Source organism: Streptomyces sp. PSU-S4-23 (assembly GCF_055632315.1).
The window spans coordinates 3,750,207-3,865,084 of record NZ_JBVMUU010000002.1; the positions used below are offsets into that span (position 1 = coordinate 3,750,207).

95 protein-coding genes and 5 pseudogenes (2 of these 100 cut by a window edge) are annotated in these 114,878 nt (G+C 70.5%); 49 read left to right on the forward strand and 51 right to left on the reverse strand.

Annotated elements, in window-relative coordinates; all coding sequences use genetic code 11:
* The 3 genes from ACZ79I_RS17175 to ACZ79I_RS17185 all read right to left on the reverse strand — a co-directional run.
* Positions 1-753: the 5' portion of an FtsK/SpoIIIE domain-containing protein gene (locus ACZ79I_RS17175; RefSeq protein ID WP_471498341.1), read on the reverse strand. 624 nt of this gene lie to the left of the window's left edge; the window shows 753 of its 1,377 coding nt (coding positions 1-753); its start codon is at positions 751-753; the stop codon falls past the left edge of the window.
* Positions 753-1,109 (reverse strand): SCO3933 family regulatory protein, encoded by a 357-nt coding sequence (locus ACZ79I_RS17180; protein WP_471498343.1) that lies wholly within the window; start codon positions 1,107-1,109, stop codon positions 753-755. Before ACZ79I_RS17180 ends, ACZ79I_RS17175 begins: the two co-directional genes overlap by 1 nt.
* A 168-nt stretch (positions 1,110-1,277) precedes the next feature.
* Positions 1,278-2,066 carry a GntR family transcriptional regulator gene (locus tag ACZ79I_RS17185; protein ID WP_471498345.1) on the reverse strand — a complete coding sequence of 263 codons (789 nt, stop codon included), beginning with the start codon at positions 2,064-2,066 and terminating at the stop codon, positions 1,278-1,280.
* Positions 2,067-2,173: 107 nt separating this feature from the next.
* Here ACZ79I_RS17185 and ACZ79I_RS17190 point away from each other — a divergent pair, with 107 nt between their 5' ends.
* Genes ACZ79I_RS17190 through ACZ79I_RS17210 form a run of 5 tightly spaced genes read left to right on the forward strand, consistent with a single transcriptional unit; the run spans position 2,174 to position 4,247 of the window.
* Positions 2,174-2,581 carry an NUDIX hydrolase gene (locus ACZ79I_RS17190; RefSeq protein WP_471498347.1) on the forward strand — a complete coding sequence of 136 codons (408 nt, stop codon included), beginning with the start codon at positions 2,174-2,176 and terminating at the stop codon, positions 2,579-2,581.
* Between the two features lie 46 nt (positions 2,582-2,627).
* Positions 2,628-3,056 carry an ATP-binding protein gene (locus tag ACZ79I_RS17195; protein WP_471498348.1) on the forward strand — a complete coding sequence of 143 codons (429 nt, stop codon included), beginning with the start codon at positions 2,628-2,630 and terminating at the stop codon, positions 3,054-3,056.
* Positions 3,050-3,397, forward strand: a complete 348-nt coding sequence (locus ACZ79I_RS17200; protein WP_471498350.1) for a hypothetical protein — start codon at positions 3,050-3,052, stop codon at positions 3,395-3,397. The genes ACZ79I_RS17195 and ACZ79I_RS17200 overlap by 7 nt, the downstream gene beginning before the upstream one ends.
* Complete coding sequence (locus ACZ79I_RS17205; RefSeq protein ID WP_471498352.1) at positions 3,394-3,804, forward strand: hypothetical protein; 411 nt, start codon at positions 3,394-3,396, stop codon at positions 3,802-3,804. The genes ACZ79I_RS17200 and ACZ79I_RS17205 overlap by 4 nt, the downstream gene beginning before the upstream one ends.
* Complete coding sequence (locus ACZ79I_RS17210) at positions 3,804-4,247, forward strand: hypothetical protein (RefSeq protein WP_471505024.1); 444 nt, start codon at positions 3,804-3,806, stop codon at positions 4,245-4,247. The genes ACZ79I_RS17205 and ACZ79I_RS17210 overlap by 1 nt, the downstream gene beginning before the upstream one ends.
* A 40-nt stretch (positions 4,248-4,287) precedes the next feature.
* Here ACZ79I_RS17210 and ACZ79I_RS17215 read toward each other — a convergent pair whose 3' ends face one another.
* The 5 genes and pseudogenes from ACZ79I_RS17215 to ACZ79I_RS17235 all read right to left on the reverse strand — a co-directional run bounded on the left by ACZ79I_RS17215 (position 4,288) and on the right by ACZ79I_RS17235 (position 9,731).
* Positions 4,288-4,992: a hypothetical protein gene (locus ACZ79I_RS17215; RefSeq protein ID WP_471498353.1), complete on the reverse strand. Its 705-nt coding sequence runs from the start codon at positions 4,990-4,992 to the stop codon at positions 4,288-4,290.
* A 62-nt stretch (positions 4,993-5,054) separates the two neighbouring features.
* Positions 5,055-6,111 (reverse strand): annotated as a pseudogene (locus ACZ79I_RS17220) (IS481 family transposase); the annotation flags it as partial.
* Positions 6,112-6,634: 523 nt separating this feature from the next.
* Positions 6,635-7,474, reverse strand: coding sequence for an SLATT domain-containing protein (locus ACZ79I_RS17225; RefSeq protein WP_471498355.1), 840 nt, complete (start codon positions 7,472-7,474; stop codon positions 6,635-6,637).
* 274 nt (positions 7,475-7,748) lie between these two features.
* Positions 7,749-8,240: an SLATT domain-containing protein gene (locus tag ACZ79I_RS17230; protein ID WP_471498356.1), complete on the reverse strand. Its 492-nt coding sequence runs from the start codon at positions 8,238-8,240 to the stop codon at positions 7,749-7,751.
* Positions 8,241-8,252: 12 nt separating this feature from the next.
* On the reverse strand, positions 8,253-9,731 hold the full coding sequence (locus ACZ79I_RS17235; protein WP_471498358.1) for an RNA-directed DNA polymerase: 1,479 nt from the start codon (positions 9,729-9,731) through the stop codon (positions 8,253-8,255).
* 365 nt (positions 9,732-10,096) lie between these two features.
* Between ACZ79I_RS17235 and ACZ79I_RS17240 the strand changes: the two genes are divergently transcribed.
* The 7 genes and pseudogenes from ACZ79I_RS17240 to ACZ79I_RS17270 all read left to right on the forward strand — a co-directional run bounded on the left by ACZ79I_RS17240 (position 10,097) and on the right by ACZ79I_RS17270 (position 18,538).
* Positions 10,097-11,341, forward strand: coding sequence for an IS256 family transposase (locus ACZ79I_RS17240; protein ID WP_471498359.1), 1,245 nt, complete (start codon positions 10,097-10,099; stop codon positions 11,339-11,341).
* Between the two features lie 1,701 nt (positions 11,342-13,042).
* A complete protein-coding gene (locus tag ACZ79I_RS17245; protein ID WP_471498361.1) occupies positions 13,043-13,444 on the forward strand; it encodes a hypothetical protein in 402 nt (133 codons plus the stop codon).
* 66 nt (positions 13,445-13,510) lie between these two features.
* Positions 13,511-13,969, forward strand: a complete 459-nt coding sequence (locus tag ACZ79I_RS17250; protein ID WP_471498362.1) for a hypothetical protein — start codon at positions 13,511-13,513, stop codon at positions 13,967-13,969.
* Between the two features lie 750 nt (positions 13,970-14,719).
* Positions 14,720-15,883 (forward strand): ISAs1 family transposase, encoded by a 1,164-nt coding sequence (locus ACZ79I_RS17255; RefSeq protein WP_471498364.1) that lies wholly within the window; start codon positions 14,720-14,722, stop codon positions 15,881-15,883.
* A 131-nt stretch (positions 15,884-16,014) separates the two neighbouring features.
* A pseudogene (locus ACZ79I_RS17260) lies at positions 16,015-16,158 on the forward strand (GNAT family N-acetyltransferase); the annotation flags it as partial.
* Positions 16,159-16,696: 538 nt separating this feature from the next.
* On the forward strand, positions 16,697-17,050 hold the full coding sequence (locus tag ACZ79I_RS17265) for a hypothetical protein (RefSeq protein WP_471498365.1): 354 nt from the start codon (positions 16,697-16,699) through the stop codon (positions 17,048-17,050).
* A gap of 84 nt (positions 17,051-17,134) precedes the next feature.
* On the forward strand, positions 17,135-18,538 hold the full coding sequence (locus ACZ79I_RS17270; RefSeq protein ID WP_471498367.1) for a VanZ family protein: 1,404 nt from the start codon (positions 17,135-17,137) through the stop codon (positions 18,536-18,538).
* Between the two features lie 258 nt (positions 18,539-18,796).
* On the opposite strand, the gene ACZ79I_RS17275 is transcribed toward ACZ79I_RS17270, so the two are convergent.
* The 3 genes from ACZ79I_RS17275 to ACZ79I_RS17285 form a co-directional block, all read right to left on the reverse strand.
* Positions 18,797-19,384, reverse strand: a complete 588-nt coding sequence (locus tag ACZ79I_RS17275) for a hypothetical protein (protein WP_471498369.1) — start codon at positions 19,382-19,384, stop codon at positions 18,797-18,799.
* Positions 19,385-19,777: 393 nt separating this feature from the next.
* Positions 19,778-20,092 (reverse strand): hypothetical protein, encoded by a 315-nt coding sequence (locus ACZ79I_RS17280; RefSeq protein ID WP_471498370.1) that lies wholly within the window; start codon positions 20,090-20,092, stop codon positions 19,778-19,780.
* Between the two features lie 479 nt (positions 20,093-20,571).
* Positions 20,572-21,294: a tyrosine-type recombinase/integrase gene (locus ACZ79I_RS17285; RefSeq protein ID WP_471498372.1), complete on the reverse strand. Its 723-nt coding sequence runs from the start codon at positions 21,292-21,294 to the stop codon at positions 20,572-20,574.
* Positions 21,295-21,381: 87 nt separating this feature from the next.
* Here ACZ79I_RS17285 and ACZ79I_RS17290 point away from each other — a divergent pair, with 87 nt between their 5' ends.
* Positions 21,382-21,612, forward strand: a complete 231-nt coding sequence (locus ACZ79I_RS17290; RefSeq protein ID WP_471498373.1) for a hypothetical protein — start codon at positions 21,382-21,384, stop codon at positions 21,610-21,612.
* A gap of 507 nt (positions 21,613-22,119) precedes the next feature.
* Here the strand turns inward: ACZ79I_RS17290 and ACZ79I_RS17295 are convergent.
* The 7 genes from ACZ79I_RS17295 to ACZ79I_RS17325 form a co-directional block, all read right to left on the reverse strand.
* Entirely contained in the window at positions 22,120-24,663 is a 2,544-nt protein-coding gene (locus tag ACZ79I_RS17295) for an ATP-binding protein (RefSeq protein ID WP_471498375.1), read from the reverse strand.
* A gap of 2 nt (positions 24,664-24,665) precedes the next feature.
* On the reverse strand, positions 24,666-25,349 hold the full coding sequence (locus ACZ79I_RS17300) for a response regulator (protein ID WP_471498377.1): 684 nt from the start codon (positions 25,347-25,349) through the stop codon (positions 24,666-24,668).
* Between the two features lie 113 nt (positions 25,350-25,462).
* Entirely contained in the window at positions 25,463-26,077 is a 615-nt protein-coding gene (gene kdpC / locus ACZ79I_RS17305) for a potassium-transporting ATPase subunit KdpC (protein WP_471498378.1), read from the reverse strand.
* A gap of 5 nt (positions 26,078-26,082) precedes the next feature.
* A complete protein-coding gene (gene kdpB / locus ACZ79I_RS17310; RefSeq protein WP_471498380.1) occupies positions 26,083-28,227 on the reverse strand; it encodes a potassium-transporting ATPase subunit KdpB in 2,145 nt (714 codons plus the stop codon).
* Positions 28,227-29,924, reverse strand: coding sequence for a potassium-transporting ATPase subunit KdpA (kdpA, locus tag ACZ79I_RS17315; protein WP_471498382.1), 1,698 nt, complete (start codon positions 29,922-29,924; stop codon positions 28,227-28,229). Before kdpA ends, kdpB begins: the two co-directional genes overlap by 1 nt.
* Before the next feature lie 8 nt (positions 29,925-29,932).
* A complete protein-coding gene (gene kdpF / locus ACZ79I_RS17320) occupies positions 29,933-30,022 on the reverse strand; it encodes a K(+)-transporting ATPase subunit F (RefSeq protein ID WP_055544543.1) in 90 nt (29 codons plus the stop codon).
* A 534-nt stretch (positions 30,023-30,556) separates the two neighbouring features.
* On the reverse strand, positions 30,557-31,969 hold the full coding sequence (locus ACZ79I_RS17325; protein ID WP_471498384.1) for a hypothetical protein: 1,413 nt from the start codon (positions 31,967-31,969) through the stop codon (positions 30,557-30,559).
* A gap of 1,015 nt (positions 31,970-32,984) precedes the next feature.
* On the opposite strand from ACZ79I_RS17325, the gene ACZ79I_RS17330 reads away from it, so the two are divergent.
* The 5 genes and pseudogenes from ACZ79I_RS17330 (at position 32,985) to ACZ79I_RS17350 (ending at position 41,968) form a co-directional block, all read left to right on the forward strand.
* Positions 32,985-34,937: an APC family permease gene (locus ACZ79I_RS17330; protein WP_471505026.1), complete on the forward strand. Its 1,953-nt coding sequence runs from the start codon at positions 32,985-32,987 to the stop codon at positions 34,935-34,937.
* 105 nt (positions 34,938-35,042) lie between these two features.
* Positions 35,043-35,564 (forward strand): hypothetical protein, encoded by a 522-nt coding sequence (locus tag ACZ79I_RS17335; protein ID WP_471498385.1) that lies wholly within the window; start codon positions 35,043-35,045, stop codon positions 35,562-35,564.
* A 934-nt stretch (positions 35,565-36,498) separates the two neighbouring features.
* Positions 36,499-39,150, forward strand: a complete 2,652-nt coding sequence (locus ACZ79I_RS17340) for an RICIN domain-containing protein (protein ID WP_471498387.1) — start codon at positions 36,499-36,501, stop codon at positions 39,148-39,150.
* 719 nt (positions 39,151-39,869) lie between these two features.
* A pseudogene (locus ACZ79I_RS17345) lies at positions 39,870-40,525 on the forward strand (transposase); the annotation flags it as partial.
* A gap of 591 nt (positions 40,526-41,116) precedes the next feature.
* Positions 41,117-41,968, forward strand: coding sequence for an alpha/beta fold hydrolase (locus ACZ79I_RS17350; RefSeq protein WP_471498388.1), 852 nt, complete (start codon positions 41,117-41,119; stop codon positions 41,966-41,968).
* 178 nt (positions 41,969-42,146) lie between these two features.
* Here ACZ79I_RS17350 and ACZ79I_RS17355 read toward each other — a convergent pair whose 3' ends face one another.
* The 4 genes from ACZ79I_RS17355 to ACZ79I_RS17370 form a co-directional block, all read right to left on the reverse strand.
* Entirely contained in the window at positions 42,147-44,891 is a 2,745-nt protein-coding gene (locus ACZ79I_RS17355) for a cation-translocating P-type ATPase (RefSeq protein WP_471498390.1), read from the reverse strand.
* Between the two features lie 3 nt (positions 44,892-44,894).
* On the reverse strand, positions 44,895-45,773 hold the full coding sequence (locus ACZ79I_RS17360) for a universal stress protein (protein WP_471498391.1): 879 nt from the start codon (positions 45,771-45,773) through the stop codon (positions 44,895-44,897).
* 727 nt (positions 45,774-46,500) lie between these two features.
* Positions 46,501-47,742, reverse strand: coding sequence for a PP2C family protein-serine/threonine phosphatase (locus tag ACZ79I_RS17365; RefSeq protein WP_471498393.1), 1,242 nt, complete (start codon positions 47,740-47,742; stop codon positions 46,501-46,503).
* 883 nt (positions 47,743-48,625) lie between these two features.
* The gene (locus ACZ79I_RS17370; RefSeq protein ID WP_471498395.1) at positions 48,626-49,108 is read right to left on the reverse strand and encodes a DUF5994 family protein; all 483 of its coding nucleotides are present in this window, start codon (positions 49,106-49,108) and stop codon (positions 48,626-48,628) included.
* Positions 49,109-49,367: 259 nt separating this feature from the next.
* Between ACZ79I_RS17370 and ACZ79I_RS17375 the strand changes: the two genes are divergently transcribed.
* Positions 49,368-49,628, forward strand: coding sequence for a hypothetical protein (locus tag ACZ79I_RS17375; RefSeq protein ID WP_471498396.1), 261 nt, complete (start codon positions 49,368-49,370; stop codon positions 49,626-49,628).
* A gap of 76 nt (positions 49,629-49,704) precedes the next feature.
* Positions 49,705-49,989, forward strand: a complete 285-nt coding sequence (locus tag ACZ79I_RS17380) for a hypothetical protein (protein ID WP_471498398.1) — start codon at positions 49,705-49,707, stop codon at positions 49,987-49,989.
* Between the two features lie 7 nt (positions 49,990-49,996).
* Here ACZ79I_RS17380 and ACZ79I_RS17385 read toward each other — a convergent pair.
* A pseudogene (locus tag ACZ79I_RS17385) lies at positions 49,997-51,119 on the reverse strand (IS630 family transposase).
* 106 nt (positions 51,120-51,225) lie between these two features.
* Positions 51,226-51,720 (reverse strand): GNAT family N-acetyltransferase, encoded by a 495-nt coding sequence (locus ACZ79I_RS17390; RefSeq protein ID WP_471498400.1) that lies wholly within the window; start codon positions 51,718-51,720, stop codon positions 51,226-51,228.
* Positions 51,721-52,182: 462 nt separating this feature from the next.
* Between ACZ79I_RS17390 and lepB the strand changes: the two genes are divergently transcribed.
* Positions 52,183-52,749: a signal peptidase I gene (lepB, locus tag ACZ79I_RS17395; protein WP_471498401.1), complete on the forward strand. Its 567-nt coding sequence runs from the start codon at positions 52,183-52,185 to the stop codon at positions 52,747-52,749.
* Between the two features lie 192 nt (positions 52,750-52,941).
* Here lepB and ACZ79I_RS17400 read toward each other — a convergent pair whose 3' ends face one another.
* Together ACZ79I_RS17400 and ACZ79I_RS17405 are read right to left on the reverse strand one after the other, a co-directional pair.
* On the reverse strand, positions 52,942-53,145 hold the full coding sequence (locus ACZ79I_RS17400) for a hypothetical protein (RefSeq protein WP_471498403.1): 204 nt from the start codon (positions 53,143-53,145) through the stop codon (positions 52,942-52,944).
* An 81-nt stretch (positions 53,146-53,226) separates the two neighbouring features.
* Entirely contained in the window at positions 53,227-53,571 is a 345-nt protein-coding gene (locus ACZ79I_RS17405; protein WP_471498404.1) for a MerR family transcriptional regulator, read from the reverse strand.
* 618 nt (positions 53,572-54,189) lie between these two features.
* Between ACZ79I_RS17405 and ACZ79I_RS17410 the strand changes: the two genes are divergently transcribed.
* Together ACZ79I_RS17410 and ACZ79I_RS17415 are read left to right on the forward strand one after the other, a co-directional pair.
* Entirely contained in the window at positions 54,190-54,408 is a 219-nt protein-coding gene (locus tag ACZ79I_RS17410) for a hypothetical protein (RefSeq protein WP_471498406.1), read from the forward strand.
* A 278-nt stretch (positions 54,409-54,686) separates the two neighbouring features.
* On the forward strand, positions 54,687-54,902 hold the full coding sequence (locus tag ACZ79I_RS17415; protein WP_471498407.1) for a hypothetical protein: 216 nt from the start codon (positions 54,687-54,689) through the stop codon (positions 54,900-54,902).
* Positions 54,903-54,959: 57 nt separating this feature from the next.
* Here ACZ79I_RS17415 and ACZ79I_RS17420 read toward each other — a convergent pair whose 3' ends face one another.
* A complete protein-coding gene (locus ACZ79I_RS17420) occupies positions 54,960-55,952 on the reverse strand; it encodes a GerMN domain-containing protein (RefSeq protein WP_471498408.1) in 993 nt (330 codons plus the stop codon).
* Between the two features lie 286 nt (positions 55,953-56,238).
* On the opposite strand from ACZ79I_RS17420, the gene ACZ79I_RS17425 reads away from it, so the two are divergent.
* Both ACZ79I_RS17425 and ACZ79I_RS17430 read left to right on the forward strand, forming a co-directional pair.
* Positions 56,239-58,668: a SpoIIE family protein phosphatase gene (locus tag ACZ79I_RS17425; protein ID WP_471498410.1), complete on the forward strand. Its 2,430-nt coding sequence runs from the start codon at positions 56,239-56,241 to the stop codon at positions 58,666-58,668.
* A 373-nt stretch (positions 58,669-59,041) separates the two neighbouring features.
* Positions 59,042-59,956: a slipin family protein gene (locus ACZ79I_RS17430; protein WP_471498411.1), complete on the forward strand. Its 915-nt coding sequence runs from the start codon at positions 59,042-59,044 to the stop codon at positions 59,954-59,956.
* A 112-nt stretch (positions 59,957-60,068) separates the two neighbouring features.
* Here ACZ79I_RS17430 and ACZ79I_RS17435 read toward each other — a convergent pair whose 3' ends face one another.
* Complete coding sequence (locus ACZ79I_RS17435) at positions 60,069-61,355, reverse strand: MFS transporter (RefSeq protein WP_471498413.1); 1,287 nt, start codon at positions 61,353-61,355, stop codon at positions 60,069-60,071.
* Positions 61,356-61,433: 78 nt separating this feature from the next.
* Between ACZ79I_RS17435 and ACZ79I_RS17440 the strand changes: the two genes are divergently transcribed.
* The 3 genes from ACZ79I_RS17440 (at position 61,434) to ACZ79I_RS17450 (ending at position 64,012) form a co-directional block, all read left to right on the forward strand.
* Complete coding sequence (locus tag ACZ79I_RS17440; protein WP_471498414.1) at positions 61,434-62,399, forward strand: ArsR/SmtB family transcription factor; 966 nt, start codon at positions 61,434-61,436, stop codon at positions 62,397-62,399.
* 65 nt (positions 62,400-62,464) lie between these two features.
* Positions 62,465-62,974: a glutathione peroxidase gene (locus ACZ79I_RS17445; RefSeq protein WP_471498416.1), complete on the forward strand. Its 510-nt coding sequence runs from the start codon at positions 62,465-62,467 to the stop codon at positions 62,972-62,974.
* 180 nt (positions 62,975-63,154) lie between these two features.
* Positions 63,155-64,012 carry a MerR family transcriptional regulator gene (locus tag ACZ79I_RS17450; protein ID WP_471498417.1) on the forward strand — a complete coding sequence of 286 codons (858 nt, stop codon included), beginning with the start codon at positions 63,155-63,157 and terminating at the stop codon, positions 64,010-64,012.
* Positions 64,013-64,051: 39 nt separating this feature from the next.
* On the opposite strand, the gene ACZ79I_RS17455 is transcribed toward ACZ79I_RS17450, so the two are convergent.
* The gene (locus tag ACZ79I_RS17455) at positions 64,052-65,956 is read right to left on the reverse strand and encodes an MFS transporter (protein WP_471498419.1); all 1,905 of its coding nucleotides are present in this window, start codon (positions 65,954-65,956) and stop codon (positions 64,052-64,054) included.
* A 276-nt stretch (positions 65,957-66,232) separates the two neighbouring features.
* A complete protein-coding gene (locus ACZ79I_RS17460; protein WP_471498420.1) occupies positions 66,233-68,746 on the reverse strand; it encodes a D-alanyl-D-alanine carboxypeptidase in 2,514 nt (837 codons plus the stop codon).
* A gap of 227 nt (positions 68,747-68,973) precedes the next feature.
* Here ACZ79I_RS17460 and ACZ79I_RS17465 point away from each other — a divergent pair, with 227 nt between their 5' ends.
* The 3 genes from ACZ79I_RS17465 (at position 68,974) to ACZ79I_RS17475 (ending at position 71,372) form a co-directional block, all read left to right on the forward strand.
* On the forward strand, positions 68,974-69,717 hold the full coding sequence (locus ACZ79I_RS17465; RefSeq protein ID WP_471498421.1) for a GOLPH3/VPS74 family protein: 744 nt from the start codon (positions 68,974-68,976) through the stop codon (positions 69,715-69,717).
* Between the two features lie 377 nt (positions 69,718-70,094).
* A complete protein-coding gene (locus ACZ79I_RS17470) occupies positions 70,095-70,952 on the forward strand; it encodes a helix-turn-helix domain-containing protein (protein WP_471498423.1) in 858 nt (285 codons plus the stop codon).
* 228 nt (positions 70,953-71,180) lie between these two features.
* Complete coding sequence (locus ACZ79I_RS17475; RefSeq protein ID WP_471498424.1) at positions 71,181-71,372, forward strand: DUF397 domain-containing protein; 192 nt, start codon at positions 71,181-71,183, stop codon at positions 71,370-71,372.
* 101 nt (positions 71,373-71,473) lie between these two features.
* Here the strand turns inward: ACZ79I_RS17475 and ACZ79I_RS17480 are convergent, their stop codons facing one another.
* Positions 71,474-72,313, reverse strand: a complete 840-nt coding sequence (locus ACZ79I_RS17480) for a hypothetical protein (protein ID WP_471498426.1) — start codon at positions 72,311-72,313, stop codon at positions 71,474-71,476.
* A gap of 94 nt (positions 72,314-72,407) precedes the next feature.
* Here ACZ79I_RS17480 and ACZ79I_RS17485 point away from each other — a divergent pair, with 94 nt between their 5' ends.
* Together ACZ79I_RS17485 and ACZ79I_RS17490 are read left to right on the forward strand one after the other, a co-directional pair.
* On the forward strand, positions 72,408-73,193 hold the full coding sequence (locus ACZ79I_RS17485) for an SDR family oxidoreductase (protein ID WP_471498427.1): 786 nt from the start codon (positions 72,408-72,410) through the stop codon (positions 73,191-73,193).
* Positions 73,194-73,538: 345 nt separating this feature from the next.
* Complete coding sequence (locus tag ACZ79I_RS17490; RefSeq protein ID WP_471498428.1) at positions 73,539-75,092, forward strand: sodium:solute symporter family protein; 1,554 nt, start codon at positions 73,539-73,541, stop codon at positions 75,090-75,092.
* A 26-nt stretch (positions 75,093-75,118) separates the two neighbouring features.
* Here ACZ79I_RS17490 and ACZ79I_RS17495 read toward each other — a convergent pair whose 3' ends face one another.
* Both ACZ79I_RS17495 and ACZ79I_RS17500 read right to left on the reverse strand, forming a co-directional pair.
* A complete protein-coding gene (locus ACZ79I_RS17495; protein WP_471498430.1) occupies positions 75,119-76,234 on the reverse strand; it encodes an ADP-ribosylglycohydrolase family protein in 1,116 nt (371 codons plus the stop codon).
* A 116-nt stretch (positions 76,235-76,350) separates the two neighbouring features.
* Complete coding sequence (locus tag ACZ79I_RS17500; protein ID WP_471498431.1) at positions 76,351-78,939, reverse strand: bifunctional FO biosynthesis protein CofGH; 2,589 nt, start codon at positions 78,937-78,939, stop codon at positions 76,351-76,353.
* A gap of 231 nt (positions 78,940-79,170) precedes the next feature.
* On the opposite strand from ACZ79I_RS17500, the gene ACZ79I_RS17505 reads away from it, so the two are divergent.
* The 3 genes and pseudogenes from ACZ79I_RS17505 to ACZ79I_RS17515 form a co-directional block, all read left to right on the forward strand.
* Positions 79,171-80,691, forward strand: a complete 1,521-nt coding sequence (locus ACZ79I_RS17505; protein ID WP_471498433.1) for a CehA/McbA family metallohydrolase — start codon at positions 79,171-79,173, stop codon at positions 80,689-80,691.
* 164 nt (positions 80,692-80,855) lie between these two features.
* The gene (locus tag ACZ79I_RS17510; RefSeq protein WP_471498434.1) at positions 80,856-81,251 is read left to right on the forward strand and encodes a nitroreductase/quinone reductase family protein; all 396 of its coding nucleotides are present in this window, start codon (positions 80,856-80,858) and stop codon (positions 81,249-81,251) included.
* Between the two features lie 81 nt (positions 81,252-81,332).
* Positions 81,333-81,555 (forward strand): annotated as a pseudogene (locus ACZ79I_RS17515) (IS630 family transposase); the annotation flags it as partial.
* 49 nt (positions 81,556-81,604) lie between these two features.
* On the opposite strand, the gene ACZ79I_RS17520 reads toward ACZ79I_RS17515, so the two are convergent.
* The 7 genes from ACZ79I_RS17520 to ACZ79I_RS17550 form a co-directional block, all read right to left on the reverse strand.
* Positions 81,605-81,790, reverse strand: coding sequence for a hypothetical protein (locus tag ACZ79I_RS17520; protein WP_471505529.1), 186 nt, complete (start codon positions 81,788-81,790; stop codon positions 81,605-81,607).
* 313 nt (positions 81,791-82,103) lie between these two features.
* Positions 82,104-83,555 carry an aldehyde dehydrogenase family protein gene (locus ACZ79I_RS17525; protein WP_471498436.1) on the reverse strand — a complete coding sequence of 484 codons (1,452 nt, stop codon included), beginning with the start codon at positions 83,553-83,555 and terminating at the stop codon, positions 82,104-82,106.
* The gene (locus tag ACZ79I_RS17530) at positions 83,552-85,396 is read right to left on the reverse strand and encodes an N-acyl-D-amino-acid deacylase family protein (protein WP_471498437.1); all 1,845 of its coding nucleotides are present in this window, start codon (positions 85,394-85,396) and stop codon (positions 83,552-83,554) included. The genes ACZ79I_RS17525 and ACZ79I_RS17530 overlap by 4 nt, the downstream gene beginning before the upstream one ends.
* A gap of 61 nt (positions 85,397-85,457) precedes the next feature.
* Positions 85,458-86,576, reverse strand: a complete 1,119-nt coding sequence (locus ACZ79I_RS17535; protein WP_471498438.1) for an LLM class flavin-dependent oxidoreductase — start codon at positions 86,574-86,576, stop codon at positions 85,458-85,460.
* 106 nt (positions 86,577-86,682) lie between these two features.
* Positions 86,683-87,459, reverse strand: coding sequence for an SDR family NAD(P)-dependent oxidoreductase (locus tag ACZ79I_RS17540; protein ID WP_471498440.1), 777 nt, complete (start codon positions 87,457-87,459; stop codon positions 86,683-86,685).
* Between the two features lie 8 nt (positions 87,460-87,467).
* Positions 87,468-88,373, reverse strand: coding sequence for an LLM class F420-dependent oxidoreductase (locus ACZ79I_RS17545; protein ID WP_471505028.1), 906 nt, complete (start codon positions 88,371-88,373; stop codon positions 87,468-87,470).
* A gap of 20 nt (positions 88,374-88,393) precedes the next feature.
* Positions 88,394-89,650 (reverse strand): amidohydrolase family protein, encoded by a 1,257-nt coding sequence (locus ACZ79I_RS17550; protein WP_471498442.1) that lies wholly within the window; start codon positions 89,648-89,650, stop codon positions 88,394-88,396.
* Positions 89,651-89,868: 218 nt separating this feature from the next.
* Between ACZ79I_RS17550 and afsR the strand changes: the two genes are divergently transcribed.
* Together afsR and ACZ79I_RS17560 are read left to right on the forward strand one after the other, a co-directional pair.
* On the forward strand, positions 89,869-92,811 hold the full coding sequence (afsR, locus tag ACZ79I_RS17555; RefSeq protein ID WP_471498444.1) for an SARP-family global regulator AfsR: 2,943 nt from the start codon (positions 89,869-89,871) through the stop codon (positions 92,809-92,811).
* Between the two features lie 211 nt (positions 92,812-93,022).
* Positions 93,023-93,244 (forward strand): hypothetical protein, encoded by a 222-nt coding sequence (locus ACZ79I_RS17560; protein WP_471498445.1) that lies wholly within the window; start codon positions 93,023-93,025, stop codon positions 93,242-93,244.
* An 89-nt stretch (positions 93,245-93,333) separates the two neighbouring features.
* Here ACZ79I_RS17560 and ACZ79I_RS17565 read toward each other — a convergent pair whose 3' ends face one another.
* Both ACZ79I_RS17565 and ACZ79I_RS17570 read right to left on the reverse strand, forming a co-directional pair.
* Positions 93,334-93,741, reverse strand: coding sequence for an ATP-binding protein (locus ACZ79I_RS17565; protein ID WP_471498446.1), 408 nt, complete (start codon positions 93,739-93,741; stop codon positions 93,334-93,336).
* Positions 93,738-93,956: a hypothetical protein gene (locus tag ACZ79I_RS17570; protein ID WP_471505030.1), complete on the reverse strand. Its 219-nt coding sequence runs from the start codon at positions 93,954-93,956 to the stop codon at positions 93,738-93,740. The genes ACZ79I_RS17565 and ACZ79I_RS17570 overlap by 4 nt, the downstream gene beginning before the upstream one ends.
* A gap of 160 nt (positions 93,957-94,116) precedes the next feature.
* On the opposite strand from ACZ79I_RS17570, the gene ACZ79I_RS17575 reads away from it, so the two are divergent.
* The 3 genes from ACZ79I_RS17575 (at position 94,117) to ACZ79I_RS17585 (ending at position 96,279) form a co-directional block, all read left to right on the forward strand.
* Positions 94,117-94,992 (forward strand): helix-turn-helix domain-containing protein, encoded by an 876-nt coding sequence (locus ACZ79I_RS17575; RefSeq protein WP_471498448.1) that lies wholly within the window; start codon positions 94,117-94,119, stop codon positions 94,990-94,992.
* On the forward strand, positions 94,970-95,161 hold the full coding sequence (locus ACZ79I_RS17580) for a DUF397 domain-containing protein (RefSeq protein ID WP_471498449.1): 192 nt from the start codon (positions 94,970-94,972) through the stop codon (positions 95,159-95,161). The genes ACZ79I_RS17575 and ACZ79I_RS17580 overlap by 23 nt, the downstream gene beginning before the upstream one ends.
* A 167-nt stretch (positions 95,162-95,328) precedes the next feature.
* Positions 95,329-96,279, forward strand: a complete 951-nt coding sequence (locus ACZ79I_RS17585; protein ID WP_471498450.1) for a hypothetical protein — start codon at positions 95,329-95,331, stop codon at positions 96,277-96,279.
* A 1,315-nt stretch (positions 96,280-97,594) separates the two neighbouring features.
* Here ACZ79I_RS17585 and ACZ79I_RS17590 read toward each other — a convergent pair.
* On the reverse strand, positions 97,595-98,728 hold the full coding sequence (locus ACZ79I_RS17590; protein ID WP_471498452.1) for an FAD-dependent oxidoreductase: 1,134 nt from the start codon (positions 98,726-98,728) through the stop codon (positions 97,595-97,597).
* A gap of 567 nt (positions 98,729-99,295) precedes the next feature.
* Between ACZ79I_RS17590 and ACZ79I_RS17595 the strand changes: the two genes are divergently transcribed.
* A complete protein-coding gene (locus ACZ79I_RS17595; RefSeq protein ID WP_471498453.1) occupies positions 99,296-99,922 on the forward strand; it encodes a TetR/AcrR family transcriptional regulator in 627 nt (208 codons plus the stop codon).
* 31 nt (positions 99,923-99,953) lie between these two features.
* Here ACZ79I_RS17595 and ACZ79I_RS17600 read toward each other — a convergent pair whose 3' ends face one another.
* Positions 99,954-101,567, reverse strand: coding sequence for a FadD3 family acyl-CoA ligase (locus ACZ79I_RS17600; RefSeq protein WP_471498455.1), 1,614 nt, complete (start codon positions 101,565-101,567; stop codon positions 99,954-99,956).
* A 134-nt stretch (positions 101,568-101,701) separates the two neighbouring features.
* Between ACZ79I_RS17600 and ACZ79I_RS17605 the strand changes: the two genes are divergently transcribed.
* From ACZ79I_RS17605 to ACZ79I_RS17615, 3 genes are all read left to right on the forward strand, one after another.
* The gene (locus ACZ79I_RS17605) at positions 101,702-102,910 is read left to right on the forward strand and encodes a lipid-transfer protein (protein ID WP_471498456.1); all 1,209 of its coding nucleotides are present in this window, start codon (positions 101,702-101,704) and stop codon (positions 102,908-102,910) included.
* Positions 102,911-103,013: 103 nt separating this feature from the next.
* Positions 103,014-103,430 (forward strand): Zn-ribbon domain-containing OB-fold protein, encoded by a 417-nt coding sequence (locus tag ACZ79I_RS17610; protein WP_471505032.1) that lies wholly within the window; start codon positions 103,014-103,016, stop codon positions 103,428-103,430.
* On the forward strand, positions 103,427-104,218 hold the full coding sequence (locus tag ACZ79I_RS17615) for an enoyl-CoA hydratase/isomerase family protein (RefSeq protein WP_471498457.1): 792 nt from the start codon (positions 103,427-103,429) through the stop codon (positions 104,216-104,218). The genes ACZ79I_RS17610 and ACZ79I_RS17615 overlap by 4 nt, the downstream gene beginning before the upstream one ends.
* A gap of 189 nt (positions 104,219-104,407) precedes the next feature.
* Here the strand turns inward: ACZ79I_RS17615 and ACZ79I_RS17620 are convergent, their stop codons facing one another.
* The gene (locus tag ACZ79I_RS17620; protein WP_471498459.1) at positions 104,408-106,747 is read right to left on the reverse strand and encodes an outer membrane protein assembly factor BamB family protein; all 2,340 of its coding nucleotides are present in this window, start codon (positions 106,745-106,747) and stop codon (positions 104,408-104,410) included.
* Positions 106,748-106,995: 248 nt separating this feature from the next.
* Positions 106,996-107,694, reverse strand: a complete 699-nt coding sequence (gene kbpA / locus ACZ79I_RS17625; protein ID WP_471498460.1) for an AfsK-binding protein KbpA — start codon at positions 107,692-107,694, stop codon at positions 106,996-106,998.
* A 244-nt stretch (positions 107,695-107,938) separates the two neighbouring features.
* Between kbpA and ACZ79I_RS17630 the strand changes: the two genes are divergently transcribed.
* Positions 107,939-108,574 (forward strand): TetR family transcriptional regulator, encoded by a 636-nt coding sequence (locus ACZ79I_RS17630; RefSeq protein ID WP_471505035.1) that lies wholly within the window; start codon positions 107,939-107,941, stop codon positions 108,572-108,574.
* A gap of 142 nt (positions 108,575-108,716) precedes the next feature.
* Here ACZ79I_RS17630 and ACZ79I_RS17635 read toward each other — a convergent pair whose 3' ends face one another.
* Together ACZ79I_RS17635 and ACZ79I_RS17640 are read right to left on the reverse strand one after the other, a co-directional pair.
* Complete coding sequence (locus tag ACZ79I_RS17635; RefSeq protein WP_471498462.1) at positions 108,717-109,190, reverse strand: nitroreductase/quinone reductase family protein; 474 nt, start codon at positions 109,188-109,190, stop codon at positions 108,717-108,719.
* Positions 109,187-110,362, reverse strand: coding sequence for an acyl-CoA dehydrogenase family protein (locus ACZ79I_RS17640; RefSeq protein ID WP_471498463.1), 1,176 nt, complete (start codon positions 110,360-110,362; stop codon positions 109,187-109,189). Before ACZ79I_RS17640 ends, ACZ79I_RS17635 begins: the two co-directional genes overlap by 4 nt.
* A gap of 99 nt (positions 110,363-110,461) precedes the next feature.
* Between ACZ79I_RS17640 and ACZ79I_RS17645 the strand changes: the two genes are divergently transcribed.
* Entirely contained in the window at positions 110,462-111,637 is a 1,176-nt protein-coding gene (locus tag ACZ79I_RS17645; RefSeq protein ID WP_471498464.1) for a thiolase C-terminal domain-containing protein, read from the forward strand.
* Between the two features lie 114 nt (positions 111,638-111,751).
* Positions 111,752-112,417, forward strand: a complete 666-nt coding sequence (locus ACZ79I_RS17650; protein ID WP_471498465.1) for a pyridoxine/pyridoxamine 5'-phosphate oxidase — start codon at positions 111,752-111,754, stop codon at positions 112,415-112,417.
* Positions 112,418-112,460: 43 nt separating this feature from the next.
* Here the strand turns inward: ACZ79I_RS17650 and ACZ79I_RS17655 are convergent, their stop codons facing one another.
* From ACZ79I_RS17655 to ACZ79I_RS17665, 3 genes are read right to left on the reverse strand one after another with little or no spacing between them, the layout of a single operon-like run.
* Entirely contained in the window at positions 112,461-113,063 is a 603-nt protein-coding gene (locus tag ACZ79I_RS17655; protein WP_471498466.1) for a GNAT family N-acetyltransferase, read from the reverse strand.
* Positions 113,064-113,093: 30 nt separating this feature from the next.
* Positions 113,094-113,540 carry a Zn-ribbon domain-containing OB-fold protein gene (locus ACZ79I_RS17660; protein WP_471498467.1) on the reverse strand — a complete coding sequence of 149 codons (447 nt, stop codon included), beginning with the start codon at positions 113,538-113,540 and terminating at the stop codon, positions 113,094-113,096.
* Positions 113,504-113,956: a DoxX family protein gene (locus ACZ79I_RS17665; RefSeq protein WP_471498468.1), complete on the reverse strand. Its 453-nt coding sequence runs from the start codon at positions 113,954-113,956 to the stop codon at positions 113,504-113,506. Before ACZ79I_RS17665 ends, ACZ79I_RS17660 begins: the two co-directional genes overlap by 37 nt.
* 326 nt (positions 113,957-114,282) lie before the next feature.
* Between ACZ79I_RS17665 and ACZ79I_RS17670 the strand changes: the two genes are divergently transcribed.
* A protein-coding gene (locus ACZ79I_RS17670; RefSeq protein WP_471498469.1) for a flavin-containing monooxygenase crosses the window boundary here: on the forward strand, positions 114,283-114,878 show its 5' portion. Its footprint extends 616 nt past the window's final position; the window shows 596 of its 1,212 coding nt (coding positions 1-596); it begins with the start codon at positions 114,283-114,285; its stop codon lies off the right edge, out of view.

Below are 114,878 nucleotides of genomic sequence, written 5' to 3' on the forward strand. Positions count from 1 at the left end.
CTCCATCTCCTTCACGAGCACGGGCAGCAGCTCCGCCGCCTGGACAGGATCGGTCGCCAGGGCCGAGAGCCGCGGAGCGAACGGCGCCAGCTCCACACCCCGCTTGCAGTCGACGCCGACCAGGGCGACAGGCTGCGGAGCGAGTCCGGCAACCAGGTGCCGCAGGTACATGGACTTGCCCGACAGCGTCGCCCCGAGCGTCAGTTGATGCGGGATCATCCGGTAGTCGCGCACGAAGGACGTGGCATCCTCCCGCAGCGCCACCGGCACCTTGAGGAACCCTCCCTCGACCTTGCGCGGCATCCGGACCTTCCGCAGGACGTCGAAGCCGATGAGCCGCAGTTCGACCACGCCCGGCTTGAGGGTCGTCACGTAGACGGCGTGAACTCCCCAGGCGTGCCGCAGCCGTTCAGCCGAGGCTGCGATATCGGCCGGTTCCTGTCCCGGCGCGAGCCGCAGACGAAGCCGCAGCCCGGTCGACGTGGGCCGGATGATCCCCCGGCGCGGCGGAACGGGACGGACCTCACGGCGGGTGGTGGCCTTGACCGCCCATGCCCGCAGCCGGGACGGCGCCACGGTCAGCCCGCACGCCTCCATGACCGAGCCGTACGAGCTGAGCAGCCGGACCGTGGATATCGGCAAGCCGACCGTGGACCAGTAGACGCCCGGGTGTCGGGCCCGGGCGTAGGCGGCCCCACCGCCGAGCGCGGCGAGGGGCCCACCCACCTCCAAGAGCGTCGTCAGGTCCGTCATCAGGCAGCGGCCCCCGAGGCAACCGGAAAAGCGCCGGGGGTCACGGCAGCGGCGCGGTAGGCGATGCCGTGGCGCTGCTGCCCGTTGAAAACGCTCTCCCACGGCCGGGCCACGAGCCCCGGCAGCGACACCGGCGCCCCGAGGGCGAGCCCCTCGGAGATCCCACCCTCCGGAACGGTGACCTTGATCAGCGACGACTCGCCGTCCTCGATGTACACGACGCCGATCGTCATGAGCGCCTCACCGCTGACGGCGTCCTTGGCGATCTCGCCCGTCTGCCGGTCGCGGACCTTGGGCTCGGGGGCCTCGGTCAGCAGGATCGTTGCGCCCGAGGTCTCCACACGGATGGTGCGCAAGGCACACTCCCATCTACTCGTCTATACATGATGCGCCCTACGATCCCGGACTCCGGGATCGTAGGGCGCACCTTGCCACACAACTTGCCCACTCGTCTATACGAGTAAGCGTGTCGGGGTGTACGAGTTCGGGAGATTGCGGCCCGCGCACCACCGTCGCTCACGCGATCACGTCGCTGGAAGCTGGTACGACAGGACGTACGCGTCCGCCGCCATCACCGTGTCGCAGACCTCCACGGGTCGCCCCTCGGTGTCGTAGGCGGTGCGGATCAGATGGATCACGGGCACACCTGCGGCCAGCCGGAGCGTCTTCACCTCGGCAGGCGAGGGCATCCGGGCCCGGATCTCCTCCTCGAAGTGGTCGAGGCGATGACCCAGCTCCTCAAGCCGGGCGTAGATACCGCCGGGGCCGGGGTTGGGCTCGGAAATGGGGGTCCCCCGCGCGATGTCGAGCGGGAGATATGACGTGGCGAACTCGACCGGCCGCCCGTCGAGGAGATACCGGCGCCGACGGGCCAGCACCCGCCGCACGGATCCGAGCCGGGCGGAGACGTCCTGGCTGGCCTTCTCCTCCTTGACCTCCAGGCTATCGACCTGGGGGTGGCTGCCGGCCGCGTCCGCCTCCACGATGAACGCGGACTTCCCCTGCTCCCTGTGCCGCCGGGCGAACCGGTCCGAGGCGAGTCGGCGCACAGGGGGGCGCGGGCGCACGAACACGCCCTTGCCGTGTTCGGCGTGCACCAAGCCCTCACCCTGGAGGATGGAAAACGAGTTCCGCACCGTCATACGGGAGACCCCGTAGTGCTCGACAAGATCGGACTCGGAGGGGAGCTTGTCGCCTTCCTTGAACCGCCCGCGGTCGATGGCCTCGCGCAGCTGGTCGGCGATCTGCCGGAAGACCGCACGATCGCTCGTGGGATCGAGATCACCGAGCAGGCCGGAAGGGAGAGGGCTCACAGGTACTCCTTTAGGTATCTAGACGAGTGGCCGAGTTTTGTTGCTACGGTGGAGAGCCTAGCCAGCCGAGAGGGCCGAGGAACGTGTGTACCGACCGTCCGCACTCCGTGAGCGTTGCCGGAGTCGTCGTCGACGACCAGGGCCGGGCTCTCCTGATCCAGCGCCGTGACAACGGCCACTGGGAACCGCCGGGCGGCGTCCTCGAACGCGAGGAGACCATCCCCGAAGCCCTCCAGCGCGAAGTGCTCGAAGAGACCGGAATCAAGATCGCGCTTCCCGCGACCCTGACCGGCGTCTACAAGAACATGAAGGGCTTCATCGTCTCGCTGGTCTTCCGCTGCGAGGCCGCCGACGGCACACCCACCACCGGAAACGAGACCCGCGCACTGCGCTGGGCCACCCGTGAAGAAGTCACCGAGCTTGCCGACGAGGCGTATGCGATCCGCGTCCTGGACGCACTCGACGCGGCGTCTCCGCCCGCCATCCGCGCCCACGACGGCGTGAAACTCGTCTAGCCCGAACCCGCTGCACATGGCGGCCAATCAGCACGAAGGAACTTGTATGCACGAGTATACGAGCGAAATTCGGACTTGGGGACTCACTTGCCCAGGTTTTCCGGAAGAGGTCAGCCGGGCCCGCCGCTGGACGCGCGACATCCTCCGAGGCTCACCCCTGGCCGAGGACGCCGAGTTGATCGTCAGCGAGCTGAGCGCGAACGCGATCCTCCACACGGCCAGCGGCCGGGAGGCCGGTCGCTTCCACCTGGCACTGGCGGTCTCCCCCCAAGTAGTCGCCCTGTCCATCACGGACGACGGCGGCACGGACTCCGCCCCGAAGGTCGAGTATCCGGGAGAGGACGCGGTGCACGGCAGAGGCTTAGGAATGGTCAGCGCGATCGCCCATCGGGTTGTCGTCCACGACAGCCACGGCGGCCACACGGTCACCGCAGAACTCTTCGCACAGCCCAGCCGAGGGGAACGCCCGTGGTGACGTCGGCCCTCGCTGACGACTTACGTCCGGACGAGCAGTACGCCTCATATCAGTGCTGGGCCGCCGCCTACCCCCTGCACGAGGTCCGCTCGATCCCACTGGGATCACACGACGCCAGGAGCCCCCGCCTCGCGCTGCGTTGGCTTCGGGAACGCACGAGCCATATCACCGACCAACTCGACGCCGCATACGCCCGGCCGGGCCGCCACTGGCTCACCGACGAACCCGAGCACGAACGGGCCCTCGCCTACCTGGCCACGGGAACGGCCTACCAACTCACCCTGCACGACGAGAACACCCGCTACGTACTCGTGGCCTACCCCCGAGGAGCAGCATCGTGAACGGGCTCGCCCGCGGCTACTGGTGCGAGTGCTGGACCCAGGACCTCACCGAGGAGGCACGGCCGGCACTCCTGGCATCCTTCGATGCGTACTCGGCGCCCCAGGCCGACAGATGGGTCGCGGTCGCACTCCGCACCATCTCACCAGGGCTCGACCCAGACGCCTCCGACGAGGCATGGACCTGGCTGTACGACGGCCGCACCGAGACGAGGCGAGCCCTCCTACGCGCCGAGCCCTGCACCGTGTCCATCACTCACGCCAGCACCCGCGTGACATGGACCATCCGACCGGTTCTCTTCCTGCCACTCGCACACCGCCAGGGCGCCGAACTTCCAGTCTGTGCACACGAATTCAAGGCCCATGCACGGCCTTCAACAGCAGACGCCCCCAGTAAGGTGCTCGCGTGATGGAGACGGACGGGACGAAGCGCACGCCCAAGCAACTCGGGGAGTTCACGGATGTGTACGGCTTCCTGGAGGAAGTGAGGCTCCGTCCGGGCATGTGGGTCCGTCGTAGTTCCCTGCAGCACCTGGAGTCCATGCTCACCGGCTACCGCGTTGCCCTAGGGGTACACGACATCGCGGAGCCGTTCGACTTCTGGAACCCCGGCACTCAAGGCCGCTTCTCCGAGTGGCTGTGGCAACGACTAGGTCGCCATTCCGCCCTCGGTTGGGCAACAGAGATCGAGCGTGAGGCGGAGCGAGCCGGCAAACCCGCCATGGAGGTGTTCTTCGAGCTCCTGGACGAGTTCCGCGCCACCGACCGTCAACTCCGGGACGAGCAAGAGCACGAGGGTCCCACTTCGGCGGAGGCCCAACATGCCCGCGCTTCAGTGTCTAGTCCCAGGTGATGTTTGACGTTCTGGTCCCAGCTGTTGCTTGACGGTGGGCCTAGACAACATCGGAAACCTTGTGGGGCTTGTTCGCCTTCACGTGGCGTACGGGTATGTCGGTCGTGCGCCGGATGACGCGGATCTGACCGTCCAGCTCGACGCTGATCGTCGCGTCCGACACGTGGACGGTCACGGTCTGGCCTGCGTAGGGGCGGCCGAGGGAGACGACCTGGCGGCAGACCATGACAGTGCCTACCGCGCTGACCCGCCGCTGGACCCGCACGGGCTCGACGCTCGGCCGCGGCGGCGGTCCGGCCGGACGCAGGCCCCGCAGCCTTCGGACTTCCTCGCTGGTCAGCGGGTTGGGCCGCACCCGCAGCAGTTCCCGCGAGGACAGGTCGAAGAACGACAGTGTCTCGTCGTCGATACGGACGCCCACCTGGCGGCCGCCCAGGATCTCCGCCGCCAGGACCTGGTGCCCGCCCAGACCGACCAGGCCGCTGTTGTTCACCACCCGGTCCACCTCGAACGCCGCCCCGTCACCGCCCGGCAGCGGGGCCGGCCCCGCCAGACGTCCGCCCCGGGCAGCCAGCCGTCCCAGATCCGCCACCGACAGGTGTGACCGCACGGTCTTGATCCGCGCCCCGGCGATCAGCAGATGGATCACCTGCGTGTCGGCCCAGAACGTCACCGTCAGCCCCGAGCGAGCCGGACCCAGCCAGAACTGCTTGCCCGCGACCTGCAGATTCCCACTCGCAGGCACCACCCGCTCGAACTCCACAGGCCCGCCCTGCTCGACTGGCACCACTGCAGGCACCTCAGGCAGGGCGGCAGGAACCTCGGAGGCTTCGGTCGAAGCCGGCTCCGGGTCTGCTGGGGGTGTCCGCTGCTGCGGCACCAGCGCCAGCACTCCAGGGATCTTCAGGCCCAGGACGTCCCGCTCCTCCTCGGCAACCGGGCCGAACCGGTCTCCCGGAGACTGCATCTCCAGCGCCTGATGCGGCCGCGAGGAGTTGTACTCCTCCACCCACGCATCCAGTGCCGCCTGAGCCGCCTCGATGCTCTCGAAAGCCCCGCAGTCGTCGAGGAGTTCGCGCCGCAGCGTCTGATGGAACCGCTCGACCTTGCCCGTGGTGGTCGGCGAGGCCGGCTGGGTAAGGCGGTGCGCGATCCCGTTCTCCCGGCAGATCCGGTCGAACAGCACCTCACCGCCCTGCCCGAACCGGTCGGTGAACTGCTTGCCGTTGTCGGTCAGCACCTCCTCCACCACCCCGAACCTCTGCAAGGCACGGACGAACGCCGTGCAGACCGCCCGCCCCGTCGCCCGCTCGACCACCGACGCGATCACGCAGTACCGGGAATGGTCGTCCACCCCGGTCACGACCTTCGCCTCGGTCAGCTCGCCCGTCACCGGGTCGACCAGCATCACGCCGCCGACGATGTCCATCTGCCACAACTGCATCGGACGGTCCCGCTGCCAGCGCTTGTAATCCGACCGCTTCCGGCGCCGCACCCCCGGCTCCACCAGCCCGTGACGGACCAGGATCCGATACACGGTCATCCGCGACGGCACCGGGCTCACCGCCCCGGACCGCTCCAGCACATGGGCGATCCGCCGCGGACCCCACCTCGGGTGCTTGCGCCGCAGCTCACACACGGCCGCTTCGACCTCCGCCGAGGCCTGATGCGGACACGACGCCGGCCTGCGCGAACGGTCCGCCAACCCCGCCAGGCCGGCAGCCTCATACCGTGACTTCCAGCCGCTGACCGTCTGCCGCGACACCCCAAGCGACGCGGCGACCTCCGTCACCGTCGCACCCGCCAGCACCGCAAGGACAGCCCGGTATCTCTGCTCGACAACCGACAACTCCACCAGCGCCAATCCCGGCCTCCCGCCACACGCCGCAACGACGCGCACAGAAAAGCCGAACACGGCCACTGTCAACCATCAGCTGGGACCGAAGTGTCAAGCATCTCCCGGGATCGGACAAAGCCCGCGCTTCAGACTGAGTTACAACTTTCTCTACGGGTTCAAGGCGGCTCGCTCCGCTCACCGCGCGCGGCCCGGCCCCCGGCCGGGCCTGCGCTCCTGTCTCCGCCCCGCTCCAGCCCGGCCGGCGCCCGTGCCGCGCACAGAGCAATCAGCCACCTGATGTCAGAGAAGGGGTACGTCGTGGCTGGGGCGGTCGGCTCCACGGCTTTAGGCAGCCACTTTGGCGCGAGCCTCGAAGATCATGGCCCCAACGTCGTGCTTTAGCGGGCAGGTCCACAGACTGCCCGACGCGCCGGAAGCTTACGGGGCCATGATCACTCGCGCCAAAGCAGCTCCAGCCCAAAGCCGTTCCGCCGACCTACTGCCCACCCTCGAATATCGAGCGGTGTGCACACAGAGCCAAAGACACGGATCAGGCTCCCTCGTGCGCTTCGGTAGGTTGGTCCAACTGTTGCTGGCGCTTTCGTTGATCACTTTTCAAGACTTCAATGCGCTGCGTGAACTCAGCCAGCGCCGATTCATCGTCTTCGATGTTTTTATACCTACCCACCTTGAGTGTAACGCCAGAATATTCTTCTTCGATGGCGTCCGCTGTTTGCTGCAGGTAGAAGCTTCGTTCCCGGAACTTGAAGTAGCCAGTAAATCCAGCAGAGAGCCCTACAGCAAAACTTGTTCCCACTGTAATCCACTTGTATGGAGCGGGAGTGTCGGCTATACCTGCAACGGTGGAGGTGGCCAGGGAGCCGATGATAATCACAGACTGAAAGACGTTGTGGGTCCTGCGGTACCGCATCCCCTCGGACCTGTACTGCTCTATAAGAGTAGGGACAGTCTCTCGATTTACATGTCGCCGGATACTTGAAGACAGGTGTAGAGAGGCTGCTGACAGCCTCTTCCTCTCTACTTCTACCTCCAACTCTAGACGCTTTTCATCTACATAATCCGCCTCCCACTCGTCTTCGCGAATCCAGTTCGAGTCAGTGCTCACCGCAGTAATGATGAACGACAACACCAAGAGGGCTACGAATATGGGAATGCATGCAAGGTTGACACGCATTAAGTCAATACGCCGCCAGGCCGCGATATTGCCCACAAGGAGCAGAATGAACAAGATGGGGGTAGACGAGTAGACCGACAGAAGCGTCAGCCGCTTTAGTCTCCCAACTCGAATTTCATGCCGAAGCTGCATAATCTTTCGCTCTTGCTCCAAGAGCCTCTCAACTGCCTGCTCCGCTTCTCTAACATTAGCCATACACGGACCCGCCTAGGGTAGCCACTGCCACGGAAACTTTGATCATAGGGAGAACCCGGAGCCACTAGGTAGGCTTTCTGGAGGACAGCGAATTTTCCGCAACGGCCGAGGCCGGCCACCGTTCTCCCTGATGGACGACATTCCACCCGTGTGACTCGCTCATCGATACTCCACCGGCTGGCCAAGTACCGCGCGACCACAGGAAAGAGTGTCCCGGGTCCCTGGTGCGCTATGCGCGTATCGTAGATTTCCACTGCCTGAATCTAGCGACGAACTAGGAAGCCATACCTTGTTCGATTCTATTGCTAGCTACACTAAACGATCTGTTGGGTACGGGGATATCACTGGAGACTATCTGCGTGTACTCGCTATTCAGCTGTTCAACTCGGGCGCGGGCCTCCTGAAAGCTAACGCCCGAATCGGCAGACAAAAATCGAAGTTCAAGCTTTACTTTGTGGCGCAAGATGGTGTAGGAGCGAGCTGAATTCAGGAAATCCGTCGCCTTCTTCGTTGCTCCAAGGAAAGATGCTGTTGCGGCTATGCTGCCTGCTACCGCAGCCACGGCGCCCCAAAAAGCGTTCGACCCAATGGAAGTCATGAAGCCAGATACCGCAGACACGCAGGCCGGTAGAAACACCATCAGGCGCCCCCAGAGCTCGGCACGTTTCGCGGCTTCGAAATAAGCCTGAGCGCTATACAGGCAGTTTCCGTGCAGCGACTCTAGCTGCTCTTTTAGAGAGTCATGTTGAGCATCAGTCAGCGGCATCTAGGACTCTTTCTAAGAGACTGGTATTTGCGGCGGCTCGGCGCGCAGATACTTGCACACCCACTTGAGCTGCGGAAGATACTCCTCCACGTCGTTTAGATACCGTGAGGACAGGTTCCGTGACTCGTGGAGGGACATTAGGAGGGCTCTACGCATGGTGATGTTTGGCTCTTCTTCGAATTTGTGGCGCAATAGCTGGGCCTCCGAAACGGAAGCTGCGCGCCCAAGGTATCGACTGGCGAACTCGCGAGGGAAGTCCTCTCGGTTTCTATCTTCCAGAATCAACCATGCGGATTCTTTAATCCGATAATCACTCAGATTCATTGATAGGAAGTATCGGAGAATTCGTTGTTCGAGGTATGGATAGCTCTTGCTTGCTCCTGACCGCATGAAGTTGACCAGTTTTCTCTGTATTTCTTCTACGCGATTCCTGAAGAGGGCAAGATATGAAAATACCTCCTTGGCTACGTGAGCAATAAACGGCAGGCTGTCGAGACACCAACTAACTGCATAGTCGTCCTGGAGCCTTGCCAGTCTGTTGATCACGAACCGGAGGCTCCGTGTGTCTGATGACTCCTGCTTGATTATCTCGTCGAAGTACTGGCGTACTTCTATGTGCGCCCCGGGTAATCCTATGTCGCAGGCTGCTGATAAGGAGGCCTTGCGCACGTCGTGGATCCGCTCGAAGGCTTCCTCAGGTTCCAGGATTGCCGTCTTTTGTGCAGACATTGACAACCTACGAGCCCTTAGGATTCTGTTAACCTCGCTCAATACATCCCGAAGATCGGTCCAGTCTCGCCGAAAAATCATGACGTCGTCGGAGTATCTAAGGTACCTAAAGCCAATTTTCGTTAGGTATTCATCTACTGGGGCCAGGTAGAGATTCGCGAGGATTCCGGAGGCGTCCGAGCCCTGAGGTAGGCCCCAAGCGTGATTAATTCGCTGAAAGCTATCTAGGAACCTATTGAGGTTCTTGGACTGGTCGGCTGATTTCGATAGGCACGCTAGGTCGTCTGCAAGGATATTGACATCGATGTGTTCATAAAACGAAGAAACGTCCAATGTTGCCATACGAAGCGAGTTGTCCGACTGGAGAGTTCGCCGTGCATTCGTCTGCATTCGCTTCCATGGCTGGTACCAAAATCTTGGCCGCGCACTCTGGTGATCCCAGCGGTAGCTATACACGGGCTTTCGGATTTGCCTATCGATGCCTGCAGCTGCAGAAAATATTAATGCATCATAAATGAGTCGGTCTCTAGCTGAGAATCGGGCCAGCGGGCGGAATGCTATAGCGTTCTTCGGATAATCGACGATCTCGGTATGCCGCGGAGTGCAGTCTCCGTCTGCAATGGCGGTTTCCAAGGTCTCCCTGTAGCCTCGGTCCCATTGATGCTCGATGTCGGCGTATGCTGCGACGTCCGGTATTTCCGAGTATTCCTGATTGCGGATTAGTAGATCTTTTGCGGTCGACAGCGTCCGCGTCAGCACCATCGCCTTAACTGACTTTCGCACCTACCGCCCCCCATCAAGCTGGTCACTAATGATACGACCAGCAGGCCGACTTGGACTCTCGATGAGAGTTGTGGTTCCGGAAGTCGGAAGCCCGGCCATGTCGTAAGCCCACCTGACCAGCTCCATCTTGCCGGCGGTGTGGCGCGCGCCTGGAGCCGAAACCCATCGGGTGAGTCCTCCGCGAGGATCGCGTCCCGTGAAGTGGTGTAGTCGGGCAGGGTTCCGGAACGCGCGGGTGTCTGCCCGGGGGCGTGCATCCGTTGGCGGTGCATGCTCCCTGAACAAGGGCAGGCCATCGCGCAAGTCTCTCTGGTGAACGGGCAGTTCGACCGGAGGAGCACGCGATGGCCTTGTCCCAGTCTGAGCTGATGCGGCTGCTGGAGTCACTACGTCGGGCCGAGGGAGTTGAAGCAATCAGGGTGGTGTGCGAGCGCATCCTGCAGGAGCTGATCGAGGCCGAGGCCACCGAGGTGATCGGTGCCGCGCCGCGCGAGCACTCCGAGACGCGCACGACCTGGCGCAACGGACACCGGGAGAGGCTGCTGACCACGCAGGCCGGCGACCTGGACCTGAAGATTCCGAAGGTGCGCAGCGGGTCGTTCTTCCCGTCGCTGCTGGAACGCCGGCGGCGGATCGACCGGGCGTTGTTCGCCGTGGTGATGGAGGCATATGTGCACGGTGTCTCGACCCGCTCGGTCGATGACCTGGTCAAAGCCCTGGGGGCGGACAGCGGGATCTCCAAGTCCGAGGTCTCCCGCATCTGCGGCGAGCTGGACGCCGAGCTGACCGCGTTCAAGGAGCGGCCGCTGGACCACACCGTCTTCCCGTACGTCTTCCTGGACGCGACCTACTGCAAGGCGCGGGTGAATCACCGGATCGCATCGCAGGCCGTGGTGATCGCGACCGGGATCTCCGCCACGGGGCACCGGGAGATCCTCGGGCTGATGGTCGGCGACAGTGAGTCGAAGCCGTTCTGGACGAAGTTCCTGCGGTCGCTGCGGGCCCGTGGCCTGGAGAACGTCCAGCTGGTGATCTCCGACAGCCACAGCGGGCTGGTGGCCGCGATCCGCACCGTCTTCCTCGGCGCGGCCTGGCAACGGTGCCGGGTGCACTTCGTCCGGGACGTGTTCTCGGTGATCGAGAGGGGTTCTGGGGAGATGGTTGCCGCCACCATCCGCACCATCTTCGCGCAGACCACCGGCGAGCAGGTGCTCAGCCAGCTGAACGTGGTCGCCGACATGCTCGGGCGGCAGTTCCCACAGGTCAAGACGATGCTGCTGGATGCGGCGGTGGACATCACCGCATTCGCCGACTTCCCGCCGGCGCACTGGAAGAAGATATGGTCGACCAACCCGCTGGAGCGGCTGAACCGGGAGATCAAACGGCGGGCCGATGTTGTCCAGGTCTTCCCCAATCCCACCGCCCTGGACCGGCTGGCCGCCGCGGTGCTGGCCGAACTCCACGACGAGTGGCAGGTCTTCGACCGCCGCTACCTCTCCGAAGCCTCCATGGCCGAGCTCTTCACCACCAAGCCGACCGAACCCGAACCGCAGATCACCCCACAACCGGAACCGAAACAGCTGCCCTGACTACACCACCCCGTGGGACATGACCTCCGCGAGTCCTCTGCCGTCCAGGGGCAGGCACCGTGTTGCGGGGTCGTCCCTGGGCCGTCCGAGGCTCGCCGAGGACGACCAATGGCAACCGACAGTGACAGACGGGCGCGGACAACGACGGACGGACGTGAACGCCAGTGGACCGTCAGCGCAGGTAAGCGGCACACCAGCCCAAGGCCGAACTCTCGCCCAAGCCGCTTCGGGACGAAGAGGTCGTGAGTTCAAACCCCACCACCCCGACAGCGACGATGTCCAACCTCGACCCGTAGCAGCCTGCTGTGCGGTCGCCACAACCAGTCCCAGTCGTACGGGTGTTGTAACCTGCCACAATGGAGGCATGGCAGTGGGAGCTTGAGAGGCAACTCTCGCTGTCAACCTTGTGCCACGACTCTCGGCCTCCCTCAGACACGCTCCACGGGTCGAAGCAGTACGTCGTCACGACGTACACAGGGAGCGGTAAGACGGCAAACTACGTCGGGCTATACAGCGCCATAAGCGAGAGCAAAAGAAGCGGCACGGCAGGTAGGGCCCTTCGCCAACTTCTGACCGCCTCAGATGTCCTTGATGGTCTGCGAGATCTTGCTTCCGAGCTAGACGAAGACGTCGCGCAGCAGCGGCGCTTCAACAGCCAGCTAAGGAGCACCGCAGAACAGGACACAGGGCTTCCTTGCATCCTTGGTGACCCGAATGATCTACCTCGCTCATCACCCCGTTGGGGATGGGCTCGATTCGTCAGCGACTTTTTGCCCTACGCAACCGAGGACGGTTCGGTTGAGTGCGTCCCTTGGTGGTCAGACGAACCCACCTACACCAACGCACTTGACGTGGCCAGGGCGGCGCTCGAAGCCATCGCTCGCAGAGTGCGAACGATCAGGACCGCCGCTCTGCTGACCCTTCGCTTGTGGGCTGGCGCAGTGCGTCCCTCCAGCGTCGTACCACCGCGCGAGAAATCACCGTGCGGTGTCATGCGACTAGCGGCGCCGATTGTCCCAGGTGCACCGGGCGCCTGGTCGTGGTTTCGCGACACGACCATGCCCCTAGCTGCTTAGCCCCTGTGTGGGGCAGCAGCCCTGCACGAGGATGACCTTGAGGCTATTTGATTGGGTCCACCACCACCCGTACCTTGGATTGGTGGTGCTAGAGCTAGCCCGCCCCGCCGCGAAGCGCATCTGCCGGTGGTGCACCACAAAGTTGAAGAATGGCATGACCGCGCTCAAAAAGCGGCTCCGGCGTCGGCTGCGAAGGTTTCTTGACCTTCTCCCAGACGACCTCAACTGACGTCGACGGGCGCCGGTAGGGGAACGTCTCCGCGATTCCCGCACCGGTCGGGCACCCGAGTGCATCCAGTACTAGGGTGCCCGACCGGCACGCCGATTCCTGACCTCTGCTCAGTCCATTTTCGCTCCGGGCTGGGTGGAGCTGGCCGTCATGCCCCTGGGGGCCTACGCCAGACTGAACCACCGGAGCCACGGTAAGCAGCGTGCCAGACCCATACCAGGTACTGCGGAAAACGACGGGGAACAGCGGTCACCCATCCAGCAGATCCACAGGTCATGACGCCACTACGCAGCAGGTCAGCAAGCCTATGAACCCTGTAGAACCCAAGCTTCCCAAGCTGGGGTTCTCCCATGAAGACAGGTCTTGCTGTCAGCCCTGCGCTGTACGGTCCGCTCCATGGCTGAGAGACCGACGACGAACTGGCGCAGGGGCATAGCTGAGGAGGCCGCGGAGCTTGCCGCCGGCACCCTGGATCCCGACTGCGCGTGCATGGTCGAGCTGCTCCCCGAAGAGCTCTTGCTGGAGACCGATGCCGTCCTCGACGTGTTCGAGGCCGACTTGCCCACGCTCGCCGAAGGAGACGACGCACGGATCTTCGCTGCCGTGGAGCGCGTCGTCCTGGCCCTGAACGCCGTGAACGAGGCTCACGACAAATGCGCCTTCGAAACCGATGAACGCGAGCAGCTGTGCGCCTACATCGATGAGGCACTCACCGAGCAGGGAGTCGACGTCGCGGCTCTGACCGCCAGGTGCGGGCTCGGTCGGCACGAGCTCACGGACCGGTGGCGGGACTGGTGAGCAACCCCGCGTCGTGAGGGATCAGGCGGACTGCGGCCATGCGAGAGGAGTGTCTACGATCGCGCCGTGAGCTACGACATCTACTTCTTGAGCAGGCTCGACGGGCAGTCCTGGGACGAGGTCCTGGAGGCGATGGAAGACGCGGCCGAGCACAGCGAGCCGATCCCTACTCGCCTCCTTGAAGCCTGGGACCGAATAGTGCCGCAGGCTCGGACCCTGCTGGGCGAAGTGGAGATCACGGAGTACGAACAGGAGTCGCGAGACCTGAGCCACTCGGGCACCGGCATCGACCTGTCCGTCTTCGGTGACGAGGTGAGCATTACTGTGCCCTACTGGCATGCGGGGGACGACGCTGAAGTCGTGCTCGGCCAGGTCTCGGCCCTTGCGGCCATCGTCGAGAAGGAGACCGGGCTGACTGCCTACGATCCCCAGACAGAACGTCCGCTGACGGAGACACCACCGGAAGGCTCGATTGAGCTGATGTCGCGAATCACCGAGGATCTGCGCAGCCGCTACGGCGGTTGAGCCCCATGCACCGGGGGAGCCAGCCAGGTTTCGAGCCGCATGCTCGCCGCGTGCCACAGTCGTGCCAGATACAAGGGTCAGCCACGGTCAACGGGGGTGCCTCGCGGCCGAGTTCCCCGGCGACCCGACCAGGTATCGAAGCTCCAGGTCAGGGCCCCCGCTCCCCAGCCTCTCTCCTAAAGCGGGTGTCGCAGGTTCGAATCCTGCCGGGGGCACCATGCCTGACCAGGCACGATGCACCAGGAAGGCCCATCGGAAGTGATCTCCGAGGGGCCTTTTGGCCTTGCATGGGAACGAATGGGAACGCGCCGTCAGGCAGCGTCTTGCGTAGGAACGGGGTGACTCCCCGGTTTCCCCCTTTCGCACGGCCGCCGCTGGCACGCCTCCGTTCACGTCGACGCCCTCGCTGCCGACCCCACGGGCGCCCTATCAACCGCTTGCCGCCCCTCCTCCAAGCCAAGTTCTCCTACATCCCGGAAACGCCCGAAGTCCAGATCGCCCCTCAGGATCAGTGCGGACCAGCGGGCGCCCACGCCGAACCGCAGGCCAGGCTGAGGCCACCGCTCCCTGCCACCAGGGGCCGTTGCATGATCGCGTTTCGTCCGGAGTGCCGTGCTGACCTGTCTTTGGAGGGGACACCCCGGTTCGGACAGGGGACGGACGCAGTGCAGGCACGGTCTCAGTGATCATGTGAGTGTCGAAGTCCCATGAACACCTGGCGAGTCCGTGCCTGCTCCTGCATCTTCTCCCATGCCCACCGTGCTGGCCCAACTGGGCCGGACTGCCGCGCCGGTCCCGCTGGCGGACGCGGTTGCACTGTCCGGCTTCCTGGACCTGGTGCCCGACCCGCGAGGCGTCCGTGGCCGCCGCTACCGGCTGTCCGCCCTGGTCGCCGCAGCCGCGGCGAGTGTCCTGGCCGGTGCCCGCTCGTTCACCGCGATCACGGAATGGATCAGCGACGTCCCTGCGTGGGCCTGCCGGGTTCCCGGCTTCCCCACCGACCCGCTATCCGGCACCGTGTCCGTCCCGCACCCCCACACCCTGCGCCGTCTGCTCGTCCAACTCGACGGCGACGCCCTGGACCGGGCGATCGGCGCCTTCCTCACCGCCCGCGCCACCCCAGCCGGCCCCGGACTGCGGGCGATCGCGGTTGACGGCAAGGCCCTGCGCGGCTCGCGCACCCACGTCACCGGGCACGTCACCCTGCTCGCCGCGATGGATCACACCGGTCACGTCCTGGCCCAACGCCAGGTCGCCGACAAGAGCAACGAGATCCCCGCCTTCCGGCCCCTGCTGGACAGCGTCGACCTGACCGGCACGGTCATCACCGCCGACGCGCTGCACACCCAGCACGCTCACGGCACCTACCTCCGCGAGCGCGGTGCCCACTACATCGCCCAGGTCAAGGCCAACCATCCCGGCCTCTTCGACCGCGTCCGCCGCCTGCCCTGGCGCGAGATCACGCTCGACCACTACGACCGCACGCGGGCCCACCACCGCCTGGAGATCCGGCGGCTGAAGACCGCCGCCTTCGCACACCTCGACTACCCCGATGCCCGCCAGGCACTTCAAGTCGTGCGCTGGAGGAAGGACTTCACCAGCGGCGAGATCACCATCGAGCGTGCCTACCTGACCACCAGCCTGCCGCCCGGCGCGGTTACCGGCGCCCAGCTCGCGGACTGGATCAGAGGGCACTGGAAGATCGAAAACCTTCTGCACCACGTCCGCGACCGCACGTTCCGCGAGGACGACTCCAAGATCCATGTCGGCCATCTCCCGCGTATCATGGTCGGCTTGCGCAACCTCGCCATCGGCGTCCACCGTCAGGACGGCCACACCAACATCGCCGCCGCCCTACGTCACACCGCTCGCGACTGGCGAAGGCCCCTGGCCGCCCTCGGCATCACTGGATGAATCCGGACAGACCTCGATCATGCAAGGGACCCTGTCCCTGCCACGGGGTGCAGATCCAATCTCCAAGCTCCACGAGCAGGCCGTTTCTCCATGTCCGTGGGCCAGCGGCGTGGGGCGGACCCTCGAAGGATCTGCACCCACGCAACGAGCTTTTCATCACGCTCATGGTCAACCCGGCCACTGGCGACGGCAACCTCGACGCGCTTTACCAGTCGTGGGGGTACAAGGACATCGGGCAGAGCCAGCCGTCACCGGCCTCGCCGGTCCTCCCGTGATGAATCGGGCTATCCAATGGTGTGCATCGTGAAGTTGCAGGTCATGGGGCTGGCATGGGTGCGGGTTTCCGTGCTCACGCTGGTCGGCGGCCGGTGTCCACGATGGAGATCGTCTGACTGGGCGGCCGGGACGGTTCTCGGATTCTGCTGCGTTCGTCACGAGCGTCCGCCTGCGATCCGTCGCCATGCGGATATCGCCGTCGGATTGCGGGGAGGGAGTGGGGTTGTCCGAGCTGGAACGGATCACGGCTCGCCGGAGCGGGCTGGGCGTGCTCGCCGAGGAGTTGGGCAAGTCATGTCACGGCGTCAGAGAGGGTTTTGCGTCCACATGAAGGAGACGTACATCGAAGCTCAGAAGAACCTCAAACGATCTTTGCGTAGTGAGCGGCGCGTGATCAGATGATCACGTCATCGACGCGCACCATCGCCCATCCATGTCGAATGAGGCTTGTCATGTTAGCTACAAGAATAGGAACGTTTGATGCGCTCTAGAGCCAGCGTCACGCTGACTGCCCTTGCCATCGCGGCAGGCTCCGTCATGTTCAGCGCGCCAGCCGCGTCGGCCGCCGCCTACTGCAGCAGCTCCGGCTGGACCGCGACCAACGAGCCCATGGAGCGGTGCACCACGCTGTCCAACGGCATCCTCTACAACAAGCAGGTTTCCGGCACCACCGTCTACACCACGTACTCCAAGACGGGCGGCTCTACCGTGAGCATCCGCCTCGGGTACACATACGGCGGATCTATGACGTATTCCTCCTACTTCTCCATCAGCTCGGGCTCGACGGTGAAGAAGTCGTGGGGCCTGGGCGCCAGCGCCTACTGCAAGAGCATGACCGGCGTCCTCAACTACAGCGGCGGCACGTTCCAGACGCCCGCCACGCACTGCTGAAACCAGCACCCCCGCAGGCCCCGTCTGATTCAGACGGGGCCTGCGGCCCTGCCTACCTCACTCTGACTACGCAAGGACCGCGCCGTGTTCTCCGCGATCTTCCAACATCACGTCGGCTATCTGGTTGCCTGCACATTGACCGCCCTGGTTCTCGGCGGCGCGGCATGGGCGCTCGCCCGCAGACTGGGCAGCCCCCACGGCCTGTGGTGGTCTGGACTCGCCTTCACTGTCACCGGTGTCCTCGGCGTCACCTTTATGGGCGCCGGCCCAGCCAGCGGCGTGTGCGTCCTCAACCATCAGTTCGCCGAACCCTTCCACACCACGCAGGGGCTGTGGAACCTGGCGATGACGGTGCCTGTCGGCGCCTTCGCTCTCCTGGCCGCCCGCCGCCCCCTTCCTGCCCTGGTCGGCGTCGTCGCCCTACCTCTGGCCATCGAGTTCACCCAGGCAACCGTCGACGGCCTGGGGCGCGTGTGCGACAGCTCGGACGCCGAAATGAACATCATCGGCGGACTGGTGGGAGTCGCAACCGCCGCGATCGTGCTCACGGTGCGCAAGACGCTCCTCTGGCAAGGTGGCGTGAAGGGCGCGCTGATCGCCTCCGTCGCGCTGCTGCTCCTCGGCTCGGGCATCGCACGCCCAATGCTCGACTTCACGAACGTTGACGGCAGCGGCCTTTCCGCAGCGGACACCGACCAGAAGCGGGCCGTCGAGACCGCGGTGAAGGAGGCATTCGGCGACCGGTACACGATCGGTCAGCTGTATGAGCAGCCGTGCGGGGACGCGTCGTGTAAGAACGTCATCTTCAACGTGCACAGCCGTGAGAAAGGTCAGTCCGAGGCGTTCGGGTACGGCAGCCTTTCCTGGCCGGACAAGAAGCACCTGAACGTACTTCTGGAGGACAGTGACCGGCCGACCAGCATGGGATACCCGGTGGATGGTGCGAAGACGCCTACCACCGAGCGCGAGGCACATCAGATTGCGCAGTCTTACGCCCGGCAGCGGTACCCATGGGTGAAGGGCGCAACGGTGCAGGAGACCGATCCCGTCGGCGACAAGGGCAGCCTGGGCTGGATGACGAACTGGCGATGGACTCACAACGGCGTTCTGATGCCCAGGATGCTGGACGTCCAGGTCGATAGGGCCGGGCACGTATCTCAGATCGACGTCAGACTCGGCCCGACCCACGCAGACCTTCCCAAGGCCAAGCTCGATGCCGGGCAGGCCGAGAAGGCCGTAACCAAGGCAGTAGCAGCACAGTTGCAGGCCAACGGAACCACCGACGCTGAGTTTCAGGCCAAGGCCGTCACCGTAAAGGCGGACGACCTGGATGGCGCGTGGAAACCCTACTGGCTTGTGAACGTGACGTCGCCCCGCGCGGGGCAGACCGACGACGCGCAGGAGCCGGATCCCGTCGAGACCTACCGAGTGAACGCCATTACTGGGCAGGTATACGGCGTCGGCGGGGAGCTCATCAAGACCAGCTGACGCCCACCAGCGAGATCCGCGAGGACGTCAAGTCCGATTTCCCATAGCGGCCAGTCCGGTTGCTGTCTCGGCGTCAAACGGAGCACACGCCAGTCCTTCAGGTGCGCGAAGCCGTGCTCGACCGCACCGCGGCCAGAGCCATGTTGGACAGCTTCTGGCCGCGGGTGAGCGGCCGGTTGCGGGCGGCCTTTGAGGGCCTCCGCCCGGTCACCCAGATCCATCGGATCGACGGTGTCGTCCTGCTTGAGGCTGAATTCCTCACCCGGCTGGACCGGCACTCCCCTGCGGATCTCCTGGGCCAGCGTCCGGAAGCTCATTCCAGACCTCGGGGAGGTCGGGCAGTTGGGCGAAGTCGTTGACGATCGGCAGCGCCCAACCTGCCTGCAGGCCGCTGCGTACGGCGGCGGCCAAGGCAATGAGGTATCCGTCCGGGTCCTCCGCGGTCGACAGCGGGCTGCGCTCCTCCTCGACGCTGAGCTGCAGGGGCATCGCCGTTTGCTGACCGGGCGCCAGCCCAAACGCCGACGCGGCGAAGGCGAGGGACTGACACAGCTCCTCCCGTTCTCCAGCGGCCCGGCTCAGCCAGTAGGCCTCGGCCAGCCTGCCCTCGGCGATCAACGTCTCTGTCGGGGAGGGGTGATCGCCTATCTGCGTCCAGATGTCGGTCGACCCGACGGTCGCGGTTGTCCCGACGGGACCAGTGGCCTCACGCTCGTCCTCGTCCGGCATCTGCTGCAAGTCGTCCGGCGGGAGGACCGCCTGCGGTGCCACCGGCTGCCGTGGTGCGATGCGCGGTTGCAGGAGGGCGGGGGCGGTCTGTCCGAGGCCGTCCTCCGGCCCGTCCATGGTCCGCGGGGCCGCTGCCGTCGAAGGGGTTGCCGCGAGCGGCGCTTCTTCGGGTTCGGTTGCACCGGTGTCTGCCGCGGGCTCTGTCCTCGCCGTCTGAACCCGCCTCTTCGGGAACCGGTGCCTCGGCGCCTGTGAGCGGCTCGGGCGGCCGGGCGGCGGCTTCTCGCTGTGGCGCTTCCCCCTCGACTTCGGTGGGAATGGTGGGCGCGCTCACGTCGGCAAGCGGCTCTTCGCCCGGCGTGCATTCCGCCGCCCCGCCCGTCATGTCGGGCGCAGGGAACCTCTCTCCGGCGGCTTGCCCTTGGCGTTGTCCGCGACGTCGACGAACGTCTGCTGGCCCTTGACGCCGTCGGGCTCCACATAGATGTCGATGCCGACGAAGGCAGAGCACTACTTCTCGCGCAGGTTCTCGACCTCGGCGGCCAACAGGGCCATCTTGCGCACGTGCGTGTAGTACCTGCTCGCGTACTCGTCGTTCATCACCGGGAGGACCCTGTCGAACGCCGCCACCAGCCGCGTGAGGGCTGCGCGGCGCTGTTCGGTGAGAGGTCCCTTGAGAACGCTCGTCGCGTAGCCATAGGTGTCCGCGTCGAGCATCACCATGTCCTGATCCATGATGTTCAAGCCGCGGAAGCCGGGCGGGAACGGCATGGCCATGTGCTCGGCCGTCATCCGTGAGAGCGCATCCAACTTCTCTTCGAACATGCCGGCGATCATGCCAGGCACACGCAGGCATCGGGTACGGTCGCTCCCCTGGATCGGACGTCACGGCACATCCGAACGCGAGCGGACCCAACCCGGGTGAACCCATGCGGTCACAGCACTAGCCTGTGCTCAGTGGCCTCTATAGAGCGCGTAGACGAACGAAGGCCCCGACCTCTGATGGGCGCTGGGCCTTTGGTCGCCCCCAAGGAGTCTGCGGTGCTCACCGCTTCAGCGACCGCAACTGACCTCAGCCGACTCCCGTGCCCTCGTTCCCACGGCCTCGTGGGGCCCTCATGGGAACGTTATGGGAACGGAAGGCCGTGTAAAGGCGGGGAAGGATCGGATCGGGACGGAAGGCCGTACCCCGCTGACCAGCAGGAACGGTGAATCCAGGGGAAGATCACCACAGACGGGGACAGCTATAGGGCCTCTCCTAAAGCGGGTGTCGCAGGTTCGAATCCTGCCGGGGGCACAACGCGTTACCGCTCTGACCTGCTGTTTCTTCCCCAGGGAGGGCTCCTACTCGGCCTCGGACTCCTCGTCCGGGGCCGTTTGCGTGAGCGGTGCGTGAGCGGACGGAGAGTTGATCTCCGGAATTTCTCCCAACGGATCGGCATCATCCGGCAGGGACTCCGGGCCGAGATCCTCCGCATCGTCGGGCTCGGGCTCCGCTTCGGGGCGGTGTTCTCGGAGGTGGCGCGGGCGCGCGGTACGAGCCGGGCAGCGGCCTCGGCGATGGCGGGGTCGGTCCCGGGGAGCAGGCTCGTGTACGTGTCGGCCGTGATGGTGATCGAGGAGTGGCCGAGCATCTCCTGGATGTCCTTGAGGTCGGCCCCGGCCGCGTGGGCGAGGGTCGCGGCACCGTGGCGGAGGTCGTGGAGCCGGACGGGCGGGAGGCCGATCTCCTCGTACGACTCGACGAAGCGCCGGGTGACGTTGGCGGGGTGAAGCAACTCCCGTTCTCCTTGGTGAAGACGCGCCCCGTCTCCGCCCAAGCGCTCCCCCACTCCTCGCGGTCCTTGTCCTGCTGGGCGCGATGCCGTCTGAGGGCCTGGACCGTGTCGGAGTCGAGCGCGATGGCCCGCGCGCCGGCGTCGGTCTTCGGAGCGTCCTCGTACACCTCCCAGCCGTCCACAACGAGTTGTTTGGCGACGGTGATGAGACCGGCGTCCAGGTTGGTGTCGGTCCACTTCTGGCCGCATGCCTCACCCCGTCGCAGCCCGCGGAACGCGATGAGGCGGAACAGGGCATACAGGCGGTCCTCCGCGACGTGGTCGAGGAAGAGGCCGGTGTGCTCCGGAGTCCAGACCATCACCGGCGACGGCTTCTCGCCGGTGAGCTTCCAGTGGAGGATGCGCTCCTCGGTCCGCACCAGGGGCTTGGGGCGTTTGCCCGCCTCCAACTCGACGTGGGCAGCCGGGTTGAAGGTGATCAACTGCTGCGCGATCACTGCGTTCAGCGTGGCCCGCAGCGTGGAGCGGACGCGCTGGCGGGTAGCCGGGCTCACGATGCGGCGGTAGGGCTCCATCTCGGCGATGGCCGCCTTCATCACCTTGCGGCGGGCGTGATGCTCGCGGCCCTTCCTGGGGATCTGGGCCAGGTCCTCGAACGTTTTGCGCCGCGCGGCGTTGCCTTCAGCGCTCGACGTCGGCCTCGGCGTCGGCCTCGGCGATGGCCTCGGCGATGGCCTCGAACATCTCCGGCAGATGGCGCCGGGCGGCCTGGTCGGCTCCGCCGCTTCTTCTCACCGTCGGTGAGCCGTTACTGCGTCGCCCATGCCACCTGCCCTGTCCTCGCGGTGCCGCCGTCCCCGCCGACGGCCGAGGTGAGGACACTGCGGGATCTCGGCGCCTGGCGACTGCGTACGGAGATGCGTCACCCGACCATGGGAGCCGTGGGGCCCCATGCTTGATCGACGTCGGCCGGGCGCGAGGCGTACGCGGCAAAGGGCTCGCGATGGCCAGGTGATCGCGTCGCGGACACGTACGACACCGACCGCCGACGCACGGCCCGGCAGGACCCCGCTGCTATGGGGCGGTGGTTATGGAAAGGCCGGGAGCGACCTGTGGACGGCCTGCTGCCGGAAGGCTGAGGACCATGGTGAGGCCGCCGCCGGGAGTGTCCTCGGCGTGCAGGGTGCCGCCCATGGCCTCGGCGAAGCCGCGGGCGACCGCGAGGCCGAGGCCGACCCCGTTGCCGCGCGGGGCGTCGCCGTAGCGCTGGAAGGGCTGGAAGATGCGTTCTTTGGCCTCGTCCGGGACCCCGGGGCCGCGGTCCACGATCCGGACCTCGACACGATCGCCCAATGCGCTGGCGGACACGAGGACCGTCTCGTCGGCGGGGTTGTACTTCACCGCGTTCTCGACGACGTTGGCGACCGCCCGCTCCAGAAGGCCCTTGTCCACCGAGACCATGGGCAGTGTCTCGGGGATGTCCAGCTCCGCGCTGTCCTCCGGCACCCCGGCCAGGGACATGGGAACGACCTCCTCGAGTTCGACGTCCCGGATCAGCGGCGCGACCGTGCCGGTCTGGAGCCGGGACATGTCCAGCAGGTTGCCGATGAGGTGGTCGAGGCGGTCGGCACCCTCCTCTATCGAGGCGAGGAGTTCGGCCTGGTCCTCCTCCGACCAGGCCACGTCTTCCGACCGCAGCGAGGTCACCGCCGCCTTGACGGCCGCGAGCGGGGTGCGCAGATCGTGGCTGACGGCGGCGAGCAGCGCGGTCCGCATACGGTCGCCCTCGGCCAGCATTTTCGCCCGGTCGGCCTCCTCCTGGAGGCGCTGGCGTTCGAGGACCACGGCCGCCTGGGTGGCGAACGCGGCGAGCACCCGGCGGTCCTCGGCGGGCAGCACCCGGCCCGTCAGCGCCAGGGCCATGTGGTCGCCGACCGGGACGTCGACGTCGGCATCCTCGGGACGCTGGATCGGGGAGCTCGGGCCCACACTGCCCGCGCAGGTCCAGGGAGCCGCGTCGCTCTCGCGCTCCAGGAGGGCCACGGAGCGCATGGCGAAGGTCTCGCGGACCCTCTCCAGCAGGGCCTCCAGGCCGGTCTCGCCGCGCAGCACGTTGCCGGCCAGGAAGGAGAGGATCTCCGACTCGGCGCGCAACCGGGCCGCCTGGTGGGTGCGCCGGGCGGCCAGATCGACGACGGATGCCACCGACACGGCCACCGCCACGAAGATCGCCAGGGCGAGGATGTTCTTCGGGTCGGCGATGGTGATGCGGTGCACCGGCGGGGTGAAGTACCAGTTCAGGAGCATGGAGCCGAAGGCTGCGGAGGCCAGCGCCGGCAGCAGGCCGCCCAGCAGTGCCGCCGCCACCGTGAGCGTCAGGAACAGCAGCATGTCGTTCGTGAGGCCGAGGGCCACGTCGATGTGGGTCAGCAGCAGCGTCAGGAGCATGGGCCCGCCGATGCCCGTGAGCCAGCCCCAGATGAGGCGCGAGCGCCCCAGCCGGGCGCCGCGTGCGATGGGCAGCCCGCGGCCCTTGCCCGCCTCGTCGTGCGTTATCAGGTGGACGTCGAGATCGGGGCCGGAATCACGGGCAACCGTGGCGCCGACGCCGGGCCCGAAGAAGTACTGCCAGCTCTTGCGGCGCGAGACGCCGAGGACGATCTGGGTGGCGTTCACCCCGCGCGCGAAGTCCAGCAGCGCGGCAGAGACGTCGTCGCCGACAACCTGGTGGAAGGTGCCGCCCAGGTCCTCCACGAGGGCCCGCTGAACGGCCAGTTCCTTCGGTGAGACAGAGGCGAGTCCGTCGCTGCGGGTGACGTAGACGGCCAGGACCTCGCCGCCGGCGCCCTTCTCCGCCAGCCGCGCGGCCCGCCGGATCAGGGTCCGCCCTTCCGGACCTCCGGTCAGCCCGACCACGATCCGCTCGCGCGAGCCCCAGATCGTCGACACCTGGTGCTGGCTGCGGTACTCGTTCAGGTACTCGTCGACCCGGTCGGCCACCCACAGCAGCGCCAGCTCCCGCAACGCCGTCAGGTTCCCCGGCCGGAAGTAGTTCGACAGTGCTGCGTCGACCTTGTCGGGCTTGTAGACGTTGCCATGCGCCATCCGGCGGCGCAGCGCCTGCGGCGACATGTCGACCAGCTCGATCTGGTCCGCGCGGCGCACCACCTCGTCCGGCACCGTCTCCTGCTGCCGGATGCCCGTTATCGCCTCGACGACATCACCCAGGGATTCCAGGTGCTGGATGTTGACGGTGGAGATCACGTCGATCCCGGCGGCCAGCAGCTCCTCCACGTCCTGCCAGCGCTTGGCGTTGCGTGAGCCGGGAATGTTCGTGTGGGCGAGCTCGTCCACCAGCGCCACCCGTGGACGCCGGGCCAGCACCGCGTCGACATCCATCTCCGTGAAGGTGCCGCCCCGGTACTCGATCTCCCGGCGTGGGATCTGCTCCAGCCCGCGCATCATCACCTCGGTGCGCGGCCGCTCGTGATGCTCCACGAACCCCACCACGCAGTCGGTGCCACGCTCGACACGCCGGTGCGCCTCGGACAGCATCGCGTAGGTCTTGCCGACGCCCGGCGCCGCGCCGAGATAGATCCGAAGCTTGCCGCGTGCCATGTTCACCCCTCGAAGCGGTAGCCCATGCCGGGCTCGGTGATCAGGTAACGGGGATGGGCGGGGTCCGATTCCAGTTTGCGTCGGAGCTGGGCCATGTAGACACGCAGGTAGTTCGTCTTGTTGCTCTGCGGTACGCCCCACACCTCCTGCAGCAGCTGCTTCTGCGTGATCAGGCGACCCGGATGGGTGACCAGGATCTCCAGCAGATGCCACTCGGTGGGGGTGAGCCGTACATCGCGCCCGCCGCGGATGGCCTTCTTGGCCACCAGGTCGATGGTGAAGTCGTCGGTCTTGACCAGGACGGTCTCAGGGACAGGGATCAGGGTCTCGGTGCGGCGGACGGCGGCACGCAGCCGGGCCATCAGCTCGTCCATGCTGAACGGCTTGGTGATGTAGTCGTCCGCGCCCGCGTCCAGGGCCTGCACCTTCTCGTCCGAGGCACGGCGCGCGGACAGCACCAGGATAGGTACGCGGGTCCAGCCGCGCAGGGCCCTGATGACGTCCACGCCGTCCATGTCGGGCAGTCCGAGATCCAGCACGACGACCTCGGGCTGGCGGGCAGCGGCCAGGCGGAGGGCGGTGGCGCCGTCGGGCGCCGCGTCCACGCCGTACTGCCGGGCCCGCATGTTGATCACGAGGGCCCGTACGAGCTGCGGATCGTCCTCCACCACCAGCACCCGGGTCATCGGTGTCGGCCTTCCTGTCGTCGGTGGGGTCAGTGCTGTGGAGACGGCGGCGGGAGCCGGCGGGCCCGGGTCTCCCCTGGTCCGTCGGCTCCCGGCCGTCCGAGTCCATAAGCTCATTGCTTCCCGGTGAGTTCCCTGAGCGCGATGTTGAGTTCCAGGACGTTGACGTGGGGCTCACCCATGAATCCGAGGCTGCGGCCGTCGGCGCGGTCCTTCACCAGCTTCCGCACCTCGGCGACGGACAGGCCGTTGGCCTTGGCCACCCGGTCGGCCTGGATGTCCGCGTACTGCGGGGAGATGTCCGGGTCGATGGCGGAGGCGGAGCCGGTGACCGCGTCGGCGGGCACCTTCGACTCGGGTACGCCGTTGAAGGCGGCGACCTGCTTCTTGGCCGCCCTGACGTTCTTCACGAGCGTGGGGTCGCTGGCACCCAGCTGGCTGGAGCCGGTGGCCAACGGGTCGTAGGCGCTGTTGGAGGGCCGTCCCTGGAACCACCTCGGGTCCGGCTTGTCGGTGCCCTCGACGTTCCAGCTCTGGCCGATCAGCTTCGAGCCGACCTCCCTGCCGTCGACCTTGACGACCGAGCCGTTCGCCTTGCTGTGGAACAGGGTCTGGCCGATCCCGGTGACGACGAGGGGGTAGACGATCCCGGTCACGACGGTGAGAACGAGCAGCATGCGCAGTGCGGCCCACGCCATGCGGGCGGAGTTCGCGAGAGAGGTGTTCATGTCCTTCACCCGATCCCGGGGATCAGAGAGATGAGCAGGTCGATGATCTTGATGCCGATGAAGGGCGCGATCAGGCCGCCGAGCCCGTAGATCGCGAGGTTTCTGCGCAGCATCCTGTCGGCGCTGACCGGCTTGTACTGCACGCCCTTCAGGGACAGCGGGACCAGCGCGATGATGATCAGCGCGTTGAAGACGACGGCCGACAGGATCGCCGAGTCGGGCGAGGACAGCTGCATGATGTTCAGCTTGTCGAGGCCCGGGTAGACCGCCGCGAACAGCGCGGGGATGATCGCGAAGTACTTCGCGACGTCGTTGGCGATGGAGAACGTGGTCAGCGCGCCCCGGGTGATCAGCAGCTGCTTGCCGATCTCGACGATCTCGATGAGCTTGGTCGGGTTGGAGTCGAGGTCGACCATGTTGCCGGCCTCCTTGGCGGCCGACGTACCGGTGTTCATCGCCACGCCGACGTCCGCCTGCGCCAGGGCAGGGGCGTCGTTGGTGCCGTCACCGGTCATCGCGACCAGCTTGCCGCCCGCCTGCTCCCGCTTGATCAGCGCCATCTTGTCCTCGGGGGTGGCCTCGGCGAGGAAGTCGTCGACGCCCGCCTCCTCGGCGATGGCCTTGGCGGTCAGCGGGTTGTCACCCGTGATCATGATGGTCTTGATGCCCATGCGGCGCAGTTCCTCGAACCGCTCCCGCATGCCGTCCTTGACGACGTCCTTGAGGTGGATGACACCCAGGACGCGAGCGCCCCTGTCGTCGTGGACGGCGACCAGCAGCGGGGTACCGCCGGCCTCGGAGATCCGGTTGGCGACGGCGTCCGCGTCCCGGGCCACCGTGCCGCCCTGCTCCTTGACCCAGGCGGTGACCGAGGCCGTGGCGCCCTTGCGGACCCTGCGCCCGTCCACGTCCACACCCGACATGCGGGTCTGGGCGGTGAAGGCGATCCACTCGGCGTGGGCCAGCTCGCCCTGGTGGCGCTCGCGCAGCCCGTACCTCTCCTTCGCCAGGACCACGACGGAGCGGCCCTCCGGGGTCTCGTCCGCGAGCGAGGACAGCTGGGCCGCGTCCGCCACCTCGGCCTCGGTGGTGCCACGCACCGGCACGAACTCCGCCGCCTGCCGGTTGCCGAGCGTGATGGTGCCGGTCTTGTCCAGCAGCAGCGTGGAGACGTCACCGGCGGCCTCCACCGCCCGGCCGGACATCGCCAGCACGTTGCGCTGCACCAGCCGGTCCATGCCCGCGATGCCGATCGCCGACAGCAGCGCGCCGATCGTCGTCGGGATCAGGCAGACCAGCAGCGCCACCAGCACGACCATGCCGAGCTTCGAGCCGGCGTAGTCGGCGAACGGCGGCAAGGTCGCCACAGCGAGAAGGAAGATGATCGTCAGCGAGGCGAGCAGGATGTTCAGCGCGATCTCGTTGGGCGTCTTCTGCCGGGCCGCGCCCTCGACGAGGCTGATCATCCGGTCGATGAACGTCTCGCCCGGCTTCGTCGTGATCTTGATGACGATCCGGTCGGACAGCACCTTCGTGCCGCCGGTCACCGCCGAGCGGTCGCCGCCGGACTCGCGGATGACCGGCGCCGACTCACCGGTGATCGCCGACTCGTCGACCGAAGCGACGCCCTCGATGACGTCACCGTCGCCGGGGATGATGTCACCGGCCTCGCAGACCACCAGGTCGCCGATCTTCAGCTCGATGCCCGGCACCTGTTCCTCGGAACCGTCCCCCCGCAGTCTGCGCGCCACCGTGTCGGTCTTGGCCTTGCGCAGGGTGTCGGCCTGGGCCTTGCCGCGGCCCTCGGCGACCGCCTCCGCGAGGTTGGCGAAGACGACGGTCAGCCACAGCCAGGCGCTGATCGCCCAGCCGAACCAGTCGCCCGGGTCCTTGAAGGAGAAGATCGTCGTCAGGACGGAGCCGACGAGGACCACGAACATCACGGGCGACTTGACCATCACCCGTGGGTCGAGCTTGCGGAGGGCATCCGGCAGCGACGTGACCAGTTGCTTCGGGTCGAACAGGCCCCCGCCGACCCGGCCGTCTGCCTTGTGTCCCGTCGGTGCGTCCTGGTGGGGCGCGAGGGTGGGAGTGCCAGTGGACATGGAGTCCTGCTTCTTCATGTCTGTCTTCTGCGTGTTGGTGGTCATCACGCCAGCCCTTCGGCCAGCGGGCCCAGCGCGAGCGCCGGGAAGAACGTCAGACCGGTGATGATCAGGATTGCGCCCACCAGCAGGCCGGTGAAAAGGGGCTTCTCGGTGCGCAGGGTGCCCGCGGTGGCCGGCACCGGCTTCTGCTCGGCCAACGACCCGGCCAGCGCCAGCACGAACACCATCGGGAGGAAGCGGCCGAGCAGCATGCACAGGCCCAGCATCGTGTTGTGGTACTCGGTGTTGGCGGCGAAGCCGGCGAAGGCGGAACCGTTGTTGTTCGATGCGGACGTGTAGGCGTACAGCACTTCGGAGAAGCCGTGCGCGCCGATGTTCGTCATCGACGACTGGCCCTTGCCCAGCGCCATCGCCAGCGCGGTGCCGATCAGCACCAGCGCCGGGGTGACCAGGATGTACATGGCCGCCAGCTTGATCTCACGGGAGCCGATCTTCTTGCCCAGGTACTCGGGGGTACGGCCGACCATCAGACCGGCGATGAACACCGCGATGACCGCCATGATCAGCATGCCGTAGAGGCCGGAGCCCGTACCGCCGGGCGCGATCTCGCCGAGCATCATGCCGAGCAGCAGGACGCCGCCGGACAGCCCGCTGAAGGAGTCGTGGAAGGAGTCGACCGAGCCCGTCGAGGTCATCGTGGTGGACACCGCGAACAGCGAGGAGTTGCCCTCACCGAAGCGCTGCTCCTTGCCCTCCATCGCGCCGCCCGCCAACTGCGAGGCGGTACCGGGGTGGGCGTACTCCAGCCAGGTCACGGCGACCACACCGAAGAACCAGATGACGCCCATCGCGGCCACGATCGCGTAGCCCTGCTTCACGCTGCCGACCATCCTGCCGAAGGTACGCGGCAGCGAGAACGGGATCACCAGCAGCAGGAAGATCTCCAGCCAGTTGGTGAAGCCGTTGGGGTTCTCGAACGGGTGCGAGGAGTTGGCGTTGAAGAAACCGCCGCCGTTGGTGCCCAGGTCCTTGATGGCCTCCTGGGAGGCGACCGCGCCGGGGCTGATGGCCTGCTTGTCACCCGTGAGCGTGGTGATCGTGTGGATGTCGCCGAAGTTCTGGATGGCGCCCGCCGCGATCAGGACCACGGCCGCGACCACCGAGATCGGGATCAGGATCCGGATGGTGCAGCGCACCAGGTCGGCCCAGAAGTTGCCCAGGTCTCCGGTGCGGATGGGGGTCCCCCCGCTCGAGCGGAGCCGAGAGTGGGGGAGGGCGAAGCCGCGCACCAGCGCCACCGCCACGGCGATCCCCACCGCGGCGGAGACGAAGTTCTGCACGGCCAGGCCCATCGTCTGGGTCACATGGCTCATCGCCACCTCGCCCGAGTACGACTGCCAGTTCGTGTTCGACACGAAGGAGGCGGCCGTGTTGAACGCCTGGTCCGGGCTGATCGGCTTGAAGCCGAGAGACAGCGGCAGCCTGTCCTGCACCCGCTGCAGCACGTAGAGGAACAGCACGCTCACCGCGGAGAAGACCAGCATGCCCCGCAGGTAGGCCGGCCAGCGCATCTCCGCGTCGGGGTTCGCGCCGACCGCACGGTAGATCCACCTCTCGACCCGCAGGTGCTTCTTGGACTGGAAGACGGCGGCCATGTAGTCGCCGAAGGGACGGTGCACCAACGCGAGCGCGCCGACCAGCGCGATCACCAGGAGCACGTCGGCAAGGACGGGACCCATCTGCTGTCTCAGAACCTCTCCGGGAAGACGAGGGCGAGGACGAGGTAACCCAACAGGGCGACGGCGACGATCAGGCCGACGATGTTCTCGGCGGTCACAGCTTCGCCACCCCCTTGGCGACGAGAGCCACCAGCGTGAACGCCGCGACGGTGGCGATGACGAAGGCCAGGTCGGCCATCGTGAGCTCCTGGATGAGGTTCGGTAAGAGTCGGACCAGTACAGGAAACCCGCCCCCCGATCGGATACAACGCTCCTTGACGGCCCTCTGACGGCGACTCTGGCAGCCTTGACGCAGCTCTTACGGCCCGCTGTCGTCCTGCCGAGGCCGGGCTCGCACGGCTGGAGGAGATCTCCGAACTGGAAGCCGTCCCCGCCACCGTCCTCGACCGGCTGCGCCGGGGTTTCCGGGCGCGGCTCGACGCCGCCCGAGAGCGCCTCGGCGATGACGCGGGGCCTCTCGACAGCGCCCCGCAGGAGTCCGCCGGCCTCGTCTGCCGTCAGCTCCGCCGCGACCTGATCACCGTCGGGGTGTCGGAACTCCACCGCCTGTACGACGAGCACCGCATCAGCGACACCACCCGCCGCCGTCTCCAGCGCTCCCTCGACCTGGAGGAGGCACGGCTGGCGGACGCCTAACGGAACTCGGCCAGCCTGGGCCGCAGGCCCAGGCCGGTGGCCACCCACGCCGCCAGCAGCAGGCCGCAGCCCCAGGGCAGCAGACCGGTCAGTGTCGAGCGGCCGGCCCGGACCGACGTCGCGAAGTGACCGCGGTTGACGGTGATCAGCTGGTCCAGGGCGTCCGTGTACGCGCCGAAGTGCGCGTTGGACATGCCCGGCTCCCAGCTGATGCAGAAGGCGACGGCATCCCGTTCCTTGCCCTGCGCGACCAGCGCGCGGATCCGGCGGTCGTCGCGCTGGTAGGCGGCGTACGTCTCCACCGTCCTCTCGGCCGCCGCCCGCTCCCCGGTGTAGGTGATGTTGTCCAGTTCGCGCCGGTACTCACCGGTGAACCGCAGATCGCCGTGGTCGCGCCGATACGCCTGCCAGGTCCGGGCGAGGCCGTCGTCGTACGTCGCGAGGGTCGTCCCCTTCATGCCGTACAGCTGCTGGGACTTGCCGAGGAACGCCTGCGCGTACTGGTCGCGGCGCTGGGGATCGAGGAGGTAGCGGCTCTCGTCGGCGTTCGCGTCGTAGGCGATGGCGCGGGCGCTCGAGAGGGCCACGACGGAGTCGAAGGCGTCGCGCCGGGCGCCGCGCAGGTGTCCGGCGGTGGCGGACAGCAGGTGCGTACCGAGGAGCACGGCCAGCAGGGTGCAGACCGTGGCGGCGAGCATCCCCGGGTTGAGGATCCGGTGGAAGCGCCGGGCCAGGTACCACTGCAGGACGCCGAGCACGGCCAGCAGGAGCACGCCGAGCGCCACGACGGCGGCCAGTTGCGCGGCGAGGGCCGAGCGCGCGGAGTCGTACTGCCGCTCGAAGGCGCGGTTGTTGGAGTCCACCAGGCTGCGGGCCTCGGGGATGAGCCGACGCTGGAGCAGGTCGGTGGCGGTGCGGTAGTCGTCGAGAGCGGCCTGCCTGCCGCCGGTGCGTCCGTCGTTCTCCAGGGCGCGGCCGATCAGCTCCTGGTACTCGGAGAAGTCGTCGGTCAGCGCTTCCACGGTCTTCTCGGCGGCGTGGTCGCCCTCGGCGGCCACGGCCAGCGTGCGCAGCTGGTGTCCGATCGCGCGGCGGGCGTCGCCGTAGAACCCGATCGCCTTCGTGTACGGCACCGTCATCCGCCCGCTGCCCGCGTTCCCACCGGACAGCAGGATGTTGGCGGCCTGCGCGTCCATGTCGTTCAGCGCGAGGTCGAGGTCGGTGGCGCTGGTGGTGCGCGGCGCGTCCCGCCCGGACACGGCGTCCCAGGTTCCGGAGGCGGCCAGCCCGGCCAGCAGGAGCAGCAGGGCAAGAGCGAGGGCGAGTGAGGCCGTGGCGGCGCGCAGAAGACGCAGCCGCGCGGGCACGGTGGCCCAGTAGCGGCGGCGCAGAGCGGCCCACGCGGCCACGGCCTCGCGGCCGGGGCGGCGCCCCGGCCCGGTCGGCCGCGACCCCCCTCGCGGGCGCGTCGCCGGACCTCTCAGGACAGGGGCGGTGCTTCTGTGCTGTGTCCGTGCAGCAGTCCCGGCCTTCGCCTCGGGACTGTGCGCGCCACCGGCGGTGATCGTCACGCGCCCTCCAACGTCACGCCGCGGACGGTCGCCCGCCCCCCGTGGCGATCAGTCTGCGACCGGAACCGGCCAGGTGCGGCGCGCATTGACGCGCCCCTGACGCCTTCTCAGGTCCCTTTGACGGAGCTTTGACGCGGCCCGCGTTCTGTCCGTATGAAGGCCGCAAATTCCTTGCCGTGCAGGCAGGTTCGGGGCGTGCATGCGGATAGGTTTCCTGTCGGCCGCCGGAGGAGGCCGCAGGCGTCAGCGGCCCAACGGCTCCGAGTCCCTCCCCCATCGGAGTCGGACCGCGGCGGACGGCGCCCGTCCGAAGGACCGGCGCCGGTGCACGGCGCCCCGTCGTCGCCTCGTCGCCCCGTCGTCGCCTCGTCGCCCCGTCGTCGCCTCGTCGCCCCGTCGTCGCCTCGTCGCCTCGTCGCCTCGTCGCCGGCGACCGTGCGCCGCCGTGCGGTGCCGGGGCCCCGGCACCGCAGGGCCCTCCGGCGGTCGTCTTCCCCGTCATCTCACGAAGGTCGTCGTGCATGGACTGCGCCGTCGGCAGTCCCGTGGCACGTGATCGGCTCAGCGCATGACGACGGCACACGGCAGCAGGAGAGCCCGCGGGACCGGCTCCGGAGCGGAACTCACGTGCCCGTCGACATCACGCTCGGTGGCCGCCGCTGCCTCGCCGTGCCGCCCTGATACCGCTCGCTTGTGCTGGCCGCCGACGCTCGCGCCTCGGTTTTTAACGCAACCTTGATGCCGCCCGAGGAGTGATCCATGGGCCCACGCATCACTCTCCGCTTATGGTGGTGCCGCCGTCCGCGTGATGGCCGACACCCTCACGCCGAGCCGCACCCAGGAGAGCATGTCGATGGCCACCACGGAACACCCGCCGCCGAGCCGACTGCGGACGTGGATGCTGCAGGGCCTGTCCGACATGGGCAAGGGGATCCAGCAGGGACCGCACGCCGAGCCCGAGCCACCGCACAAGGGACAGCGCTGGTACCGGGTCATGTGCCTCACCGGCGTCGACTACTTCTCCACCCTCGGCTACCAGCCCGGCATCGCAGCCCTCGCGGCCGGTCTGCTGTCGCCGGTCGCGACCCTCGTGCTGGTCGTCGTCACCCTGGCGGGCGCCCTGCCCGTATACCGGAGGGTGGCCGAGGAGAGTCCGCACGGCGAGGGTTCGATCGCCATGCTCGAACGGCTGCTGTCCTTCTGGCAGGGCAAGCTCTTCGTACTCACCCTGCTCGGCTTCGCCGCCACCGACTTCCTGATCACCATCACGCTCTCCGCCGCCGACGCCTCCACCCACCTGATCGAGAACCCCCATCTGACGGGCGTGCTGCACGGCCGGCAGATGCTGATCACCCTGATCCTCATCGCTCTGCTCGGCGCGGTCTTCCTCAAGGGCTTCCTGGAGGCCATCGGCGTCGCGGTCGTCCTGGTGGTGGCCTACCTCGGCCTCAACGCCGTGGTCGTGGTCGCCGGCCTGTGGCACGTCCTCACGGCAGGGCACGTGGTCGCCGACTGGACCAGCGCCCTGACCACCGAGCACGGAAGCATCCTTGCCATGATCGGCGTGTCCCTGCTGGTCTTCCCCAAGCTGGCGCTCGGCCTGTCCGGCTTCGAGACCGGCGTCGCCGTCATGCCCCATGTGCAGGGCGACCCGGGAGACACCGAGGAGAAGCCCGCAGGCCGCATCCGGGACACCAAGAAGCTGCTCACGGCCGCCGCGCTGATCATGAGCGTGTTCCTGATCGCCACCAGCTTCATCACAACGGTCCTGATCCCCGAGAAGGAGTTCAGGGCGGGCGGCCAGGCCAATGGTCGCGCCCTCGCCTACCTGGCGCACGAGTACCTGGGCGGAACCTTCGGCACCCTCTACGATCTGTCGACGATCGCGATCCTGTGGTTCGCGGGTGCCTCCGCCATGGCCGGGCTGCTGAACCTGATGCCCCGCTATCTGCCTCGCTACGGCATGGCCCCGCAGTGGGCGCGGGCCGTGCGCCCCATGGTCATCGTCTTCACGCTCATCGCGTTCCTGGTGACCTGGCTCTTCGACGCGGACGTGGACGCCCAGGGCGGCGCCTATGCGACCGGTGTGCTGGTGCTGATGTCCTCCGCGGCGATCGCGGTGACCATCGCCGCCCGCAAGGCCGGAGAACGCCGCTGGGTCATCGCGTTCGCGGTCGTCTCGGCGGTCCTGCTGTACGTCACCGTCGCCAACGTCATCGAACGCCCGGACGGCGTGAAGATCGGCGCCTGCTTCATCGCCGGCATCATCCTCGTCTCGCTGCTCTCCCGCCTGGCCCGCGCCTTCGAACTGCGCGTCACCCACGTCGAACTGGACGACATGGCGGAACGATTCGTCCGGGACATGTCCCACCGCCGCATCCGCTTCATCGCCAACGAGCCCGACCGGCGCGACAAGGCCGAGTACCGCGACAAGATCGAGCAGATCCGCAAGGACAACGAGATCCCCGCGCAGGATGACTTCGCCTTCGTCGAGGTGACCGTCACCGACCCCTCCGAATTCGAGGCCGGCCTGACGGTACGCGGAGAGATCATGCACGACCGCTACCGGGTGCTGACCCTGGAGTCCTCATCCATCCCGAACGCCCTGGCAGCCCTGCTGCTCCACGTCCGCGAGAGCACGGGCTGCACCCCGCACATCTACTTCGAGTGGACCGAGGGCAGCCCCTTCGCCAACTTCCTGCGCTTCTTCCTCTTCGGCCAGGGCGAGGTCGCCCCCGTCACCCGGGAAGTGCTGCGCGAGGCGGAACCGGACCGCGAGCGACGACCCCGCGTCCACGTCGGATGACCCGGGAGACCACGCGTCAGGATCCCGCCAAGATTCCGCCCCACGGCGTCAGAAGACCGTCAGCAGAAGTCGCCCATGCGCTCACCGCCGCCTAGCGTCGACGTCATGCAACGCAGCAGCGGACCGCTCGGCCCGGCCGGCGACCACCACTGGCGTGGCAGCGCCCGGCTGGCGCTGACCTGCGCCCTCGCGTTCTGCGCCATGGCCCTGCTGGTCGACTGGGACGCGGGAAGCCTCACTCCCCTCCGCGCCATGCTGTGGATCACCCTGTCCGCCGTGCTCCTCGCCGTCCTCCTGCCGCACCGGGTGACCGCGGGCCGCGGCTGGCTCGCAGCGCGGAGCGTCTGGCGCCGTCGCATGGTGTGCACGGACGCGTTGGTGACCGTACGCCAGTACGGCGGTGTCTCCTCCCACCTGGTCCTGCGCGACGCCTACGGCCACCGCCTGGAACTCGACCCCCGCGTCCTGGCCGCCAACCCGCTGATCTGGCACGAGCTCGACACCGGCGTCCGCCGCTCCGTCGAACATTGCACGCTGCGCGAAGGAGCAGACGTCCTGGAACGACTCGGCCACCGGATCGACGACGAGACCACACAGGCGGTCCTCAGGGCCTCCGGGCTTCACTGAGAGACACTCGTCAGCCGCCACGACGCTGCGGTCGAGGAAGCTCCCTCGTGCGTGCGCGATGCGTGAGCGGACGGTCCGGCATGGCGCGTCATGAGGCGGATCGAGTGGGCGGCCACGTGGCGCTGACCAGGTGAGACAGCACCACGCATCAGCGTCGGGCACCCCCGGCAAGGATTCGATCCCACTCCTGAAGCGGGTGTCGCAGGTTCGAATCGAATCCTGCCGGGGGCACAGAGAGAAGGGCCAGCTCAGGAGGGATTCCCTCCCAGGCTGGTCCTTCGCCGTGTTCGGGGTCGTGCCACATGAGTGCCACTGGAGTCCACGCGGAGTCCACATCCCTGGGTAGAGAGCCGGTGTCTCTCAACTGTTGGATATGGACGTGCCGAAGAGCGATGACTACGCGAGAACCAGCATGCGACTGACCATATGGGGCTGCCTTGCCGGGTTGGCCGTGGCCTTGGCTATCCCGGTGTACATGGTGGTGGCCGTGCTCCTGGACGGGATGCCGACCCCTTGAGGCTATCGGCCGCCCGGTGGCACGCCCTCTTGCGGTACAGGTGGCGGATGGAGCGGCCCGCGCAGTCGTTGTCTGAAATGCATGCCCGTGAGCTGCACTTGCACAACAGACCCCAGTCGGGAGCTTCCTCTCACCGACCCTGGCGGATCACGGCTCCGAGCCGATCAGCGTCGGCCCGATCACGGTCACTGGTCATGCGCCGGCAGGTCAGCGCGTCGACAGCAAGGGCACCAGCGTCACCCGGCTGCTGATCAACGCCGACCGCGCCACGAGCCCAGCGCACCACGAGGTGAAGAAGTTCCCGGCTTGGGGCAACCCTTTGCGGTGCCTGTGACCACAAGGAGTCGGATCCTGCCATTGCCGTGGCCCGGATTCGCCTTTCCTCTGGTGAACGGTATGCAAGGAGAACACCTCCCCATGAACACCCCCACGCACGGCGGGCGCCGCGGGCGTCACCGCCGTCGCTGGACCGCCACCGGTCTGCTGCTCGGCGTGCCCGCCGTCGTCGTGCCGTATCTCCTGTTCGCGCAGGAGGACTCGCAGGCCGCGACGGTCGACGGCAATGCCTACTACCGGCTGGTCTCCGTGCGCAGCGGCAAGGTGCTGGACGTCAACGGCTTCTCCACCGCCGACGGCACCCGTATCCAGCAGTGGACCGACCAGAACACCGCCAACCAGCAGTGGAGGCTGAAGTCCGCCGGGGACGGCTACTACGAGCTGGTGAACCGCAACAGCGGCAAAGTGCTGGGCATAGCGGGCGATTCGGCCGCGCAGGGGGCCGCCGCCGAGCAGCAGACCGACAGTTCCTCCGCCTCCCAGGAGTGGCGGATCAACGAGGTGAGCGGTTCCGGCGCCGTCACCTTCACCTCCCGCAGGAGCGGCCAGGTCCTGGACGTCTCCGCAGGCTCCACGGCCCAGGGTGCGGCAGTCATCCAGTATCCCGGCAGGGGCAGCACCAACCAGCAGTGGAAGCTGGTGAAGACGGCCGAGACCCAGGCGGCCGGGGCCGGCGGGGCGCAGACCACGGCCGCGGCCGGAGCGTATGTGTGGAAGAACGCCCAGGTGGTGGGCGGTGGTTACGTCACCGGGCTGGTGTTCAACCCGCGGGAGAAGGGCCTGCTGTACGCGCGTACCGACATGGGCGGGGCCTACCGCTGGGACACCGGGGCCGAGCAGTGGATCCCGCTGACCGACTGGGTCGGCGAGAAGGACTGGAACCTGCTGGGCATCGATTCGCTGGCCACCGACCCCGTCGACCCGGGCCGGCTCTACCTCGCGGCGGGCACCTACACCAACGAGTGGGCGGGCAACGGCGCGATCCTGCGGTCCGCCGACCGGGGCCGCACCTTCCAGCGCACCGATCTGCCCTTCAAGCTGGGCGGCAACGAGGACGGCCGCGGGGCGGGCGAACGGCTGGTGATCAACCCTGCGGACCACGGCATGCTGCTGCTGGGCACCCGCAAGAACGGCCTGTGGCGCAGCACCGACTACGGCGTGACATGGAGTCAGGTCTCCTCCTTCCCCGTCAAGGACGGGGCGAGCAGCGGCGCGGGCATCTCCTTCGTGACGTACGGCCCGGCCGGCAGCAAGACGATCTACGTCGGCGTCGCCGACCGGTCCACCTCCCTGTACCGCTCCACCGACGGCGGCAGCACCTGGCAGGCCGTCTCCGGGCAGCCCACCGGCCAGATGCCGCAGCACGGCGTGCTCTCCGGTGACGGCTCGCTGTACCTGACCTACACCAACAACCTCGGCCCCAACGGCGTGACGGCGGGTTCGGTGTGGAAGTACACGCCGGCCGGCGGGGCGTGGAAGAACGTCTCCCCGTCCCAGGGAAGCTACGGGTTCTCCGGTCTGGCCGTCGACCCGCAGAGGCCGTCCACGGTGATGGTCACCACCCTCGACCGCTGGTGGCCCGAGGACGAGCTCTACCGGAGCACCGACGGCGGCGCGACCTGGAAGGCACTGGCCGCGAAATCGGTGCGGGACCCCTCCGCCGCCCCGTATGTCGGTACCGGCATCGGGCACTGGATGACCGCCCTGGCCATCGATCCCTTCGACTCCGGGCACGTGCTGTACGGCACCGGCAGCGGCATCTGGGGCAGCAAGGACGTCACCGCCACCGACAGCGGCGGCACCAGCCACTGGACCGTGGGGGCCCAGGGGCTGGAGGAGACCGCACTGGCGGACGCGATCGCCCCGCCCGGCGGCGCCACCCTCATCACCGCCATGGGCGACCAAGGCGGTTTCTGGTACGACTCCCTGACCAAGGTGCCCGCCGGACGGCTGAAGAACCCGATGATGACCAACAGCACCGACATCGATTTCGCCCAGTCCAACCCCTCGATGACGGTCCGGGTCGGCCGTGGCGGCGAACAGGACGGCGCCTACTCCACCGACGGCGGCCGCAACTGGAACGGCTTCAAAGCAGAGCCGGTCGGCAGCGCCGACAGCGGCCACATCGCGCTCGCGGCGGACGGCTCCACCATCGTCTGGACCGAGGCCGGCCAGGCCCCGTACCGCTCGACCGACAAGGGAGCGAATTGGTCGAAGGTCAGCGGCCTGGGCACCGACGCCGTGGTCGTCGCCGACCGCTCCTCGGCCAAGACCTTCTACTCACTGACCGGCTGCACCCTCTACGCCAGTACCGACGGCGGCGCGACCTTCACCGCCCGCGCCACCAACCTGCCCGCCGGCCGGCTCACGGCCGTCCCCGGCATCGCCGGGGACCTGTGGATCGCCGGCAGCGCCAAGGGGCTGCTGCACTCCACCGACGGCGGCCGCACCTTCACCACCATCACAACGGTGCAATCCGCCTCCGCCCTCGGCTTCGGCAAGGCCAAGCCGGGCACCTCCTACCAGGCCCTGTACCTGATCGGCACCGTCAAGAACGTCACCGGAGTCTTCCGCTCCACCGACAAGGGCGCCACCTGGCTCCGCATCAACGACAAGGCCCACCAGTGGGGCGCCATCGGCGGCCTCGGCATCATCACCGGCGACCCCGACACCTACGCCCGCGTCTACGTCGGCACCAACGGACGCGGCCTCCAGTACGGCGACCCGTCCTGAGCCCGACGCCCGAGCGGGGCCGCAGCCACAACGGCCTGCGGCCCCGCCCTGGCTGAGGGACCTCGCGGAGGCGAGGGCCGCGGCGTCACCTCACCGGCAGGTATCAGGCAGCCCAGCGCGGAAACCGTCGCTGGAGCACCGCGTTCCTCTCCCGGAAGGTGCTGTGCCCTGCGCGTGCCCGTATGAGCGGAAGACCACGGTCACCAGCGGTTCGATCCGGTCCCGACAACCACTCCCCGTCGGAGACGTCTGCGCAGGCCAGGGTCACAGCGCCCACTCAGGCGCCGTCGCTTTCCAAGCTCAGGGCTTCGGAGATGCAGCTGCTCTCGGCGCGGGCCCGCCGTGGCGTCTGGCTCCGTCGACGACACGAGTTGTGGCTGAGGCCGGTGGCGGTGCAGCGGCGGCGGGGCACACACACGCGCGCCTGGTCGGCCGGCGCACCCCCCGTCGTGGCCGACTGTCGTCGGCTGAGGTCCGTGCCACAACCATGCCAGATGCAGCGGTCGGCCACGGTCAACGAGGGTGTCTCGCGGTCGAGTTTGCAGCCGCCTCACCGGGTATCGAAGCCCCAGGTCACCGGCGGGGCGGTTGCGTCCATGGAAGTGGTGTACGGGTTCGACCTGATCCGGGGGTTTGCTCCGGCGCCGGGATGATGCCCGCATGGATGAACGGCCACCGGCTGATCTTCGAGGTGTCGAAGCCCGAAGGAGATCAGCACGATGACCGCACCCGACAGTCTGCCCCTGCACGCCCTCACGGAGGACAACGTCGCCGCGGCGAGTCCCGATCTGCTGCGCGCGGTGATCAAGACGTTCGCCGACGCCCTCATGTCCGCCGAGGCCGACGCCCTCTGCAACGCCGAATACGGGCAGGTCAGCGACGAGAGAGCCGACCGCCGCAACGGTTGTCGCCCGCGCGAGTGGGACACCCGGGCCGGGACCGTCGAACTCGCCATCCCCGAGCCCAGGTCCGGCAGTTGCTTCCCGCACCGGCTACTGGAACGACGACGCCGGGCCGAGCAGGCCCTCATCTCGGTGGTCGCCGCCGCCTACCTGCTCGGCGTCCCAACCCGCCGCGTCGAGAAACATGCCGAGTCCCCCGGCATCACGCAGCCGTCGAAGTCCCAGGTGTCCGCGATGGCCAAGCACCTGGACAAGCAGGCCGCCGCCTTCCGCAACCGGCCACTGGAGGCCGGACCCTACTCTTTCGTCTGGGTCCACGCGCTGAACGGGAAGGTCCGCGAGGGCGCCGCGTCATCAACCACCATGCTCTGATCGCGGTCGGCGTCCACGCCGGCGGACACCGCGAGATCCTGGACGTCGCCACCGCCGAGGACGGCGCCGGCCGGCCGGCATTCCTGCACTCGCTGATCGCTCCGCCGTGATCCGCCTGTTCGGCACGGTCCTGGCCGAGCAGAACGACGAGTGGACCGAGGCCCGCCGCCACATGGGACTCGACCTGCCGACCAAGGCCCGGCCCGCCTCCACCCGATCGAGTCAGAAACCGACGAGACCGCCCTGCCCACCGAACTCACCGCATAGCCTCAGAACGAGATCACCGAGTGGCCGTCGTCGATGGTCGTCGGGTTCACCCCGCACAGGTGCTACCGCTCCGGCGGTCTCCACCCAGACAGCATCCTCGGGCAGCTCTGGCAAGCCGAGTAGGGCTCCGCTCGTTCGCTCTACGAGGCCAACGCCGGACGCAAGAACCCCGCCCCGTCACCCCATCGGACCTGCCGGAGGGCCCGAAACACCCGCGTCGAGGAGGCTCTTTAACCGACGCCCTCTCACTGAAAGCGAGACAGGCCGTGTTGTCCCTGCCCCCCGTCCAGCCCTCCCGCATACGCACCTCCGCCGTGTCCGCCGCGCTTGTCATCGCCGCCTCGACAACCGCGGCCCCGGCGACGGCCCACTCTGCTGACGGCCGGAGCGGACCGAACGCCGGCTCAGGCACCAAGCCCACGATCGTGCTGGTACACGGCGCCTTCTCCGACGGCTCGGTGTGGCGGGGCGTCATGGAACGGCTGCAGCGGTTCGGCTATCCCGTCGTCGCCCCGCCCGACGATCTGCGAGACCTCACTCAGGACGCCGCGCACCTCGCCTCGTTCCTCAGCACTGTCGAGGGCCCGATCGTCTTGGTCGGTCACTCCTACGGAGGAGCAGTGATCACCAACGCCGCGGCACGGGCTTCCAGCGTCCAGGCGCTCGTCTACATCGCGGCCATGGCACTCGACAAGGGCGAGAGTGCGGAGGAGATGGACAGACGGTTCCCCGGCGGCAGCCTCCCGCGGACCGCGCTCGGACCTGTGCCCTATCCGCTGCCCGGCGGCAGCAGTGGCATGGAGTTCTACGTCAAGCCGGACAAGTTCCGTCAGATGCTGGTCGCCGGCGCCCCCGCCCGGACGGCCGACGTGATGGCTGCGTCACAGCGTCCGATCGCGGCCGCCGCGCTTGCCGGGAAGTCTCGGGCGGCAGCGTGGAGGACCATTCCGTCCTGGTACCTGATCCCCACCCGCGACAGGGCCATCCCGCCGGCCGCCGAACGCTTCATGGCCGAGCGCGCCGGCTCCCACACCATCGAGGTGGACGCCCCGCACTTCGCCATGGTCACCCATCCTGGGGCCGTCACGCGGCTGATCCTCGACGCGGCGACCGGCCGGACCGCCCCGACGGGGGCCAGCCTGGCGAAGGCCGCTTCCTCCGGCCGCACGCGGGTCGTCATCGGGGCAGCCAGCACAGCGGCGATGGGCACCACCCTCGTCTTTGCGGCACGCAGGCGCAAGCTCCGGCTTCGCACCGAGGAACAGGGCACCGGGTGACGGGCTCGCCCACCCTGCGGCTCGGCCGAAGGTTCGTCAGACAGGCGGATTCGTCCGAGGACCAGGCCCGGTGCGCCGGGCGCGCTTTACGCTTCCGTGAGGTTGCGGAGGGTCGTTCGGTGGTCCGATGCGGGGCCGCGCATACGAAGGCGATCTGCGGCAGTGGTGTCGCAGTCGGTCAGTCCGCGCTGCTCCGGCGGGCGGCGAGGCCGATACGTGCCCGTCCCGCGCGCCAGGCGTGTTCGGTCAGCAGCACGGTGGCGGCGGTGGCCAGGCACACGGCCCATTGAGCGGGCTCCAGGGGGACGGTGTCGAAGACGCTCCGGGCGAAAGGTGCCTGGACGGCGATGACCTGGAGGGTGAGGACGGCGGCCAGGCAGATCCACAGGGTGCGGTTGTGCAGTTGGTGGCGGCCCAGGACGGGGCCGTCCTCGTTGCGTGCGGCCAGGGCGTTGAAGAGCTGGTAGAGGACGAAGGTGGTGAAGGCCATGGTGGCGGCCGTCGCGGTGTCGGTGAGATGACGGGCGGCGGCGAAGACGGCCACGGTGCCGGTGGCCATGAGGGCGCCGGCCCGGGTGATGGCGGTCAGGCGGCGCGCGTTGAGGAGGCGTTCACCGGGCGGACGGGGCGGGCGGTGCATGACGTCGTCCCGCGGGGGGTCGATGCCCAGGGCCATGGCGGGCGGCCCGTCCATGATGATGTTGACCCACAGCAGCTGGATCGCGGACATGGGTGCGGGCAGTCCGGCCAGCACGGTGGCGAGCAGGGTGAGGATGGCGCCGATGTTGGTGGACAGCTGGAAGCGGACGAAGGTGACGATGTTGTCGTAGATGGAGCGGCCTTCGCGTATCGCGCGGACGACGGTGGAGAAGTCGTCGTCGGTGAGCACCATGTCGGCGGCCTCTTTGGCGACGTCGGTGCCGGTGATGCCCATGGCGACGCCGATGTGGGCGGCACGCAGGGCGGCGGCGTCGTTGACACCGTCGCCGGTCATGGCCACGATGTGGCCGCGCCGGGAGAGGGCGCGCACGATGGTGACCTTGTGCTCGGGGGCGACGCGGGCGAAGACGCCGATGTCCTCGATGCGGCCGGCGAGGTCCTGCTCGCTCATCCGGGCCAGATCGGTGCCGGTGACGGCGTCGCCGGTGATGCCGAGTTCGCGTGCGACGGCGGCGGCGGTGTCGGCGTGATCCCCCGTGATCATCTTGACGGTGACCCCGGCGGCCTGGGCGAGGGCGACGGCGTCGCGGGCCTGGGGGCGGGGTGGGTCGGCGATTCCGGCGATAGCGGTGAGGGTCAGCCCCGTCACCTCGTCCGGGTCGGGCCGGTCGGTGGTGGTGGTGACGGTGGCGGTGGCGGCGCCGAGGACGCGCAGGCCCCGACTGCCCATCCGCCCGGCGGCATCGGTGACCTCACGGCGGCGCTCTGCGGTGAGGGGGGCGGGACCGTTGTCGGTCAGGACGTGGGTGCAGCGGTCCAGCAGGACGTCGACGGCGCCCTTGGCGTGGATGCGGGTGGATCCGCCGGCATCGGTGTGGAAGGTGGCCATGTACTTGGCCGCCGGATCGAAGGGCACCTCGCCGGTGCGTGGGGTGCGGGCGCGCAGGGTGTCGGCGTCGAGACCGGTCTTGGCGGCGAGCACGATGAGGGCCGCCTCGGTGGGGTCGCCGATGATGCCGCCCGGGGTGAGGCGGGCGTCGTTGCACAGCGCGAACGGCAACACCGTCTCGTGCAGGTCCGGGGCCGGGGCACCGTTGTCGGCGGGGCGTACGGTGCCGGTGGTGCCGTAGCCCTCACCGCTCACCTCGTACCGGCGTCCGGCGGCCCACAGGGTGCGGCAGGTCATCTCGTTCAGGGTCAGGGTGCCGGTCTTGTCACTGCACACCACGGTCGCGGAGCCCAGCGCCTCGACCGAGGCCAGGCGTTTGACGATGGCGCCGCGGCGGGCCATGCGGTAGACGCCGAGGGCCAGGGTGAGGGCGAGGACGGCGGGCAGTCCCTCGGGGATCGCGGCGACCGCCAGGGCCACTGCGCGCAGCGCGAGGCCGGCCAGGTCTTCGCCGCGGACGAGGGCGGCGAGCACGTAGGCGGCCACGGCGACGCCGCTGACGAGGGCCAGGCGCCGGCCGAGGCTGTCCATCTGGACCTGCAGTGGGCTGGGCGGTTCGCTGCCGGTGCGCAGTGCCTCGGCGATGGTGCCGACCTCGGTGCGCATGCCGGTGGCGGTGACGATCATCTCGGCGCGGCCGCGGGTCAAGGCCGTGTTCATGAAGAGCATGCCGGTGCGTTCGGCGACCGGCACGGGCTCGTCGCCGTCGGCTGTGCCGGGCGTGGTCGTCTTGGCGACGGGACGGGATTCTCCCGTGAGAGCGGCCTCGGCGGCCTCGACCGATGCGGCGACCACCAGGCGCCCGTCGGCGGGGACGCGGTCGCCGGATTCGAGGAGGACGACGTCGCCGGGCACCAGGGTGCGGGCCGGCACCGTCTCCACCCTGCCGTCACGGCGCACCCGGGCGGTGGGCACCAGCATCTGGCGCAGTGCTTCCAGGCTGCGCTCGGCGCGGCGTTCTTGCAGGTAACCGATGGTGGCGTTGATGACGAGGACGACGGTGACGACGATGGCGTCCTTGACGTCGCCGATGATTCCGGCGACGACGGCGGCGGCGAGCAGGATGCCGATCAGCCAGCTGCGGAACTGGTCCAGCAGGCGCAGCCACTGCGGCCGGCGGGCCGGTTCGGCCAGTTCGTTGGCTCCCCAGGCGCCGGCCCGCTGCTCGGCGCCCGCCGCGGTCAGGCCCGTCGCCGGGTCCACGTCGAGCAGGCCCGCCACCTCGGTGGCCTCCCGCCGGTAGGCGTCCGCCACCGCTTCCGCAGGTGTGGGTGTGGTGGGGGACGTGGCAGCGGCCGGGGGCTGCTGGGACATGGGTCACTCCTTGCCGCGCACGGCAACGACGGGGCGGTGGGCGTGGTGAGGCAGGGCCTGACCGACCGGACCGGGCGGCAGGCCGGTGAAGCCGCCGCGGCCCCCGGCTCCGGCCGACACCGGCTGCGCTTCCCGGCCGGCGTCGACCAGGGCGGGGCGGATCCGGGAGCGCACCAGGCGCCGCTCCACCGTGACGTGCGGACAGACCTCCTGCCAGCAGGTCGCCGTCTCGTCCCGCAGGGGCTGCTCGGCCTCGCGGAGGTGGTCGCTGTCCGCCACCACGGCGGTCAGGGGGTCACCGGGCCCTTCGTAGGCGCAGCTCCAGGTGTTCCCCACGTGCAGCGCCACCAGTGGCGTCTTGCGCGGTGCGGTCTCGGCGAACGCGAACCGCACCGCCGCCTCGCCCGCTCCGGAGCCGTCCACGGCCGGCAGCACCGGACCGGCCGGAGCCGGGCGTCCACGCACCACCATCAGCGGGCGGTGACCGTGGGCGGCCAGCTGCACCGCGGTGGAACCGAGCAGCAGCCCGGCGAAGGCGGAAAGGCCCCGGCTGCCGACCACCGCCGCCGGGCGTGACTCGATCTCCAACACGTCGAACGCCTCACCGGCCGCCACGGAACGGGTGGTCTCGATGTCCGGTGCCACCGCGTGCGCCCGTTCCTCGGCGCGGGCCGGTGCCCCGTGCACCATCGGCTCCAGGCCGTGGGCGGCCGCGTTCCACGGAGCCGCATCGGACGGCAGATGCGATGGAGGACGGCGGAAGCGGAAAGCGTGCACGATGCGCAGCGGCACCTCTCGCAGGTGCGCCTCACGGGCCGCGGGCTCGGCCGCGCCCAGGCTGGAGGCGGGACCGTCCACCCCGACGATCAGCGGGTCACTCATCGCGCGCTCCCGTCCCGGAAGGCCACCGGCGAGCGGCCGTTCCACCTCCCAGCCTCGGCGCCGCCGCCCACCGCGGCCAGGGGCCATCAGGCCGCCCGAGGGGCCGCTCGGCCCCGCCGAGATCCCCCGAAGACCGGGACACCGGCATCAACCCGTACGGATCAGGCCGGGCCCTGGCGCCAGTGCTCGAGTACCCGTGGGCGCCTGCCGAATATCCGTGCACGGCGGGCCGCCGGTACGGGGTTCGGTTCGCACAGGTTCCGGATTCATGACTGACGGGCGATTGTGCGTGGACGTCACGATCGGGCACCCCGACAGCCTGGCTGACCGGCCCCAGCAGCGGCCCGGCGAACCCGCCCATGCCCCCGGGACCCGTCGACCACGAGCTCCGCGGCAGGCGACTGCGCCTCCAGCACCGTCAACGGCTCCCCCGTCACCACCGCGTGGGAGACATCCGCCCCCGGTGCCACCGGCTCGGCGCGCGCCACGGCCTCACCGTTTTCGGCAGGTGAATGAGAGCCACTCGGGCAGTGGGGTCGAGAGCCGCGTTGCTCCGTCCGTGGTCCGGACAGGCCGATGTTCCCCGGGTCCCCCTCGGGCCGCGTCCCTGACAGGCACGGCTCGTGAGGGCCCGGCTTCGTGTGGCCGCGGTCGAGCGCGTGGCAGTCGGCCGGGCCGCGGGGTCCGTACCGTGTCGGTTCCGTCAGTGGTGGTGCGGGGTGTGGCTTCACTCCATGGTGGCGAGGTGGTCGGCGGCGCCGCCGCGCCACTCGATCAGGAAGAGCGTCGCGTCGTCGCTGGTGATGCCGCCCCGTTCCTGCTTCAGGACGTGGGACAGGGAGCGCACCACCGCGCGCACGCCTTCCTCGGTGTGCTCGATGCGCCTGACCCAGTCGATGAGTTGTTCCACGCCGAACTGCTCACCACCGGCTCCGCGCTCTTCGATGAGGCCGTCGGTGAAGCACAGCACCCGGTCGCCACGTTGGAGTGTCTGCTCGCTGACCCGGGGCTCGTCGCCGCCGAAGCCGACCGGCAGGGTGGTGGGGCTGTGCAGTTGCTGGACGACCTCGTGATCGCGGATCAGCAGCGGCGCGGGATGGCCCGCGTTGACCCAGCGCAGGTGGCCCGTGGTGATGTCCAGGCGCATCATCTGCGCGGTGACGAAGTGGTCGGGCCCGAACTGCTCGGCGATGGCCCGGTCCATAAACGCGTAGATCTCGGACAGGCCGATGCCTGCGCGTCGGGCGTGCCGGTAGGCGCCGACGGCGATCGTCGCCATCGTGGCGGCGTCCAGGCCGTGGCCCATCGCGTCGACAATGGCCAGGTGCAGGATGTCGTCGTTGAGGGCGTAGTCGAAGCTGTCGCCGGCGACGTGGTAGGCGGGCTCGAGGATGCCGGCGAGCGCGGCCTGCGGGACGGACATCGCCAGCGGCGGCAGCAGGGACCACTGGATCTCCGCGGCCACGCTCATCGGCTCGCGGCGCCGGGCCAGGAAGAACTGGTCTGTGTAGTGGTGCTTGGTGACCAGCATGTCGGCGACCAGGCCGGCCAGGCGGCGCAGCAGCCGCCGGTCGTCGTCATCGACGGCGTCCAGGGTCAGGGCGAGCACGCCCACCTGGTCGCTTCCGTCCAGCAACGGCAGGAACATCCGGATGCCGCCGGGCTGCTGCACCTCGACGGGGCTGGCACGCAGGAAGGCGGTGCCGGCGTGGGAGTCACCGATCGGCTCGGGCTCGCCGACGACCAGCCGCCTGCCGGGCAGCGGCACCAGATGCAGCTGCCCGTAGTCCTGCAAGAGGATCGAGACGTCCCGGCCACCGACGTGGCTCACCTCCTCCGCGACCAGAGGGGCGATCAGCTGCGGCGGCATTTCGTGCGCGCGGTCCAGCAGCACGCCCAGCAGCCGCTCACCGAAGCCCTCCGACCGGTCCACCACGCCCCTGTCCGGCTGCCGTTCGCCTTCCGCCATAACCATGCCCTTCCATCCCGCCGGCCTCGTGTCGCACGACGGAGGTGCGATTCACCCGGGTGATGCGGTGTTCGGCTGCGCGGGACCGGGCCGGGCTCCTCCGTTCACTCCCAGTCCGCGCACCAGCGCCGCAAGAAGTCCGTCTCGCGCGCTGCTCCACGGCCGGGAGTGCCCTGCCCCCACCGAGAGCATTTCGCGCAACGCGGCCACGGCGGTGCCGTTCCCTGCGAATGACGACAACGGGCAGCCGAGAACCGCCCGGGACGGGATCGCCTGATGGACGTCCTGAAAACGGGCGCTGCAACGCCCTGGAACTGGAGGCTGCCCGCGCTCGTCGGCTCACTGGACCCGGGCTTGGGCATTGTCACCCGTGTCACCGTGGACACCGCCACCCGGCCTGACGCCCCGCACAGGGTCATGGCACCTGGCCACGTGATCGAGGTGGCCCCGGCGGACCCGCCGGCTGCTGACAGCTGCCGCCGATCACCACAACCCGCTGACGGCCTCGCGCATGCCGGCGCCGGCAGAGACCAGCTTCCTTCTCGGGGTAGCCACCTGCGAGCCGGAGGAAGGGCACGGAACCGTCTGAGAGCCGTCACGGACGGGCGACCCACGCAAGCCGACCGGTACGGCCGTCGACGATCCCTATCGCCGCTGTCGAAGATCAACCGGAGACCTCTTCATGAACCGCGGGGACCCGTTCGGTCCCGACCACGTGGCAGCCCAGATGATGCGGCTGAACACAACGACGGTCATGTCCGAGGGGTCAACGCCGGTCACCCGCCGCCGCCCGTACTCGTCCATGACCACCGTGTCGTGCGTGGCTGCCAGAGCCGCACCACCACGACGGCCGGTTCGACGGCGGGCCGGGCCGAGGCGCCCGTCAGTTCGAGAGTCCCCGTCCGCTTCCGGTGTCGATGAGAATCCGTTCCGCCTGAGTGACGTTGTCGGCCCGGACGGCCTGGGCCATCGCGGCGTGTGCGGCCTCGGGTGTCGCGTCCGGTGGGACCAGGAGCAGCGAGAAGTGGTCCTGGTCGCCTCTGGTGACCAGAACGGTGTCGTCACCGACCGGGAAGGAGTCGATGTGCACCAAACAGTCGTCGACGATCATCCGGGTCGGGAGTCCTTCCCAGGCCCCGGCGTCCAGCCCGACGCGGGCGATGGGGCCGAGGTGCTCGATGAGGGCCTTCAGCAGGGCGGGCAGCTCGGCGCCGATATCGCGCGACCGAGGCCACCACGCACCGTCGAGGATGCCCTCACGCGACTCCGTCGTTTCCAGCCGAAGCAGTGCGTACCCCGGCCGCATGGCCTGATGAACGCCACTCGGCAGATGCCGGGAACCAGGGGGTGTATCGGAACCGATCATGGGGCACCGCCCGTGTTTCGAGGTTCGGTGCGAACCGGGATTCGACTACCACGCTACTCCTGGTGTCGCCGAGCGCCGGTGTCTCAGGGGCTCGCCCTGACTCCCGCTGCCCGATTCGGGGAGCAGGGACGACAGGCGCGGGCATAGGCTTCAGGAGAGGGGCGTACGTGGAAGCGCGGCGGCACCCGGATCCCGGACGATCCCAGCAGCAACCCCTCGCAGGTGCTCGGCGCCGCCGCCCGCAGGTGGGAGGTTCGCCATGGATCACGAACCATTGCCCTCTGCGGGCCATGCCGAGGTACGTATCGTCGCAGCAACGCCGGATGTCGCTCGTCGCGTCGCCCAAGTACTTCGGTACTGCTTTGCCTCGACCGAGCAGCGCAGCTACCCCGCCGGCCGCGGAGGGGCGACCCGTCTGCATCTCACCATCGACACCACGCACATCGCGCAGCCCGCACAATCGTGGCTGGCCTCCAGCGAATCGACCTTCGACGATCATGATCCCGCGGACGAGGTGTGACCCGACCGGGAAAGCCGCGATGCCCCGCCACCCACCAGCGTCCGCACCGTCGGCTACGAGCCCGAGAGCGACAGCCATGACGACACTCCGTGAACGCAAGACGTACCGCATGGCGGTTCTCCAGTCTCTGTACGGAGCCGCCGAACGCAATCGACCTGAGGTCAGTGGGGCGACACTCCGCGACGAGCTGCGTCTCCCCGATGAGGACCTCTCCGCGGCCTGCTCATACCTGGTCGGCGAGGGCCTGATCACCGTCGACTGGACATCCCACAAGACCCCCGCCACCGTCTCGCTGACACATGAGGGCATCCGGTTCATGGAGGAGGAGGAAGAGTCGGCTGCGCCTGCCCAGGATGACTAGTGCCGCATCAGGCCACGTTCGCCCTGTTGACTACTTGGCGTAGGCGTTCATCGGAGGCGTGCTTGTTCCGCCAGATGATGTAGCGGCGGATCATGCTGCCCTGCTCCTTGTGGCTGGCATGGTCGGTGCCGTCCAGTGCGAAGTAGCGCAGGGCGGTGAACTGGGCCTCGATACGGTTGAGCCAGGAGCTGTTGGTCGGCGTGTAGGCGAACTCGACGTTGTTGGCCGCAGCCCAGTCGCCGACCCGGCTGTCCTTCTTCGTGGTCAGGTGCGGGAAGAAGTTGTCGAGTACGATCGCGATGCGGATCTCGGGCGGGTGGAGAGTGCGCAGGTAGCGGCAGAACTCGAGGAACCTCGTCCGGTTCTTCTTCCGCTTGATGTGGCCGTAGAGCTTGTCCTTGGCCAGGTCGTAGGCGGCGAACAGGTGCCTGACCCCGTGCGGGCGGGTGTAGGTCGCCCGCCTGCGGGGCCAGGGTTCCCGGTCGGGGTCCTTGTGCCGTCCGCCGCGCTCGGCCCATTGTCGCCCGGGGTGAGGCTGCAGGTTGAGCGGGCCGAACTCGTCCAGGCATAAGACGACTTCGGGTTCGCCGTCCTCGGGTATGACCTCGCCGTCGGCGATCGCGTAGAGGTGCTCGACGCGGGCCTTCTTGGCCGCGTAGTCCGGGTCGCGGGAGGTCTTCCAGGTCTCTATGCGTTGAAACGAGACGCCCTCCTCGCGGAGCAGTGCCCGCAGGCCCTCATGGCTGATGTCGTCGACCACCCCCTCGGCGACCAGGAAGTCGGCCAGCTTGGCCAGGCTCCAGGTCGAGAACGGCAGGCCGTGCTCAGCCGGCCTGGACTTGGCGATCTTCTTGATCTCCCGGCGTTCCGGGAGGGTGAAGGTTCTGGGCCGGCCACCCTTGTACTTGGGGGTAGAGCGAGTCGAAGCCGTCGGCGTTGAAGTTGTGGATCACGTCCCGGACCCGGTCCGCACTGGTGAACGTCACCTCGGCGATCTTTGGCACGGAAATGCCCTGCGCGGACAGCAGCACCATCTGGGCTCGCCGCCAGGTCACCACCGATCCAGTACCCCTGCGGATGATCCGCAGCAGTCTTCGGCCCTCGTCGTCATCGATCTCCCGTACCTGCACGACGTTTCCTCAGCTCGGCAAGCCATGTCCGTACCTGTTCGTCGTCGTGCAGGTGGTCGCCGCCCTCACCCGTGGTGACCTGGCACTCATGCCCTGAGCTCGGGCATCAACCGACACTGGGAACCTCTTGCTCCTTGCTCAGCAAGATCCCGCGTGGTCCGAAACCGGACGCAGAGTAGAAGCCGACGGCGTCCTCGTTTGGAGCGAAGATGCCGGCGTAGATGATCGAGATACCGCGGTCTGCCGCAGATCGCTCCGCTGCTGCGACCAAAGTTGACCCCACGCCGCAGCCACGATGTCCGTCCAAGACCACGGTGTGGATCTCGGCCGCGCGACGGGGCACCAGGATCTGGTGATCTGGGGGCTCTGCCAGCAGGACCAGCTCTGCCATTCCCACCACCTCGCCCGCCACCTCTGCGACCGAGATCAGTACCTCGGATCCGTCAGCGAGTACCTCCTCGAAGTGCCTCCGCACCGCTTCGGCATCGGGAACCCGATAGATGTCGGGTGCGAGCTGGATGTGCCGTTCGGCATTGGCCACGCGCAGACGGACAAGAGCGGGCACGTCCCTGCTTCTGGCGGGCCGGACCAAGATCGACATGAGCTAGAGCTTCCCACCGGATCGATCTGGTAGCAAGGTGCCCACCAACTCACGTAGGGGCAAACGTTGCCTTGATGCGGCACTAGTGCCCGATCACTCCCCGCTCAGTCTCCCGAGCGCCGTTGGGGAGCCGACCTGCTCACCAAGCTCCCTCCGCACCAGCGATGCTGCTCCTGCGGGTGGGTGTGGCGTGCGCGGGGTGCTCACATCCCGTACGCCGTCGGCCCAGGCGGAGCCGGGCAGTCGCTGCCGGTGGCGTCCAGGTCGTTCGCACAGTGGCACGCTCCCCCAGGACCTGGGTGCGTTTCCCCCTGAGGCCGCATAGCCTCTGCTGGCCCGCACAGTTGTCGGGCGGGGTTCGAGGGAGGGACGCCGGTGCGGCGGCGAAGAGCGATCAGCAGGCTGAGGGACGCGGCTTGGGTGTCGGCACCAGTCGGGTTGGCCCTCCTGGCAGGGACCGTCGTGTATACCCTCGCGAACTACAGGATGGCCACCGTCATGGGCGACTCCATGAGACCGACGTACCGCCAGGGCGATCAGCTGTTCATCGAGCGGATCGACGCGAGCGAGATACGCCGGGGCGATGTCCTGCTCATCGACGCACCCGAGCACTACCAGGGGAGGCCGATGCTGCGGCGGGTCATCGGATTGGGCGGCGATCACGTGGCGGGCGAGGGGAACCGGGTCACGGTGAACGGCAGGCCGGTCGACGAGCCGTATGTGGGGGACGGCGAAGAGGACCTGACGGTCAGCCCGTACGACGTGAAGGTGCCGGACGGGCGGTTGTTCCTGCTGGGGGACCATCGGGCGAACGCCAACGACTCACGTTTCCACCTCAGCGAGCAGTCAGGCAGCGTCGCGGCCTCCGGAGTGCAGGGGCGAGTGGTGGAGGACTCCGCCGTGCCGACGGTGTTGGTGACGCTTGGGGGCCTCGGGATCGTGCTGACCCTCGCCGGTATCGGAGGCTACGCAGTCAGACGGCGTGCCGGGAGGTCGCTCCCGGCCGTGGCGCCATGGCCTGTGGGCTGAGCCCGGCAGATGCCCCGGCCTCCACATGGGAGGCCGGCAAGAGCCTTTGAGGCTCGGGGACGCCGACTTCTGGCGTGAAGCGGCCGAACGCCTTGTGGCCCCCGGTGCCACCCCGGTGGCCGGGGGCCGCCGCCAGCCACGTCGGGACGAAGAGGCCGCTGGGTTCACAACCCCGCCACCGCAACGCGGTTCTCAGCCGGAACCGGCGACGACCTGCCCGATGACGGAGAAGCGCTGCTCGCACTCCGGGCAGGTCGCCTCACCGAAGGCATACGTCAGGGCGCGGGGGTCGGCCGGGGCCTGACCGTCCCGCCCCTCGGCGGCACGTTCCAGCAGGGCCCTCAGACGGTCGGGATCGGCGTCGTCCGCGCGGGGAACAGCAGAACTCGTCGTCATCTGCGGCATCCAAGCAGACATCAGCGGGGCCTGGCGGCCGTCACCGGCCACGATGGCGAGCGGAGCGCCGCCCGGTCGTGATCAGGATGTGGTCTTCGGCTGCGGCCCGCCGCCCTGGGCGCGCAGTTGCTCATTGATGCGCTGGGCTTCTTCGAGCTGGTCTTCGAGGATGACGATGCGGCAGGCGGCCTCGATGGGGGTGCCCCGGTCGACGAGTTCGCGGGCGCGGGCGGCGATGCGGAGCTGGTAGCGGGAGTAGCGGCGGTGGCCGCCTTCGGAGCGCAGGGGGGTGATCAGGCGGTGTTCACCGAGGGTGCGGAGGAAGGCGGGGGTGGTGCCGAGCATCGCGGCGGCCCGGCCCATGGTGTAGGCGGGGTAGTCGTCGTCATCGAGAGGGGTGACGGGACGGGTACTGCTAGGGGGCATAGGCCTCTTCTTCCAGGGGACGCGTCGGGGGGCCCGGATGCCGTACCGGCACCCGGGCCCCGAGCTTTCAACACCATCTACCGGCGAACTGCGCCGGCCTTCTTTGTCCGCAGGTTCCGCCTGGGAGGGCGGGGCTGCGGGGATCGCGGTTGCGTGACCGGGGACCACCTTCCAATCCGGGGCCTGCGGTACCCGGGCGGACTTCTTCCTCGCCCGGGCGATCCTGATGGCGTTCTGCTCCTTACCTTCGGTTACTCGGTTGTACTGCTGGATACCGCGGGTACTGCTCGCGGCCCCGAGGGGCCGTTTTCTGCTTGACCTGCTTGAACTGCTTGACCTGCTTGCACGGCAGTTTCGTATCTGTCGTGCCCTCTTCGACTTCCTGGGTACGACAAGAACGTTAGCCCCATGACGAGCCAATGTCTACTGCCGTCATGACAGATTTGCTTCGAGGGCGATCTACGGGATTCTGTTGCACATGCATGCGGAAGAGTGCCCGTCCTCGGCGTGGGCGCCCCTCACGGTGAGCGCCGTGGCGGCATCCGGGGCTGCCGTCGTGCCTGTGCTGGTCAGGGGCGTCAAGCTGCAGGCCGGACGGTTGCGGCGCATGGTGGTGCCATGGACGAGCAGCCTCCTGTGGTCGTGTTCCCGCCGTCGACCGACGGCGGGCGGCAGGTGACGATCCACGGCAAGCGCGTGGGCGTCGCCCACAGCCTCTTCGATGTGTTCGAGCTGCTCCACGACGCCGGACTGCCCTCGGAGGACCGCGCCATCGACGACCCGGAGCTGATCGAGTGGCGTGGCGGCGGGCCGTACGACTGGAGCGACACCGCGTAGAGGCCGCAGAGCGGTCGCGGCGGCCGGGCCGCCCGGCCGTGCCCGTCGGCCTCCCTCCATGGAGTCGGATTCCGGAGGTGTCCGGTTCCCGGGTCCCCTCCCGGGACCGAAGCACCGGAAGCGGGTGGCGCAGCACGACAGCACACGGGCCGGCCACCGCGCCCCGGCGGCCCGGCCCGGCCGTGCGTCCCCTCGCACCGCCTCGGGTATCTCCCGGACAGTCCCCACGGCGACCGGTCCGGACACCGGCGCGCCGCATCCACTGGAGGTGGAGAAGCATGGCCGACATCGGCGGGCTGGAGCCCGTGGCAACCTTCTGCGGAAACTGCAACTGCGGCTGTCCCCAACTGTTCGTCGACCCGAACGCCCCGGCCGACCGCCGGATCGTGCTGACCGACGACTTCGGTCAGCGTGTCCAGATGAGCGCCGACCAGTTCTCCTCGCTCGTCGACGACGCCAAGAACGGCAGGCTGGACGGCGTCGCCCTGCCCTGACAGGCGGCGGACGGGCCGGGAGCCGTAGACCGGTGGCAGCGTGTCCGTGCCTCGCCGTCACCGTCCCAGCGTCAGCGGGATCGTGTCGACGATCACCGGCCGTCCGTCCTTGGGAGAGTCGTACGAGGCGATCAGCCGGCCCGTGCCGGTGTGCGCGGTCCGGTACGGGACCGTCACGTCGAAGGTGCCGCGGGTGCCGGTGCCGGAGGTCGCCGTCACATACGGGTAGGCGACCGTCGTCCCGGCGGCGTCCCTGAGCCTCAGGCGGAACGTCGCCTCGAACGTGTTGGCGCTGCCCCACACCCGGACCGGGCTGTGGACGGTGTGGCCGATCAGCGGCGACTCCACGAGGACGGCGGGGGTCAGATCCTCGAAGTCGGCCCGGCCGACCGGCTGGTGCACATCGACCCCCTCCCCGCCCAGCGCGGTGACGGGTTTGCCGTCGAGTTCGAACGCCACCTTCCGGATGGACGGGAACTGGGTGGCGGTGAAGACGACCTGGGCGATCCGTGCCCGCATGGAGAGGCTGCCGCCGCCGTCGTCGTAGCGCCCGGAGAGATCGACCGTGGCGACCTTGCCGCGCACGGCGACGGAGTTCAGCGTGGTGCCGCGGGGGATCGCCGTGGTGCGCTCGTACCGCTTCTCAAAGGTGGTGGGCCCGGCCAGCAGTGCGCGGAGGGCTCCCGCGGCCGTGCTCGGGGAGGCCGCGCTGCGCGGCGCGGGCGACACATGCTCCCCGTGCAGGAAGTAGGCCGAGACCCGCACCTGGCGGGGCGCCCTCCCGGCGGGCGTGGTGGTCGGGGTGGCCCCGGTGGACGGGGTGCCTGGGGTCCCCTTCTGCGAGCCGCCGCCGTCGCCCGGCGTCTGCGATGTGCCGCCGCTCGTGCCGTCGGTGGTGGCGGGCGAGGTGTCCGGCCCGGTGCCGGCCGTGCCCCCGTTCCCGCCCCCGCAGCCGGCCGCCAGCGAGGCGACGAGCAGGGCGACGGTGGCGAGGGCGGCTGGACGGCGCGGGTGCGTGCCGGTCCGTCCGGCGGACGTGCTGGCGTTCATGGCGGCCTCCTCCGACACCACCAGCCAACGCCCGCACCGGCTGGCTTCCCAGGGGTCGTCCGGCCCGGACCGGAGGTCCGTACGGCACCGGTGTGACGGCGCGCCGACAGGCCCGGGTCGCGGCCCCTCTTCCGCCGTGCCCGGCGGCGCGGTGCCACGACGCGCGAGTGCGGGCGAAGAACGGTAGAAGTGGGGAGAGGGCCGACGCGGCAGGCCCGGCCTCCGGGCCTCGTGGGCCCGGTGGCGTCATCCCGCGGCCCGGGCTTCCGCGGGGGAAGAATGGGCGATGATCGACATGCACGGTGCCAGCACACCCGGCAACGGCTCCGGCATGCCCCCGGACCCGGCGGACCCGGCGACGGCGGTCGTGGACGCCCGGGGGATCGTGACGGCGTGGAGCGCGGGCGCCGAGCGGCTGCTCGGCTACCCGTACCAGGAGGTCGTCGGGCACCCCGTGATCGATCTGCTCGGTTCGGACGCAGACGTCGCGAAGGGGTATCCCGCGGCTCTCGACGGCCGCGGCGGGACGACCCCGCTGCGGCACCGGGACGGCCGGCGCGTGGAGGTGCGGCTGCGGGCGTATCCGTCGTTCGACGGCGAGGGCAGGGCGCAGCGCCTCATCGTGGTCACGGCGCCGAAGCAGCCGCCGGACCCGGCGGCGGCGGGGGAGGCGTTCACGCAGTGCCACCTGCCCCTGATGGTGTACGACCGCGAACTGCGGGTCGTGCGGGCGAGCGCCGGTGCCACCCGCGAGCTCGGCCTCACCGAGGAGCAGATGCGTGGCCGGCGTGTCACCGACGTCCTGCCGCCCCACATGTGCCGGAGGGTCGAGGAGGGCATGCGCCGGGTGTTCGAGTCGGGGCAGCCCGAGGAGTTCCAGCTGCGGGGCAGCGCCCGGCCGGCGGCGCTGCCGAGGATCTGGGCCGTCACCGTGGCCCCGGTCACGACATCGGCCGGTCAGGTGCCCCACGTGCAGCTCTCAGCACTCGACGTCACCGCCGAGTACTGGGCCCGGGAGCGGCTGGCCCTGCTGAACGACGTCGGTACGCAGGTGGGCAGCACCCTGGACGTGATGCACACGGCCCAGGAGATGGCCGATGTGATGGTGGCCCGGCTCGCCGACTTCGTCACCATCGACCTGCTGGACTCCCTGTTCCGCGGGGTCGAGCCGGTGCCGTCCGCCTCGGGCACCGTCGCCCTGCGCCGCGCCGCGCAGCAGTCCGTCCTGCCCGGTGCGCCCGAGGCGGTGATCCAGCCGGGGGACGTGGACTACTACCCGGAGTCGGCACCCCCCGCCCGCGTCCTGGCCACCGGCCGGCCCTCGCTGCACCGCACGCTGGACGAGGCCATCAGGAGCTGGCAGGTCGCCGACCCCGAGCGGGCCGGGGTGGTCTGGCGGTTCGGAATCCACTCGATCATGGTCATTCCGCTGCGTGCCCGCGGCATCACTCTCGGCGTGTCGGTCATCGTCCGCCATCAGCGTCCCGAGCCCTTCGAGGACGACGATCTGCTGCTCGCCCAGGAGATCGGCGCACGCGCCGCCGTGGCCGTGGACAACGCCCGCCGGTACACCCTCGAACGCAACACGGCCCTGGCCCTGCAGCGCAGCCTGCTCCCCCGCCGGCTGGCCGCGCAGGACGCGGTCGAGGTCACGTACCGCTATCTGCCCGCCCGCACCCGGGCCGGCCTCGGGGGCGACTGGTTCGATGTGATCCCGCTGTCCGGCGCCCGGGTCGCGCTGGTCGTCGGGGACGTGGTGGGCCACGGCCTGCGCGCCACCGCCACCATGGGACGTCTGCGGACGGCGGTGCGCACCCTGGCGGACGTCGACCTCCCCACGGAGGAGCTCCTCGTCCACCTCGACGACCTGATCACCCATCTGGCGGCGGAGGAGGAGCCCACCGCGGAGCCCGAGGCCGACATCGAGGTCTCCACCGACCTCATCGCCACCTGCCTGTACGTCGTCTACGACCCGGTCTCGCGCCGCTGCACGGCCGCCAGCGCGGGCCATCCGCCGCCCGCCGTCGTCACGCCGGACGGCACGGCCGACTTCGTCGAGGTCTCGCCCGGTCCTCCGCTGGGCGTGGGCGGTCTGCCCTTCGAGGCGGTCGAGTGGGAACTGCCCCAGGGCAGTCTGCTCGCCCTCTACACGGACGGCCTCATCGAGGGGACCAAGCACGACCTCGGCAAGGGGCTCGCGCTGCTGCGCCGGTCCCTGGAAGAGCCCGCCGCCTCGCTGGAGGACGTCTGCGACAACCTGATCCGCGATCTGCTCCCGGCGCAGCCCCAGGACGACGTCGCCCTGCTCGTCGCCCGTACCCGGGCCCTGGACACCGGCCAGGTCGCCACCTGGGACCTGCCGTCCGACCCGGCCGCGGTGGCCCGCGCCCGGGCGGAGGCCCTGGACCGGCTGTCGGGGTGGGGACTGCAGGAGGTGGCCTTCACCGCCGAACTGGTGGTCAGCGAACTGGTCACCAACGCCATCCGGTACGGCCAGCCCCCCATCCAGCTACGGCTGATCCATGATGCCGCGCTCATCTGCGAGGTCTCCGACACCAGCAGCAGCGCCCCGCATCTGCGGCGGGCCCGCACCTTCGACGAGGGCGGCCGCGGGCTGCTGCTCGTCGCGCAGTTCGCCGAGCGCTGGGGAACGCGCCACCACGCGGCCGGGAAGACGATCTGGGCGGAGATCGAGATACCCCGCACACGGAGGTGACGGCGACCGGGAGGGCCGTGACCGCAACCGGGACCGTGGTGACCACGGCCCGGCCGGCATGACGGCTCCGGGCGCCTCCGGATGTCTGCGGATGTCTGCGGATGTCTGCGGGTGTCTGCGGGCCCCCCGGGTGTTTTCGGGCGCCTCCGGGTGTCTGCGGGCGCCTCCGGGTGTCTGTGGTGTCCCCAGGCGCCTCCGGTACCTCCGGGTGGTGTCTCCCGGCGCCGGTGGGCCCTCCGGGTGGTGTCTCCCGGCGCCGGTGGGCCCTCCTCTTCTTGACGAACTCCTGACGCCCCGGCCGCATCCGCTGATCCTTCCCGCGGTGTCCACTTGGTTGTCACTCATCGACACCCTGAGAGGGAAGTGAAGTGCCATGGAAGGCACCGTCGTCGCGGTCGTGCTGGTGGCCGTTCTGGCCCTGCTCGTGTTGCGCAGCGGAATGCGGGTCGTGAACCAGGTCGAACGCGGGGTCGTGTTCCGCTGGGGGAAGGCGCTGCCGCACCACCGGCAGCCGGGCATCACGTTCCTGATCCCGTTCGCCGACCGGATGCGGAAGGTGAACGTGCAGGTGGTGACCCTGCCGATCCCGACCCAGGAGGGCATCACCAGGGACAACGTCTCGGTCAAGGTCGACGCCGTCGTCTACTTCCGGGTCACCGACCCCGTACGGGCCTCGATCGAGGTCCAGGACTACATGTTCGCCGTCGGGCAGGTCGCCCAGTCCTCGCTGCGGTCCATCATCGGCAAGAGCGACCTCGACGACCTGCTGTCCGACCGTGAGCGGCTGCACGAGGGGCTCGCCCTGATGATCGACAGCCCGGCGGCCGGCTGGGGCGTGCACATCGACCGGGTCGAGATCAAGGACGTACAGCTGCCGGAGTCCCTGAAGCGGTCCATGTCCCGGCAGGCCGAGGCGGAGCGCGAGCGGCGGGCGCGCGTCATCACGGCGGACGGCGAGTTCCAGGCCGCCCAGCAGCTCGCCAACGCCTCCCGCATCATGTCGGACACCCCGGAGGCCATGCAGCTGCGGCTCCTGCAGACGGTCGTGGAGGTGGCGGCGGAGAAGAACTCGACGCTCGTGATGCCGTTCCCGGTGGAACTGCTGCGGTACTTCGACCGCGCGGCCCGCAGTCTCGGCCACGAGGAGGGTGACGGGAAGGCGGCCCCGGCGGCGGGCACGGGCGCTCCCGCCGGTGACCGGGCGGCGGCCGTACCGGGTGCCGCGCACGACCCCCGCCTCGGGGAGGTGCCGGCCCCCGCGCCCCAGCCGCACACCGATCAGGCGTGAGCCCGACGGCGCCCGCCCGGCGAGTGGGCCACCGGGCCGACGCGCGGCGGGCGCCGTCCGCGGTCATGCACGGCGGCCTCGGACGGTCTACTCGGTTCGCCCCGGCGGCGGTTCACCCCGCGACACCGCCTCGGTCCCGGCCGGAGCCCGCGCCCCCGGGCGGTGAACTCCCCTCACTTCGGGGACCGTTCACCCGGACGTCCCGTTCCCCCGTGGCCCCGGGCCCGCCGCCGGGCCCACGGGGCCGGCGGCGGTCCGCCGCCGCCAGCGACAGCGTCACCGCCAGCGACCCCGCCGCCATCACCGTCATCGCCGTTGCCGGCGAGGTGAGTTGGGCCACGGCCCCGGCCAGTGCCGCGCTCACGCCCTGCAGGGTGAGCATGCCCGCCGAGTGCAGTCCGAGGGCGTGACCGCTCAGTTCCTGAGGCGTCAGGGACATCAGACGTTCCTGCTGGATGAGGCTCGCGCTGAACCCGACCGAGGCCAGTGCCGCGCAGGCGGCCGCCACGGGCACGCTGGGGTGCAGGGCGAACGCCAGGTAGGGGGCCGCCAGAAGCAGCAGGAACGGGATGCCGAGGCGGCGGCGCAGGGCGGGCGGAAGCAGTCGGCCGGTCGTGACGTCCCCGACGAACATGCCGAACGCGGCGCACGCGAACAGCGCGCCGGCGCGGTCGGGCGCGTAGGAGACGTACAGCGACTCGCAGCCGACCACCAGGCCGTTCGGGATCCACAGCAGGAGGTACGTGGTCCGGCGCGGCGGTGACGACCACAGCAGCGCGTTGGTGCGCCACGTCCGCGCGACGGACGGACTGCCGGAGTCCCGGGGCGGACGGCGGCTCAGCCCGCATCGGGTGCCGACGGCCCCCACCAGGTACAGCGCCGCCGCCGTCAGCAGGGTTGCGCGCGGGGACAGGACCGCGATCAGGACGCCGCCGGTCGCGTACCCGGTGATCTGCATGAGGCCGTTCATCATGTTGAAGACCGAACGGCCCAGCAGATAGCCGTCCTTGGGCAGGATCTCGTTCAGCAGGCCCCAGCGCACCCCGCCGCCGAGCGACTGGACCAGGCCGAGGAGCAGCAGCAGCGCGAAGACCGCCCCGACCGGCAGGCCGGGCGCGGCCATCGCCGCGGTACCGGCCGCGAACACGCACGCGATGCCCGCCATCGTCGCGCGCGGCGGCAGCCGGTCCGACGCCGACAGCAGCGTGGTCGCGCCCACGACCTGTGCCAGCTGCGGGCCGAACATGCTCACCGCCGAGAGCAGGGGCGAGTCGGTGGCCCGGTACACCAGCGTGCCGAGGGCCGGGCCGCCGAGCGTCGAGGCGGCCGTCTGGAGCGCGGTGGACAGGAAGAGCGGGGTGAACTCGCGGGTGCGGAAGAGGTCGGAGTAGCTGCGCATGCGCGGAGTCTGAGCGGGCGCCCAGGGCGGCCGTTAGTGTTTCGCGTACACGCGAAACGACAGGAGGGGGCTGCGGCCGTGGGCCTGTGGTACGTCAACGCCGACACCCTCGCCGGGAGCCGTTTCGTCCTGTCGCCGCTCGCCGAGGTCTTCGCGAGCCTGAAGCTGCTGCACGCCGGCGCCGCGTCGCATCCCGGGGAGCGTGCATGGCTCGGCGCCCACCTGCCCGGCTACCGCCGGCGACTGGCCGCCGACCCGGTCACCGCGCTGCTCGTCCGCAGCGGGCTCGGCCGGGAGTGGATCGCCGACTTCCTCACGCCCACCCCGGGGGACGAGGAGAGCTTCGAGGAGGGCGTGGAGCGGGTCCGCGCGGCCTGCCCCGCCGAAGCCCGCGCCCACCTCACCGTGTCGCTGCGCGGCCCGCTCCCCGCCCGGCTCGACCGCGACGACCTGCCCGCACGCGCCGCGGACCTGCTGACCTACGTGTGGGCGGAGGCCGTGTCGCCGTACTGGGACCGGCGGCGGCGCGTCCTGGAGGCCGATGTGGTCGCCCGGACGGCGCGGCTCGGCCGGGGCGGCTGGGCGGCCGCGCTGGACACCCTGCGGCCGGGCCGGACGCGCTGGCTCGGCGGGAACCGGCTCCAGGTCAACCTGCACGAGTACCCGCCGCGTGAGATCTCCGGGGCCGAACTGGTCTTCGTCCCCGTCACCCCGCAGACCGGGTGGGTGTCCTGGGAGGAACCCGACCGGTACGCGGTCGTCTATCCGTGCGCGGGCGCGCTGGCCCACGGTCCGCAGACGGCGGTGCCGACGAGCCTCGGCTCGCTGCTCGGGCCGGCGCGGGCGCGGGTCCTCGTCCTGCTCGACTCTCCCATGAGCACCAGCCACTTGGTCGCCGTGACGGGGCAGGGGCTCGGCTCGGTGGGGCGGCATCTGAAAGTGCTGCTGGAGGCGCGGCTGGTGGAACGCCGGCGGGCGGGGCGGTCGGTGCTGTACTCCCGTACGGCGGCCGGTGAGGTGCTGGTGACGGCACAGCGGGGCTGACGGTCCGTCATGGCCCTCATGCGCCGGGGGCGCCGCGACTGTCGCGGCGGGTTAGCATCCGCTCCATGACGACTACGGACAACAGCGCGGGCCCGGTCCTCGATGTGGAGATCGGCGCCTTGCAGGGCGGTTCCGCGAACCTCTCCCAGTACGCGGGCCGGGCCGTCCTCGTGGTGAACGTGGCCTCCAAGTGCGGGCTGACGCCGCAGTACGCGGGTCTGGAGCGGCTGCAGGAGCGGTTCGGGCCGCGGGGGTTCACCGTGCTCGGGGTGCCCTGCAACCAGTTCCTCGGGCAGGAGCCCGGCAGCGCGGAGGAGATCGCGGAGTTCTGCTCGGCGACGTACGGGGTGACCTTCCCGATGACCGAGAAGACCGAGGTGAACGGGGAGGACCGGCACGCCCTGTACGAGCGCCTCGTCGGCTTCCCGGACGGCGACGGGTACAGCGGGGACATCCGCTGGAACTTCGAGAAGTTCCTGATCGGGAGGGACGGCCGGATCGCCGCACGCTTCTCGCCGCAGACGGAGCCGGAGACGGCACAGGTCCTGGAGGCGGTGGAGAAGGCCCTCGGCTGAGGTCCCACGGAACCCCCGGGACCACCGGAACCCCGGAACCCCCGGGACCCGAGGCCCTGAGGACCGCCGCGGGCCCGCTCCCGGTGCGGCGGACCGGGCACCCGGTTGACCTTGCCCCTGGGGCAGACGGCAGCGTTCCCGTCGCCGGGCGGAAGGCGCCCGGCGACGGAGGATGGCAGGGTGAACGACGATCTGCTCACCATCGGCGCGTTCGCCGCCCGTTCGCGGCTGTCGCCGAAGGCACTGCGGCTGTACGACCGGCTGGGGCTGCTGGCGCCCGCACACGTCGACGAGGCGAGCGGATACCGCTATTACCGCGCCGACCAGGTCGGACGGGCCCGTACGGTGGCCCTGTTGCGCCGCCTCGACATGCCGCTCGCGCGGATCGCCGAGGTGGTGGAGGCGAGCGAGTCGGACGGCGTACGGGCGTCCGCGCTCCTCGCCGGCTACTGGGCCGGGGTCGAGGAACGGATCGCCGCGCAGCGGACCCTCGCCGACTACCTCCGTGGACGGCTGTCGGGAAGGAGTTCCGAGATGTACGGGAAGTTCGTGGTCGAGACGGTGGACGTGCCGGAGCAGGTGCTGATCACCGAGACACGGCACACGCTGGCGGACGAGCTGCCGGCCTGGATCACCGCGTCGCTGGGCCGGCTGGAGGAGGCGGCGAAGGGGTGCGGCGGGGTGACCGGGGCGCCGTTCGTCGTCTACCACGCGGAGGTGTCGCAGGAGAGCGACGGTCCGGCGGAGGCATGCGTTCCGGTGGCCGACGCGGCGGCGGCACAGGCGTGGGCGCAAGGCCGGGGGCGCGCGGGCGAGAGCCGGGTGCGGGTGGAGCCGGCGCGGCGGCTCGCGTACACGCGGATCGCGAAGGCGCAGGTGGCGCATCCGCAGATCCTGGCCGCCTTCGAGGCCGTGGAGGCGTGGGTCACGGAACAGGGGCTGGAGCAGGCCGGGCCGTGCCGCGAGGTGTACTTCGCGGACTGGGGCGCGGCGGGCCCCCAGGACCCGGTGTGCGACGTGGCCTTTCCGGTGAAGTGATGTGAGGGCGTGGCGAGGGGGCGTCCCCTCGCCACCGCCTCACCGCAGCTCCTCCGGGCAGGGCGTGCCCCGCGGCAGCTGGTACGGCGCCCCCAGGCGGTAGACACCCGGCCGCGGCGCCAGCAGTTCCGTCCACTTGTCGCCCGAGGCGTCCTCGGGGGTCTCCATCAGGCAGCCGTTGACGTTGTCGAAGGTCTTCGGGCCCTTGGCGCGGTGCTTCGACTCCGTCGTCTCCTGCGGCGGCTTGACCCCCTTGCCCTGCGCGTCGACCAGGCCCAGCCACGGCGAGTACGGGACGCGGATGAGGACGCGGCCCGCCTTCCTCACCTCGATCGTCAGCTCGCCCTGCTCCGCCCGGTCGACGACCGCCGGGGGATCCGCCAGCGGCGTGGGGTCGGTCACCGCGAACAGCTGCCAGTTCGCGTCGCCCCAGATCTGCCGGAGATACGGCATGCCGCGCTGGACGAGTTCGCGTTCGCGCTCGCCGCCGTCCCCGTCCGGCTCGTCCTTGGGCAGCACCACGTAGTGCACCGCCCAGCGCTGCAGCCACATGTGGTAGTTCGCGGAGTTGAGCGTGTCGTCGTAGAAGAGCGGGTTGCGCTCCATGTCGGCCTGACGGTTCCAGCCCCGCGCCAGGTTGACGTACGGGGACAGCGCCGACGCCTCACGGTGCGAGCGGGCCGGGACCACCTCCACCCGGCCCTTCTCCGCGCCCACCACCTGGAGCTGGTTCACCAGCGGCGCCAGTTCGCGCGCCCAGGACGCCGCCGGCGTCGTATGGACGATGTCGTCCACCGTCTTGAAGCCGATCCAGCCGGTGAAGCCCGCGATCGCGATCACGGTCGCGTACCACCGCCGGCTGCGCGGCGCCGTGAACGGCAGCGCGGCGACCAGCACCACCCCCGCGAACAGCATCGGCAGCCGGGAGATGTTCGTGCCGATCTGCGAGCTGATCAGCCAGACCAGGAGCACGGACAGCCCGTACACCGCCGCCGTGGCCCGCACGGTCTTCCACTCCTTCGGGACCAGCACGAAGACCAGCACCGCGTACAGGAAGGGCAGGATCACCGAGCCCCACGTCATCGGCTGCGTACCGGAGAACGGGAACAGCAAGGCCGACAGCGCGACCACCAGGGACGGCGCGAGGCCCAGCGCCCAGGCGCCCGGCCGGCGCTTCTGCAGGAACAGCGCCACCGCGACCAGGCCGACGAACAGGCCCGCCACCGGGGACGCGGCCGTCGCCACCCCGGCCAGCGGCGCCGCGCACAGCGCCTTCGCCCAGCGCCTGTAGCGCCAGCGGTAGGGCCAGCAGAACACGACCGCCGTCGCACCCAGCGCGAACATCGTGCCCAGTCCGAACGTCACCCGACCCGAGATGGCGTTGCACAGCAGCGCGAACACCCCGGCCAGGGCCGGTCCCCACGGCTCGCGCACCGAGCGGCTGCGGATCAGTGTCAGCGTCAGCAGGCCCGCCGCGACCGTCCCCGCGATCATCATCGTCGTACGGACGCCGAGGAGCGACATCAGGTACGGCGACACCACGCTGTACGACACCGGGTGCATGCCCCCGTACCAGGCGAGGTTGTACGCCGAGTCCGGGTGCCGCCCCACGAACTCCGCCCAGGCGTCCTGCGCCGCGAGGTCACCGCCGCTGTTCGCGAACGTGAAGAACCAGACGAGGTGCAGCACCCCGGACAGGACCGTGACGGACAGGACGGGGTGGCGGCGGGCGAGGGCCGCGCCACGCGACGACCTCAGCCGGGTGAGCAGGGCACGCGAACGGGGTGGCGCCGCCGTGTCGCCGGCCGGGGGCCCGGCACCTTCACCGGGGGCCGCGGCGGACGGCAGCGGCGTCGCCCCGGCGGGCGCGCGCGGCGGTATTCGCGGGCCCGAGCGACGGCCCGGATCGGCGTCGTCGGCGTGTGTCGGCTCCGCTGTGGCCACCTGAAGGCACTCCCCGTGTCCCGATCGTGTTCTCGCCCCGTGTCTTCCGTTCTCACCCCGTGTCCGGCCCCCCGCAAGAGGTCCGTCAGCGGTTCACCGGGGTCCTTTCCGGGCGGCTCCCGGGCCGGGCTCCGCGGCTCACGGCCTGCCCCGGTCTCGCGACGCTAGCACGCACCCCGCGGCGGGCTCCCGGGGTGGGGCTCCGCCGGCGGCTCCCCGGGTGGGGGCTCCGCCGGCGGGGCGCGCCGCGTGGCAGGGGACCTCGCGGCCGGCGGTTCAGCCCAGTCGGGTGAACTTCGCTCCGTAGCCCGGCTCGGTGAGGTCCTTCTGCAGGGCCACCGGGACCCGGACCGCCGCGCCGCTGCCGTCACCGACGGTGAGCGTGCCGACCTTGGTGCCGGCCTTCGCGGTGTGCGGCACGTCGTCGGCGGCGAAGGAGAGCTTCACCCGGAGCCCGGCCCAGCCGACGGCGGTGACGTCCTCCGTGACGGCGACCGGGGTGCGACCGCCGAGACCGTCGTCGACGTATCCGACGACGGCGCCCTTCTTGAGGATCTTCGCCGAGGTCATCGCGTCCCGCGCGGCGAGCATCGCGGTCTTGCTGACCGCGTTGACGGTGTCGATGATCGGCGCCTTGTGCTGGCCGAGGATCGCACCGACGACGGTGACGGTCTCGCCGCCGACCTGCTTGGTGGCGGCGAACAGGAGGTTGCCGCCGGCCGCTGTGGTGGTTCCGGTCTTGATGCCGATCGCGCCGTTGTACGGGACGAGGCGGTTGTAGTTCTGCCACTTCTGGCCGGAGGGGTCCTGCCAGTCGGGCAGCTTGGTGATCTCCATCAGGGCCGGGATCCTCACCAGCTCGTTGCCGAGCTTCACCTGGTCCCCGGCGGTGGAGACCGTGGTCTCCTTCAGGCCGGAGGGGTCGGTGTACGTGGTCCCCGTCATCCCGAGGCTCTTGGCGGTGTCGTTCATCTTCTTGACGAACGCCGCCTCGGAACCCGCGTCCCAACGCGCCAGCAGCCGCGCGATGTTGTTCGCCGACGGGATCATGATGGCCGACAGGGCCTGCCTCTCGGTGAGCGTGTCGTTTTCCTTGACGGTGTTGAGCGTGGACTCACCGTCCTTGTCGTAGCCGCCCTCCTTCTCCGCGGTGGCGTCGACGGTGATCTTCGCGCCCTCCTGGCCGGCCTTGAAGGGGTGGTCCCGCAGAACGATGTACGCCGTCATGGCCTTGGCGACGGACCCGATGGCGACGGGGGTCTGCTTGCCGAAGTTCCCCATCGTGCCGATGCCGTTGACGTCCATCCAGCCCTGGCCCTCGTCCGGCCACGGCAGCGAGACCTTGCTGCCGTCGAAGGCGTAGTTGTCCTTGGCCGTCAGCGCGAGGGTCGGAGCCGGCAGCGGGCGTACCGCCTGCACGATCGCAAAGACGATCAGCAGCAGTACGACGAGCGGCGTCCAGATCTTGATCCGCCGCACCAGGGTGCGGACCGGGGTCTCCGGGGGCGGCGGGGTGTTCGTCAGTTCGGCGAGCAGATCCAGCGGCGGCTTCGGCGGCAGCGGCTGCTGGGTGGTGCGCTCGGGGCCGACCCGGGGCAGTGCGGTGGTCGCCTCGGCGGGGCCGGCCTGGGGCTTCGGCTTCGGCGCGGCCGGCTCGTCCAGCGGCTTCAACGCGACGAACCTGCTGGTGCGCTCGGAGCCGGACTCGGCCGGGGGCTCAACGTCCGGCTTCCGCGGGGACTTCACGCCGGAGGCCGGGCCGCCGGGCTTCGCGTCGGCCGGTGCGGATGCCTTGGCCCACGCGGGGGCGGGCTTGCCGTCCGTCGTGCCGGGTGCCTTGTCGGGTGCCTTGTCGGGTGCCTTGTCCGACGGTGTGTCCGAGGGTTTGTCCGACGGCTTGTCCGACGGCTTGGCGGCGCCCAGCTTGAGCATGGTCGTGGGCTGGTCGACGGCGGGCGCACCGGGACGCCTGCCGCCGGGTGCGTCGGCAGCCTTGCCCTTCTCCGGGACTACATCCGCCTTGTCTTCTTCATCCGTCTTACCCGCTTCGCTCGTCTTGCCCGCCTTGTTCGGCGGCGTTGCGTCGCCGAGCTTGAGCATGGTCGTGGGCTGATCCACGGCGGGCGGGCGTACGGCCTTGAAGACGGCGGTGGGCTGGTCGACAGGGGGCTTGGGGGCACCCTCGGACTTGGAGGCGTCCGCCTCCCTCCGGGGCTCGTCCTCGGGCTCCTCGGTGGACTCGTCCTCGGGCTCATCCGTGGACTCGTCCTCGGGCTCGCCCTCCGGCTCCTCTTCCGCCGCGGGCCCGCCCTCGGGAGCGGCCTCAGGAGCCGGGCGCTCGCCCGCGCCTTCGCCTTCGCCCTCGGCTTCGGAGTCGTCCTCGCCCTCGGCCTCCCCGGAAGCCGCCTCCTCCGCGCCGTCCGACGGCGACTCCCCGGAAGCGCCGTCCGCCGCAGACGCCTCGGACCCGGAGCCCGAGCCGGCCTCCGCGTCCCCGGCGGCGACATCCTCGGCGGCGTCCTCGGCGGCGTCGGCGCGCTCGGCGTCATCCACCGCGACGCCGCCCGCCCCGGCCGCGTCCGCGGCCGAACCGGCGGCCCCCTGGGCCTCCCTCAGCGCGCGCGTGGAGAACACCGCCGTCGCCTTGTCGGCACGCGCCTTCTCGCCGGCCAGCGCGAGACGGGGGTCACGGGCGGCCGTGGCCGGTTCCGGAACCGGAGCCCCGCTCCCCGACGCCGGCTCCACCGACGACTCGTGCTGCTTCGACCTGTCGGGGGACTCGCCCGCCACCGATGCCTCCTCCTTGCGCCACGCACCCGCTCGCGCGGCTTGCCGAACCGTGAACCGCCGCCGGACACTGCTGTCCGAACCATGTACCAGTGTCCTGTGTGAGGTATTGACCCCTGCGCTAGACGAGAACGACATACGTACCGGTTCCACTACATTCCGGTCACGCACCCTCGACAGACCAATGTGAGAGGGGTCACCCTGTCATTCATCCACGCGGGGAGGCATGGATGGGCAGGAGCCGCAGAACAATTCCGGAAGAGCTTCTGCTGCTGGCACTGGACCCGACAACGGGTACCACTGCGCAGCCGCAGTCGCTCGACCTCGGTCTGGCCGGAGCACAGCTAGTGGAGCTGGCGCTGGCCGGACGGATAGCCCCAGACGGGGATCGTATCGCCGTGGTGGCCCCACGGCCGACTGGAGATCCGACTCTGGACAGCGCGTTGGAGTTGCTACGAAGGCGTGGCGCTCCCGTACGGGCCGTCCACTGGATCGGCGGGCCCCGACTCGGGCTCCGCCAGACGTACCTTTCGCATCTGGAGCGGTGCGGCATGGTCCATGCCGTGCCCGGCCAGATGTGCGGGGTGCTGCCGACGACTCGCTACCAGGCGACGGACACGGCCATCAGCCGGGAGATCAGGGCCCGGCTGGACTCCGCGATCCGCACCGGCGTTCCGCCGGACCCGCGGACCGCGGCCCTCGCCGCACTGGCCCACGCGGTCGGTCTCGGCAAGCACCTGTACCCGGGCAACGAGGGACGATCGTCCCGCTCCCGGCTGCGGGACCTGATCAGGCACGACCCCATGGGCGGCCTCGTGGCGCACGCCGTGATGGACGTCCAGAACGGCGCCGCGGCACAGCCCCGCCGCGGTCCCGCCGCGCCGGGCCACCCGGGCAGGACCGCGGCGCAACCCGCCCGCGGTGTTCCGATGCAGCCGCGCCGCGGATCCATGGCACGCGTCGTGGCCCACTGAGCCGCAGTCCCACCGCCTCAGGAGCACGGCCTGCGGAGCGCGGCGGGGACACCGGCCGCACCAGTGGGTCCGGCATGCCGCCGACGCGGGAACCGGCATGCGCAGCCGTCCCGAGACCGGTTCGGGAGCCGCCGGCCCGCGCGGGGCGATGAGACCGTACGTCCGGACGACGACACGGCCTCACCGCCCCGCGCGGCCGCATGCGCCCCACCGGACGTACCCCGGCACAGGCGCGCGGTCGCCTTCCGGCCGAGACGGGCCGATTCCCTGCGGTCGCCGCATATCCGTTGTTTCCCAGCGGTAGGAAGCACCTTGGTGGCAATCTGCTCACCGGCAGATACGCAAAGCAGAGGCACGCAGCCGGAGGTGCACGTCCCGTGGCGTCCAATGTCAATCCCACCGTCCGGCGACGCCGGCTGGGCCAGGAGCTGCGCCGGCTCCGCGAGCTCAAGGGCATGACGGCCGAAGAGGTCGCCGAGCGGTTGCTCGTGTCCCAGTCGAAGATCAGCCGTCTGGAGAACGGCCGCCGCAGCATCAGCCAGCGGGACGTCCGCGACCTGTGCGGCGTGTACGAGGTCGAGGACCAGCGGGTCGTCGACTCCCTGATGGAGATGGCCCGGGATTCGCGCCAGCAGGGCTGGTGGCACGCGTTCGGGGACATCCCCTACAGCGTCTACATCGGCCTGGAGACCGACGCCGAGTCGCTGCGGGTCTACGAACCCCAGATCATCACCGGCCTGCTGCAGACCCGCGCGTACGCCGAGGCCCTCATCCAGGGCGCGCTCCCCGAGACATCGCCGGCCGACATCGACAAGCGCGTCCAGGTGAGGATGCGGCGCCAGGAGCGCATCGCCGCCGAGCACAACCCGCTCCGGCTGTGGGCGGTGCTGGACGAGGCCGCGCTGCGCCGGGTCGTGGGCAGCAACCTGGTGATGCGGGAGCAGCTGGAGCACCTCGCGGAGATGTCCCAGCTCCCGCACGTCACCGTGCAGGTGCTGCCGTTCGAGGTGGGGGCGCACCCCGGCCTCAACGGGCAGTACGCGATCCTGGAGTTCGCCGACGCGGCCGACTCGAGCGTGGTGTACCTGGAGGGCGTCACCAGCGACCTCTATCTGGAGAAGGCCCATGACGTGCAGAAGTACGCGGTGATGTACGAGCACCTGCGGGCGCAGGCCCTGAACGTGGACCAGTCACGCAAGTTCATCGCGGACGCGGCGAAGGAGTACGCCCGCTGAGCCTCCCCCACGGGGAAACGGCGGATCTTACACCAGCGCAAGCTGCGGGCGTAAGGTCCATCTGGAATATGCCATCCGGTCGAGTGAACAACCACTCCGGACAGGGATGTTGACGAGTAGCTTCGATCACGCCATCAGTGAAACACCTTGGCGCGAATCGCATCGCGGACGCCGACCGGCACCCGCGGCGCGGTGACAGCAACTCAGCAACTGGCTACCGGAGTGAACATGGCAGTTCGTCAGGGGACCACGGAAACGTGGACAAAGTCCTCCTATTCCACAGGAAACGGCGCGTGCGTCGAGGTCAAGTCGCCGACCGCGGCGGCCCTCGCCGTACGTGACTCCAAGGTCCCCGAGGGCCCCGTCCTGGCGTTTCCCGCCGAGGCGTGGAACGCCTTCGTGGCGTCGGTCAAGGCGTAAGACCACGACCGGCAACTCACCCGTACCACCGACAGAGCCCTCTCGACTGGCCGCCGTCCCGGCCGAGGGGGCTCGGCCCTGCCCGCCGCCGCCGCGACACCTCAGCGCAGCTCCGCCACGTACCGGTCGGTCCCCGGCACCGTGGGAATGAACGGCGCCACCAGTTCCACCCTCCCCCGTCCGCCCTCCGCCACCGCTTCCTCCAGCCCCGTGAAGTGCTCCTCCCAGCACTCCCTCGGGTCCGTCTGCAGGAACCACAGCAGGGTCAGTCGCGTGTCGACGCCCTCCACCTGCTTCACATACGTCATCCGGTCACCGGGCAGCGGGGTCGGCCGGAAGACCGTGACCATGGCCGCGGGGGAGCCCGCCAGGCGCCCCGGCAGATGGCGGGTGCGCAGCCACTCCAGCAACGCCGCGCGCTCCTGCGGGCCTTCGGCGTCGACGACCTGGAGGACCAGGCCCGCGTACGGATGGTCCAGGGCGTGGACGTCGCGCGGGCCCGCCGCGCCGTCCCGGTACACCGTCGCCTCGTGGTCCTGGAACGCGGTGAAGACATGGGTACGGTCGCGGTAGACCCGCGCGTCGCGGTTGAGGCGCTTGTTGATGGCGACCGTCCAGCGCATGTGGTCGTCGTAGCGGCCCTGGGTGATCCAGTACGTCGACAGGTAGCAGCCCGCCGTCACGGGCTGGGCGATCGCCGACTTCTCGGGGTAGCGCAGGAGTTGCAGCTCCCGGGTGGCGACCCAGCGGCGGCCGGCGTACATCCACGGCATGGCCATGGCGCCGGCGTAGTAGTGGTCGTCCTCGTACCAGCGGTTGTACGCGTACTCGTGTCCGGGATGCGGTTCCACCATGGTGATCAGGGCGTGGCCCGGGTGGACGCCGTAGGGCCCCACGGCGGCCAGTTCCGCGTACACCTCGCTGTGTGTGTCCTCATCCATGCCGTTCCCCTTCCGTCCTCGGCCGGTCGCCCATACTCTGACGCTCCGTCAGACAATGCGCCAGAGCGGGGCCACGGGGAAGGGGAGGTGTCCGATGACGCTGCTCCAGGGCAGGACCGTCGTCGTGTCGGGGGTCGGCGCGGGGCTCGGCCACCAGGTCGCGGCGGCCGTCGTGCGCGACGGCGGCAACGCGGTGCTCGGGGCACGCACCGAGGCGCATCTCGCCAAGACCGCCGCCGCACTCGACCCGGACGGCGCCCACACGGCGTACCGGGCGACGGACATCACCGACGAGGCGCAGTGCGAGGCGCTCGCCGCGCTCGCCGTCGACCGGTTCGGGGGGATCGACGCGGTGGTCCATGTCGCCGCCTGGGACAGCCACTTCGGCGGGCTGGAGGACGCCGACTTCGCCACCTGGCAGTCGGTCATCGATGTGAACCTGCTGGGCAGCCTGCGGATGACGCGGGCGTGCCTGCCGGCCCTGAAGGCGTGCGGCGGCTCGGTCGTGTTCATCGGCACGCAGTCGTCGGTGGCCGCGCCCTCGCAGGTGCGGCAGGCGGCCTACGCCGCGTCGAAGGGGGCGCTGACCAGTGCGATGTACTCGCTGGCACGGGAACTGGGCCGGTACCGGATCCGCGTCAACACCGTGCTGCCCGGCTGGATGTGGGGGCCGCCCGTCGAGGCGTACGTGCGCTTCACCGCGCACAGCGAGGGCGTGCCCGAGGCGGAGGTGAAACGGCGGCTGACCGAGCGGATGGCGCTGCCCGACCTGGCCACGGACGGCGATGTCGCGGACGCCGCGGTGTTCCTGGCCTCCGACCGGGCCCGGGCGGTCACGGGCCAGTCCCTGCTCGTGAACGCCGGCGAACTGATGCGATAGCCGCGCCGGCCCGCTCCGCTCCCCTCCGGGCCGCACGGGACCCGCATCCCGTAAGCCCTTTCCGCAAGCACGATCCCTCGGGTGTTCCCACTGGCGAAGTGCCCGCTCATGGTCCGTTCCGCGCCGCGAGCACGACAACCGCCGAACGGGTCAAGAGAAGGCAAAATCGTTCTGCTTTCTGATCTGCGTTCATATCCATGACCTTGAAAGGTCTTGACCGCCCGCTTGCCCGGCGGTTCAATCCCCGAAGTCCCCGCTCCCGCACGGGGGCGCCGCCCGTGTGCCCACCGGCGAAGTGCCGTCCGGTATCTGCAGGTTCACAAGGCGGACCCCTGGAGGGGACACATGAACGGTCTCGACTGGGCCGTCCTGATCGCGTACTTCGGCGTGATGACCGCGATCGGCGTCTGGTCCCACAAGCGCGTCGACGACGTCAGCGACTTCTTCACCGCGGGCGGAAAGATGCCGTGGTGGCTGTCCGGCATCTCGCACCACATGTCGGGCTACAGCGCGGTGCTGTTCACCGGCTACGCCGGCATCGCCTACACCTTCGGCATCACCTCCTACGTCACCTGGGCGCTGCCCATCGCCATCGGCGTGCTCATCGGCGCGAAGCTGTTCGCGCCACGCCTGAACCGGCTGCGCTCCCGGCTGCACGTGGCCTCGCCGCTGGAATACCTCAAGGACCGCTACAACGTGCCCACCCAGCAGGCCCTGGCCTGGTCCGGCATCCTGCTGAAGATCGTTGACGTGGGCGCGAAGTGGGCGGCGATCGCGACGCTGCTCAGTGTGTTCACCGGGGTCACGCTCACCCAGGGCATCATCATCACCGGCGGCGTCACGGCGGTGTACTGCACCATCGGCGGCCTGTGGGCGGACGCGCTGACCGAACTGGGCCAGTTCGTCATCCAGTTGCTGGCGGGCCTGGCGATGCTCGTCATCGCGCTGCACAGGATCTCCGAGCAGGGCGGCCTGTCCAAGGCGCTGGACTCACCGAAGCTGGACGGCCACGCGGACGGCTTCGCGGGCCCCTACCTGACGGTCTTCTTCATCGCGTACCTGTTCATCAAGCTGTTCGAGTACAACGGCGGCATGTGGAACCAGGCCCAGCGCTACATGGCGACGGGCAGCGCGCGGCAGGCGACGCGGTCGGCGCTGCTGTCGGCGGGCCTGTGGTTCGTATGGCCGGCCGTCCTGTTCATCCCGATGTGGCTGTCGCCGCTGCTGGTCACCGCGAAGAAGCCGGACGGTTCGGACGCGTACGGGCTGATGGCCGAACAACTGCTGCCGCACGGCCTGCTGGGCCTGGTGGTCGTGGGCTTCTTCTCCCACACGATGGCCATGTGCTCCTCCGACGCGAACGCGATCGCGGCGGTCTTCACCCGGGACGTGGCGCCGGTGGTCTCCGGGGCGGCGCGGGCGTGGACCGCCCGCGCGGGCCTGATCGCGGGCCGGGTCACGACCGTCGCCTTCCTCGGCCTGTCCATGGCGGTGGCCACCCAGGTCAACTCGCCCACGTTCAAGGACATCATCACGGTGGTCATCAAATGGGTGGCCGGGCTGATGGGCCCGATCGCGATCCCGTTCATGCTGGGCCTGCTGCGCCCGCTGCGCAGGTCGGGACCGACGGCGGCACTCGGCAGCTGGGCGGCCGGCCTGCTGGCGTTCTTCCTCGTCAACTACCACCCGGACTTCTCCCAGCGCACGGATGTGAAGCTGGAGTACCAGGTGGCGCTGCCCCTTGCGATCTCGCTGGTGCTGTACGTCCTGATCGGCCTGCTGAAGCCGGAGGACACACCGGAGAGGGACGCGATCATCCAGGCGGTGAACACGGACGGCGACGGGGCGGCCGTGTCCGTCACGGCCGAGGCGGACACCTCCAGCCCCTCCGGGGTCTGACGGCCCGGCGCCCTCGGGTACGGCCCCTACGCCCGGGGATACCTGGCCAGCCACCCCGGTGAGGACCCGCTCGGCCCGTGCAGCGCGGCGCCCTGCGTCATCTCGATGGCGAAGTCGTCGGCCAGCACCAGCATCGTGGGACGGCCCTCCAGTTCGGCCAGCCAGGCCGGCGGGAGGGCCGTCTCGCCGTGCAGGGCACCCAGCAGCCCGCCGGTCAGCGCGCCCGCCGCCGCCGACGGCCCGCCGTGGTTCACGGCCAGGCGCAGCCCGTGCCGGACGTCCTCGCCCACCAGCGCGCAGTACACCGCGACGGCCAGCACGTCCTCCGCCGTGCCGTCCCCGGCCAGCTCCTCGATCCGCTCGGCCGTGGGCATCCCCTGCCGCACCGCGCCCAGCGCGCGCTGCAGCGCGTCCGCGACCGGCTGCTGCCCCGGCCTCGGCGCGAGCAGCGCCAGGGCCCGCTGCACGGCCCCGTCCAGGCTCTCGCCGCGCGCCAGCGCGTGCACGACGACCGCGTACGCGCCCGCCGCGAGATACGCCGTGGGGTGCCCGTGCGTCTGCGCCGCGCACTCGACCGCGAGCTGCAGCACCAGCTGCGGCTCCCATCCGACGAGCAGCCCGAACGGCGCGGAGCGCGCGGCGGCCTCCGGCCCCCGCTCGCCGGGGTTCTTGGGCGCGTCGAGCGTGCCCATCGTGTCGTCGCCGAGGCCGAGCAGGCACGAGCGGGGCGGGGACCGGCGGGCGTACAGCCACTCCTCGCGGGCCAGCCACCCGTCGTCCTTGCGGCGCTCGTCCGGCCCCCAGTCCCGCTGTGTGGCCGCCCAGCGCAGATACGCGCGGTGCACGTCGGTCGGCGGATGCCAGGCGCCGGTGTCGCGGCGGACCTGGGCGCGGACGAGCCCGTCGAGGGAGAACAGGGTGAGCTGGGTCAGGTGCGTGATGGCGCCGCGCCGGCCGCGCCCGGACCCGAGGTCGGCAAGCCCCTCGTGACCGTGCGCCGCGCGGATCTCCGCCAGCGTGAGCCCGTCCAGGGGTGCGCCGAGGGCGTCGCCCACGGCCACGCCGAGCAGCGTCCCGCGCACCCTGCTGCGGAAGTCCTGCTGCTCGGCCCGGCCCCAGACGGCACCGGCTGTCGCACCCACCCATGCCTCCTCATGGCACCGTTCGCACGTCCGTCCAGCACTGTAATCGAACGGAGACGCTGAGTTGAGGGGGACACGTCACGGTGGCGTGGAACCGGCGTGCACGCCGGGCGAGCTCAGTCCTCCAGCACCGGCAGCAGCTCCGGCAGATGCCCGTCCGAGGCCGCCGCCGCGCGCCGCCGCTCCTGGGGGACCTCGCCGTACAGCGTCGTACGGGGCCTGGCGGGACGGCCGGCCGCCTCCGCCACCGCGACGAGCTCCTTGACGGACTTGTACGAGCCGTACGACGAACCCGCCATACGGGAGATGGTCTCCTCCATGAGGGTGCCGCCCAGGTCGTTGGCGCCGGAGCGGAGCATCTCCGCCGCGCCCTCCGCGCCCAGTTTCACCCAGCTCGTCTGGATGTTGGGGATGTGCGGATGCAGCAGAAGCCGCGCCATCGCCGTCACCGCGCGGTTGTCGCGCGTCGTCGGCCCCGGGCGGGCGATGCCCGCCAGATACACCGGGGCGTTGGTGTGGACGAACGGCAGCGTCACGAACTCCGTGAAGCCACCCGTCTCCTGCTGGATGCGGGAGAGCGTGCGGAAGTGGCCGAGCCAGTGGCGGGGCTGGTCCACATGGCCGTACATCATCGTGGACGACGAGCGGATACCCAGCTCGTGCGCGGTCGTCACCACCTCGATCCATGTCGCCGTCGGCAGCTTGCCCTTCGTCAGGACCCAGCGGACCTCGTCGTCCAGGATCTCGGCCGCGGTGCCCGGGATCGTGTCGAGGCCGGCCTCCTTCGCCGCCGCGAGCCACTCGCGGACCGACAGACCGGTGCGGGTCGCGCCGTTGACGACCTCCATCGGCGAGAAGGCGTGGACGTGCATGCCGGGCACGCGCTCCTTCACCGCGCGGGCGATGTCGAAGTACGCCGTGCCGGGCAGGTCCGGATGGATGCCGCCCTGCATGCAGACCTCCACCGCGCCCACCTCCCACGCCTGCCGGGCGCGGTCGGCGACCTGCTCCAGGGAGAGCGTGTACGCGTCGGCGTCCGTGCGGCGCTGCGCGAACGCGCAGAAGCGGCAGCCCGTGTAGCAGACGTTCGTGAAGTTGATGTTCCGGGTGACGATGTAGGTGACGTCGTCACCCACCACCGACCTGCGCACATCGTCCGCCACCCGGCACAGCGCGTCCAGCGCCGGCCCGTCCGCGTGCAGCAGCGCCAGCGCCTCCCCGTCCGTCAGCCGCGTCGGGTCGTCCGCGGCCGTCCGCAGCGCCGCCCGGACGTCCGTGTCGATGCGCTCGGGCGCCATCCCCGGGGCCGCCGCCTCCCTGAGCGCCTCCCAGTCGCCGTACACCTCGTCGAAGTCGTCCCGGCGGTCGCCCGTGCGGCCCTCGGTGTCGATCGTGCGGTGCAGGTCCGTACGGCCCGAGGACCGGAACGCCTCCTCCGGCTCCTGCCACGGGTGCCCCTCCACGACCGCGTCCTCGCGCGCCAGGCCCGTCTCCCCGTCCGCCAGCGCCCGCACGTGCGGCAGCAGCCGCGGATCCAGCCACGGCTCGCCGCGCCGCACGAACTCCGGGTACACACACAGCCGTTCACGCAGCTCGAAGCCCGCCGCCGCGGAGCGCTCGCGCAGCAGCTCGATCTGCGGCCAGGGGCGCTCGGGGTTCACATGGTCGATGGTCAGCGGCGAGACGCCGCCCCAGTCGTCGATGCCGGCGGCGATGAGCCGCTCGTACGCGTCGTCGACCAGGTTCGGCGGCGCCTGGAGGCAGGCGCTCGGGCCCATGATGTGCCGGGCCACGGCCACGGTGGCGACCAGGTCGTCCAGTTCGGCGTCCGGCGTGCCGCGCATCGCCGTGTCCGGCTTGGCGCGGAAGTTCTGGATGATCAGCTCCTGGATGCCGTGGTACGCCCGCGCCACCTTCCGCAGCGCGAACAGGGACTCCGCGCGCTCCTCGTACGTCTCCCCGACGCCGATCAGCAGCCCGCTGGTGAACGGGACCGAGGAGCGCCCGGCATCCTCCAGGACACGCAGCCGGACCGCCGGTTCCTTGTCCGGGGAGCCGTGGTGCGGGCCGCCCGGCTCGGACCACAGCCGGGTGGCCGTGGTCTCCAGCATCATGCCCATCGAGGGGGCGACGGGCTTGAGTCGCTGGAAGTCCGTCCACGACATCACCCCGGGGTTGAGGTGCGGCAGCAGGCCCGTCTCCTCCAGGATCCGGACGGAGACGGCGCGTACGTAGGCGATCGTGTCGTCGTACCCGTGCGCGTCCAGCCACTCGCGGGCCTCGGGCCAGCGGTCCTCCGGCTTGTCGCCGAGGGTGATCAGGGCCTCCTTGCAGCCGAGGGCGGCGCCCTTGCGGGCGACGTCCAGCACCTCGTCCGGGGACATGAACATCCCGTGCCCGGCCCGGCGCAGCTTGCCCGGCACCGTCACGAAGGTGCAGTAGTGGCACGTGTCACGGCACAGGCGGGTGAGGGGGACGAAGACGCTCTTCGAGTACGTGATGACACCGGGACGGCCGGCCGCCGCGAGGCCCGCGTCCCGCACCCGGGCCGCGGACGCGGCGAGGTCCTCCAGGTCCGCGCCGCGGGCCTGCAGCAGCACCGCGGCCTCGGTGACATCCAGGGCGACGCCGTCACGGGCTCGTTTGAGGGCGCGACGCAGGGAGTTCTCGGTGGGTCCGGTTCCGGAGGTCGCGGAAGTCGTCATCCCCCGAGCATACGTTCGCGGTGATCAGGTCATACAGGGCCGACTCATACAGGGCCGACCTGCGCGGCAACCGCAACCCGCAACCCGCCGTTACCCCGACGCGTGGCTGCCGATCGGCTTCCCTTGCACGGGAGTTCACGGCTCAATACCAGAGTGCTACGCACCACCCCTGCACCACCCCTGCACCACCCCTGCACCACCTCTGTCATCCGACACCTTGGGAGCAGCAGCATGTGCGAGGACGACCACGGCATCGGCAGACGCGCACTGTTCGTGACGGGAGCGGCCGCCGCGCTTACGTTGGGAACCGTGAGCTTTGCGAGCGGCGCCTCCGCGGCGGACGGGGCCGGCCAGGAGACGAGGACGGTGCGCGGCACCCTGCCCCCCGGCTCGCCCGATTTCGTCTACCTCCCCGTCGAGGTCCCCGAAGGCGTCCGGGAGATCAGGGTCGCCTACACCTACGACAGGCCGTCCGTCCCGGCCGGCACGCCGGGCAACGCCCTCGACATCGGCATCTTCGACGAGCGCGGCACCGAGCTGGGCGGCGAGGGCTTCCGCGGCTGGTCGGGCGGCGCGCGCACCGAGTTCTTCGTCCGCGCCGACGACGCGACCCCCGGCTACATCCCCGGCCCGGTGGCCCCCGGCACCTGGTACGTCGCGCTGGGCCCGTACACGGTGGCGCCGCAGGGCCTGACCTACGAGGTCACCGTCACGCTCACCTACGGCGACCCGGGCGAGACCCCCGCTCCCGTGTACCCGCCGTCGCGGGCGAAGGGCCGGGGCCGCGCCTGGTACCGCGGCGACTGCCACCTGCACTCCTGGTACTCCGACGGCCGCCGCACGCCCGCCGAGATCGCGGCGCTGGCCCGGGCGGCCGGCCTCGACTTCATCAACACCTCCGAGCACAACACCCACTCCTCCCACCCGCACTGGGCCGACCAGGCGGGCGACGACCTGCTGATCATGCTGGGCGAGGAGGTGACCACGCGGAACGGTCACGTGCTGGCGCTGGGCACCGACCCCGGCACGTTCGTCGACTGGCGCTACCGGGCCCGCGACAACCGCTTCGGCCGGTTCGCCCGGCGCATCCACCGGGCGGGCGGCCTGGTCGTACCGGCCCATCCGCACGCCACCTGCGTCGGCTGCGGCTGGAAGTTCGGCTTCGGCGACGCCGACGCGGTCGAGGTGTGGAACGGCCCGTACACGCCGGACGACGAGGTGGCCCTGGCGGAGTGGGACAACACGCTGGTGGCGTCGGTGCGCGACGGGCACGCCCGCTGGCTGCCGGCGATGGGCAACAGCGACGCGCACCGCGACCCCGACGCCGTGGGCACCCCGCAGACCGTGGTCCTCGCCGACGACCTGACCCGTGAGGCCGTCCAGGAGGGCATCCGCGCGGGCCGTTCGTACGTCGCCGAGTCGAAGAACGTCTCCCTGGCCTTCACCGCGTCCGGCGGGCGCGGCGAACACGCGGGCATCGGCGAGCGGCTGCGGGTGGACCGCGACACCCCGGTCACGGTCCGCCTTCGTGCGCAGGGGGCGCCCCGCTGCACCATCCGCTTCGTCACCGACCAGGGAGTGCTGTTCACCGGCGACCCGCTGCCGGTGTCCGGGACGGGCACCGCCGAGTGGCACACGACACCGGCCTACGCGGCGTACGTCCGGGCCGAGTTGCGGCACGAGACGGCGGCGGGCCCGCTGCCGGGGGCGCTGGCCGCGTTCACCAACCCGATCTTCCTGGGCGAGGCGTGAGGCGGCGTGTGAGGCGGCACGTGCGGCGGCACGTGCGGCGGCACCCGCCCGTCCCGCCCCCGTGACGGCGACCCGGCGGATGGCCGCACCGGCCGGCCGCCGGGGCGGGCGGATGGGATCCTGCAGGCAGCCCGGAACCGACACAGAGGAGTGTGCGGGAGACCATGACACGCAACCCCGACCTCAAGTACCGCGTGGTCTCGGCGTTCCAGCGCCGGATCGGCAACCCGCTGCTGCGCCGGCTGCCGCTCCAGACCCTCCTGGAGACGACGGGCCGCGTCTCGGGTCTGCCGCGGCCCACCCCGGTGGGCGGCCGCCGCGTCGGCGACTCGTTCTGGCTCGTCTCCGAGTACGGCACCAGGTCCCAGTACATCCGCAACATCCAGGCGGATCCGCGGGTCAGGGTCCGCATCCGGGGACGGTGGCACACGGGCACGGCCCATCTGCTCCCGGACGACGACCCGCAGGCCCGCCTGAAGACCCTGCCCCGCCTCAACAGCACGGCGGTTCGGGCACTGGGTGCCGGGCTGCTGACGGTGCGGGTGGACCTGGACGGCTAGTGCTGACCGGGGTGGTTCGCCGGGTCGGTGGTCGTGGCGGTCGGGTGTGCGGTGACGTCCGATCCGACTGCCGGGGGTGTGGTGGCTGAGCCTGTCCATGTGCGCAGAGCGACCGACCAGGAGGGGCAGAAGCTGCAGCAGATCGTGCGCCGCGGCAGCACCGGTTCAGTGCGCTGTCGGCGCGCGACGATGCTGCTGGCTTCGGCGGGCCCGGTGGGCGGGAGACCGTCCCCGCCTGCTCAGCCCTGACGACGAGGACTTTGTCGTCCAGACGGCCACCACCCGCCCGACCAAGCTCGGCCGCAGCCTCCCTGTGGAAGAGGCACCGGCCCGCCTCGCAGTCATGAGCAGGCTCAGCGGTCGCCCTCAGCGTCGCTGACGAGGCGGCCACGGTGGCCGGCGGGCCATCGCTCGTCCACGTCGGAGGCGACTGACCGGCATGTCGTGCAGGCCGTCGCCCTCAGCGGGGACCACGAGTACCCGTAGCCGGTCAGCTCTTCCCGCTCGATGTTCACACCACACAGCGTCACCGTGGTCACGACGGCGTGCTCGACCTCAGGCGTGCTGGACTCATCAACCGCGGCACACCACCGGTCCGTAGTGGGTCGATACGGCGGACGCAGCACCTCACCGGACTCCATGACGATGGCGGTTGCGAGGCAGTGCCCGCACGTCACCCACGTTCCGCCTGCCGGATTCGCTGGAAGCGGAGCAAAACCACCAGACACCTCGCAACCGCACACGTCGCACACCATGCGGATGATGATCGCAGGCCCCTCCGGGGTCCCGGAGGCGGCGAGGAACACGGCGAACTCTCCCGGTCAGAGCACTAGCCGGCCCGGGCGGCCTGCCTCACCCCGGCCAGACGATCGCCTGCAGCTCGCTGTAGGCGTGCAGGGCGTAGGAGCCGACGTCACGGCCGACGCCGCTCTTCTTGAAGCCGCCGAAGGGGGCCTCCATGTTGCGGCCGACGGTGTTCACGCCCACTCCCCCGGCCCGCAGCCGCCGGGCCACCCGGAAGGCGCGGGCCACGTCGCCGGACCACACGTAGTCGATCAGGCCGTAGTCGCTGTCGTTGGCGAGGGCGATCCCCTCGTCCTCCTCGTCGAAGGGGACGACCACGACGACGGGGCCGAAGATCTCCTCGCGGACCACCCTCATGTCGGCGGTGCAGTCGGCCAGGAGGGTGGGGGCGACGTAGAAGCCACGGTCGAACCGCGGGCGTTCGCCCCCGGCGACCAGCCGCGCCCCCTCCTTGCGGCCCAGTTCGACGTACGACTCCACGCGGTCGCGGTGCGCCGCCGAGATCACCGGGCCCACCACCGTCGCCCGCTCGCGGGGATCCCCGACCGTCAGACGGCGGGCGTAGGCCGCGAGCCCGGCCACCAGGCGGTCGTACACGCCGCGCTGCGCGATCACCCGTGTCGGCGCCGTGCAGATCTGCCCGCTGTAGAAGGAGAACGTGGTCCCGATCCCGGCCACCGCCGCGTCCAGGTCGGCGTCGTCGAAGACGAGCGCCGCGCCCTTGCCGCCCAGCTCCATCAACTGCCGCTTCATGGACCGGCCGCACACCTCGGCGATGCGCTGCCCGACGGCGGTGGAGCCGGTGAAGCTGACCATGTCGACGTCGGGGCTGTCCACCGCCGCCTCGCCGACCTCGGAACGGGAGCCGCTGACGACGTTCACGACGCCGGGCGGCGCCCCCGCCTCCTGGAGCGCCTCGGCCATGCGGTAGACCGACAGCGGGTCCTGCGGCGCCGGTTTCACGACCACCGTGTTGCCCATGGCCAGCGCGGGGGCGACCTTGCCCGCCGGGTTGGCCCACGGGTTGTTGTACGAGGTGATGCAGGTGACCACGCCGACCGGCTGGCGCACCGCGAGCGCGCCCATGACGGCGGCCGGGCCGAACGGTCCCGCCTCGTTGATCTGCGGCGGCAGCGGCACCTCGGCCGGTTCCACCCGCGCGTACCGGCTGAACCGGGCGGCCGCGACCCCGACCTGCATCCCGCGCGCCGTACCGGTGGTGGCGCCGCTCTCCGCCCGCGCGAGGTCGGCGTACGGCACCAGGTTGCGCCGCATCACGTCCGCCGCGCGGGCGAGGACGGCGGCGCGTTCCTCCGGTGCCGTCCGCGACCACGGCCCGAAGGCCTCGCGGGCGGCGGCGCAGGCCGCGTGCACCTGCTCCCGCGATGCCTCCGGCGCCCACCCGACGGTCTCCTCGCTCGCCGGGTCGACGATCTCGTAGTGGCCGCCGTCGGGCTCGACCCACGCTCCGCCGACGAACAGCCGCTGCCGGTCGCTCACCTGGTGCTCACCGTCCTGGTGTCCCGTCCGGAGCGCAGCACCTTCCCGGGCACCGCCCCGGTGACCACGTCGTCCCGGATCGCCTCGACGCCGTTGACCCACACCGCCCGTACGCCGATCGCCCGGGAGTCCAGCCGCGGGCTGTCCCCCGGCAGGTCGTGCACCAAGGTGGCCGGGCCGGCGTCGATCCGCTCCGGGTCGAACAGCACGAGGTCCGCGTGGAACCCCTCCCGCACCCGGCCGCGCCCGCGCAGCCCGAACAGCCGCGCGGGATCGTCCGTCAGCATCCTCACGGCCTGCTCCAGCGGCACCAGCCCGCGTCCGCGCAGGCAGTCCCCGAGGAAGCGGGTCGTGTACGGGGCCCCGCACATGCGGTCCAGGTGCGCGCCCGCGTCCGAGCCGCCGAGCATGACGTCCTCGTGCCGCCAGGTCTCGGCCCGCAGGGCCCAGGAGCCGGGGTCGTTGTCGGTGGGCATGGGCCACAGCACCGTGCGCAGTTCGTCGTCGGCGCAGATCTCGACCAGGCACGCGAAGGGGTCCTGGCCGCGTTCGGCCGCGATGTCCTTGACCACCCGGCCGGTGAGGCCCTCGTTGCGCGGGCTGTAGGTGTCCCCGATGACGTACCGCCCGAAGTTCGCCAGCCGCCGGAAGACGCCCGCTTCCTTGGAGTCGGCGCGCCGCAGCATCTCGGCGCGGACGCCGGGATCGCGCAGCTTCTCGATCCGCTCCGGCACGGGCAGGCTGAGGATCGGCCCCCACCCGGGGATCAGGTTGAGCGCGCAGAACGTGCCGAGCGACATGTTCATCGGCGTGAGGATCGGCATGGTCAGGGCCACCACCCGGCCGCCCGCCTTGCGCGCGCGCTCGCTCACGCTCAGCTGGCGCGGCACCCGCTCGGGGACGGCCGCGTCGACGGTCAGGACGTTCCAGTTCAGGGGGCGTCCCGCCGCCGCGCTCATCTCGACGAACAGGTCGATCTCCGCGTCGCTGAACTGGTCCAGGCAGCCCGCGACGATGGCCTCGATCTGGGTGCCCTCGTGCTCGCCGACGGCACGCGACAGCGCCAGCAGTTCCTCCGGCCGCGCGTGCCGGGAGGCGACCGGCTCACCGTCGCCGTCGGAGTGCGTGGAGGACTGGGTGGTGGACAGGCCCCAGGCGCCCGCGTCCATGGCCTCGTGGAGGAGCCGGACCATGGCGTCCAGTTGCTGCGGCGTGGGCTGCCCGCCGACCGCGTCCGGTCCCATCACGTACCGCCGCAGCGCGCAGTGCCCCACCATGAAGCCCGCGTTGACGGCGATGCGCCCCTCCAGCGCGTCCAGGTAGTCGCCGAAGGTGTGCCAGTTCCAGGGTGCGCCCTCCTCCAGGGCGACCAGGGACATGCCCTCCACCCTGGCCATCATCCGGCGGGTGTAGTCGGCGTCCTCGGGCCGCGCCGGGTTCAGCGGGGCGAGCGTGAAGCCGCAGTTGCCGGCCGCGACCGTGGTGACGCCGTGGTTCAGGGACGGGGTCGCGTACGGGTCCCAGAACAGCTGGGCGTCGTAGTGGGTGTGCGGGTCGACGAAGCCGGGGGCGAGGACGAGGCCGCCGGCGTCCTCGCTGCTCGCGGCCTCCTCCGTGATCCGGCCGACGGCCGCGATGCGGCCGTCGCGTATCCCCACGTCCGCGGTGTGGGCGGGCGCGCCCGTCCCGTCCACGACGGTCGCGCCCCTGATGACGTGGTCGAGCATGACGCCTTCCTCCTTCGGCCGCTCTGCGCCGCTTGTCGGTTCTCGGTCTTCGGCCCGGCCGGCTCCGGCCCGGCTCGGCTCGGCCCGGCCCGGCCCGGCTCCCGATGGGCTCACGATCGGCTCGTGATCGGCTCACCGGGCGCGCGGGTGAGGCACCGGACGTCCCGTGGAGCGTTCAGGCGCTCTGGCGGAAGCGGGTCGTGCGGTGCACCGGGTCCGTGTCGATCTTCGGGATGACGTGCTCGCCGATCAGCCGGATCGTCTGGAGGGTCTCCTCCTTGGGGATCCCGACCGGCAGGCCGAAGCTGAGCTGGTCGGCCCCCGCCTGCTCCCACCTCTTGCACTGGGTGAGCACCTCGTCCGGGTCGCCGCAGATGAGCAGCTCCTCCTCGATGAGCAGTTCGAGGAATTCCTCGGTGTACTCGGGGAGCGTCTCGGGCCAGACGGGGAAGCCCTCGGGGCGCGGGAAGGTGTCGTGGTAGCGGAAGACGAGGGACGGCAGGTAGTGCAGTCCGCCGTTCATCGCGATCCGGATCGCCTCGTCGTGGGTGGGCGCGCAGACGGCGGTGGTCGTCACCATCACGTTGTCGTTGACGAAGTCCCCGACGGGTTCGGCGTCGACGACCGCCGTCTTGTACTGCTCCAGGACCCACTCCATGTCGGAGACCTTCTGCACGCTGAAGCCGAGCACCCCGAGGCCCTTCTTCGCGGCCATGGCGTACGAGGGCGGCGACCCGGCGGCGTACCACATCGCGGGGTGCGACTTCCCGTACGGCTTGGGCAGCACCTTGCGCGGCGGGAGCGACCAGTGCTTGCCCTGGAAGCCCTGGTACTCGTCCTGGAGCCACATCTTGGGGAACTCGGCGATCGTCTCCTCCCAGATCTCCTTGGTGAAGTTCATGTCGGTGATGCCGGGGAGGAAGCCGAGGATCTCGTGGCTGCCCGCGCCGCGTCCGCTGCCGAACTCGAAACGGTTGCCGGAGAGGTGGTCGAGCATGGCGACCTTCTCGGCCACCTTGACCGGGTGGTTGACCTGGGCGAGGGGGTTGAAGATCCCGGATCCCAGGTGGATGCGCTCCGTCGCGTGGGCGAGGTAGCCGAGGAAGACGTCGTTGGCGGAGAGGTGCGAGTACTCCTCCAGGAAGTGGTGCTCGGAGGCCCAGGCGTACTTGAAGCCGGACTTGTCCGCCTGGATGACGTACTCGGTCTCCTCCATCAGCGCCTTGTGCTCCGCGAGCGGATCGGTCTCGGCGCGCTTGCCCACGTATCCCTGTACAAAGAGCCCGAATTCCAAGGAGGTTCACCGTCCCCACGAGATCCCAGATTTTCTGACGTACCGTCAGATCAGCTGCCGCCGACTGTGGCACCGCCCGGTTGGAGCGTCAATAGCTGACGCCAAGTCAGATAACGGAGACGCCGGCCAGCCATCCGCCGTCGATCACGAACGGCTGCCCGGTGATGTAGGAGGAGTCGTCGGAGGTGAGGAAGAGCGCCAGCCTCGCCACCTCCTCCGGCCGCCCGACCCGGCCGAGCGGCACCAGCCTGCGGTACAGCTCGTCCAGGGCGCGGGAGGTCTCCTCCGGGTCCGCGTCCGGATCCAGCCGGGACGGGTTGGACATCGGCGTGTCCACCGCTCCCGGGCACATGGCGTTCACCCGGATCTGCTGCCGCGCGAGTTCGAGGGCGGCCACCCTGGTCAGGCCGAGGATGGCGTGCTTGGTCGCCGCGTACGTGCCCACCGCCGCCATCCCGGTCATCGCGGTGTACGAGGCGGTGTTCACGATCGTGCCGCCGCCGGCCGCGGCGATCTCGGGCGCCACGGCCCTGATGCCGAGGAAGCAGCCGACCTGGTTGACCTGGACGACGCTCATGAACTCCTCCAGGGGCGTGTCGAGGAGCGCGTTGAAGCGCAGGATCCCCGCGTTGTTGACCAGCCCGTCGATACGCCCGTACGCCCCCTTCGCGGCGGCCACGGCGGCCGTCCAGTCGGCCTCCCGCGACACGTCGAGGTGGACGTACGACTGGCCCAGCTCCTTGGCCAGCGCCTCACCCTGGTCGTCGAGCACGTCCGCGACCACGACCCGGGCGCCCTCCGCCGTGAACAGCCGTGCCTCCTGCTCGCCCTGTCCGCGCGCCGCCCCGGTGACGATGACGACCCGCCCGTCCAGCTTGCCCATGGTTCTCCTCAGTCAAGGTGGGGGGCGACCTCGGCCCCGAACGCTGCTATCTGGTCCGTGAGTTCGGTGCGGCCGCGGCTGCGGAACCGCACCTGGATCTGGTGCACGCCCATCGCGCCGTACGCGCGCAGCGACGCGGCGATCGCCTCGGGGGCACCGCTGAGCGTCCGCCGTCCGACGTCCCAGCCCGGCTCGCCGACGTACAGCGGCTCGGTGATCGCACCGACCGTGAGGGGCTCCTCGATGCCCGCCTCGGCCCGCAGCCGCCGTAGCCGGCCGATCTGCTCGGGCAGGCGCTCACGCGGATCGCCCTGCGGCAGCCAGCCGTCGCCCTTGAGCGCGGCCCGGCGCACCGCGGCGGGCGAGGACCCGCCGACCCACACGGGCACACGGGCCTGGGCGGGCCGGGGCCGCTGCCCCAGCCCCGCGAAGTCGTACTCCTTCCCGTGGTGTTCCGGGAACTCCTCCGGTCCCAGCGCCGCCCGCAGGGCGTCGATCGCCTCGTCGAGCACCGCCCCCCGCCGCCCGAAGTCCACCCCGAGCACCTCGAACTCCTCCCGCACATGCCCGGCCCCCACCCCGAGGACGAGCCGTCCGCCGGAGAGGTGGTCGAGGGTCGCGTACTGCTTGGCGGTCACCAGCGGATGCCGCAGCCCCACGATCGCCACATGGCTGAGCAGCCGCACGCGCTCGGTGACGGCCGCGAGGTGGGCGAGGGTGGCGACCGGGTCGTACCAGACCGTGCTCATGGCGGGCGCGAGCCGCCGCGGAATCGCCACGTGGTCGCAGCTCGCGATGTAGTCGAAACCGGCGCGCTCGGCGGCCCGGGCGACCGCGACCAGGTCCTCCGCACCCGCAGCCGCCTCCCAGGGCTCGGCGTACATCGTGCTCTGGGACTGGACGGGCAGCTGCATCCCGTACCGCAGGGGCCCGCTCACCGGGGACCACCCCCGCCCTGCCCGGCCCACAGGCCGTCCTCCGTCAGCCCCAGCAGCTCGATGGCGTTGCGCCGGACGATCCGTTCGACGACGTCCGCGTCCAGATGCCCCATCTGCGACTCCCCGACCTCCCGGGACTTGGGCCAGGTGGAGTCGGAGTGCGGGTAGTCGGTCTCGTACAGCACGTTGCCCACCCCGATGGCGTCGAGGTTGCGCAGGCCGAAGGCGTCGTCGAAGAAGCAGCCGTAGACGTGCTCGGCGAACAGCTCCGACGGCGGGCGGTGGACCTTGTCGGCGACCCCGCCCCAGGCCCGGTTCTCCTCCCAGACGACGTCGGCGCGCTCCAGGATGTACGGGATCCATCCGATCTGGCCCTCGGCGTACATCACCTTCAGGTTCGGGAAGCGTTCGAACGCGCCGCTCATCAGCCAGTCGACCATCGAGAAGCAGCAGTTGGCGAAGGTGATGGTGGAGCCCACGGCCGGCGGGGCGTCCGCGGACGTCGAGGGCATCGTGCTGCTGGAGCCGATGTGCATCGCGATCACGGTGCCGGTCTCGTCGCAGGCGGCGAGGAACGGGTCCCACGCGTCGGTGTGCACGGACGGCAGCCCCAGCCGGGGCGGTATCTCGGAGAACGCGACGGCGCGCACACCGCGTTCGGCGTTGCGGCGCACCTCGGCGGCGGCGAGCCCGGCGTCCCAGAGCGGGATGAGGGTGAGCGGTATCAGCCGGCCGTTCGCCTGGGGCCCGCACCACTCCTCCACCATCCAGTCGTTGTAGGCGCGCACCCCGAGCAGACCCAGCTCGCGGTCCTGGGCCTCGGTGAACGTCTGGCCGCAGAAGCGCGGGAAGGTGGGGAAGCAGAGGGCGGACTGGACGTGGTTGACGTCCATGTCGGCGAGGCGCGAGGGGACGTCGTAGGAGCCGGGCCGCATCTGCTCGTAGGTGATGATCTCCAGCTTGATCTCGTCCCTGCTGTAGCCGACGGCGGTGTCCAGGCGGGTGAGGGGCCGGTGCAGGTCCTCGTACACCCACCAGTCGCCGATCGGGCCGTCGTCCCCCGGTCCGCCCATGACGGGGGCGAACCTGCCGCCGAGGAAGGTCATTTCCTTCAGCGGCGCGCGGACGATGCGCGGGCCGACGTCCCGGTACTTCTTCGGGAGCCGGTCCTGCCAGACGTTCGGGGGCTCCACCGTGTGGTCGTCGACGGAGATGATCCGGGGAAAGGCGGCGTTGGTCCGTGAGGTCTCCATGCCGGTCACGGTAGCGCTGATCTGACGGGGCGTCAGCTCCTGCGATCCCCTCGGCTCCCGCGGGGCCCCGGCCGGGGGTGGGGAGAGCATGTGTGGACCTTGTGACGCACCGTGCGGCGGCCTGTGATCGCCGTCTCGCACGGCTGACGTATCCGCCATGAACAAGGCAAACTGGCCTCTTGGTTGTGAACGTCTCGGCAGGGGGCCAGGGGGCAGCGATGGACGGTGTACCGCGAGTGCCGGAGCAGCGGGGTCCCGAGGAATCGGCGACGCTGCGCTTCGGCCTGCTCGGACCGGTGCGCGCCTGGCGCGGGGAGGAGCTGCTGGCCACCGGCTCACCGCAGCAACGCGCCCTGCTGTCCGCCCTGCTGCTGCGCGAGGGACGCACGGCGACGGCGTCCGAGCTGATCGACGCGCTGTGGGGCGACGAGCCTCCGCCACGCGCGCTCGCGGCCCTGCGGACGTACGCCTCCCGGCTGCGCAAGATCCTCTCCCCCGGGGTGCTGGTCAGCGAGTCGGGCGGGTACGCCCTGCGGCTGGACGACGCCCGCGCCCTGGACCTCGCCGCGGCCCAGCGACTGGCCGCCGAGGCCGAGAAGGCCAAGGACTCCGGGGACCTGCGCCACGCCCGGCGGGCGCTGAACGACGCGCTGGCCCTGTGGAACGGCGAGCCGCTGGCCGGCGTGCCGGGCCCCTACGCGGACACCCAGCGCACCCGCCTGGAGGAATGGCGCCTCCAACTCCTGGAGTCCCGCCTCGACATGGACCTGGAGCAGGGCTGCCACGCGGAGGCGGTCTCGGAACTGACCGCCCTGACGGCGGCGCACCCGCTGCGCGAACGCCTGCGCGAACTGCTGATGCTGGCCCTGTACCGCTCCGGCCGCCAGGCGGAGGCCCTCGCGGTGTACGCGGACACGCGCCGCCTGCTGGCCGACGAACTCGGCGTCGACCCCCGCCAGGGACTGAAGGAACTCCAGCAGCGCATCCTGCAAGCGGACCCGGGCCTGGCGGAGCCCTCGGCCCCGGCCCCCGAACCCGCCACGGCCCCCGTCCGCCCCGCCCAGCTCCCCGCCACCGTCCCCGACTTCACCGGCCGGGCGTCCTTCGTCGCCGAGCTGGGCGAGGTCCTCGCCTCCGCCGAGGGCCGGGTCATGGCGGTCTCGGCGCTGGCCGGCATCGGGGGCGTCGGCAAGACCACCCTCGCCGTCCACGTGGCGCACCAGGCCCGCGGCGCCTTCCCCGACGGCCAGCTGTACGTGGACCTGCAGGGCGCGGGCTCCCGGGCCGCCGAGCCGGAGACGGTCCTCGGGGCGTTCCTGCGCGCCCTGGGCACCGCGGACTCGGCGATCCCGGACTCGCTGGAGGAACGCGCCGCCCTCTACCGCTCGGTCCTGGACGGCCGCCGGGTCCTGGTCCTGCTGGACAACGCCAAGGACGCCGCCCAGGTACGCCCGCTGCTGCCGGGCACGGAGGGCTGCGCCGCCCTGATCACCTCCCGGGTGCGGATGGTGGACCTGGCGGGCGCCCACCTGGTGGACCTGGACGTGATGTCCCCCGACGAGGCCCTGGCGCTGTTCACCAAGATCGTGGGCGAGGAGAGAGTGGCCTCGGAACGCGAGGCCGCCCTCGACGTGGTGGCGGCATGCGGCTTCCTGCCGCTGGCGATCCGCATCGCGGCCTCCCGCCTGGCCGCCCGCCGCACCTGGACGGTGTCGGTCCTGGCGGCGAAGCTGGCGGACGAACGCCGCCGCCTGGACGAACTCCAGGCGGGCGACCTGGCCGTGAAGGCCACCTTCGAACTGGGCTACGGCCAACTGGAGCCGGCGCAGGCCCGCGCCTTCCGCCTGCTGGGACTGGCGGACGGCCCCGACATCTCTCTTCCGGCGGCCGCGGCGGTCCTCGACCTGCCGGCGGAGGACACGGAGGACCTGCTGGAGTCCCTGGTGGACACCTCCCTCCTGGAGTCGGCGGCCCCCGGCCGCTACCGCTACCACGACCTGGTCCGGCTCTACGCCCGCGCCTGCGCGGAACGCGACGAACACCCGCCGAGCGAACGGGATGCGGCGATGTCGCGGCTGCTGGACTTCTATCTGGCCACGGCGGCCGAGGGTTACGCCATCGAGCGGCCCGGTGACCGGCTGGTGGACCACCTTGAGACACCCCGGACGGCCGGGCTGGTCTTCCCGGACCGGCACACGGCACAGGACTGGCTCTACTCCGAGGCGGTGTCCCTGCTCGCCTGTGTCCGGCAGTCGTCCGACCGTGCCCGGCTCAGGCGCGCCGTCGACCTGCTGTGGGCCGCGGTGGACCTGGCGGAGTCGGGGGCGAACTCCAAGGAGTACGAGGCCGCGGCCACTGCCCTGCGGAATGCCGCGCGCTCCCTGTCCGACGCCCGCGCGGAGGGCCGGGCCAACCTCGTCCTGGCCAACGCCCGGCACTGGTCGGGGTACTTCGACCAGGCCGATCAAGAGGCGCGGGAGGTTCTCCGGCTGTCCGAGGCGTCCGGGGACCCGCTGCCCTGCTGCTGGGCGGCGAACATCCTGGGGGCCTTCGCCTTCTACCAGAACCGCTACGCGGAGGCCGAGGAGCACCTGGAGCGAGCCATCAAGGACTTCCGCGCGTGCGGCGACCTGTCGGGCACGGCGGCCGCCCTGTGCAACCTCTCACGCCTTCACCTGGCGACCGACCGCGCCGACAGCGCGGTGGTCCTCGCCCAGCAGGGCACGGAGATGTACGAGGGTCTCGGACACTCGCTGAAGGCGGCGAACGGCCACTACGCACTGGGCATGGCCCTCAGCAAGAACGGCCGGCTCTCCGATGCGTCCGCCCGCCTCGGGGACGCCCTCCAGGTCTTTCGCGCCAGCCGCCAACGGCTGTGGGAGGGCATGACCTTGTTCCGTCTCGCGGAGGTGGACCTCCTCGCCCACCGCAGCGCACAGGCCGCGGCCAACGCCGAGATGGCCCTGGCGATGCTCAGGGGCATCGGCGGAGAATGGCGCCGGGGCAACGTGCTCACAGTTCTCGGCAAAGCCCTGCTCAGGGTCGGACAGTCGGGGCGGGCCCAGGTCTGCTGGCGCGAGGCACTCGAGATCTTCGAGAGGCTGAACTCGCCCGAAGCCGCCGAAGTACAGGCACTGCTCGCTCCCGCCGCTGCCGCGTGACGCGCGACACGGACGTTCATCGTTCGTTTATCGCCGACAGGCACTCTTTTGTTTGTCGATCCGTCGCGTCGGGGGGCAGACGGACCGCCGGTGAGGCCGCCGCGCTCACGGTTTAGGGTTGGGCGGCCCGAGTGGCCCACCCGGCCACCCACGGGGGAGTGACCGGGTGGGCCCTCGCAGTCCGACAGCAACAACAAGGGGAGGCACCAGCATGAGCGACACCACCAAGGACGAGCCGATCGCCACGCCGGACAACACGCACATCACCGACGCCGAGGCCGGCACCACGGTCACGCCGCTGAACACGCACATCACCGACGCCGAGGCCGGCACCGACGTCCAGCCGCTCAACACGCACATCACCGACGTCAAGAGCGTTGCCGACGGCACGACCACCCCGGACAACACCCACATCACGTCCGACCCCAGCTAGACCTTCCTCCCACACGGGGATCGGCCGCGGCGGCGCGGAGGGGAGCCGCCGCGGCCGAGGTGTGTCCGGCGCAGGGCGGCCCGGCGGAACTACCGCGCACGCCCGGGAGCCGCCGCGCCGACCAGATCGAGCTCGCACCACACCGTCTTGCCCTCGGCCCACGGCCGCACGCCCCACCGCAGCGCCACGGCGTCGAGGAGCGCCAGGCCGCGGCCCGACTCGGCGTCCTGCGGCGCGTGCAGAAGGACGGGAAGCGCCCGAGGGTCGGGGTCGTCGACCTCCACGCGCACCCGTCCGTCGGCACGGACCACGCGGACCCGCACCGGGGTGCCCTCCCCCACGTGCCGGATGACGTTGCCGACGAGTTCCGTGACGCAGAGCTGGACGTCGGCGCACGGCACGTCCAGGTGGTCGCGCACGGCGCGGCGCAGTTCGGGCACGCTGCCCGGGAGGGCGAGCATGTCGAGCCGGAGGACCGGGAGTGCGGGGGCGTTCAACGAACGGCCGCCTTCCGCAGGACCTCCGCCAGCTTGCGCGCGGTGGCGGTGTTGCAGTTGCCGAGCGCGATCAGGCCGGCCGGCCCCCGGTACTCAGCCGCGAAGCTCGGCAGGTCCACGCGGAGGGACGGCAGCGTGATGCCGTGCGCGGCGAGCGCGGCGCGCAACTCCTCCACGCAGAGGGTCGTGTCGTAGGGGGTGGGCTGTGCGGGCACGGTCACGTACGCCTTCCTGTGCTCTCGGTGCTCTCTGTGACGAACCGTTCACACTGTGACGCGCCCTCGCCTATCGTGAAAGGGGTTTCCCTTCCCGGACGCGAACAGCGGAACCGGGCTCGATGAGCAGGGCAGTTGTGGAATCGGCGGGTGGACCGGGGTGCGACGCAAGGACATCGACGGCTCGGAGAGCGTGCCGAGCTTCTACGGCAAGGAGTTGCGGTGGAAGCGGGAGCAAGCGGGGCTCACGCTGCAGCAGTTGGCGGAAGGCAGCTTCTACGGACTGAGTCATCTCAGTGAGATCGAGCGCGGGGAGCGCCGTATGCCGCGCGAACTCGCCGAGCACGTGGACGGGGTGCTGGGGACCGACGGATTCTTCGCGCGGCGCTGCGAGGACGTGCGCAAGGCCCGCCGCAGGGGCCACGCCCGGTACTTCGAGAGGGTTCTGGAGGCCGAACGGCACGCGGACGCCATCGAGGAGTGGTGCCCCACCCTCTTCCCCGGCCTGCTCCAGACCGAGGCGTACGCCCGCGCCGTGGTCCGGGCCACGCATCCGCTGGAGCCGTCGGAGACGACGGATGAGAAGGTGCAGGCCCGACTCGCTCGCGCCCGCCTGTTCGACGACGACCCGGCCACCCCCGAGTACTGGGTCGTCCTGCATGAGTCGCTGCTGCGACTCCCCATCCTTCCGTCGGCGCAGATGGCCGAACAGCTCGACCGGATCGTGGGGTTGGCAAGGCGGCCCCGTATCACCCCCCAGGTCCTCCCGTGGGACTTCGGAGCACACCCGTTCATGGTCGGCACCGCGATGCTCATGACCTTCCCCGACGCGCCGCCGCTGGTCTACACGGAGTCCCTGCACACCGGGGAAACCATCGAGGAACCGGCCCTCGTGAAGGAGTACCGAAGGTCGTACGATCGGCTCAGGGCCGCCGCTCTGCCGCCGGAGGCGTCCCTCGCCCTGATCGAGGAAGCGGCTGAGGACTACCGACATGGCAGGAACCGCCTTCGATTTGAGCACCGTTCGCTGGAGTAAGAGCAGCTACAGCAACGGCAGCGGCGGAAACTGCGTCGAGGTCGCCGACCAGCTCCCCGCCTTCCCGGGCGCCGTCCCCGTCCGCGACTCGAAGCGCGCCCAGGAGGGCCCCGTACTCTTCTTCGCAGCCCCCGCCTGGACCTCCTTCCTCACTTCCCTCAAGCGCTGACCTCACCCGGAGCCGACCATGGGCGGATGGGGGCCGTCCGCCATCCCGAATCCCCTCCGCCGGGCACCCTCCACCGCCCCAACACTCCAATTCCCGGCCGCCCCATCCCGAAGAGCCACTTATCCACAGGGCTGGGATCCGTTCCGCTGTTCTGCGACCGTGGGCACGTGGAACGGAGGGCGTTGCGGGAACTCACCGAGGGAGGAGTCCTCCTCACCTCGCGTGCGCTCGACGCCGGCTGGCCGCGGCAGAGCCTCGCGCGGGCGCTCAGGAGCGAGGGCTGGGTCCGGCTCAGGAACGGCGCCTGGACCGAGCCGGAGTGCGCCACGGACCTCCTCACACGACTCCGGGCGGTGCAGCTTCTGGCTCCCCGACTCGTCGTGAGCCACCGTTCCGCGGCCGCGCTGTGGCGGATCGAGACCCTCTCCCCCGCCTCCGGTACGCCGCTGGAGTTCATCGACACCGAGCGCATCCACCGGCCGGAGGCCAAGGACGTACGTGTGCACCGCGCCCGCCTCCGCCCAGGAGAGGTGACGGAGCGACGGGGGCTCCCGGTCACCGGCGCGGTACGCACCCTCACCGACCTGTTGCGGACCGGCCCCAGGGACGACGCACTCGTCGCCGTGGAGTCGGCCCTCGCCTATCGCCGGGTCGGCAGTGTCCGCCGAGCCCCGCTCACCGATCTCGACTCGGTCTCCGCCGCCCTCGAGGTCACGCCCAAGAGGGCGGCGGTCCGGGCACGCTCGTGGCTTCGGCTGTGCGACCCACGCGCCGGTTCACCGGCCGAGACCATGGCCCGGCTGCGCCTGTACGACGCCGGGCTCCGCCCCGAGTCCCAGGCCGAACTCCTTACCCCGGCCGGGCGCCGGGTCGTCCTCGACTTCCTCTTCCGGGCGGAGGGGCTGGCAATCGAGATCGAGGGCTACGCCTACCACGGGACCCGCGACTCCCACCGCCGCGACGTCGACCGCTTCAACCAGATCCTCCAGTGCCCCGAGGTCCGAAACCTCCTCCGCTACACCGCCGAAGACGTCTTCCACCGCCCCGCCCAGATGATCCGGGACATCCGCGCCGCCCTCGCAGCCAGCGCATCCCGGCCGGTGCCCGCGGCCCGGTGAGAGCATGCTCCGGCTCCCCGGTGGCCTCGAGTGACGGTTGGGCCGCCCGCTTCTTTGCCAGTGTCGTGCTTCCGCGGTCCGCGTCAAGGGCGCTGCGTTGCGCTGCGCTCCACTCCGCGTCGGCTTCGCCGATCGGCCTCCGGCCGACCCTTGACCCGGCCCGCTCCAGCACGGGGGAGAAGCGAGCGGGCGGCCGGGGGAGGAGCGGGGGTCCTTCCGGGGTTCGTGGTGGGGTGGGCTGGCCGGTGCCCGGCGGCGGACGGCGCATCAGCGCCTCGCCTGCACGCCGGGCCGGTTCAGCGGCATGCGGTGAGTGGGTGGGGGCGCGATCGGAGGAGGGCGGCACGCCGGGCCGGTTCAGCGGCATGCGGTGAGTGGGTGGGGGCGCGATCGAAGGGCGCGGCACGCCGGGCCGGTTCAGCGGCATGCGGTGAGTGGGTGGGGGCGCGATCGGGGGAAGGCGGCACGCCGGGCCGGTTCAGCGGCATGCGGTGAGTGGGTGGGTGGTGCGCGGGCGCGCCTCGCCTGCACGCCGGGGGGATTTGGCGGCTTGCGGTGGGTGGGTGGGGGCGCGATCGGGGGAAGGCGGCACGCCGGGCCGGTTCAGCGGCATGCGGTGAGTGGGCGGAAGTGTGCCTCACGTGGCGCCGCTGAACGCTGAGTCAGTGGCGATGAGCTGCAATTGGAGGGTTTGTACCACACAGGAGACCCAATGCCTCTGGTCAGTAGGCTGCCTGATGGGACGAACCCTCCAATTGCTCTCATCGGCTTGACACATGAGGCTGGTGTGACCAGTGAGGGAGCATGTGACGGGCCCGGGCACCCACCTACCGTGCGCCGCCGAACCGCCCGGCGTGCCGCCCTCCTCCGATCGCGCACCCACCCACTCACCGCAAGCCGCCGAACCAACCCGGCGCGCCGCGCCCTCCGATCGCACCCCCACCCACCCACCGCAAGCCGCCGAACCCGCCCGGCGTGCAGGCGAGGCGCTGATGCACCGTCCGCCGCCGGGCACCGGCCAGCCCACCCCACCACGAACCCCGGAAGGACCCCCGCTCCTCCCCCGGCCGCCCGCTCGCTTCTCCCCCGTGCTGGAGCGGGCCGGGTCAAGGGTCGGCCGGAGGCCGATCGGCGAAGCCGACGCGGAGTGGAGCGCAGCGCAACGCAGCGCCCTTGACGCGGACCGCGGAAGCACGACACTGGCAAAGAAGCGGGCGGCCCAACCGTCACTCGTCACCCCGGCCCACCACGACTTTCCCTGAGGCAGAGCGAACCTTCAGCCATCAGAGGGGAAGCGATCGCGCGGGAGGGGCGGTCAGTGGTTGCCGTCGTCGGCGAAGTCGGGCCGCTCGGTGGACAGCAGCTGCTCGGCGGCACCGTCGAGTAGCTGGGCCATCTCCGTGGAGCGGGGCAGCATGGCCTTCTCGTAGACGCGGACGGCATCGTCGAGGGTGTCGTGGTGCGCGATGGCGAGGGCGAGTTCGCAGGCGTCGAGCATGGCGAGGTTGACGCCGACACCGAGGGGCGGCATGAGGTGGGCTGCGTCGCCGAGCAGGGTCACCGTGGGGTTGTGCTCCCATGTGTGAGGGACGGGCAGGGCGAAGATCGGGCGGTCGACGTAGAGGCCGTCGTTGTCGGCGATCAGCCGGCGCAGACGGGGCGCCCAGTCGCGGTAGCGCTCCAGGAGGAGGGCACGGATGCCGTGGGTGTCCTGGGGAGTGAGGCCGCCGGCGGTGATCCAGTCGGCCGGGACGCGCTGGATGATGTAGACGCGGATGTGGTCGCCGCTGTTGCGCTGGGCGAACAGGCCGCGGTCGCCGTCGGCTGCGGCGGCGCTGCCCCCTCCGACCAGTTCGGCGATGTCGGGGTGCTTGGTGCCGACGTCGTGGAACCACGCTTCGAGGAAGCTCACGCCGGTGTACTGGGGGACGGCCGGGGAGAGGGCGCGGCGGACCTCGGACCAGGCGCCGTCGGCGCCGATGACGAGGTCGGCTTCGAGGGTGGAGCCATCGCTGAAGTGCAGTTGCCTGGGGCCTTCGGCAGGGCCACTGAGGGTCCGCAGGGTGCAACCCCATTGGACGGTGCCGGGGTTGAGGGAGTCGAGCAGCAACTGGCGCAGCTGGCCGCGGTCGATTTCCGGTTTGAAGCGCTCGTCCTCCTTGGGGACGTGGTGGAGGCGGATCGAGCCGGTCGGGTCCATCTGGCGCATCTCCTGCCCTTCAGGGCGGGCCAGTTGGAAGAACTCCTCCAGCAGGCCGGCTTCGCGCAGGGCGATCTGGCCGTTGTCGGCGTGCAGGTCGAGGGTGCCGCCCTGGTCGCGGGCGTCGGGGCCGGCGTCGCGGTCGTAGACGGTGGCGGTGATGCCGTGCTGCTGGAGGATGCGGGCGCAGGTCAGGCCGCCGGGGCCGGCGCCGATGATGGCGATGCGGGGCGCGGGGGCGGTGTTCATGAAGGGCTCCGTTCGTGCCGCACGGCAGGGCTGTGCCTGCTGTGCCGCTGGGGTGAGTGGCAGTGGGTCGTTCGCGGTGGCCGGGGCCTTGGCGGATGGCGCCGTGGTGGGCGGCCGGCCCCCGTCAGCGGGGGCTCGCTGACGAGGAGGGCGGCGAGGATGGAGGGCGAGGAAGGCATGAGCGCGCAGGCGTCCTTGGCGCGGACGGGCAGTTCTGTCGCCGCCGGCGCCGATGCCCTGCGGGGCGCGTACGGCGATCAGCTCTGGCATCGACCGGGCGGCTTCGTCGCGAGCTGCGGCCGCAGGGGCGGCGCCGCGTGGAGAGCGCGGCTGGCGATCGGCGCGGAGGCACGACGAACACGGCGATCGCGGCCGGGTTCATGGGCTTGCGGGCATGGCTGATCACTCCTTTCGAGCAGGGGGGAGGCCGCAGGCCGGGGCCATGCGTCGCAGCTGCAGCTGCAGCCGCAGCCGCACCGCAGCCGCACCGCCAGAAAAGCACACCGAGTCAATAAGTGCAACAGCTCAACTTTTGGAGTTGAGCCACCCAGGCGATAGCATCCCGGTATGCCCGACACCACGACCGACGCCGCGGGAGTCGCTTCCCCCGCACCGATGGGTCGCCGCGAGCGCAAGAAAGCCGCCACCCGCCAGGCCATCGCCGACGCCGCGCTGCGTCTGTTCCTCGAGCGCGGGTACGACGAGGTCGGCATCCGTGAGATCGCGGACGCCGCCGACGTGTCCACCACGACGCTGTTCAAGCACTTCCCGGTCAAGGAAGCCCTCGTCTTCGACGAGGACGCCGATCAGGAAGCCCGTCTCCTCGCCGCCGTACGCGAGCGGCCCGAGGGCCAGTCCATCCCCGCGGCCCTGCGTGAACACGCCCTGCGCGCCCGGCTCGCCACCGCCGACGGCGACGCCCGGTTCGCCGCCTTCACCGACATGGTGAACAGCACCCCCGCCCTGCGCGACTACGTCCAGAACATGTGGCTGCGCCACACCGCGGCCCTGGCCGAAGTCATCGCCCAGGAAAGCGGCCTCCCAGCGGACGACCCCGCCTGCACCGCCCTGGCCCACTTCGCCCTCGAAGCTCCCCGCGCGGTCCACACCCGCAAGGACGTCCGCCAGGCCATCACCCGCGCCTTCGACCTCCTGGAAAACGGGTGGAACGCACTCACACGGACCGGAGCATGACGCAGCGCCGACGGCGCCCCGCCGCCCGGCCTCACCGCCGGGCCCCGGACCCTGTCCGCAGCTCCCCCTTCACCACCTTCCCGCTCGCGTTCCGCGGCAGTTCCGGCACGAACTCCACCTTCCTCGGCACCTTGTAGTTCGCCATCTCCCGGCGGGACCAGGCGATTAGGTCGTCCGCCGTCAGGACCGCGCCCGGGCGGCGGACCACGTACGCCTTTCCGACCTCCCCGAGCCGTGCGTCGGGTATCCCGACCACCGCGACGTCGGCCACGTCCGGGTGCAGGCCCAGGAGTTGCTCTATCTCCGCCGGGTACGCGTTGAAGCCGCCGACGATGAACATGTCCTTGATGCGGTCGGTGATGCGGAGGTTCCCGGAGTCGTCCAGGACGCCCACGTCGCCTGTGCGGAGCCAGCCGTCGGGGGTCAGGGTCTGCGCCGTGGCCGCCTCGTCCTCGAAGTAGCCCCGCATGACGTTGAAGCCGCGGACCAGCACCTCCCCCGGGACCCCGGGGGCCTGCGGTTCTCCTCTCGCGTCCACCACCCGTACCTCGGTGCCGGGGATCGCGCGGCCCGATGTCGACGCGATCACCGACGGGTCGTCGCCCCGGCGGCACATCGTCACGAAGCCGCCGGCCTCCGACAGGCCGTACGCCGTCAGGACGGTTTCCACGCCGAGTTCCCCGCGCAGCCGTTCCACCAGCCGCAGCGGCACCACGGCCGCGCCCGTCACCACCAGGCGCAGGGTGGACAGGTCGTGGGCGTCCCGGGAGGGATGGTCGAGGAGGGACTGGTGCAGGGTCGGAGGGCCGGGGAGGACGGAGATGTGCTCCGAGGCTATGTTCGCCAGCGCCGTGTCCACGTTGAACACCGGCTGCGGGATCATCGTCGCGCCTCGCATCAGGCACGCCAGGATCCCTGCCTTGTAGCCGAACGTGTGGAAGAAGGGGTTCACGATCAGGTAGCGGTCGCCTCGGCGCAGGCCCGCGAGGTCGCTCCAGATCGCGTACGCCCGCAGGGTCTGCGCGTGCGTGATCACCGCGCCCTTGGGGCGGCCCGTCGTGCCCGAGGTGAAGATGATGTCGGACGGCAGGGCGCCGGTGAGGGCCGCGGCGCGCGCCCGGACCTCCGGCTCGCCGACACCCTCCCCGCTCGCCAGGAAGTCCTTCCAGGTGCGGAAGTCGGCCGGGGCGTCGTCGGACAGGACCACCACCTGGTCCAGGTGAGGAAGGCCCGGCAGAGGGCCGTCCCCGGGGCCCTGCCCGGCCGCGCGCCGCAGCGAGGCGACGTACGACGTTCCCAGGAACGTGCCTGTGACGAAGAGGAGTTTCGCGCGGCTCCGGTTGAGTACGTACGCCGCCTCCGTGCCCTTGAAGCGCGTGTTGAGGGGGACCAGGACGGCGCCCGCCGACACCGCGCCCAGCGCCGAGACGATCCAGTCGAGGGTGTTGGGCGCCCAGACCGCCACCCGGTCGCCGATCCCGACGCCGTTCGCGACGCAGGCCGCTGCCGCGCGCTCGACGCGGGCGCCCAGTTCGGCGTAGGAGACGCGGGTGCGGCCCTCGACTACGGCCTCGGTGTCGCCGTGGCGACGGGCCGCGCTGCGCACCAGTCCCGGAATGCTGCCCCATTCGACGTCACCGCGCACAGCGACCTCCCGGCACATGGCCATCGACGGCTAGCTGAATACCAGCCGAGCACCCGACTACCTGACTACCCGTCAGATTAGCTGTAGCCTGACGCCCTGTCAGCCGCCAGGGCTCCAGCGCGGAGGTGTGCGTCATGGCAACGGCAGGGACAAGGGCAGGGGCAGGGACAGGGACAGGAACAGGGACAGGGGCAGCAGGGGGGCTCAAAGACGCCACCGCCATCGTTGGGATCGGGCAGACCCCCTTCGCCCGGCGACTCGACGGGTCCGAGAAGGCGTTGGCGTGCCGGGCGATCCTCGCCGCGCTCGACGACGCGGGCATCGCGCCCGGCGAGGTCGACGCGCTCGCCTCGTACACCATGGAGGAGACCGACGAGGTGGAGGTGGCCAAGGCGCTCGGGCTGGGCGACCTCACCTTCTTCAGCAAGGTCGGCTACGGGGGCGGGGGCTCCTGTGCCACCGTCGCACACCTCGCGGCCGCCGTCGCCGCCGGGCAGGCGACCGTCGGCGTCGCCTGGCGGTCGCGCAAGCGCGGCAGCGGGCCGCGGCCTTGGAGGAACACGGCCGTCCAACTGCCCACCCCCGCCCAGTGGACGCGCCCCTTCGGGCTGCTGCGGCCGGTCGACGAGATCGGGATGCTCGCCCGGAGGTACATGCACGAGTACGGGGCGACCAGGGACCATCTGTTCAACGTCGCCCTCGCCTGCCGCAACCGGGCCAACCAGAACCCCGCCGCGATCATGTACGACAGGCCCCTCACCCGGGACATGTATATGACCTCCCGGTGGATCAGTGAGCCGCTCTGCCTCTTCGACAACTGCCTGGAGACGGACGGGGCGCTGGCGTGCGTGGTGGTGTCCGCCGAGCGCGCCCGCGACTGCCGGCACCGCCCCGTCTACGTCCACTCCGCGGCCCAGGGGCTGCCGTCCCAGCACCACGGCATGGTCAACTACTGGAACGACGACCCGCTGACCGGCCCGGCCTGGACGGCCGCCCGGCACCTGTGGAAGCACGCCGACATCACCCCGGACGACGTGGACGTGGCACAGATCTACGACGCGTTCACGCCCCTCATACCACTCTCCCTGGAGGGGTACGGCTTCTGCGGGCGGGGAGAGGGCGGGGCGTTCACCGAGGGGGGCGCGCTGGAGATCGGCGGGCGGCTGCCCATCAACACCGGGGGCGGCGGGCTGTCCGAGGCGTACGTGCACGGCTTCAACCTCATCACCGAGGGTGTCAAGCAGCTGCGGGGGACCAGTACCGCCCAGGTCCCGGGCGCCGCCACCTGTCTGGTCACCGCCGGCGAGGGGGTCCCCACCTCCGCCCTTCTGCTCAGGAACTAAAGGGAACTAAAAGGACTAAAGGAGCCGAGCCATGTCCGACACTGCCGTGCCCGGCACTTCCATGCCCGGCACTTCCATGCCCGGCACCTCCATGCCCGACCCCCTGCTCACGCCCGTCCGCGACGAGGACGGCGCGCCCTTCTGGGAGTACGCCGCCCGGGGAGAACTGCGGATCCAGGCGTGCGCCGACTGCGGCGAGCCGCGCTTCCCGCCGCGCCCCTGCTGCCCGCACTGCCAGTCGTTCGCGAGCGAGTGGCGGCGCACGAGCGGGAAGGGGAGGATCTGGTCGTACGTCGTGCCGCATCCGCCGCTGCTCGCGGCGTACGCGGCGCAGGCGCCCTACAACGTGATCGTGGTGGAGCTGGCCGAGGCGCCCCGCATCCGGCTCGTCGGGAACCTCGTCAGCGGACCCGGCGCGCCCCTGAACTCGCTTGCCCCCGACCGGATCCGCATCGGTGCCAAGGTCCAGGTCGTCTTCGACGGGGACGGGATGCCCCGGTGGGTGCTGGAGCGGCCGTGAGCGGGGGACTGCGGATCGCCGCCGACCAGGACACCGGTGTCGCGGTCGTCACGTTGGACCGGCCGGCGCGGCTGAACGCCGTGGATCTGCCGCTGGCCGGACAACTCGCGGACTGCTGGCGTGCGTTGCGGTTCGACGACTCGGTGCGGGCCGTGGTGCTCACCGGTGCGGGGGAGCGCGCCTTCTGCACCGGCATCGACCGCGACGCGGACGTACCGCAGCCGAACTCCCCGTACATGGTGGACGATCCGCTGCTGCGGATCGGCCCGAAGACGAACGACCTGTGGAAGCCGGTGATCGCCGCCGTGCGCGGCATGGCCTGCGGCGGGGCGTTCTACCTGCTGGGCGAGAGCGATTTCATCGTGGCGGACACGACGGCGGCCTTCTTCGACCCGCACACCACGTACGGCATGGTCAGCGCGTACGAGTCCGTCCACATGGCGCACCGCATGCCGTACGGGGAGGCGGCGCGGATGGCGCTGATGGGCACCGCCGAGCGGATCTCCGCGCGGCGGGCGTACGAGATCGGCCTGGTGTCCGAACTGACCGGGCCGGGAGGTGCGGTGGAGGCGGCGGTGCGCTGCGCCGCCGTCATCGCCTCCTATCCGCCCGAGGGTGTACAGGGCACCGTGCGGGCCCTGTGGGCGGCGCAGCAGGCGGCCCGGGCGGACGCCTTCGCGCTGGCGCCGTCGCTCATCGCGCTCGGGAACCTGCCGGCGGAGCGGCAGGCGGAGCTGTTCGCGGGGCGGCGGGCGGGAGAGCGGGCGGGGGAGTTCCGGGTGCGGTAGCCCGGGTGCGGTAGCCCGGGTGCGGTAGCCCGGCCGCGTTTCCCCGTCTCCCGCGCGGCCCCCGGCTCCCGCGCGGCCCGGCCACCGTGTGGCACACCGCAGGTACCGGGCGTAGCGTCATGGGCAGACGGCCGCCGTCCGGAACCCCTTCCGTGAGGTCCGTACGACGGCCGTCCAGGGCAGTGCCGCTCAGGCGGTCCGCGCCGTCCCCGTGCCCTTCTCGGCGTCCAGGGCGTACACGCAGCGGTCCTTGCTGCACGCGTAGACCACGCCGTCCTTGACCACCGGCGCACCGGTGATCTCGCCGCCGGTCGCCAGCTTCCAGCGCAGGCGGCCGTCGTCGGCCTTCAGCGTGTACAGCAGGTGGTCCATGGAGCCGAAGTGGATGCGGCCCTCCGCCACCGCCGGGGAGCCCACGATGTCGCCGCCCGCCTGGAAGCGCCATTTCGGGGTGCCGGTGACCGCGTCCAGGGTGTAGAGGCCCTTGCCGCTGCCGACGTGGACGTGCCCGGCGGCCACCAGCACCGGTTCGGTGGAGGCCCGGGACTCCGTCGCGATGCGCCAGCGGTCGCGGCCGTCGGTCGCGTCGAGGGCGTACACCGTGCCCAGGTAGTCCGCCAGGTAGATGCCGCCGCCCGTGACCGCGGGGCCGGGCGCGAAGGCCGGCGGGCACAGGAAGACCGCCGGCGCCTCGAAGTGCCAGCGCACCAGGCCGCTCGACACCTCGATGGCCAGGACCCGGGTGCCGGCCGAGACGTACACGTAGCCGTCGGGTGCGTGCGTCAGGCGCACGGGGACGCCGCCACACGACGCCGCGTCCCCGATCGGGTACGACCAGCGTTCCTCGCCGGTGCGCGCGTCCAGGGCCCGCAGCCGCGCGTCCCGCCACACGTACACCGTGCCGTCCTGAAGCACCGGTCCGGCCTCCGGCGTCTCGAAGTCCGTCTGGGCGCCGCTGACCTCCCACAGCCGCCGGCCGTTCGACGCCTCCCACGCCTGTACGCCGCCGCCGCGCGTCCCGGTGACGACCGTGCCGCGGTCGGCCTTGAGGGAGTACACCCAGCCGTCCGTGGACAGCCGCCACAGGTCCGTGCCCTCGCGGGCGTCCAGTGCGAAGAGGGTGGGGCCGTCGGAGGCGTGGACACGGCCGTCCGCGACCGCCATCGACCAGGCCACGTCCCGGGTCTTGAAGCGGCGGCGGCCCGTGGCCACGTCCAGGGCGTGCACCTCGAAGGATGTGACGTAGACGAGGTCGTCGGTGACCGACGGCGTGCCCCACACGTCGTTCGACATGCGGAAGCGCCAGGGGCGCCAGCCTGCGGCGCCCTCGGGTGCGGTGGCCGGCGGCGCGACGGCGGGGGCGGCCCCGGCCATGCCGTTGACGCCGGTGCCGGGCCGGGACCAGGAGGCCACGAGTCCGGCCTCGGGGGGAGGCGCCTTGACCGCGGCGGCCCGCGCGTCGGCGACGCGCGGGCCGGGGCCGATCGGCACGGACGCCCCCGCGAGCCGCACCGGACCGCCGTCGGGCACGCCGACGGGCGCGGTCACCGGCATCGGGTCGTGGGAGGGCTGGGGCGGCAGCGCCGGGCGCCCGCCGCCCCGGCTGCCGACGGGGGACGGCTTGACCGCGGGGCGCCCGCCGCGCCGTGCCTCGATCAGGCCGACGGCCTTCTCCGGCAGCCACGCGGAGGCCGTGCCGCTGTCGTCGGATCCGGAGCCGAAGAGGTGGGGCGCGAGCTGGGCCTGGAGGTCGGCCGGGTTCGGGCGGGCGGGGGCCTCCATCTGCATGCACGACTCGATGAGCGGGCGCAGCTCGTCCGGCAGTCCGGACAGGTCCGGGCCCTCGCGCAGCAGCATGAAGACGGTCTCGACGGGGTTGGCGCCGTGGAAGGGAGGGTGCCCGGTGGCCGCGAAGACGAGCATCGAGCCGAGCGAGAAGACATCGCTCGCGCCGGTCACGCTGCGGGAGTCCTTGGCCTGTTCGGGGGACATGTAGGCGGGCGTGCCGACCGCGACGTTCGTCATCGTCAGACGTGTGTTCGACACGCCGGAGGCGATACCGAAGTCGATCACCCGGGGGCCGTCCTCGACGACGAGGACGTTCGAGGGCTTCAGGTCCCGGTGCACGAGGCCCGCCCCGTGGATGGACTGCAGCGCCTCGGCCACCCCCGCGGCCAGCCAGCGCACCGCCTGGGCCGGCAGCGGCCCGCACTCGGTCACTATCTCCTCGAGGGAGGGCGCGGGCACGTACGCGGTGGCGAGCCACGGCACGGCTGCGCGCGGGTCGGCGTCGACCACGGCCGCCGTGTAGAAGCCGGAGACGGCTCGCGCGGCCTCGACCTCACGCGTGAAACGCACCCGGAACAGCTGGTCCTCGGCGAGTTCCGTGCGCACCGTCTTGATCGCCACGCGCCGGCCGGACGCCGAGCGGGCGAGATAGACCAGCCCCATGCCGCCGGCACCCAGCCGTCCCAGCACCTCGAACGGCCCGATCCGCCGCGGATCGTGCTGCGTCAGCTGATCCACCACTTGCCTGCCACCTCCCCGTACGGGTCACGTCATCCGCGTCGTGTACGCGACCCCGTGCAGCGTCTCACCACCGCACCGCCGTGGCGGCACGCACCCCGATTCTTCCTGTCCGGGCCACTGGTTGCGAACCCGGGGGCGGAAGGGGGTGTCTCAGGACAAAAAACCATGCCGGAGTGCCTTTCGGGAAGCGGGCGCCCGCATGATGGAACGGCCGGTACGACCCCGAAGTGCCTCGGCGCGGCCGCCGGCTACCGCTGGAGCAGCGCGAAGGACGCCCCCTGATTGTCCGTGACGACCGCCACCTGTCCGTACGATGCCTCGAACGGCGGTACCTGTACACGACCGCCCAGCCGCTCGACCGCGCCGAGTGCCGCCGCGCCGTCCCGGACGGCGAAGTGGACGAGGAAGTGGGGTGGCATCTCGGCGGGGAAGACGTCCCGTACCGCCGCACGCCCGAACTCGGGGACGGCGCCGGGGCCGAAGAGGGCGTCGTGGAAGAGGTCCGCGTAGAAGGCGTTCGCGGCGGCGGGGTCCCGTGCGTACAGCTGCGCCCAGGCGAAGGAGCCGGGTTCGCGCCGTGTGCCGAAGCCCGGGTGGGTGCCGCGCTGCCAGAGCCCGAAGACGGCGCCCTCGGGGTCGGCGGCCAGCGCCATGACGCCCAGGGCGTCCACGGGGGTGGGCGGGGTGACGATCTGACCGCCGGCCGCCCGGATGCGCCCGGCGAGCGCGGGAGCGTCGGGTGTGGCGAAGTACACCGTCCAGACGGTGGGCATCCGTCCGTCCCGTTTGGGCGCCAGCGCGGCCACGGGACGGCCGTCGAGACGTGCCCACACCGAGGAGCCGTACGCCTCCTCGAAGGTCCACCCGAAGAGCTCACCGTAGAACCGCTTGCCCGCCTCGACGTCGGGCAGCTGGGCGTCGGCCCAGCAGGGGGCGCCCTCAGGCACGCCCTCGGGGGCGTTTCCGTCTCCCGTGTCCCCGCGCGACGGCTGCGACGCTTGCGGCGGCTGCGACGACGATGGCGGGTTTTCGGCCATGCCGCCAAGCTAGTGGGCTTCCCGCTGCGCCGCGCGCGGGGATACTCCCTCCTCAGCGGCACCAGAGCCCTTGTCCGCCCCCGCACTCCCCATTTGCAGTCGGCCGAATCGCGCTCCGATCACCCCTCGGTAAGCTGACGGCATGACAGGACAAGTGCGTACCGTCGACGGCCGCGTGGCCGGTCGGCGCGGGCAGGCGACCAGGCAGAAGCTGCTCGACTGCCTCAGCGAGATGCTCAGCTCATCGCCCTACCGGGACGTCAAAGTCATCGACGTCGCCCGGAAGGCGGGGACGTCGCCGGCGACCTTCTACCAGTACTTCCCGGACGTGGAGGGTGCCGTCCTGGAGATCGCCGAGCAAATGGCCGCGGAGGGCGCCGCGTTGACCGAGCTGCTCGAAGGGCGCTCGTGGGTCGGCAAGGCGGGCTGGCAGACGGCGCAGGAACTCGTGGACGGTTTCCTGGAGTTCTGGCGCAAGCACGACGCGATCCTGCGGGTCGTCGACCTGGGTGCCGCCGAGGGCGACAAGCGCTTCTACAAGATCCGCATGAAGATCCTGAATTCCGTGAACAACTCCCTGGCGAACTCGATCGCCGACCTCCAGTCCAGGGGCCGGGTCGACAAGGACGTGAACGCGGCGGCCGTGGCGGGCTCGCTCGTGGCGATGCTCGCCTCCGTGTCCTCGCACCAGAAGGGCTTCCAGTCCTGGGGCGTCAAGCAGGCCGAACTCAAGCCGAACCTGGCGCTGTTGGTGCACCTGGGTGTGACCGGCAAGAAGCCGACGAAGTAGGACGGCGGCTCGGCCGCTCCAGGGCTCTCACGTTCTGTCATGCGGGCGGTGGTTCACTCCGGTGGGCCACCGCCCGCTGCCCATGTCCGGGCGCCGGTGCGTCAGGCCGCGCCCGGAGCCCCCGCGCCCCGACGAGGCGCGGTCACCGCCGCACGAGCCGGAAGAGCCGGATCTCCCGTTCCACCCGGGCCTGGTACGTCGCATACGGCGGCCAGAAGTCCAGTGCCGCCCGCCAGGCCGCTTCCCGCTCCGGCCCTTCCAGCAGATGGGCCCTGACGGGGATGTCCTGCCCCTTCCAGCTGATCGCGGCGTCGGGGTGGGCGAGGAGATTGGCGGTCCAGGCGGGGTGGCCGGCGCGCCCGAAGTTGGATCCGACGAGGAGCCAGGTGCCGCCCTCCTCCGGCATGCACGCCAGCGGCGTACGGCGCGGCAGTCCGCTTCTCGCGCCGGTGGCCGTGAGGACGACGCCCGGCAGCATCCGGGCGCTGAGCAGGACCTTCCCGCGGGTCAGCCGGTGCACCGCGCGGTCCAGCGCGGGCACGACATGCGGCGCGACCTTCGCGAAGGCGCGCGTGGAGGACACCTTCTGCACGATCCGCGCACCGAGGGCCGTCACACGGCCACCTCCCTCTGCTCGAAGAGTCCGGCCGCGCCGGCCGCGTGCGCCCGCAGCCGGTGCACCGGGCCGAACAGCAGCTCGTCGCCGGCCGAGCGCTTGAAATACAGATGCGCCTCGTGTTCCCAGGTGAAACCGATGCCCCCGTGGAGCTGGATCCCCTCGGCGGCCGCCGTGCGCAGCGTCTGAAGGGCCTGGGCGAGGGCGAGCCCGCCGACCGTTTCTCCCCGCGCGCTCGCCCAGGCCGCGTAGTACGCCGCCGAACGGGCCGCCTGCACCTGGACGTACACGTCGGCCAGCCGGTGCTTGACGGCCTGGAAGGACCCGATCGCCCGCCCGAACTGCTTCCGCTGCCCGACGTACTCGACGGTCCGCTCCAGCGCCCGGTCGGCGGCGCCCACGGCCTCACAGGCGAGGACGGCGGCGGCGCGATTCCCGGCGTCGGCGAGCGCCCCTGCCACATCGGCTCCGTCTTCGCCCAGCAACTCGGCTTTCACGTCGCGTAGTTGGATGCGGGCCCGGGGCCGGGTCGCGTCGAGGGCGGTCTGCCGGGTGCGTACTCCGCCCTCCCGCACGAGGAACAGCAGGGTCCGTGAGCGGGCGAAACCCCCGGCGTGGGCGGCGACGACGAGCAGGCCGGCGCTGTGCCCGTCGAGCACCTGGCCGGCCTCCCCGTACAGCCGCCAGGCGCCGTCCGCCTGCCGCGCCTGCACACCGCCGGCACGTCCGCCGCCCGCCCAGTCGCCGCGGTTGCCGTCGACGAGGGCGAGCGCGGTGGCCAGGGCCGGGCCGGGGACGGCCAGGGCGGCGGTCAGCTCTCCGGAGGCGAGTCGGGGCAGCAGTTCGGCGCGCTGGTCGCCGGTGCCGAGCGCGAGCAGCAGGGGCGCGGCGAGGACGGCCGTGGACAGCAGCGGGGAGGGGGCGAGGGTGCGTCCGACCTCCTCGCAGGCCAGGGCGAGTTCGGTGGTGGTGCAGCCGACGCCGCCGTACGCCTCCGGGAGCGCGAGCCCGGCCAGGCCGAGCTGTGCGGCGAGGGTGGTCCACAGGGCGGCGTCGTATCCGGCGTCGGTGCGCACGGCGGCCCGGACGTCGTCCGGCCCGCAGCGCTTGGCCAGCGCCTCCCGCACCGTGCGGCGGATCTCGTCCTGTTCGGCGGTGAAGCGGGCGTCCATGGGCGGGGTCCCTTCTCCATCTGACGATGCGTCATGTTAGGGCGCCGGCGCACGCGTGCACAGGTCCGTCACGACACAATCTGATGTACCGTCAGATCCATGACTGCTGTGACCGGCCGGAAGGCCGCGATCGTGGGTGTTGCGCTGTCCGACTGCGGCCGGGTGGACGAGGCGACGCCGTACGCCCTGCACGCCCAGGCCGCCCGCCGCGCCCTGGCGGACGCGGGCCTGGACCGTTCGGTGATCGACGGCTTCGCGTCGGCGGGGCTCGGCACGCTAGCGCCCGCGGAGGTCGCCGAATACCTCGGGCTGCGGCCCGTCTGGGTGGACTCCACCTCCGTCGGCGGCTCCACCTGGGAGGTCATGGCGGCCCACGCGGCGGACGCGATCGCCGCGGGCCACGCGCGGGCGGTGCTCCTGGTCTACGGCTCCACGGCCCGCGCGGACATCAGGGCGGGCCGGCGCACGGGCAACCTCTCCTTCGGCGCCCGCGGCCCCCTCCAGTTCGAAGTCCCCTACGGCCACACGCTGATCGCCAAGTACGCGATGGCGGCACGCCGCCACATGCACGAGTACGGCACGACGATCGAGCAGCTGGCCGAGGTGGCGGTGCAGGCCCGGGCGAACGCGGCGGCGAACCCCGAGGCCATGTTCCGCGGCCCGATCACGGTGGACGAGGTGCTGTCCGGCCCGATGGTCGCGGACCCCTTCACCAAGCTGCACTGCTGCATACGGTCCGACGGTGGCGCGGCGGTGCTGCTGGTGGCGGAGGACGTCGCGCGGGACTGCCGCACGGCACCGGTGTGGGTGCTCGGGAGCGGGGAGCACGTCTCGCACACGGCGATGTCGCAGTGGCCGGACTTCACCGTGTCCCCGGCGGCGGTCAGCGGCCGCCTGGCCTTCGCGCGGGCCGGAGTGCGCCCCGAGGAGATCGACTTCGCGGAGATCTACGACGCCTTCACCTACATGACGCTGGTGACGCTGGAGGACCTCGGCTTCTGCGGCAAGGGCGAGGGCGGGGCGTTCGTGGAGAAGGGGCGGCTGCTGGCGGCGGGCGGGCGGTTGCCGGTGAACACGGACGGGGGCGGCCTGTCCGCCCAGCATCCGGGGATGCGGGGGTTGTTCCTGCTGGTGGAGGCGGTGCGGCAGCTGCGCGGAGAGGCCGGCGAACGGCAGGTCCGCAAGGACGGCGGGCGGCTTCCGGAGCTGGCCGTGGCGTCGGGGACGGGCGGCTGGTTCTGCTCGTCGGGGACGGTGGTGCTGGGCCGGGGGTGACGCGGCACCGCACAGGGACCCCGGCACGGCGGCACCGCACCGCACAGGGACCCCGGCAGTCGGCGGCCCGCACCCGGCGGCCCCGCACGGGGGCCCGCACGTGATACTCGGGGCATGGCAACCGATCTCCACGACCTGCTCAGGTCCCTGCGGGTGTGGGACCCGGCGACGACCGAGCTGCCCCCCTTCGACCCGGCGGCGGCGCCCGCGGAGCCGCTCGCGCTGTTCACGGAGTGGTTCGCGCAGGCGGTGGCGGCGGGCCAACCCGAGCCGCACACGATGTCGCTGGCGACCGCCGACGCGGACGGCACGCCGGACGTCCGCATCGTGATGCTGCACGGGGCGGACGCGGACGGCTGGGCGTTCGCCACCCACTCGGGCAGCCACAAGGGGCGGCAGCTCGCGGCGCGGCCGTATGCCGCCCTCGGGTTCTACTGGTCCGCCCAGGGTCGCCAGGTCCGGCTGCGCGGCCCGGTCACGGCCGCCCCGGTGCCGGAGGGGCAGGCGGATCTGCACGCCCGCTCGACCGGCGCGCTGGCCGCCGCGCTCACCGGCCGGCAGAGCGATCCGCTCGGCTCGGTGGAGGAGCTGGCGCGGGCCTCGGACGCGGCCTGGGAGCGGGCCCGGCGCGAGCCGGACGCCCCGGTCCCGTCCTGGACGCTCTACCGCCTCAGACCGGAGCGGGTGGAGTTCTTCCAGGGCGACGCGAGACGTCGGCACGTACGGCTCGTCTACCGCCGTACGGAGGGGGCGTGGGCCAAGGAGCTGCTGTGGCCCTGAGCCGGGGACCGGCCGCCCGGCCCGCGCGTCCTCCCGGCGGCCGTCAGCCGGCCTCCGGCTCGGGGTCGCTCGCGATCCGGGCGTGCAGGTGCACGTCCCGGAACGCGTCCCGCCGCCCCGCCTCGAACATGGCGCCGCGCAGCGTGCCCTCGTAGGGGAAGCCGCACCGCTCCGCGACCCGGCAGGAGACCTCGTGGCCCAGGGCGTGGCCCAGTTCCAGGCGGTTGAGGCCCAGGTCGGTCAGGGCCCAGCGGGCGGCGAGGGCGAGGGCGCGGGTGGCGACCCGCCGACCGCGCGCCTCGGGCAGCACCCAGTAGCCGACGCGGCCGACGCGCAGGACGTGGTCGATCTCGTTGACGCCGATGTGCCCCAGCGTCGTACCGCTCTCGGCGTCCGTGATGCGGTACTGGGCGCAGCTCCCGTCCTCGGCGCTGCGCTCCCGGGAGCGCAGCGCGTCGCGGGCGCCGGCGAGGTCCGTGACGGTCTTCAGAGGCGTGTTCCAGCGCTGGAACTCCGGGTCGGACAGCCCGCGCAGCCATGTCGCCACGTCGCTGTCGGAGTCGGCGTCCCAGCGGCACAGCCGCAGGCCGTGACCGTGCAGTTCGGGGAAGGGGCGGGCGGGGGACGTGTGACGTATGTCGGCCATCGGGCCATTCAACCAACCCTCACGCCACGATCACCGTCCGCACGGCCGGAACACGGGCACTCCCTCCCTGAAGGCCACCTCCAGTTCCATGCCCACCCGCAGTTCGCCCGCCGCGCACTCCACGACCTCCGTCATCATCCGCGGCCCCTCCGCGAGATCGACCACGGCGGCGACGTACGGGGTGCGCTCCCCGAAGGGCGGCAGGTCGTTGCGGTGGACGACGGACCAGGTGTAGAGGGTCGCCCGGCCGCCGGCCCGCTCCCAGACGACGTCCTCGCTCCAGCAGTACGGGCAGAACTCCCGGGGGTAGTGGTGCACCCGCCCACAGCTGCCGCAGCGGCGCACCAGCAGCCGCCCCTCCGCCGCCGCGTCCCAGTACGGACGGGTGAAGGGATCGGCCTCGGGGAGGTCGAAGCGCGGCCCGCCGCCCGACGGCCCGGTCACCGGAACCAACCCAGCGCGGCGTCCAGGGACCATGTCTGCCACGACATCCCGAACAGCCCGACCGCCGAGATCAGCGCCATCATCGAGTTCTGTCCCTGCTCGGCCCAGTCGTGGATCATGAGGGTGAAGTAGAGGGCGTTGAGGAGCAGGCCGCCGGCCAGGGCGACCGGTGTCAGGAAGCCGGCGATCAGGCCGAGTCCGAGGGCCAGTTCGGCGTACACCACGACGTAGGCCATCGTCCGCGGCCGGGGCGCGACCACCGTGTCGAAGCCGCTGCGCACCGCCGCCCAGCGGTGCTTGGCGGCGATGTCGGCGGCCCACGCGATGCCGGTGCCCCGCCCGAACCACGCCTTCTTGTCCTTGTGGCGCCAGCTCTCCAGCCACCACAGCCCGAGCCCGATGCGGAGCACGGCGAGGCATTCCGCGCCGGTGAGCCAGATCGTGTCCATGAAGCGTCCGTCCTCCCACCGGGGCCGTCTTTCTGACGGTACGTCAGTTCAGCGCACCGGCCGGGTACGCGCAAGAGGATGAGGGCGGACGAACGCGGACGACGGACGGACGCGGGGGCGGACGGACGCGGGGACGGACGGACGCGGGGGCGGACGGGGCACTCGCTCCGCGCGCGGGCGCCGAACAGTTCCGTCCACCGGTCCATCACAACCGGTCCGTCTCCGCCACCACCCGCACCCACCTCCCCTACACCCGTGATCAATTCGCAACCGATTCCGGTCTTGACCGAGACCCATCAACGCTGCCTGTGGTTACGCTCGCGCTCATGTCCGACTCGACTTCCGCTTCGTCGCGCCCCGCGGTGCCGGCCCACGAGGACCGGCCCGTCTACGTCATCGGCGGCGGCCCCGGCGGGCTGGCCGCGGCGTACGCGCTGCGCGCCCGGGGCGTACGGGCCGTCGTACTGGAGAAGTCCGACGGTGTCGGAGCGTCCTGGCGGCGCCACTACGACCGGCTGCGCCTGCACACCACGCGGCGGTTGTCGAGCCTGCCGGGACTGCCCATGCCGCGGAGGTTCGGACGGTGGGTGTCACGCGACGACGTGGTGCGCTACCTGGAGAATTACGCCGAGCACCACGAGCTGGAGATCGTGACAGGCGTCGAGGTCTCGCGCGTCGAACCCGCGCCGGACGGCACCGGCTGGCTGCTGCACGCCACCGGCGGCCGCCGGCTGACCGGGAGCGCGGTCGTCGTGGCCACCGGCCACAACCACACCCCGCGCGTGCCCGACTGGCCGGGCCGCGACGCCTACACCGGCGAGTTCCTGCACGCCCGCGAGTACCGCAGCGCCGGGCGGTACGCCGGGCGGGACGTCCTCGTCGTGGGCGTCGGCAACACGGGCGCCGAGATCGCCGTCGACCT

Bases quoted from the DNA above. Each gene is read 5' to 3' on its own strand.
- ACZ79I_RS17195 (WP_471498348.1), top strand. From the start codon at position 2,628: ATGCACGAGTATACGAGCGAAATTCGGACTTGGGGACTCACTTGCCCA.
- ACZ79I_RS17210 (WP_471505024.1), top strand. From the start codon at position 3,804: ATGGAGACGGACGGGACGAAGCGCACGCCCAAGCAACTCGGGGAGTTC.
- ACZ79I_RS17225 (WP_471498355.1), bottom strand. From the start codon at position 7,474: ATGGCTAATGTTAGAGAAGCGGAGCAGGCAGTTGAGAGGCTCTTGGAG.
- ACZ79I_RS17230 (WP_471498356.1), bottom strand. From the start codon at position 8,240: ATGCCGCTGACTGATGCTCAACATGACTCTCTAAAAGAGCAGCTAGAG.
- ACZ79I_RS17235 (WP_471498358.1), bottom strand. From the start codon at position 9,731: ATGGTGCTGACGCGGACGCTGTCGACCGCAAAAGATCTACTAATCCGC.
- ACZ79I_RS17240 (WP_471498359.1), top strand. From the start codon at position 10,097: ATGGCCTTGTCCCAGTCTGAGCTGATGCGGCTGCTGGAGTCACTACGT.
- ACZ79I_RS17245 (WP_471498361.1), top strand. From the start codon at position 13,043: ATGGCTGAGAGACCGACGACGAACTGGCGCAGGGGCATAGCTGAGGAG.
- ACZ79I_RS17255 (WP_471498364.1), top strand. From the start codon at position 14,720: ATGCCCACCGTGCTGGCCCAACTGGGCCGGACTGCCGCGCCGGTCCCG.
- ACZ79I_RS17265 (WP_471498365.1), top strand. From the start codon at position 16,697: ATGTTCAGCGCGCCAGCCGCGTCGGCCGCCGCCTACTGCAGCAGCTCC.
- ACZ79I_RS17275 (WP_471498369.1), bottom strand. From the start codon at position 19,384: ATGGACGGGCCGGAGGACGGCCTCGGACAGACCGCCCCCGCCCTCCTG.
- ACZ79I_RS17280 (WP_471498370.1), bottom strand. From the start codon at position 20,092: ATGTTCGAAGAGAAGTTGGATGCGCTCTCACGGATGACGGCCGAGCAC.
- ACZ79I_RS17285 (WP_471498372.1), bottom strand. From the start codon at position 21,294: ATGCGGCCAGAAGTGGACCGACACCAACCTGGACGCCGGTCTCATCAC.
- ACZ79I_RS17295 (WP_471498375.1), bottom strand. From the start codon at position 24,663: ATGGCACGCGGCAAGCTTCGGATCTATCTCGGCGCGGCGCCGGGCGTC.
- ACZ79I_RS17300 (WP_471498377.1), bottom strand. From the start codon at position 25,349: ATGACCCGGGTGCTGGTGGTGGAGGACGATCCGCAGCTCGTACGGGCC.
- kdpC (WP_471498378.1), bottom strand. From the start codon at position 26,077: ATGAACACCTCTCTCGCGAACTCCGCCCGCATGGCGTGGGCCGCACTG.
- kdpB (WP_471498380.1), bottom strand. From the start codon at position 28,227: ATGACCACCAACACGCAGAAGACAGACATGAAGAAGCAGGACTCCATG.
- kdpA (WP_471498382.1), bottom strand. From the start codon at position 29,924: ATGGGTCCCGTCCTTGCCGACGTGCTCCTGGTGATCGCGCTGGTCGGC.
- ACZ79I_RS17330 (WP_471505026.1), top strand. From the start codon at position 32,985: ATGGCCACCACGGAACACCCGCCGCCGAGCCGACTGCGGACGTGGATG.
- ACZ79I_RS17335 (WP_471498385.1), top strand. From the start codon at position 35,043: ATGCAACGCAGCAGCGGACCGCTCGGCCCGGCCGGCGACCACCACTGG.
- ACZ79I_RS17340 (WP_471498387.1), top strand. From the start codon at position 36,499: ATGAACACCCCCACGCACGGCGGGCGCCGCGGGCGTCACCGCCGTCGC.
- ACZ79I_RS17355 (WP_471498390.1), bottom strand. From the start codon at position 44,891: ATGTCCCAGCAGCCCCCGGCCGCTGCCACGTCCCCCACCACACCCACA.
- ACZ79I_RS17360 (WP_471498391.1), bottom strand. From the start codon at position 45,773: ATGAGTGACCCGCTGATCGTCGGGGTGGACGGTCCCGCCTCCAGCCTG.
- ACZ79I_RS17365 (WP_471498393.1), bottom strand. From the start codon at position 47,742: ATGGCGGAAGGCGAACGGCAGCCGGACAGGGGCGTGGTGGACCGGTCG.
- ACZ79I_RS17370 (WP_471498395.1), bottom strand. From the start codon at position 49,108: ATGATCGGTTCCGATACACCCCCTGGTTCCCGGCATCTGCCGAGTGGC.
- ACZ79I_RS17375 (WP_471498396.1), top strand. From the start codon at position 49,368: ATGGATCACGAACCATTGCCCTCTGCGGGCCATGCCGAGGTACGTATC.
- ACZ79I_RS17380 (WP_471498398.1), top strand. From the start codon at position 49,705: ATGACGACACTCCGTGAACGCAAGACGTACCGCATGGCGGTTCTCCAG.
- ACZ79I_RS17390 (WP_471498400.1), bottom strand. From the start codon at position 51,720: ATGTCGATCTTGGTCCGGCCCGCCAGAAGCAGGGACGTGCCCGCTCTT.
- ACZ79I_RS17400 (WP_471498403.1), bottom strand. From the start codon at position 53,145: ATGACGACGAGTTCTGCTGTTCCCCGCGCGGACGACGCCGATCCCGAC.
- ACZ79I_RS17405 (WP_471498404.1), bottom strand. From the start codon at position 53,571: ATGCCCCCTAGCAGTACCCGTCCCGTCACCCCTCTCGATGACGACGAC.
- ACZ79I_RS17410 (WP_471498406.1), top strand. From the start codon at position 54,190: ATGGACGAGCAGCCTCCTGTGGTCGTGTTCCCGCCGTCGACCGACGGC.
- ACZ79I_RS17415 (WP_471498407.1), top strand. From the start codon at position 54,687: ATGGCCGACATCGGCGGGCTGGAGCCCGTGGCAACCTTCTGCGGAAAC.
- ACZ79I_RS17420 (WP_471498408.1), bottom strand. From the start codon at position 55,952: ATGAACGCCAGCACGTCCGCCGGACGGACCGGCACGCACCCGCGCCGT.
- ACZ79I_RS17425 (WP_471498410.1), top strand. From the start codon at position 56,239: ATGATCGACATGCACGGTGCCAGCACACCCGGCAACGGCTCCGGCATG.
- ACZ79I_RS17430 (WP_471498411.1), top strand. From the start codon at position 59,042: ATGGAAGGCACCGTCGTCGCGGTCGTGCTGGTGGCCGTTCTGGCCCTG.
- ACZ79I_RS17435 (WP_471498413.1), bottom strand. From the start codon at position 61,355: ATGCGCAGCTACTCCGACCTCTTCCGCACCCGCGAGTTCACCCCGCTC.
- ACZ79I_RS17445 (WP_471498416.1), top strand. From the start codon at position 62,465: ATGACGACTACGGACAACAGCGCGGGCCCGGTCCTCGATGTGGAGATC.
- ACZ79I_RS17465 (WP_471498421.1), top strand. From the start codon at position 68,974: ATGGGCAGGAGCCGCAGAACAATTCCGGAAGAGCTTCTGCTGCTGGCA.
- ACZ79I_RS17475 (WP_471498424.1), top strand. From the start codon at position 71,181: ATGGCAGTTCGTCAGGGGACCACGGAAACGTGGACAAAGTCCTCCTAT.
- ACZ79I_RS17480 (WP_471498426.1), bottom strand. From the start codon at position 72,313: ATGGATGAGGACACACACAGCGAGGTGTACGCGGAACTGGCCGCCGTG.
- ACZ79I_RS17485 (WP_471498427.1), top strand. From the start codon at position 72,408: ATGACGCTGCTCCAGGGCAGGACCGTCGTCGTGTCGGGGGTCGGCGCG.
- ACZ79I_RS17490 (WP_471498428.1), top strand. From the start codon at position 73,539: ATGAACGGTCTCGACTGGGCCGTCCTGATCGCGTACTTCGGCGTGATG.
- ACZ79I_RS17500 (WP_471498431.1), bottom strand. From the start codon at position 78,939: ATGACGACTTCCGCGACCTCCGGAACCGGACCCACCGAGAACTCCCTG.
- ACZ79I_RS17505 (WP_471498433.1), top strand. From the start codon at position 79,171: ATGTGCGAGGACGACCACGGCATCGGCAGACGCGCACTGTTCGTGACG.
- ACZ79I_RS17510 (WP_471498434.1), top strand. From the start codon at position 80,856: ATGACACGCAACCCCGACCTCAAGTACCGCGTGGTCTCGGCGTTCCAG.
- ACZ79I_RS17540 (WP_471498440.1), bottom strand. From the start codon at position 87,459: ATGGGCAAGCTGGACGGGCGGGTCGTCATCGTCACCGGGGCGGCGCGC.
- ACZ79I_RS17545 (WP_471505028.1), bottom strand. From the start codon at position 88,373: ATGCAGCTGCCCGTCCAGTCCCAGAGCACGATGTACGCCGAGCCCTGG.
- ACZ79I_RS17550 (WP_471498442.1), bottom strand. From the start codon at position 89,650: ATGGAGACCTCACGGACCAACGCCGCCTTTCCCCGGATCATCTCCGTC.
- afsR (WP_471498444.1), top strand. From the start codon at position 89,869: ATGGACGGTGTACCGCGAGTGCCGGAGCAGCGGGGTCCCGAGGAATCG.
- ACZ79I_RS17560 (WP_471498445.1), top strand. From the start codon at position 93,023: ATGAGCGACACCACCAAGGACGAGCCGATCGCCACGCCGGACAACACG.
- ACZ79I_RS17590 (WP_471498452.1), bottom strand. From the start codon at position 98,728: ATGAACACCGCCCCCGCGCCCCGCATCGCCATCATCGGCGCCGGCCCC.
- ACZ79I_RS17595 (WP_471498453.1), top strand. From the start codon at position 99,296: ATGCCCGACACCACGACCGACGCCGCGGGAGTCGCTTCCCCCGCACCG.
- ACZ79I_RS17605 (WP_471498456.1), top strand. From the start codon at position 101,702: ATGGCAACGGCAGGGACAAGGGCAGGGGCAGGGACAGGGACAGGAACA.
- ACZ79I_RS17640 (WP_471498463.1), bottom strand. From the start codon at position 110,362: ATGGACGCCCGCTTCACCGCCGAACAGGACGAGATCCGCCGCACGGTG.
- ACZ79I_RS17645 (WP_471498464.1), top strand. From the start codon at position 110,462: ATGACTGCTGTGACCGGCCGGAAGGCCGCGATCGTGGGTGTTGCGCTG.
- ACZ79I_RS17650 (WP_471498465.1), top strand. From the start codon at position 111,752: ATGGCAACCGATCTCCACGACCTGCTCAGGTCCCTGCGGGTGTGGGAC.
- ACZ79I_RS17655 (WP_471498466.1), bottom strand. From the start codon at position 113,063: ATGGCCGACATACGTCACACGTCCCCCGCCCGCCCCTTCCCCGAACTG.
- ACZ79I_RS17660 (WP_471498467.1), bottom strand. From the start codon at position 113,540: ATGGTCCCTGGACGCCGCGCTGGGTTGGTTCCGGTGACCGGGCCGTCG.
- ACZ79I_RS17665 (WP_471498468.1), bottom strand. From the start codon at position 113,956: ATGGACACGATCTGGCTCACCGGCGCGGAATGCCTCGCCGTGCTCCGC.